86 protein-coding genes and 2 pseudogenes are annotated in these 91,706 nt (G+C 50.7%); 58 read left to right on the top strand and 30 right to left on the bottom strand.

The window, feature by feature from the left end; translation table 11 throughout:
* Positions 1-224 precede the first annotated feature (224 nt).
* The 3 genes from ACHHZ6_RS19545 (at position 225) to ACHHZ6_RS19535 (ending at position 2,094) form a co-directional block, all read left to right on the top strand.
* Entirely contained in the window at positions 225-707 is a 483-nt protein-coding gene (locus ACHHZ6_RS19545) for a glutathione peroxidase (protein ID WP_395122939.1), read from the top strand.
* Positions 708-836: 129 nt separating this feature from the next.
* Entirely contained in the window at positions 837-1,655 is an 819-nt protein-coding gene (locus ACHHZ6_RS19540; protein WP_395122938.1) for an AraC family transcriptional regulator, read from the top strand.
* 76 nt (positions 1,656-1,731) lie between these two features.
* Positions 1,732-2,094, top strand: a complete 363-nt coding sequence (locus tag ACHHZ6_RS19535) for a cupin domain-containing protein (protein ID WP_182271276.1) — start codon at positions 1,732-1,734, stop codon at positions 2,092-2,094.
* 127 nt (positions 2,095-2,221) lie between these two features.
* Here the strand turns inward: ACHHZ6_RS19535 and ACHHZ6_RS19530 are convergent, their stop codons facing one another.
* Positions 2,222-3,145 carry a LysR family transcriptional regulator gene (locus tag ACHHZ6_RS19530; RefSeq protein ID WP_182271277.1) on the bottom strand — a complete coding sequence of 308 codons (924 nt, stop codon included), beginning with the start codon at positions 3,143-3,145 and terminating at the stop codon, positions 2,222-2,224.
* A gap of 161 nt (positions 3,146-3,306) precedes the next feature.
* Here ACHHZ6_RS19530 and ACHHZ6_RS19525 point away from each other — a divergent pair, with 161 nt between their 5' ends.
* The 8 genes from ACHHZ6_RS19525 (at position 3,307) to catA (ending at position 11,592) form a co-directional block, all read left to right on the top strand.
* Positions 3,307-4,227 (top strand): alpha/beta hydrolase, encoded by a 921-nt coding sequence (locus tag ACHHZ6_RS19525; RefSeq protein WP_182271278.1) that lies wholly within the window; start codon positions 3,307-3,309, stop codon positions 4,225-4,227.
* A gap of 66 nt (positions 4,228-4,293) precedes the next feature.
* Positions 4,294-4,929 carry an SDR family oxidoreductase gene (locus tag ACHHZ6_RS19520; RefSeq protein WP_196391233.1) on the top strand — a complete coding sequence of 212 codons (636 nt, stop codon included), beginning with the start codon at positions 4,294-4,296 and terminating at the stop codon, positions 4,927-4,929.
* A gap of 79 nt (positions 4,930-5,008) precedes the next feature.
* On the top strand, positions 5,009-6,163 hold the full coding sequence (locus ACHHZ6_RS19515; protein ID WP_196391234.1) for an NADH-dependent flavin oxidoreductase: 1,155 nt from the start codon (positions 5,009-5,011) through the stop codon (positions 6,161-6,163).
* Positions 6,164-6,421: 258 nt separating this feature from the next.
* A complete protein-coding gene (locus ACHHZ6_RS19510; protein ID WP_395122937.1) occupies positions 6,422-7,807 on the top strand; it encodes an FAD-binding oxidoreductase in 1,386 nt (461 codons plus the stop codon).
* Between the two features lie 91 nt (positions 7,808-7,898).
* Positions 7,899-8,021 (top strand): hypothetical protein, encoded by a 123-nt coding sequence (locus tag ACHHZ6_RS19505; protein ID WP_269062564.1) that lies wholly within the window; start codon positions 7,899-7,901, stop codon positions 8,019-8,021.
* A gap of 267 nt (positions 8,022-8,288) precedes the next feature.
* Complete coding sequence (locus ACHHZ6_RS19500) at positions 8,289-8,783, top strand: molybdopterin-dependent oxidoreductase (protein WP_182271281.1); 495 nt, start codon at positions 8,289-8,291, stop codon at positions 8,781-8,783.
* A gap of 17 nt (positions 8,784-8,800) precedes the next feature.
* Positions 8,801-10,732, top strand: coding sequence for a bifunctional diguanylate cyclase/phosphodiesterase (locus ACHHZ6_RS19495; RefSeq protein ID WP_182271282.1), 1,932 nt, complete (start codon positions 8,801-8,803; stop codon positions 10,730-10,732).
* 182 nt (positions 10,733-10,914) lie between these two features.
* Positions 10,915-11,592 (top strand): type A chloramphenicol O-acetyltransferase, encoded by a 678-nt coding sequence (gene catA / locus ACHHZ6_RS19490; RefSeq protein WP_182271283.1) that lies wholly within the window; start codon positions 10,915-10,917, stop codon positions 11,590-11,592.
* A gap of 116 nt (positions 11,593-11,708) precedes the next feature.
* Here the strand turns inward: catA and yajD are convergent, their stop codons facing one another.
* Positions 11,709-12,056: an HNH nuclease YajD gene (yajD, locus tag ACHHZ6_RS19485; RefSeq protein ID WP_182271284.1), complete on the bottom strand. Its 348-nt coding sequence runs from the start codon at positions 12,054-12,056 to the stop codon at positions 11,709-11,711.
* Between the two features lie 171 nt (positions 12,057-12,227).
* On the opposite strand from yajD, the gene ACHHZ6_RS19480 reads away from it, so the two are divergent.
* The 4 genes from ACHHZ6_RS19480 to ACHHZ6_RS19465 all read left to right on the top strand — a co-directional run bounded on the left by ACHHZ6_RS19480 (position 12,228) and on the right by ACHHZ6_RS19465 (position 16,541).
* Positions 12,228-13,175, top strand: coding sequence for a zinc-dependent alcohol dehydrogenase family protein (locus ACHHZ6_RS19480; protein WP_395122936.1), 948 nt, complete (start codon positions 12,228-12,230; stop codon positions 13,173-13,175).
* 440 nt (positions 13,176-13,615) lie between these two features.
* Positions 13,616-13,978, top strand: coding sequence for a multidrug/spermidine efflux SMR transporter subunit MdtJ (mdtJ, locus tag ACHHZ6_RS19475; protein WP_182271286.1), 363 nt, complete (start codon positions 13,616-13,618; stop codon positions 13,976-13,978).
* Positions 13,965-14,294 carry a multidrug/spermidine efflux SMR transporter subunit MdtI gene (gene mdtI, locus ACHHZ6_RS19470; protein ID WP_395122935.1) on the top strand — a complete coding sequence of 110 codons (330 nt, stop codon included), beginning with the start codon at positions 13,965-13,967 and terminating at the stop codon, positions 14,292-14,294. Before mdtJ ends, mdtI begins: the two co-directional genes overlap by 14 nt.
* Positions 14,295-14,378: 84 nt before the next feature.
* Entirely contained in the window at positions 14,379-16,541 is a 2,163-nt protein-coding gene (locus ACHHZ6_RS19465; protein ID WP_395122934.1) for an EAL domain-containing protein, read from the top strand.
* Position 16,542: 1 nt separating this feature from the next.
* Here the strand turns inward: ACHHZ6_RS19465 and ACHHZ6_RS19460 are convergent, their stop codons facing one another.
* The 5 genes from ACHHZ6_RS19460 to ACHHZ6_RS19440 form a co-directional block, all read right to left on the bottom strand.
* Entirely contained in the window at positions 16,543-17,364 is an 822-nt protein-coding gene (locus ACHHZ6_RS19460) for a serine protease (protein WP_182271289.1), read from the bottom strand.
* Between the two features lie 277 nt (positions 17,365-17,641).
* Positions 17,642-18,127 carry an acid resistance repetitive basic protein Asr gene (asr, locus tag ACHHZ6_RS19455; RefSeq protein ID WP_395122933.1) on the bottom strand — a complete coding sequence of 162 codons (486 nt, stop codon included), beginning with the start codon at positions 18,125-18,127 and terminating at the stop codon, positions 17,642-17,644.
* 178 nt (positions 18,128-18,305) lie between these two features.
* Complete coding sequence (locus ACHHZ6_RS19450; RefSeq protein WP_395122932.1) at positions 18,306-18,848, bottom strand: thioredoxin fold domain-containing protein; 543 nt, start codon at positions 18,846-18,848, stop codon at positions 18,306-18,308.
* Positions 18,849-19,009: 161 nt separating this feature from the next.
* Positions 19,010-20,494 (bottom strand): carboxypeptidase M32, encoded by a 1,485-nt coding sequence (locus ACHHZ6_RS19445; protein WP_182271292.1) that lies wholly within the window; start codon positions 20,492-20,494, stop codon positions 19,010-19,012.
* A gap of 74 nt (positions 20,495-20,568) precedes the next feature.
* Positions 20,569-21,822, bottom strand: coding sequence for an MFS transporter (locus tag ACHHZ6_RS19440; protein ID WP_182271293.1), 1,254 nt, complete (start codon positions 21,820-21,822; stop codon positions 20,569-20,571).
* Between the two features lie 121 nt (positions 21,823-21,943).
* On the opposite strand from ACHHZ6_RS19440, the gene ACHHZ6_RS19435 reads away from it, so the two are divergent.
* The 3 genes from ACHHZ6_RS19435 (at position 21,944) to bioD (ending at position 25,017) form a co-directional block, all read left to right on the top strand.
* Positions 21,944-22,849 carry a LysR family transcriptional regulator gene (locus ACHHZ6_RS19435; protein WP_182918497.1) on the top strand — a complete coding sequence of 302 codons (906 nt, stop codon included), beginning with the start codon at positions 21,944-21,946 and terminating at the stop codon, positions 22,847-22,849.
* Positions 22,850-22,970: 121 nt separating this feature from the next.
* The gene (gene mlc / locus ACHHZ6_RS19430) at positions 22,971-24,191 is read left to right on the top strand and encodes a sugar metabolism global transcriptional regulator Mlc (RefSeq protein ID WP_182918496.1); all 1,221 of its coding nucleotides are present in this window, start codon (positions 22,971-22,973) and stop codon (positions 24,189-24,191) included.
* A gap of 130 nt (positions 24,192-24,321) precedes the next feature.
* A complete protein-coding gene (bioD, locus tag ACHHZ6_RS19425) occupies positions 24,322-25,017 on the top strand; it encodes a dethiobiotin synthase (RefSeq protein ID WP_182271296.1) in 696 nt (231 codons plus the stop codon).
* On the opposite strand, the gene clcB is transcribed toward bioD, so the two are convergent.
* From clcB to ACHHZ6_RS19405, 4 genes are all read right to left on the bottom strand, one after another.
* Positions 24,952-26,262 carry a voltage-gated ClC-type chloride channel ClcB gene (gene clcB / locus ACHHZ6_RS19420; RefSeq protein ID WP_395122931.1) on the bottom strand — a complete coding sequence of 437 codons (1,311 nt, stop codon included), beginning with the start codon at positions 26,260-26,262 and terminating at the stop codon, positions 24,952-24,954. The two genes, bioD and clcB, sit on opposite strands and share 66 nt — an antisense overlap.
* Positions 26,263-26,386: 124 nt before the next feature.
* Positions 26,387-27,001 (bottom strand): Tat proofreading chaperone DmsD, encoded by a 615-nt coding sequence (dmsD, locus tag ACHHZ6_RS19415; protein ID WP_395122930.1) that lies wholly within the window; start codon positions 26,999-27,001, stop codon positions 26,387-26,389.
* Between the two features lie 101 nt (positions 27,002-27,102).
* The gene (ynfE, locus tag ACHHZ6_RS19410; RefSeq protein ID WP_395122929.1) at positions 27,103-29,544 is read right to left on the bottom strand and encodes a selenate/tellurate reductase subunit YnfE; all 2,442 of its coding nucleotides are present in this window, start codon (positions 29,542-29,544) and stop codon (positions 27,103-27,105) included.
* A 135-nt stretch (positions 29,545-29,679) separates the two neighbouring features.
* Positions 29,680-29,973: a DUF1161 domain-containing protein gene (locus tag ACHHZ6_RS19405; protein WP_395122928.1), complete on the bottom strand. Its 294-nt coding sequence runs from the start codon at positions 29,971-29,973 to the stop codon at positions 29,680-29,682.
* A gap of 69 nt (positions 29,974-30,042) precedes the next feature.
* On the opposite strand from ACHHZ6_RS19405, the gene ACHHZ6_RS19400 reads away from it, so the two are divergent.
* A complete protein-coding gene (locus ACHHZ6_RS19400) occupies positions 30,043-30,789 on the top strand; it encodes a YnfC family lipoprotein (RefSeq protein WP_395122927.1) in 747 nt (248 codons plus the stop codon).
* Between the two features lie 16 nt (positions 30,790-30,805).
* Here the strand turns inward: ACHHZ6_RS19400 and speG are convergent, their stop codons facing one another.
* Both speG and ACHHZ6_RS19390 read right to left on the bottom strand, forming a co-directional pair.
* The gene (speG, locus tag ACHHZ6_RS19395) at positions 30,806-31,366 is read right to left on the bottom strand and encodes a spermidine N1-acetyltransferase (RefSeq protein WP_182271302.1); all 561 of its coding nucleotides are present in this window, start codon (positions 31,364-31,366) and stop codon (positions 30,806-30,808) included.
* Positions 31,366-31,704 carry a DUF1283 family protein gene (locus ACHHZ6_RS19390; protein WP_182271303.1) on the bottom strand — a complete coding sequence of 113 codons (339 nt, stop codon included), beginning with the start codon at positions 31,702-31,704 and terminating at the stop codon, positions 31,366-31,368. Before ACHHZ6_RS19390 ends, speG begins: the two co-directional genes overlap by 1 nt.
* Before the next feature lie 153 nt (positions 31,705-31,857).
* Here ACHHZ6_RS19390 and ACHHZ6_RS19385 point away from each other — a divergent pair, with 153 nt between their 5' ends.
* The 5 genes from ACHHZ6_RS19385 to ACHHZ6_RS19365 all read left to right on the top strand — a co-directional run bounded on the left by ACHHZ6_RS19385 (position 31,858) and on the right by ACHHZ6_RS19365 (position 37,673).
* Positions 31,858-32,184 carry a YnfA family protein gene (locus ACHHZ6_RS19385; RefSeq protein ID WP_182271304.1) on the top strand — a complete coding sequence of 109 codons (327 nt, stop codon included), beginning with the start codon at positions 31,858-31,860 and terminating at the stop codon, positions 32,182-32,184.
* A 111-nt stretch (positions 32,185-32,295) separates the two neighbouring features.
* Complete coding sequence (rspA, locus tag ACHHZ6_RS19380; RefSeq protein WP_182271305.1) at positions 32,296-33,510, top strand: starvation-sensing protein RspA; 1,215 nt, start codon at positions 32,296-32,298, stop codon at positions 33,508-33,510.
* A gap of 14 nt (positions 33,511-33,524) precedes the next feature.
* The gene (locus ACHHZ6_RS19375) at positions 33,525-34,544 is read left to right on the top strand and encodes a Zn-dependent oxidoreductase (RefSeq protein ID WP_395122926.1); all 1,020 of its coding nucleotides are present in this window, start codon (positions 33,525-33,527) and stop codon (positions 34,542-34,544) included.
* Between the two features lie 73 nt (positions 34,545-34,617).
* On the top strand, positions 34,618-35,985 hold the full coding sequence (locus ACHHZ6_RS19370) for an MFS transporter (RefSeq protein WP_182271307.1): 1,368 nt from the start codon (positions 34,618-34,620) through the stop codon (positions 35,983-35,985).
* A gap of 224 nt (positions 35,986-36,209) precedes the next feature.
* The gene (locus tag ACHHZ6_RS19365) at positions 36,210-37,673 is read left to right on the top strand and encodes a mannitol dehydrogenase family protein (RefSeq protein WP_182271308.1); all 1,464 of its coding nucleotides are present in this window, start codon (positions 36,210-36,212) and stop codon (positions 37,671-37,673) included.
* A gap of 41 nt (positions 37,674-37,714) precedes the next feature.
* Here ACHHZ6_RS19365 and ACHHZ6_RS19360 read toward each other — a convergent pair whose 3' ends face one another.
* Both ACHHZ6_RS19360 and ydfG read right to left on the bottom strand, forming a co-directional pair.
* Positions 37,715-38,401, bottom strand: a complete 687-nt coding sequence (locus ACHHZ6_RS19360) for a GntR family transcriptional regulator (protein WP_182271309.1) — start codon at positions 38,399-38,401, stop codon at positions 37,715-37,717.
* Between the two features lie 91 nt (positions 38,402-38,492).
* Positions 38,493-39,239 (bottom strand): bifunctional NADP-dependent 3-hydroxy acid dehydrogenase/3-hydroxypropionate dehydrogenase YdfG, encoded by a 747-nt coding sequence (gene ydfG, locus ACHHZ6_RS19355; RefSeq protein ID WP_182271310.1) that lies wholly within the window; start codon positions 39,237-39,239, stop codon positions 38,493-38,495.
* A 143-nt stretch (positions 39,240-39,382) separates the two neighbouring features.
* Here ydfG and dcp point away from each other — a divergent pair, with 143 nt between their 5' ends.
* Positions 39,383-41,413: a peptidyl-dipeptidase Dcp gene (dcp, locus tag ACHHZ6_RS19350; protein ID WP_395122925.1), complete on the top strand. Its 2,031-nt coding sequence runs from the start codon at positions 39,383-39,385 to the stop codon at positions 41,411-41,413.
* Positions 41,414-41,453: 40 nt separating this feature from the next.
* On the opposite strand, the gene ACHHZ6_RS19345 is transcribed toward dcp, so the two are convergent.
* Positions 41,454-42,443, bottom strand: coding sequence for a 2-hydroxyacid dehydrogenase (locus tag ACHHZ6_RS19345; protein WP_182271312.1), 990 nt, complete (start codon positions 42,441-42,443; stop codon positions 41,454-41,456).
* Between the two features lie 447 nt (positions 42,444-42,890).
* On the opposite strand from ACHHZ6_RS19345, the gene ACHHZ6_RS19340 reads away from it, so the two are divergent.
* Both ACHHZ6_RS19340 and ACHHZ6_RS19335 read left to right on the top strand, forming a co-directional pair.
* Entirely contained in the window at positions 42,891-43,310 is a 420-nt protein-coding gene (locus ACHHZ6_RS19340; RefSeq protein ID WP_182274505.1) for a translesion error-prone DNA polymerase V autoproteolytic subunit, read from the top strand.
* Between the two features lie 2 nt (positions 43,311-43,312).
* Entirely contained in the window at positions 43,313-44,578 is a 1,266-nt protein-coding gene (locus ACHHZ6_RS19335; RefSeq protein ID WP_395122924.1) for a Y-family DNA polymerase, read from the top strand.
* A gap of 16 nt (positions 44,579-44,594) precedes the next feature.
* Here the strand turns inward: ACHHZ6_RS19335 and ACHHZ6_RS19330 are convergent, their stop codons facing one another.
* The 7 genes from ACHHZ6_RS19330 to ACHHZ6_RS19300 all read right to left on the bottom strand — a co-directional run bounded on the left by ACHHZ6_RS19330 (position 44,595) and on the right by ACHHZ6_RS19300 (position 50,491).
* Entirely contained in the window at positions 44,595-44,834 is a 240-nt protein-coding gene (locus tag ACHHZ6_RS19330) for a helix-turn-helix domain-containing protein (RefSeq protein ID WP_395122923.1), read from the bottom strand.
* A 2-nt stretch (positions 44,835-44,836) separates the two neighbouring features.
* Positions 44,837-45,370: a DUF2975 domain-containing protein gene (locus ACHHZ6_RS19325; RefSeq protein WP_395122922.1), complete on the bottom strand. Its 534-nt coding sequence runs from the start codon at positions 45,368-45,370 to the stop codon at positions 44,837-44,839.
* A gap of 25 nt (positions 45,371-45,395) precedes the next feature.
* Positions 45,396-45,746: a hypothetical protein gene (locus ACHHZ6_RS19320; protein WP_395122921.1), complete on the bottom strand. Its 351-nt coding sequence runs from the start codon at positions 45,744-45,746 to the stop codon at positions 45,396-45,398.
* On the bottom strand, positions 45,733-46,848 hold the full coding sequence (locus tag ACHHZ6_RS19315) for a serine hydrolase domain-containing protein (RefSeq protein WP_395122920.1): 1,116 nt from the start codon (positions 46,846-46,848) through the stop codon (positions 45,733-45,735). Before ACHHZ6_RS19315 ends, ACHHZ6_RS19320 begins: the two co-directional genes overlap by 14 nt.
* An 11-nt stretch (positions 46,849-46,859) precedes the next feature.
* The gene (locus tag ACHHZ6_RS19310; protein ID WP_395122919.1) at positions 46,860-47,666 is read right to left on the bottom strand and encodes a MipA/OmpV family protein; all 807 of its coding nucleotides are present in this window, start codon (positions 47,664-47,666) and stop codon (positions 46,860-46,862) included.
* A 343-nt stretch (positions 47,667-48,009) separates the two neighbouring features.
* A complete protein-coding gene (locus ACHHZ6_RS19305; RefSeq protein ID WP_395122918.1) occupies positions 48,010-48,816 on the bottom strand; it encodes an EAL domain-containing protein in 807 nt (268 codons plus the stop codon).
* Positions 48,817-49,687: 871 nt separating this feature from the next.
* The gene (locus ACHHZ6_RS19300) at positions 49,688-50,491 is read right to left on the bottom strand and encodes an IclR family transcriptional regulator C-terminal domain-containing protein (RefSeq protein WP_395122917.1); all 804 of its coding nucleotides are present in this window, start codon (positions 50,489-50,491) and stop codon (positions 49,688-49,690) included.
* Positions 50,492-50,978: 487 nt separating this feature from the next.
* Here ACHHZ6_RS19300 and hisD point away from each other — a divergent pair, with 487 nt between their 5' ends.
* From hisD to iolG, 13 genes are all read left to right on the top strand, one after another.
* Positions 50,979-52,307 (top strand): histidinol dehydrogenase, encoded by a 1,329-nt coding sequence (gene hisD / locus ACHHZ6_RS19295; RefSeq protein WP_395122916.1) that lies wholly within the window; start codon positions 50,979-50,981, stop codon positions 52,305-52,307.
* A 10-nt stretch (positions 52,308-52,317) separates the two neighbouring features.
* Positions 52,318-53,085 carry an SDR family NAD(P)-dependent oxidoreductase gene (locus ACHHZ6_RS19290; protein WP_395122915.1) on the top strand — a complete coding sequence of 256 codons (768 nt, stop codon included), beginning with the start codon at positions 52,318-52,320 and terminating at the stop codon, positions 53,083-53,085.
* A 29-nt stretch (positions 53,086-53,114) separates the two neighbouring features.
* Complete coding sequence (iolD, locus tag ACHHZ6_RS19285) at positions 53,115-54,962, top strand: 3D-(3,5/4)-trihydroxycyclohexane-1,2-dione acylhydrolase (decyclizing) (protein ID WP_395122914.1); 1,848 nt, start codon at positions 53,115-53,117, stop codon at positions 54,960-54,962.
* An 8-nt stretch (positions 54,963-54,970) separates the two neighbouring features.
* On the top strand, positions 54,971-55,798 hold the full coding sequence (locus ACHHZ6_RS19280; protein ID WP_395122913.1) for an NAD-dependent epimerase/dehydratase family protein: 828 nt from the start codon (positions 54,971-54,973) through the stop codon (positions 55,796-55,798).
* A gap of 14 nt (positions 55,799-55,812) precedes the next feature.
* Positions 55,813-56,793 (top strand): hydroxyacid dehydrogenase, encoded by a 981-nt coding sequence (locus ACHHZ6_RS19275; RefSeq protein WP_395122912.1) that lies wholly within the window; start codon positions 55,813-55,815, stop codon positions 56,791-56,793.
* Entirely contained in the window at positions 56,780-57,580 is an 801-nt protein-coding gene (locus ACHHZ6_RS19270) for an HpcH/HpaI aldolase/citrate lyase family protein (RefSeq protein WP_395122911.1), read from the top strand. Before ACHHZ6_RS19275 ends, ACHHZ6_RS19270 begins: the two co-directional genes overlap by 14 nt.
* Positions 57,581-57,742: 162 nt before the next feature.
* Positions 57,743-58,690: a substrate-binding domain-containing protein gene (locus ACHHZ6_RS19265; RefSeq protein ID WP_395122910.1), complete on the top strand. Its 948-nt coding sequence runs from the start codon at positions 57,743-57,745 to the stop codon at positions 58,688-58,690.
* Positions 58,691-58,702: 12 nt separating this feature from the next.
* On the top strand, positions 58,703-59,821 hold the full coding sequence (locus tag ACHHZ6_RS19260; protein WP_395122909.1) for an ABC transporter permease: 1,119 nt from the start codon (positions 58,703-58,705) through the stop codon (positions 59,819-59,821).
* 2 nt (positions 59,822-59,823) lie between these two features.
* A complete protein-coding gene (locus ACHHZ6_RS19255; protein WP_395122908.1) occupies positions 59,824-60,636 on the top strand; it encodes an ATP-binding cassette domain-containing protein in 813 nt (270 codons plus the stop codon).
* A 25-nt stretch (positions 60,637-60,661) separates the two neighbouring features.
* Positions 60,662-61,795 (top strand): Gfo/Idh/MocA family protein, encoded by a 1,134-nt coding sequence (locus tag ACHHZ6_RS19250; protein WP_395122907.1) that lies wholly within the window; start codon positions 60,662-60,664, stop codon positions 61,793-61,795.
* On the top strand, positions 61,795-62,715 hold the full coding sequence (locus ACHHZ6_RS19245) for a TIM barrel protein (RefSeq protein WP_395122906.1): 921 nt from the start codon (positions 61,795-61,797) through the stop codon (positions 62,713-62,715). Before ACHHZ6_RS19250 ends, ACHHZ6_RS19245 begins: the two co-directional genes overlap by 1 nt.
* On the top strand, positions 62,712-63,578 hold the full coding sequence (locus tag ACHHZ6_RS19240; protein WP_395122905.1) for an SMP-30/gluconolactonase/LRE family protein: 867 nt from the start codon (positions 62,712-62,714) through the stop codon (positions 63,576-63,578). Before ACHHZ6_RS19245 ends, ACHHZ6_RS19240 begins: the two co-directional genes overlap by 4 nt.
* Positions 63,579-63,591: 13 nt before the next feature.
* Positions 63,592-64,608, top strand: a complete 1,017-nt coding sequence (gene iolG, locus ACHHZ6_RS19235) for an inositol 2-dehydrogenase (protein ID WP_395122904.1) — start codon at positions 63,592-63,594, stop codon at positions 64,606-64,608.
* On the opposite strand, the gene ACHHZ6_RS19230 is transcribed toward iolG, so the two are convergent.
* On the bottom strand, positions 64,564-65,568 hold the full coding sequence (locus ACHHZ6_RS19230; RefSeq protein WP_395122903.1) for a LysR substrate-binding domain-containing protein: 1,005 nt from the start codon (positions 65,566-65,568) through the stop codon (positions 64,564-64,566). The genes iolG and ACHHZ6_RS19230 overlap by 45 nt on opposite strands.
* A gap of 124 nt (positions 65,569-65,692) precedes the next feature.
* Here ACHHZ6_RS19230 and ACHHZ6_RS19225 point away from each other — a divergent pair, with 124 nt between their 5' ends.
* From ACHHZ6_RS19225 to ACHHZ6_RS19180, 10 genes are all read left to right on the top strand, one after another.
* The gene (locus tag ACHHZ6_RS19225) at positions 65,693-66,466 is read left to right on the top strand and encodes an SDR family oxidoreductase (RefSeq protein ID WP_395122902.1); all 774 of its coding nucleotides are present in this window, start codon (positions 65,693-65,695) and stop codon (positions 66,464-66,466) included.
* Between the two features lie 254 nt (positions 66,467-66,720).
* The gene (locus ACHHZ6_RS19220) at positions 66,721-67,698 is read left to right on the top strand and encodes a LacI family DNA-binding transcriptional regulator (protein ID WP_395122901.1); all 978 of its coding nucleotides are present in this window, start codon (positions 66,721-66,723) and stop codon (positions 67,696-67,698) included.
* A gap of 163 nt (positions 67,699-67,861) precedes the next feature.
* Positions 67,862-69,100 (top strand): hypothetical protein, encoded by a 1,239-nt coding sequence (locus tag ACHHZ6_RS19215; protein WP_395122900.1) that lies wholly within the window; start codon positions 67,862-67,864, stop codon positions 69,098-69,100.
* 12 nt (positions 69,101-69,112) lie between these two features.
* Entirely contained in the window at positions 69,113-70,207 is a 1,095-nt protein-coding gene (locus ACHHZ6_RS19210; RefSeq protein ID WP_395122899.1) for a carbohydrate ABC transporter permease, read from the top strand.
* Positions 70,200-71,606, top strand: a complete 1,407-nt coding sequence (locus ACHHZ6_RS19205) for a carbohydrate ABC transporter permease (protein ID WP_395122898.1) — start codon at positions 70,200-70,202, stop codon at positions 71,604-71,606. Before ACHHZ6_RS19210 ends, ACHHZ6_RS19205 begins: the two co-directional genes overlap by 8 nt.
* 19 nt (positions 71,607-71,625) lie before the next feature.
* A complete protein-coding gene (locus tag ACHHZ6_RS19200) occupies positions 71,626-73,968 on the top strand; it encodes a glycoside hydrolase family 65 protein (RefSeq protein WP_395122897.1) in 2,343 nt (780 codons plus the stop codon).
* Entirely contained in the window at positions 73,961-74,596 is a 636-nt protein-coding gene (gene pgmB / locus ACHHZ6_RS19195; RefSeq protein ID WP_395122896.1) for a beta-phosphoglucomutase, read from the top strand. Before ACHHZ6_RS19200 ends, pgmB begins: the two co-directional genes overlap by 8 nt.
* An 83-nt stretch (positions 74,597-74,679) precedes the next feature.
* On the top strand, positions 74,680-75,825 hold the full coding sequence (locus tag ACHHZ6_RS19190) for an ABC transporter ATP-binding protein (RefSeq protein WP_395122895.1): 1,146 nt from the start codon (positions 74,680-74,682) through the stop codon (positions 75,823-75,825).
* Between the two features lie 120 nt (positions 75,826-75,945).
* Positions 75,946-76,950 carry an OmpG porin family protein gene (locus tag ACHHZ6_RS19185; RefSeq protein WP_395122894.1) on the top strand — a complete coding sequence of 335 codons (1,005 nt, stop codon included), beginning with the start codon at positions 75,946-75,948 and terminating at the stop codon, positions 76,948-76,950.
* 79 nt (positions 76,951-77,029) lie between these two features.
* A complete protein-coding gene (locus ACHHZ6_RS19180; protein WP_395122893.1) occupies positions 77,030-79,150 on the top strand; it encodes a glycoside hydrolase family 65 protein in 2,121 nt (706 codons plus the stop codon).
* Between the two features lie 313 nt (positions 79,151-79,463).
* On the opposite strand, the pseudogene ACHHZ6_RS19175 reads toward ACHHZ6_RS19180, so the two are convergent.
* Positions 79,464-79,803, bottom strand: a pseudogene (locus ACHHZ6_RS19175) (IS3 family transposase); the annotation flags it as partial.
* 230 nt (positions 79,804-80,033) lie between these two features.
* Between ACHHZ6_RS19175 and ACHHZ6_RS19170 the strand changes: the two are divergent.
* The 3 genes from ACHHZ6_RS19170 to ACHHZ6_RS19160 all read left to right on the top strand — a co-directional run bounded on the left by ACHHZ6_RS19170 (position 80,034) and on the right by ACHHZ6_RS19160 (position 82,554).
* Positions 80,034-80,477: a hypothetical protein gene (locus ACHHZ6_RS19170; protein ID WP_395122892.1), complete on the top strand. Its 444-nt coding sequence runs from the start codon at positions 80,034-80,036 to the stop codon at positions 80,475-80,477.
* A gap of 132 nt (positions 80,478-80,609) precedes the next feature.
* Positions 80,610-81,509 (top strand): DMT family transporter, encoded by a 900-nt coding sequence (locus tag ACHHZ6_RS19165; protein WP_395122891.1) that lies wholly within the window; start codon positions 80,610-80,612, stop codon positions 81,507-81,509.
* Position 81,510: 1 nt separating this feature from the next.
* Positions 81,511-82,554, top strand: a complete 1,044-nt coding sequence (locus tag ACHHZ6_RS19160; RefSeq protein WP_395122890.1) for a GlxA family transcriptional regulator — start codon at positions 81,511-81,513, stop codon at positions 82,552-82,554.
* 45 nt (positions 82,555-82,599) lie between these two features.
* On the opposite strand, the gene ACHHZ6_RS19155 is transcribed toward ACHHZ6_RS19160, so the two are convergent.
* Positions 82,600-83,103 (bottom strand): PACE efflux transporter, encoded by a 504-nt coding sequence (locus tag ACHHZ6_RS19155; RefSeq protein ID WP_395122889.1) that lies wholly within the window; start codon positions 83,101-83,103, stop codon positions 82,600-82,602.
* 374 nt (positions 83,104-83,477) lie between these two features.
* Between ACHHZ6_RS19155 and ACHHZ6_RS19150 the strand changes: the two genes are divergently transcribed.
* The gene (locus ACHHZ6_RS19150; protein ID WP_395122888.1) at positions 83,478-83,696 is read left to right on the top strand and encodes a YgdI/YgdR family lipoprotein; all 219 of its coding nucleotides are present in this window, start codon (positions 83,478-83,480) and stop codon (positions 83,694-83,696) included.
* 101 nt (positions 83,697-83,797) lie between these two features.
* Here ACHHZ6_RS19150 and ACHHZ6_RS19145 read toward each other — a convergent pair.
* Positions 83,798-83,958, bottom strand: a pseudogene (locus ACHHZ6_RS19145) (IS3 family transposase); the annotation flags it as partial.
* A 300-nt stretch (positions 83,959-84,258) separates the two neighbouring features.
* On the opposite strand from ACHHZ6_RS19145, the gene ACHHZ6_RS19140 reads away from it, so the two are divergent.
* From ACHHZ6_RS19140 to ACHHZ6_RS19130, 3 genes are read left to right on the top strand one after another with little or no spacing between them, the layout of a single operon-like run.
* Positions 84,259-86,898, top strand: coding sequence for a YdbH family protein (locus ACHHZ6_RS19140; protein ID WP_395122887.1), 2,640 nt, complete (start codon positions 84,259-84,261; stop codon positions 86,896-86,898).
* Positions 86,895-87,086 carry a YnbE family lipoprotein gene (locus ACHHZ6_RS19135; RefSeq protein ID WP_182271324.1) on the top strand — a complete coding sequence of 64 codons (192 nt, stop codon included), beginning with the start codon at positions 86,895-86,897 and terminating at the stop codon, positions 87,084-87,086. The genes ACHHZ6_RS19140 and ACHHZ6_RS19135 overlap by 4 nt, the downstream gene beginning before the upstream one ends.
* A gap of 7 nt (positions 87,087-87,093) precedes the next feature.
* Entirely contained in the window at positions 87,094-87,414 is a 321-nt protein-coding gene (locus ACHHZ6_RS19130) for a YdbL family protein (RefSeq protein ID WP_395122886.1), read from the top strand.
* On the opposite strand, the gene feaR is transcribed toward ACHHZ6_RS19130, so the two are convergent.
* Positions 87,415-88,323 carry a transcriptional regulator FeaR gene (feaR, locus tag ACHHZ6_RS19125; RefSeq protein ID WP_182918479.1) on the bottom strand — a complete coding sequence of 303 codons (909 nt, stop codon included), beginning with the start codon at positions 88,321-88,323 and terminating at the stop codon, positions 87,415-87,417.
* 241 nt (positions 88,324-88,564) lie between these two features.
* Between feaR and ACHHZ6_RS19120 the strand changes: the two genes are divergently transcribed.
* Entirely contained in the window at positions 88,565-90,064 is a 1,500-nt protein-coding gene (locus ACHHZ6_RS19120; protein WP_182918478.1) for an aldehyde dehydrogenase family protein, read from the top strand.
* A 39-nt stretch (positions 90,065-90,103) separates the two neighbouring features.
* On the opposite strand, the gene ACHHZ6_RS19115 is transcribed toward ACHHZ6_RS19120, so the two are convergent.
* Together ACHHZ6_RS19115 and ACHHZ6_RS19110 are read right to left on the bottom strand one after the other, a co-directional pair.
* Positions 90,104-91,210: a GGDEF domain-containing protein gene (locus ACHHZ6_RS19115; protein ID WP_182271328.1), complete on the bottom strand. Its 1,107-nt coding sequence runs from the start codon at positions 91,208-91,210 to the stop codon at positions 90,104-90,106.
* A 305-nt stretch (positions 91,211-91,515) separates the two neighbouring features.
* The coding region (locus ACHHZ6_RS19110; RefSeq protein WP_395122885.1) for a hypothetical protein at positions 91,516-91,706 on the bottom strand (191 nt) is incomplete at its 5' end.

The raw sequence follows: 91,706 nt of genomic DNA, 5'->3' as shown, positions 1-91,706 counted from the left end.
TGGAAAAAATAGCCTAAATAGGCTGATTCGATGTGTTTGCGGGAAAAAAATCGGCCCAGATCCGCGAAATTTTAATCAGCGAGTCAGCTTGGGAAGAAATGACCTGCTTATTCGCACCTTCCCTAATGAAAAAGCCATTTGGCAATACTATCATTAGAGTATCCACTCATCGAACTTAGCAGAACAGGTGCTACGTCGGACAGATTTTACGTGAGGGCACCAGTATGACTCGCTTTTACCAACTGACTGCCACCAGCCTGGATGGGCAGCTTATCTCTATGGTCGACTACGCTGGTAAGGTGGTTTTGGTCGTTAATACTGCCAGCCAATGTGGCTTCACACCACAATACGGTGGCCTTGAAGCGCTTTACAAGAAATATGCCGCTCGGGGATTCGTGGTGCTTGGCTTCCCCTGTAACCAGTTTGGTAAACAGGAACCCGGCGGAGCCGACGAAATTTCCAGAACCTGTTACATTAACTACGGTGTAAGTTTCCCGATGTTCGAGAAAGTAGAGGTAAATGGAGCCGCAGCGCACCCGGTATTCCGTTATCTGAAAAAAGAATTGCCCGGCGTGCTGGGGGGGCGGATTAAGTGGAACTTTACTAAGTTCCTGATCGGACGCAACGGTAAACCACTTAAGCGTTTTGCACCGATGACCACCCCCGAGAAAATAGAAGCAGCAATTCTTGCTGCACTGGAAATCTAAGTGTTTCGGTAGTTGGAACTATTCACTTTAGAGCGCTTACGAAAAATTCATCTCCGGGAGATGATAACCACCCATTCTGTGCTCCAGGCAGAGTGAGGATCCTCCTACAACGGGAAACAGGTGTTACACATGTCGAGTGCTCAAGAGAACAAAGACTGGGTCAAACTTGCACACACGCCGGGGAAAATAGAACGCCTGGAGGCGTATTTCAGCGGGCATGGTTATGAACCTCATCGTCATGATACTTATGCGATCGGCAGGACATTATCAGGTGTGCAATCTTTTCGTTATCGTGACAGTAAACAACACAGCTTACCCGGTGGGACGATGGTCTTACACCTGGATGAAATTCATGATGGAGAGGCGGGAACGACTGAGGGATTTCAGTATCGAATGGTCTATATCGAACCTGCGTTAATCCAGAAAATATTGGGCGGAAAGCCGTTGCCATTTATTCCTGGCGGGATCTCATCTGATCCCCGACTTTTTGCCGCCGCCGGGTCGTTGTTGAAAGCGCCAGAAGATGCTATCGATATGCTGGAAGAGGAGGATGCGATCTACGATCTGGCCTGGACTCTGGCCGTCGTCGGCGGGCAACGTTTTCGCCGATGCCTGGTGGATTATCAGTCTGCAGAGAGAGCGCGGGAATATATACAAACAGAATTCAGCCAGAATATTACGCTGGATACGTTATCCGCCGTAAGTGGTAAAGATCGCTGGAGCCTGAGCCGGGATTTTCGTGCACTTTACGGAACGAGTCCTTATCGCTATGTAACGATGCGTCGTCTCGCCTACTGTCGCCATCTGATTCAGACGGGCCTGTCACTTGCAGAGTCTGCTGTAGAGGCGGGGTTTTCAGATCAGAGTCATATGGCGCGCCAGTTTATAAAAACATTCGGCATTTCACCGGGCCGTTGGCAAAAATTTATTCAACGTCACCGTGCCTGAGTTGCACGATCGTTCAAGACTGATGTAGCGACATTATTTATCCTCGACGTTTCTTAGCCATTAAAGGAATGTCACCATGTATTTCCCTGTAAATCTGGAACAAAAATTCTCTCTCTTCGACGCTCACTGGCAGCCCAAAGTCATCGCGCAGATGAACGACTACCAGTTTAAAATCGTGAAAATAGCGGGTGATTTTATCTGGCACTCTCATCCTGAAACCGACGAAGCCTTTATCGTGGTCGAGGGCGTATTACGTGTTGATTTTCGCGACGGGCATGTCCTCGTCAATCCGGGGGAAATGTATGTTGTACCAAAAGGCATTGAGCATAAAACGTCCGCTGAGACGGTGGTAAAAATGATGATGATAGAACCCTGTGGTGTCCTGAACACTGGTCATGAAGGTGGGGAACGCACCGCAGAAAACGATATCTGGATCTAACCTGGGGTAATTTCAAGCCAGTCGGCCGGACTGGTTTGAAATAGCGCCGGCATTACTCCTCGATCGCAGCAGACCCGTTGAACTCACAGCCAGTAGAGGACAATAAATATTCAGTTTGTTGTCCCGGTTATCCCGTCGTGTTCAGGCGCTTCTCTACCATAAAGTCTATGAAAGCACGAACTTTAGATGGCATTCTTACTCTTGATGATACATAGAGATAAAACCCGGGAAATGAAATACTCCAGTCCTGGAGAATGGGTTGTAAAAGCCCTTTATTGATGAAATCGGATATCGCAAAGTCCAGGTGCTGAATGATCCCTGTACCATTAACTGCCACACGAATCATGCTCTCATCATCATTTGTAATATACCCACCCGAGACTTCAAGTTCGAACTCTTCATTCTTACTCCCGACACGATAAAACTCCCACGGCGGGAGAGCACCGCTACTTCTGTGTCGCAGCCGCACACAATTATGATTGCGTAATTCCTCAGGTGACTCCGGAATTCCGTGCCTGCTTAAATAGTCTGGTGAGGCAACGGTAATCAGTTTGATACGGGGTGAGACAGGAACAGCCGTCATATGCTCTGCCAGGCTCTGTCCAAGGCGAATACCTGCATCGCAACCTTCGGCAATGATGTTAGACAAACCATCATCCATAATGAGCTCTATCTGAATTTTTGGATACCGGTTCAGGAATTCACTGATGACAGGTTCAATGAGCATTCTGGCTGCCACCCGCGATGAATTTATCCTCAGTAATCCGGTGGGTTCAAGCTGGGTATCACCCACATCTTTTAGCGCATCATCTATCTGACCTAAAGCCACCTCCAGAACCTCATACAGGCGCAAACCCTCCTCGGTTAAGGACATATTACGTGTGGTTCGATAGATAAGCTTCGTATTCAAACGCTCTTCAAGTGTCTTCAGGTTTTGGGAGAGTGCCGCACGTGTGATCCCCATTTCAGAAGCGGCTTTGGCAAAGCTGCCGGAGCGTGCAATCAACGCAAACCAGGCAAGCGAAGGCAGAACAGAAGGTTCTAGTTTCATTTATTGTAAACTCATGATTAACACTGTGATAGATATTAGGTTATTGATGATAACCAATGCAAGTTCTACTATTAACGCAATCCGCAGTGCAGCCACGAGTGAAGCGCGGAAAAACGGCATAAACTTTTTACTGACCAGGGTTACATTCCCCGGAGGCCCATATGAAGACTGTTGCGATAAAACATACCTACTGGAACATAGCTGCTGACCTGTATTTCCCGGACGATTTTGATGAGACTAAAAAATATCCGGCAATTATCAGTGCCCATCCGATTGGAAGCTGTAAAGAGCAAACCTCCGGGAGTGTTTATGGTGCCGCACTGGCAAAAGCGGGTTTCGTCGTGATCGCTTTTGACGCGAGTTTTCAGGGGGCGAGTGGTGGAGAGCCTCGCTACCTGGAGGATCCAACCATGCGCGTTAAAGACTTCAGTGTGGTCGTGGATTACCTTGTAACCCTGCCATATGTCGATGAAGCGCGCATTGGTGTGCTGGGTATTTGTGGCGGTGGTGGCTACTCAATTAATGCGGCAATGACAGAGCGTCGAATTAAAGCGATTGGCACAATCACTGGTGCAAACTATGGTCGCCTGATGCGTGAAGGATTTACAGCTTTCGATCCTGTTGGCGCACTTGAAGCAATGGCACAACAGAGAACGGCTGAAGCCCGCGGTACCGGGCTTCGTGTTGATGATTTATTGCCACCGTCTCCAGAAGCGGCTATCGCGGCAGGGCTGACGGAAACCGACCTGTTTGGGGCGACGGAATATTATCGTTCACCACGCGGATATGCTCCAAATGGGGTTAACCGGGCACTGTTTTCTCACCAGAGTGTTGCCGTGGGTTGGGATGCATTTCATCTTGCAGAGGTGCTCTTAACACAGCCGTTAATGGTCGTGGTGGGTGATAAAGTCGGGGCATTTGGTGCATACCGCGATGGATGTGAAATTATTGGCCGGGCGGCGTCCAAAGACAAAGAACTGGTCGTCGTTGAAGGCTGGTCACATTACGATCTATACGATAAGCCCGAGCCTGTAAAACAAGCTCTTGATAAACTTATCCCTTTCTACAAAACGCATCTGTAATTAAATTACCGTGGGGAGAACAAAAGGTTTCCCCACTGTCCTTTTCTTAATTTCTCGGGAAAAAAAGTGAAAAATGTACTGATATTAGGTGCCAGTGGGCAAATTGCTTCCTGGGCTATACATATGCTTGCCTGTCAGACTGATGTAAAAATGACGCTTCTGGTTCGTAACCCCAGTAAACTTAATGGTGAAGAGCCCGTAAATTCAGAGATTGTTATTGGTGATGCATCGGATCAGGCATTCATGGATCAACTTATGGCAGGAAAAGATATTGTTTATGCAAATCTTGCCGGAGAGGTTGATGAGCAGATGAAAGTCATCATTTCGGCAATGAAAAAGAATAACGTTCAACGAATTGTCAGTATTAATACCCTGGGTATATACAATGAAGTACCGGGTGAATTCGGCGAGTGGAATAACCAAACCATTGGTGAGTATTTCCCACCTTACAGAAAATGTGCAGATATCCTTGAATGTTCTGGGCTTGATTACACTATCATCAGAGCAGCCTGGTTGACGGATTATGATGAAGTGGATTATGAAGTCACTCAAAAGGATGAACCATTTAAAGGCACTGAAGTTTCAAGAAAAAGTGTAGCGGCACAGGTAGTCAAAATCATAAATAATCCATCAGAGATGGTTAATAAAAATATTGGTTTAAATAAACCAGACACCGACGGTCCTAAACCTGCCTTTATGTGATGTTTTTTTGAAATGACGATGACATTAATTCGCTGAAGTCGTAAATACATTGCGTTATAAAACTTGCCGGAACCATATTATGCAAAATAAATTTTCTTCACTCTTTTCACCCTATATGCTTACCAGAGATATAGCGTTACGTAATCGTATTGTCATGGCTCCAATGACGACCTGGTCAGCTAACCCGGATGGCACTATATCAGATCAAGAACTGGCATTTTATCAACGCCGGGCTCGGGATGTCGGTCTGGTAATTACGGGCTGCACCTTCGTAACGCCTGAAGGCATTGGATTCACAGATGAGTTCGCTGCTTATGACGATCGCTTTATAAACAGTCTTGAAAAACTGGCATCTGCGGCAAAGAGTGGCGGTGCTACCGCCATACTTCAGATTTTCCATGCGGGTAATAAGGCCCTTCCTGAGCTTATACCCAATGGTGATGTCGTCAGCGCCAGTATGTCATATGCTAAGGCCGGTGATATTAATAGTGAAGCGATACAAAGCAGGGCAATGACTGAGAGCGAAATACAGACAACAATTCGGGCATTTGGTGCTGTCACAAGAAGAGCAATTAAAGCGGGTTTTGATGGTGTGGAACTTCATGGTGCGCATGGTTTCCTGCTACAGAATTTCTTTTCTCCGCTGTTTAATAAACGTGTTGATCGGTGGGGTGGGGATCTCGAAAACCGTATGCGTTTTCCCCTCGCCGTATTGCAGGAAGTTAAAAATGCAGTGTATGAATGTGCAACGAAACCCTTTGTTATCGGCTACAGGATCTCGCCAGAAGAGTCTGCAGAAGGGGGGTTGAGGATTGAGGATACCTATAAGCTGTTGGACCGACTGATATCATCGGGTATTTCGTATATACATACTTCTCTGGTAAGTGTTAACAACAGCTACCCTGTAGAGTCCCCAAATGGGCCAGAAACTATTGATTTAATTTTAAATCATATTGCTGAAAGAATACCGGTGATTGCTGCGGGAAAACTACGCACACCTGAACAGGCACAGGAAGCACTTTCACGTGGACTTCCACTTGTAGCAATAGGTAAAGGGCTGGTCATTAACCCTGAATGGGTTGCTTTAGCGAAAGCTGGTCGTATAAATGAAATCCAGACATCGCTTAATCCCAGAGCCGTGAAAGAACTGACCATACCCGACAAACTCTGGAATGTTATTCTGGCATCTAAAGGAACAGGGTGGTTTCCTTTAAGCGATGAAAAAGAAATTTAAGAACCCGGGGATTGTGACCTTCTCATCATTCCCCCACGCTACAGTGCCAGCGCTACTCCTCGCCCTAAACAGACATCGTTAATCTCAAGATTAACGATGAGTTCGGATCATCAGCCACTGTAATACCATTGATATTACTGAACCGTTGAACCTGCTTGTGGCCACAGCCAACAAACTTTCCATTAAATACCCTTCAAACCATCAAAATTTGTGAAATCCATCATAATTAATAGGGGTATTCAATGGTAGGGGATAATCATGAAGGAGTTACTCAAGGTACATATCGACGAGTTCAAAACGCACTTCCTGGGGGAAGTGATTCTTCCAGACGAGGCAGGCTACGACGAGGTACGCCAGATCTGGAACGCAATGATCGACCGCAAGCCCGCGCTGATCGCCCGCTGCACGTCACCTGATGATGTCGTTCAGGCCATCGAATTCGGGCGAACGCAAAATCTCCTCATTTCGATCCGCGGGGGTGGACACAATATCGCGGGCAATGCCGTGTGCGACGGCGGTTTGATGATCGACCTCTCACTGATGAAGAGAGTGGTAGTGGACCTGGCAACCGGTAGGGCCAGCGTTGAACCTGGCTGCACCCTTGGCGATTTTGATGAAGTGGTACAGGCATACGGTCTTGCCACGCCCTTGGGCATCAACTCGACCACCGGTGTGGCCGGTCTGACACTCGGTGGCGGGTTCGGCTGGCTGAGTCGCAAGTACGGTATGACGATAGATAACCTGCTCTCCGCGGAGGTCGTCACGGCAGATGGCAGGCAGCTGCACGCCAGCGAATCAGAAAATTCGGATCTGTTTTGGGGGCTGCGGGGAGGGGGTGGCAACTTCGGTGTTGTTACTCGTTTCGAATTCCAACTCCATCCCGTCGGGCCGAACGTACTGAGTGGGCTCATTGTTTTTCCGTTTGATCAGGCAAAGCTCGTGATCACGCAGTTTGCCCGATTTACCGAGACGATGCCGGAAGAGCTGAATGTCTGGATGGTCACGCGCAAAGCACCTCCGCTACCTTTCCTGCCAGAGGATGCTCACGGGAAAGAGATGGTCGCGCTCGCTTTGTGTTATGTGGGCGACCCTAAAGAGGGCGAGAAGCTTATCGAGCCACTGCGTGGGTTTGGCACGGTGCTCGGCGAGCATATCGGCGTTCAGCCCTACACCGCCTGGCAGCAGGCATTCGATCCCCTGTTGTCAAAAGGGGCACGTAACTACTGGAAGTCGCACAACTTCTCGCAACTCAGTGACGGCGTTATCGATACCATCATTGAGTACGCCGCCAGATTGCCGTCACCTCAGTGTGAGATATTCATCGGGACAATTGGAGGCCAGACGGCCAGGGTCGCGCCTGAGGCAATGGCCTACTCAAGCCGGGATGCTAATTACGTGATGAATGTGCATGGTCGCTGGGAGTCGGCCGCCGAGGATGAACACTGTATTGCCTGGGCGCGTGAATTCTTCGCTAAATCACAACCATTTGCCAGCAGCGGTGCATACATCAACTTCCTCACTCAGGAGGAGGCTGATCGTATTGCCTTCGCTTACGGTGCGACCTACCATCGACTCGTGGAGCTCAAGACTCAGTACGACCCAACGAACCTCTTCCGGATGAATCAGAACATCAAACCGGTATAAGGCCAGGTATTGCGCCTGACAACAGTATGTAGCCGACACGCTACGCATACTGCGGTTGTTAAACGTTAGGCGCAGTAACAAGGCATCTTTATTGACCATGTCGTTGCCAGACGGCACCCATTTTGAGGTTGTGATGGATATCAGCTTCATCCTCATCTGGAGTAGTAATGTTATCGACAATGCCCCGGAAATCTCAAAAGGTGCGTGGAACTAAAACGGGTATGCCTACATGAGGCAATATCAATCAAGGCGATCATTTTTTAAACGTAACAGAGATTATTCAGGCAACTTTAGCTTGTCTCAAAAAATGAAGCATCATTCGACTATCAAACACCCTATCATCACTAACACCTAATTGCTTGATTATACTATTATTTAATGAAAAGAAAGCTATAAAACTCATACTATCCAACAAAATACATAAACTAGTGTGATATCTAAATTATAATTCTTATACTTCTGGTAAAAAGTGGAGGCTAAAATGAGATTAACCCTAATGCTGTTATGCTGTCTGGTACAGAGTTTAGCCTGGGCTGGCGAACTGCCGAAACCCGTCGGTAAACCCATTTTAACGATTTACGGTAATATACAAAACACGAATGAAGATGGAAAAGCAGTGTTTGATCTCGCCAGCCTTGAAAAACTAGGCCTGGTGAGTTTCCAGACGACGTCCCCCTGGTATAATGGACTTACTAAGTTTGAGGGTGTTCCAATGAGCAAACTCATGGATTATGTTGGTGCAAAGGGTTCTGTCGTTAATGTTATTGCGCTCAATGATTACTCTACCGTCATACCTTTCAGTGATTTCAGAAAATACAACGCCATACTTGCCTTAAAGATCAATGGCGAATATATGAGCATCCGCGATAAAGGTCCATCATTCATTGTATACCCCTATGACAGTCTTCCTGAGTTGAATAATCAGATTTATTACTCGCGTTCAGCATGGCAGGTTAGCAAAATGAAAATTGAATAGCAGTTCAGGAGAACATAATGAACAGGATACTGGTTGGTATCATTTTTTCTCTTTTTCTCACGACAGGATATATTGCATTTCTTGTTTATGCTCAACAGCAAGAGTTGCAAAAACTGACTCACTACACTGAGTCCTGGTCCGTGGCTCAACTGGTATCAGAGTATTACCGATTTGAATCATGGCTTGGTCTATACGCAACCGATACCGATAACGTTACGATAGACCAGGCCCGCATGCGTCTCGACATTATGCTAAGCCAGAGCGATTTAATGAAGGGGGGAGATTTAGGTCGCTATATTGAAAACGATAAAATGCATCAAGTGCTCGCTGCACGTCTGGAGAAAATGCTTGCTTATCTGGATGGTAATCTTGAAAAAATGAGCCATTCAGAGCTACAAGCATACCTTAAAAGTATGCATATGCTCGATGCGCCGCTAAGTCAACTTTCTGCAAATGCGTTAATGAAAAACATTAACACGATTAATGAAGCCAACAATAAAACACAAATTCTTTATTATATTTATTCTGCACTTTCGTTACTCCTGGTGATATTAAGCTTCATTCTGGGCTTTTTAATGATTTATCAGAACAAAAATATTCTCAAAGCACATCTGCAGGTTAAAAGCCTTGCTGACGAACTTCAGTTATCAAAAGAAACACTGCAGATTCAGAATTCGAAGCTGGAATATGATGTTTATCATGATTCCCTCACTGGCATGAAAAACCGCCTTTACTTCTGGGATGACCTCAATGAAATTATTCTTCAGGCAGATAAAAACCACATTCCTGTCACCGTGATGTTATTTGATTTAGACCGGTTCAAAGAGGTTAACGACACCTATGGCCATGATACCGGAGATTTACTGTTGAATCAGGTATCCAGGCGACTCACCTCAATGAGCAGCGTTTCAGATACATTTTACCGCTTGGGCGGCGACGAGTTTGCACTTCTGTCCAGTGGCTTGACCGAAAATGCGGCTGTTTCACACGCCAAAGAAATCAGTAACTATATCAGTCAACCCTATACGATTAATAACCAACTGATAAAAATTGCCACCTGTGTGGGTATTGTTTTATCCGATAATGAACGACGTTCTGATTATCTTTATAAATTTGCCGATCTGGCCCTCTACGAAGCCAAAAAAGAAGGTTCGCAACAGATAAAAGTCTTCCGTCAGTGGATGCTGCAAAGGTTGCAGGAAAGCAGAACCCTTGAACATGATATGGCACTGGCGATCGATAACAATGAATTCGTTGTTTATTACCAGCCTATTGTCGATTCATTCAGCAATGAAGTTTACGGCTACGAAGCGCTTATCCGCTGGGTACACCCTGTGAAGGGGATATTGTCCCCGGATTACTTTATTTCTGTTGCTGAAAAAACAGGGATGATCAATGGGATTGGCAAAACAGTGCTTGAACTTGCCTGCAGGGAAGCGGTTTCCTGGGCGGTTCCGGCAAGGATCTCTGTGAATGTCTCACCTGTTCAGCTGGGCACTAAATCGTTTACTACGATGGTGCAGTCCATCCTGAAAGAGACAGGACTACCGGCTAGCCGTCTTGAGTTAGAGGTTACAGAGTCTTCGCTCTTCAGTGATAGCAACATACCGATCAATATTCTCAAAAAGCTAAGATCGCTGGGTGTAAAAATTTCCATTGATGATTTCGGAACGGGGTATTCGTCGCTCTCAAGGCTGAGTGAACTTAATTTTGATAAAATTAAAATAGACAAATCCTTTGTGAATCCTATATCCACGAAAGATGATGCACTTAATATCGTTAAATTGATTACCGGCATGGCAAAGAGCCTCAATATGAGGGTTATTGCAGAAGGTGTTGAAACCCAGGAACAGCTTGAACGTCTTCAGGCGCTTGGCTGCGATCTCGTACAGGGATACCTGTTCGGAAAACCACAGTCTGAGATTGACAGAAAGATTCGAGGCGGTTGAAATGGTGTCTGGCCCAAAACCATTTTTTGAGCAACGTGTGGCTGGCTGCAAGGTGTTTATACTGGAGATGTGATGGTTAAGCTGTTGATCACCGGAAGTATTAAGAAAGACGGTAGCCTGAGCGTCGAAGACTCTTCAATTTTCTATTATCAAATATATGTTTGCTAAGCAAAGGTTAACAAATGAAAAAAACAACCCCAGAATATACACCTGTTGACTTATCTCGTTGGGCACGGAAGGAGCATTTCGAAGTGTTTCAGTCATTTGCTCAATGTACAATTAACCAGACTGTCCTGGTAGATATTACCGCGCTGCTAAAACATATAAAAGAGGTTGGCTGGAAGTTTTACCCGACTATTATTTTCCTCCTTTCTAAAATCGTAAACAGGCATTCGGAGTTCCGCATGAATATGAAGGACAATGAGCTTGTTATATGGAAGGATATTCATCCAAGCTATACAATTTTCCATAATGAAACGGAGACTTTTTCGTCATTATGGAGTCACTACGATGGCAATATCCATCACTTCCAGAACGTTTATTCAGAAGACGTTGCACGCTATGGAAATAACCTTTCTTATTGGCCTAAGGAAGAGTCTCGGGAGAATGTGTTTTTCGTATCGGCTATTCCCTGGGTAAGTTTTACCAGTTTTAATATGAACATTGCTAACATGCAGAACTTTTTTTCCCCCATGTTCACTCTCGGAAAATACTACGAACAGGATGGAAAAATATTGTTGCCTCTCGCCGTTCAGGTACATCATTCCGTGTGCGATGGTTTCCATGTGGCAAGATTGTTCAATGAGTTACAAGAGATGTGTGATGCCTTACCGCATCAGTCAGAGGAATTTAATGCCTGATGCGCCAGAAGTGTCAGTATCCCGGCAAAATTGGCCATTGAATTGTAGAACGCCCATCGCATCACTGCCCATGTAACCGACGCGGGCAGTTATGCCATGAGCAGGAGCCTTTAACGTTATTTTTTCTTATTCAGCATCGATTTCAAATCAGCAAATGGATTATACGTTGCTGTACCCACATCTTTCTGCGCGTCCTCTCCGGCCACAACGGTAGTGCCGTACTGATCCGCCTCTGTGTATTTTGAGTGCTCGTGGTCGTGGCAATACAGGCACAACAACTCCCAGTTGCTGCCATCTTCCGGGTTGTTGGTATGATCGTGATCGATATGGTGAACCGTGAGTTCACGGAGATTGGAATACACAAATTCCCGCGAGCAGCGCCCACATACCCAGGGGTAAATTTTTAGTGCTTTTTCCCGGTATCCGCTTTCCAGTCGGGCGTAGTTTTTGGGGATCAGTGCCATGCTGAGTTACCTGTTGTGAAAAGAGAAAATTTTACCATATCTCCCCTGATGGAACAGAGGGAGAACTAATTTTGATATTCAGGGAGCAATACGATCTTCGTTCATTACGCCGTGACCTGTCAGCGCAGAAGCGCTAAGCTTTGCCGCCTGACTCTGTACAGCGAGATCGTAATGGATAACCTGGCTCTCTGGTATCGTCGTTTTGGCGAACCGGAATCTGTTCTGCAACCTGAGGCTGGACCACCTGGCGAGCTGATTCCGGGAAATCTCCGCGTACGTATGCTGTTTTCTCCGATCAATGCATCCGATCTTATTCCCATCACCGGTGCGTACCGCCACCGGACACCGTTGCCGGCAGTGGCGGGCTACGAAGGTGTCGGTATCGTGACGCAGGCACCCGCATCGTTTGCGCATCTGTCAGGCTGCCGCGTCCTGCCGTTGCGGGGGCAGGGAACCTGGCAGCATGTTGTCGATTGTCCGGCAGAGTATGCTATCCCGGTTCCGGAACACATCGATTCGCATCTGGCCGCACGGGCGTACATCAATCCGCTGGCGGCACAGATGATGTTGACCCGCTATTCACCTCAGAATAAGCAGGTGCTGCTAACCGCTGCCGGCTCCGATTGCGCGCTTCTGCTTGGGCAGTGGGCGCTGCGGGCAGGTGCGGAGGCGGTGTACGGTATTCACCGTTCTCCCATTCATGCTGAGCGCCTTGCCGCGGCAGGCATTATCCCCCTTGTGCAACACGACACGCAGGCAGTGCGCACCGTTGCCGCGCGTGCTGACGTGGTTTACGACGCCACAGGGGGAGCGCTGGCGGAAACGATCCTGAGCGTGATGCCCGTGCAGGGGACATTTGTCTGTTATGGGCTGCTTTCCGGGCAGATATTCCGCCAGCGGCAGGCCTTACCGCGCGTGGAATGGTTTCATATTCGCAACTATCTTGATGCACTGAATGTTGAGGCGTGGCAGGACGAATTTTGTCACATCTGGCCTAAGCTGTGTGCCAGTCAGTATAGCGATGTCACAGTATACCCGCTGGCGGAGTGGAAGGCGGCACTGAACGCTTATCGGCAGGCCGGGAGGTGCAGTAAACCTGTATTATCGATGGACATCTGAAGGTGAAAAAACATCGTCAGCATAATGTTGAGTGATATTTTATTTATAATAAATGCGAAAACCATTTCAACAAACTAACCGAAATCGCACCGGATGGGTAAAGAATTGCAAAGGCTTTGAGTAAAATCCTGGCTTATGGTACAAATCAGGAGTGTTCAACTACCGAGGACAATTTTCATCCGCAAAGACGAGAAGCAACACCGCGGATAATTGTAATTTTATGGACAATGTGTTCAGGACGTATTTTTTTAAAAACACCGCTGTATTTTCCACATCTCTTTACCCTCTGTCTGGTGAGCAACACTGGCGCACCGCGCTATAGTCATACCTTCTGCCTGAGCTGACGCTATGCGTTTAGCTATCTGATTTAATTTCATATTTTTTGGGTTTGCTGCACGCAGCGAGCCTTGATGGATTATATTCTCAAGCAGGAGAAAAACATGTTTTACTGGATTTTACTAGCTCTGGCGATCATCACTGAGATTACCGGCACGCTCTCTATGAAATGGGCAAGCGTCAGTGATGGCAACACGGGTTTTATTTTAATGTTGGTGATGATCTCACTGTCCTATATTTTCCTCTCATTTGCAGTCAAGAAAATAGCGCTGGGTGTGGCTTATGCACTGTGGGAAGGCATTGGTATTTTGTTGATTACGTTGTTCAGCGTCTTGTTATTTGATGAAACGTTATCCACGATGAAAGTTGCCGGATTAACGACCCTGGTAGCAGGTATCGTGCTGATTAAATCAGGTACACGTAAACCGACAAAACAGCAGAAGGAGCAGACCCATGCCGCAGTTTGAGTGGATCCATGCGGCCTGGCTGGCGTTCGCAATCGTTCTGGAAATTGTGGCTAACGTCTTTCTTAAATTCTCAGATGGTTTTCGTGGTAAATTCTACGGCCTGATGTCGATTGCTGCCGTGCTGGGGGCGTTCAGCGCCTTGTCCCAGGCGGTAAAAGGTATCGATCTTTCGGTGGCATATGCGCTATGGGGCGGTTTTGGTATCACCGCCACGCTGGCGGCAGGTTGGGTGCTTTTTGGTCAGCGTTTAAATAACAAAGGCTGGATAGGGTTACTGCTGTTGTTGGCGGGTATGATTATGATAAAACTCGCCTGAAACCATCATCGCCATTATTTACAGGCAGCGAAATTCGCTGCCTGTATTACGCTTAGAAAAGTAAAACTTTGAAGAGGATGGCGAATGTACCGCACATTAAGCTGGCACAATATCCCCACAGCAAAAACGTTGTTTATCATGATATTCATGGCGGGGATCGGCTTAATCATTTCCATCGTCGCACTGCTTTATCTTTCCCTGCATCTCATCAGTAGCAAAACCAATGAAATTGATGAACATCGCTCAGCACTTTCTGTGCAGGGTGCCATCGAGACGTCGGTCACTCGTGTCTCCTCCCTGGTCATTGATAATGCCGTCTGGGACGATGCGGTGCGCGAGGTTTACAGCCCCAGGCTTGATACGCAATGGCTGTACAACACCTGGGGGGCAGGTTTTAAAATCAATAATCTCTATGACGGCACGTTTGTGCTGGATGAAAAATTTAACGTGATTTGGGGCTCGTTCCAGAGCCAACCCTTTAATGAAACGAATCTCGACTTTTTCGGCAATGGCCTGAAGGCGCTGATTGACCAACACCGACGAGCCTTATCCAGCGACAAGAATATCTATGCCGGGATCACCCGAACACGAAACGGTGTTGCTTTCGTGGGGATTGGTCTGGTCCGGCCGATGATCGGAAGATTACAGGTTAACGGAGATACCCGGCGTTATCTGGTGATTACCCGCCATCTGAACGACAAGATATTATCCGATCTGGGCGAAACGTTTCAGATTGATAACCTCAACTATACCGCTGACAAAATCAATAACCTGAGTATGCCGCTGCACAGTTCGGCAGGGGAACTTCTGGGCTATCTCAACTGGCAGGCGCGCCTTCCCGGTGCTCAGGCAGCCCGTGCTGCATCATCCGATATTACGCACATTGTGGTGCTGGCGGCAGCGCTGATCCTGCTGTTTATTCTGGTAAGTAGTGTGGGTCTGTACAAACTTGCCAGGGGGGAAAGCCAGGCGCGGCTGGTGGCGAGAACGGACTGGTTAAGCCATCTGCCGAACCGCCGTGCGTTAATTGAAGCGCTGGATAAAGTGAGTTTGCGCGGTGATATTGACGTGAAAAGCGTCGTGTTTATCGATCTTGACGGCTTTAAGGATGTGAATGATGTGTATGGCCATAGCGTTGGCGATGATCTCATCATTGAGATAGCAAAAGAGCTGAATGCGCGGATCCCGTCTGGTGGGATGCTGGCGCGAATGGGGGGCGATGAGTTCGCCATGACCATTGGCGGCGACCGCGCAGAAGCGCTGGCGGCCGCATTTGCCGGGTCAGTGCTTGATTTCCTCAATACACCGATTCGCCTGGGTGAGCGTACTATCCATATTGGTGCCAGCATCGGCATTGCCAGCGGAACGCTGATTGAATGCACCACTTCCGAGCTGTTCCGCCGTGCCGATATCGCTATGTATCACTCCAAAATTACCGGAAAAGGGCGTGTCACGCACTACGATGCGGAATTAAACAGCGTTCGGGAACGCCAGCTGGCGATTGAAAATCAGATCCGTAATGGACTGGAGCGCGATGAGTTTGAGGTCTGGTATCAGCCGATTATTGATGCGCGCAGCCAGAAAATGAGCAGTGTGGAAGCACTGGTGCGCTGGCCGCGTCGCCCGGGTGGGGAGCTTGGCCCGGATACGTTTATTACCATTGCAGAGACCAGCGGTCTGATTTACAAACTGGGGCAGTTTGTTTTGCATCGGGCCTGTCAGGATCTGGAGCCTTTCGGTGAATTAAAACTGTCAGTTAACATCTCTCCGGCACAATTTCGCGATCCCGAATTTGAAGACAAAGTGGCAGACGTGTTGAAGGTCACCCGGTTCCCGGCGACCAGACTTCAGCTTGAGGTAACGGAAACCTATGTTCTGGAAAATCCGGAGCGTGCCCGCACGGCGATAACCAACCTGAGAGCGCTGGGAACGGCGGTGGCGCTGGATGATTTTGGTACGGGCTATTCGAGCATTGGCTACCTGCGGCGTTTTAATTTTGACACCATCAAGATAGATAAATCGCTGGCCGGGCTGGTGGATAACGACGAGCAGGCGGCGGCTCTGGTGAGTGGAACGGTACGGATCGCCAATGCCCTGGGGATGGCGGTGGTCGCCGAAGGGGTGGAAAACGAGAAACAGATGAAACTGCTGCGGCTGGCTGGTTGCGATCAGTTGCAGGGGTTCTGGTTCAGCCAGCCGATGCCAATTGAGGCGATTATGGCATTACACCAGGTAAGACAGTGCTAACCTATTGTTGTGCCAGTGCATCCAGCTTGTCGCGAAAACCGGTCACCGACAAGGCCCGGTTATCGGCCCGATATCTGTCTTTGGCGGCCGGGGCGGAGCTTTGCACCCCAATCAGCTGCCAGCCATTCTCCGTTTTTAACATCAACGGTGAGCCGCTATCACCCGGTAACGTATCGCACTGATGCGAGAGCACGCTATTTTGCGCCCAGCCCGTCACGATACAGTCCGTGTGGGTGTAAAGCGCATCCAGATGATCGACAGGGTAGCCTGACTGCGTCACCTTACGGTCGGCGGCTTTCAGCGCGGCAGTCAGCGCAGCTTTATCCCCGTCGAATAACGGTAGCGGCGTAATGCCAGACGGCGGATAGCGCAAGACGACCAGGCCAAAATCCCAGGAGGCTGCAGCGGGGGGCACTATCCAGCCATCACCATCAGGTTTCAGGCGTTTGCCGAGGGAAGGATCAACCCGGCCTTCAATACCGTGGATTTCATAGCGCCAGGTGCCTTTTTGCGACACAAAACGCAAGGCAACGGCTTTATCCGGCTTACCGTTCGGCGGTGTCAACAGGCAGTGGCCCGCCGTCAGTGCAAGTTGAGGGGTAATCAGGGTCGCGGTACATAAGTTACCGCTGGCGGTTTCCAGTTGCCCGATGGCATCCCAGGGAGCCTGGGCAGGATTAGCGACACGCGTGCGGTCATCATGACCAAAAAACAGCGTCTTTAGTTCTTTGGCGCTAATGGTGTCATCACCGCCATCATCCGCATGCAAGAGCCCAGAAAAAAGACCAAACGTTCCCAGTAACAACACAACAGATTTACGCATATCACACTCTGGTGGGGGTAATTATGATTATTAAAAGTGAACCCTATGAAAATACTATAGACGGGACAGCGTTAAAGTGGGAGTAAAATCAGCGTGCTACAATCAGGAAAGATAAAAATGGCTTGCGATGAGCGCGCATAAAATAAGCAGAATAAGAATGAGCTCAAACCGATAGCGCCGCAGCATACGCCCTCCGGATAAAAAAACGGCGCTGTACCTTTCCGGTTCAGCGCCGGTTTACCAACGTGCCCCGAAGGGCACGGTTAAGCTTGTACTCTTACGCAGCTGGCTGTGCAGCTGGTTTAGCAGTTTCGTGTTTTACTGCTTTTTTGTGATGCTTTTTAGCAGCCTGAGCTTTCTGTTCTACAGCAGGTTTTGCCGCTTTTTTGTGGTGCTTTTTAGCAGCCTGAGCTTTCTGTTCTACAGCAGGTTTTGCTGCTTTTTTGTGGTGCTTTTTAGCAGCCTGAGCTTTTTGCTCTACAGCGGGTTTTGCTGCTTTTTTGTGGTGCTTTTTAGCAGCCTGAGCTTTTTGCTCGGTTGGTGCTGCGGCTGCTGGAGCTGCTGCTTCTTTTGTTGCAGTTGCTTTGTGTTTTGTAGCGGTTTTGTGGTGTTTCTTATGGTGAACTGTTTTCGCTGGAGCAGCGGTGGTTGCAGTTGCAGCAGGCGCTGCAGCAGGTGTTGCGGTTGCAGTAGTTTCAGCAGCAAACGCAGCAGAAGACAGACCCATAGCAGCGGCAACAACCAGAGCTAATACTTTGTTCATTCTCATACCCTCGAATTTGTTTTTTCATTTAACCCCACTGCGGGGCCGTTGAAAGAACTATATCCCTGTAAAACCGAGGTTTCCGTGAGTGATTGGTATCGGCGTGTAACGTAATGTACAACGGGCAGGAACGGTATGTACGAACGAGGCTACACCAGCCTGTTCGTACACGTCAGGGCTATTTCTTCAGTGTGGCCAGGATAGCTGCCGGCGGCTGACTGCCGACAATCGAACGCGGCTCGGGCTCGATCACCACCATGAATGGTGTGACGCGGATGCCCATCCTTTCTGCCAGCGCGGACTGGCGCGTAACCAGGTCAGAACAGGCTGGGGTCGTGTCGTTATCCGGTAAAAAACCCGCCATCGCTTTTTGCAGGCTTTTCACCTTATCGGTGGAACACCAGACGCGTCCCATATCTTCAATCACGGAATCGCGAATGGAATCGGGCGCAACGGTCAGAAATGACATCATCAAACCGGCGTCCGTATACTGCTTAACGTTTTTCACCACATTACTGCAGTAGATGCACTGGTTATCAATAAACACCAGCAGTTTGTACTTTTCCGTGGGAGCCTGAAACGTGATGGGCTGGAGGTCGGCCAGAGAGTGGGTAATGTCGTCGTATGCTTCTTTTGGTGTGTTATCCGTGGCGGCTAAGGTACTCACACTCGCCGTACACAGCATGGCTAACGCTATCGTTTTGATTATGCCTTTCATCATTCATCCCTTTATTTATTTTTTAACCCTGGCCTGATAACAGTTTTATTGTGTGACCAGGAAAAGAGTTAATACATCAGGCGAGAGTGTAATGATATGCACAAAATCATATTCTTATTGCGTAGCGGGAGAAGACGCTGCCGGAGCATGCTCCGGCAGGTGAATTACAGATAGCGCGAGGTCAGGTGTTCACGGAAATAACGAATGTTCAGATCTTCACCTGTCGCCAGGGTAATCAGCTGTGAGGTGGTAAAGCGGCTGCCGTGCTGCCAGATGTTCTGGCGCAGCCAGTCGAACAGGGCCGAAAAATCGCCATCAGCAATGGATGCCTGCAGATCCGGCAGCGCCGTTTTCGCGGCATGGAACAACTGGGCGGCGTACATGGCACCCAGGGTATACGACGGGAAGTAACCAAAACCACCGTCAGTCCAGTGGATATCCTGCATACAACCGTTGCGGTAGTTGTCTTTGGTGGATAACCCGAGCCAGGCCTGCATTTTTTCATCCCACAGCGCCGGGATATCGTCGACCTCGATGTCACCGTTAATCAGCGCCCGTTCAATCTCGTAGCGCAGCACCACATGCGCCGGATAGCTCACTTCGTCTGCATCGACGCGAATATAACCCGGCTTTACCCGCTGGTTCCATGCGATAAAGTTTTCTTCGCTGAATGCGGCCTGGCTGCCAAAGCGGGCCTGGACGGCAGGGAGCAGATGTTTCAGGAAGGCATTGCTGCGCCCGAGCTGCATCTCAAAGAACAGGCTCTGGGATTCGTGGATTGCCGTTGAGCGTGCCAGCGCAACAGGTTGGCCAGCCCATGCACGCGGCAGGTTTTGTTCATAACGGGCGTGTCCGGTTTCGTGAACCACGCCAAAGAGGGCGCTAAGCAGCTCCTCCTCGTCATAGCGTGTGGTAATTCGCACATCTTCCGGTACGCCGCCGCAGAACGGATGCGCGCTGACGTCCAGGCGACCGCCGTTAAAATCGAAACCGAGCATTTTCATCGCTTCCAGCCCCAGTTCACGCTGCGTGGCGGTCGGGAAGGGGCCTTGTGGCGGAACGAACGATTGCTGAGACTGTTTTTCCACCGCGTTAGCCAGCAGATCCGGCAGCCAGGATTTCATGTCGCCAAACAGTACGTCCAGGCGAGCGCTGGTCATGTCCGGTTCAAAAATATCCAGCAGCGCGTCGTAAGGTGAACAGCTTTTGGCCTCAGCACGCAGGCGAGCCTCTTCGCGGCTGAGTTTGACCACCTCTTTCAGGTTTGCGGAAAACCCGTGCCAGTCATTCGCCGGGCGCTGGGTACGCCAGGCGTGTTCACACTTGCTGCCCGCCAGTGATTTGGCTTCCACCAGTGATTCAGGCAGCAGCGTGGCTTGCTGATAATGGCGCGTCATTTCGCGCAGATTGGCCTGCTCAATGTCATTCAGATCTTCGCTCGCGGCAGCAGCCAGCCATTCGCCCATTTTTTTGTCGGTCAGGATTTGATGTTGCAATACGCTCATTTCGGCCAGCGCTTCGCTACGCGCGGCACTGCCGCCTGGCGGCATCATGGTGAACATATCCCAGCTGGCGATGGAGGAGAGGTGCGAGAAGCGAGAGAGACGCTGGAAGGTGCGGGTGAGTTGTTGGTAGTTGTTGTTTTTCATGAAGTCCTCGTGTCTGAATCAGCCGATGACAAAAAATAGCATCGGCTCGATTTAAACACGAAGACGGTTGAATGTTAATGCAGACGTTTATGCAGACTGGCACCTACCAGCAACGCCGCACACAGCATCAGCGCAATAAACCCGCCCACGCCGTTCCAGCCGTAGTTATGCCAGAACACGCCGCCAAGCGTCCCGGCGATACTGGAGCCGAGATAGTAGCTAAAAAGATACAGGGACGACGCCTGACCTTTGGCGCGCCGCGCACGTGGGCCTATCCAGCTGCTTGCCACGGAGTGAGAGGCGAAAAAACCGGCGGAGAAGAGCAGCATCCCGGCAAAAATCAGCCACAGGGATGAGAAGAGCGTCATCAGCAGGCCGAGCAGCATCACCGCCGTTGACACCAGCATCACCGGGCCGCGGCCAAAACGTGCGGTCATCGCACCCGCTTTCGGTGAACTCCAGGTTCCCGTGAGATAAGCGACGGAGAGCAGACCCACGACTGCCTGGCTCAGGTGCCAGGGAGAGAGCATCAGGCGGTAACCAATGTAGTTAAACAGCGTGACGAATGACCCCATCAGCAGGAAACCGGTCAGGAACAACCGTGGCAACCCTTTATCACGCCAGTGCAGGCGGAAGTTGATAAACAGCGTTTTTGGGCGCAGGGACGTCGGGCGGAAGTGGCGTGACTCGGGTAGAATTTTCCAGAACATCAGTGCAGATGCGAGGGCAAAACAGCCGATCACGGCCAGCGCAATGCGCCAGCTAAATAAATCCGTAAACACCCCGCTCAGCAGGCGGCCACTCATCCCACCGATAGAGTTTCCGCTGATATACAATCCCATTGAGAATGCGACAAAGCTGGGGTGGATCTCCTCGCTGAGATACGTCATCCCGACCGCCGCCACACCGCTCAGCGATAACCCAATCAGCGCGCGCATCATCAGAATACCGTGCCAGCTGGTCATCATGGTGGAAAGCAGGGTACAGACGGACGCCAGCATCAACGCGGTGACCATCACCGGTTTGCGGCCAATGGCGTCGGAAAGTGGTCCGGTAAAAAGCAGGCCAATAGCCAACATCCCGGTTGAGATCGACAGCGAGACACTGCTGCTGGCAGGTGACACGCCAAACTCATGAGACAAAACGGGAAGGATGGGCTGAACGCAATAAAGCAGGGCGAAGGTTGCCAGTCCTGCAGAGAAAAGCGCCAGCGTGACGCGCATAAATTGGGGAGTACCACGTTTGATGAACTGCACCGGCTGTGATGCTGCGGGTAAATCATCAACATCGCTTGCCGGAGCGATATCAATGGTAGTTGTACGACTCACACATGTTCCTTGCTTAAACATCCCCGTGATTTCTGGTGACGGGTATGACCACATGATCAGAGTAGGAAATTGTAAATATTCTGTCTAATATATTAATAATCTCAAATGATACTTTAAAGATATGAATATTGAACTGCGTCATCTGCGCTATTTTGTCGCTGTAGCGGAAGAGCTGCATTTTGGCCGTGCTGCCGCGCGGTTGAACATCTCTCAGCCACCGCTGAGCCAGCAAATTCAGATCCTGGAGCAGCAGGTGGGGGCTCGTCTGCTTGCGCGTACTAACCGCAGCGTGAGCCTGACGGCGGCAGGAAAGCAGTTTCTGGCCGACAGCAGACAAATTCTGAGCATGGTTGATGACGCAGCCGCCCGGGCCGAACGGCTCTATCTGGGGGAAGCCGGTGAACTGCGCATCGGTTTTACCTCATCCGCTCCGTTTATCAGCGCCGTTTCGGAAACGCTCTCGTCGTTTCGTCGTCACTTCCCGGATGTACATATTCAGACGCGCGAAATTAACACCCGCGAACAGATTGCCCCGCTTAATGAAGGTTCGCTCGACCTGGGGTTGATGCGTAATACCCAGTTGCCTGACACGCTGGAGTGGCAGGTGATTTTGCGCGAACCGCTGATGGCGATGATCCCGCATGACCATCCGCTAGCCTCGTGCCCCGCCGTCACGCTGTCAGAGCTGGCAAAAGAGCCGTTTGTCTTTTTTGACCCTCAGGTAGGCACGGGTCTGTATGACGATATTCTCGGCCTGATGCGGCGCTACGATCTTGCCCCGGTGATTACCCAGGAAGTGGGAGAGGCAATGACCATTATTGGGCTGGTCGCGGCAGGGCTGGGTGTTTCTATTCTCCCGGCCTCCTTTAAACGGGTACAATTGCGTGAAATGCGCTGGGTTCCCATTGCCGAATCTGATGCGGTTTCAGAGATGTGGCTGGTCTGGTCAAAACACCATGAACAGAGCCATGCGGCACAGCGTTTCAAAAAGCAGCTTATCGCCGCCTCTGCAGGACGATATTTATAGCGAAATGGGGATAAAAATGTGCAGTAAATCACATGGCTAAGTAAATATTTGACGACGGCCATTGAAGTGCTTCACCATAGCCCACAGTTTATTTCGAAGCTCGAAAATAAGGGAGTACGAGGTGGTTGCTGATAGTCAGCCAGGGCACATTGATCAGATTAAGCAGACCAACGCTGGCGCGGTTTATCGCCTGATTGATCAGCTTGGTCCGGTTTCGCGTATCGATCTTTCGCGCCTGGCACAACTGGCACCTGCCAGTATCACCAAGATTGTCCGCGAAATGCTGGAAGCCCACCTGGTTCAGGAGACAGAAATTCAGGAGCCGGGCAGCCGCGGCCGTCCGGCAGTCGGGCTGGTGGTGGAAACGGAAGCGTGGCACTACCTGTCGCTGCGTATCAGTCGCGGCGAAATTTTCCTTGCGCTGCGCGATCTGAGCAGCAAGCTGGTGGTGGAAGATCGGCTGGAGTTGCCGCTCGACACGGAACAATCGCTCCTCGATGCGATCATCACGCATATCGATCAGTTCTTTATCCGTCACCAGCAGCGGCTTGAGCGTTTAACGGCGATCGCCATCACCATGCCGGGGATTATTGATACCGAAAATGGCATTGTGCACCGCATGCCGTTTTACGACGATGTTAAAGAGATGCCGCTGGGTGAAGCACTGAAAAGTCATACGGGTGTGCCGGTCTATATTCAGCATGATATCAGTGCCTGGACGATGGCCGAGGCACTATTTGGTGCGTCACGCGGTGCACGGGATGTTATTCAGGTGGTGATTGATCACAACGTAGGGGCGGGTGTCATCACCGACGGACGCCTTCTGCACGCCGGGAGCAGTAGCCTGGTGGAAATTGGTCACACCCAGGTCGATCCCTACGGGAAACGGTGTTACTGCGGAAACCACGGCTGTCTGGAAACCATTGCCAGCGTGGAAAGCGTGCTGGAGCTGGCGCAGGTGAGGCTAAGTCAGTCAATGAGTTCGACACTCCACGGGCAACCGTTAACCGTCGACTCGCTCTGCGCCGCGGCGCGTCAGGGCGATCTGCTGGCGAAGGACATCATTACCGGTGTGGGGAATAACGTCGGTCGCATTCTGGCCATCATGGTGAATCTCTTCAACCCACAAAAAATTCTGATTGGCTCACCGCTTAGCCAGGCGGCAGAGATCCTTTTCCCGACCATTTCGGCCTGTATTCATCAGCAGTCGCTCCCGGCGTACAGCAAGAATATTGTGGTCGAAAGTACGCAATTCTCGAACCAGGGCACGATGGCCGGTGCTGCGCTGGTGAAAGATGCGATGTACAACGGCTCGTTACTTATTCGCTTACTGCAGGGTTAACTCTTTTCCACAGATGCAAGAAAGATTGCGCTATCTCAAGCCGGGTAGCGCATGCATCCCGTAGACTTCCCCCACTGAATTATTTACCTGGTTTATATTTCCGAAGCATACCCAAGAGGTGGAGTGAGTCATGCTTAAGCGTTTCTTTGTTACTGGTACTGATACCTCTGTCGGGAAGACGGTGGTGTCTCGCGCGTTGCTGCAAGCCCTGGCGGCACGCGGTGAGCGCGTCGCAGGGTACAAACCGGTCGCAAAAAGCAGTAAAGAGACGCCAGAAGGACTGCGTAATAAAGACGCACTGGTTTTGCAAAGCGTTTCATCCCTGGAATTGCCTTATCATGCGGTCAACCCTATTGCGTTGAGCGAAGATGAGAGCAGCGTGGCACACAGCGGTCCGATCAACTACACCCTGTTGTCTGACGGCCTGGCAAACCTGAGTGAGAAGGTTGACCATGTGGTCGTTGAAGGCACGGGCGGGTGGCGCAGCCTGATGAACGATTTGCGCCCGTTGTCCGAGTGGGTAGTACAAGAGCAACTGCCGGTGGTGATGGTGGTTGGGATCCAGGAAGGGTGCATCAACCATGCGCTTCTGACGGCGCAGGCCATTGCCAACGACGGCCTGCCGTTGATTGGCTGGGTGGCAAACCGTATCAACCCGGGTCTGGCGCACTATGCAGAAATCATCGAGGTGCTGAGCAAAAAACTGCCAGGTCCACTGGTGGGGGAACTGCCTTATCTGCCTCGCGCCGAGCAGCGCGAGTTAGCGCAGTACATCGATCTCTCTGCCTTCGGCAGCGTGTTGACCATAAATAGAGTCGTGGCGTAACGTTCGCGACAGCACAGACGCCACCACGCAGGCTACCAGCAAACCGGGCAGCAAAAAATACTGCCCGGTCATTTCACAGACCATCAGCGCCGACATAATTGGCGCGTGTGTCGTCGCGGCGAGCAACGTTGCCATCCCCGCCAGCCCCAGCAAAATTGCCATCTCTGATCCCGGAAACCACAGCGCGGAGATCTGCGCAAACAGCATCCCTGTTGCCATACCGACAAACAGCGTCGGGGTGAAGACCCCACCCGGAGCGCCCGAGCCGCTACTCGCCAGTACCGCCAGTAATTTGCACAGAAACACACCAGCAATCACCGACAGTAATGGTGGGGAAAGAAGAAACGCCTGCACCACACTGTAGCCATTGCCCCATACTTTTGGCGTCATCAGTGACAACAGTCCGACGATCAGCCCGCCAAGCGCCAGTTGCCAGGGCGGTGAGAGTTTGAGACGCAGAAACAGAGAGTGGCTGAACGTCATCAACCACATCAGCAGTGGGCCGCAGATACCTGCCAGCAAGCCTATTCCGACGATCAGCGAATAATCCGTCGCCGTGAGCATTTCGCTAAGATGGACTTCGTAGAGTGTGCTGGCTCCGGGGCTTAACAGACGCGTGGTGAGCAGCGCCACCACGGCGGCAATCACAACCGGGCCGAGCGAGGCCAGCATCAGAGTGCCAAACAGAATTTCAGCAATAAAAAGGCTACCGGCCAATGGTGCGTGATAGGCGCTGGCCATCCCGGCGGCGGCTCCGCAGGCGATCCACAATTTCCATTCGGATTTCGGCGTAAAGCGTTGGGCGAAACAGGAGGCCGCCAGTGCTGCAAGCAGGATCATGGCACCCTCACGACCAATAGCGCTTCCGCTGGCGACGACCAGCAACGACGCAAGGGATTTGACCAGGCTGGCTCCGTAATCAAACTGTCCGTCTCCGGTTTCCAGCGCTTCCATATAATCCGTTGGGGCATGGGGACGCTGCGCCGTCAAACGTTGCCATCCCCACAACAACAGCCCGGCAGCCAGCCCGCCAAGCGCCGGTGTCAGTACACGACGCCAGGGCGATAATGCCGCGGCAGCATCCACCAGACTGCCGCTTTCGTTGCTGAGGAATACCCACTCCAGCAAATACATGGCGTGGCGGAATACAGCAACGGCCAGCGCGGCCAGCACGCCAGTGATGGTGGCAATCAGGAGTCTGCGAAACATCGCTCGGATGTCAGGGTAAGTGTGAAGACGTTGCATGGGCCGCAATTGAACAGGGCAGATACCGTATTGTGAAGTGAAATCGCGGTGTTAGCAAAAGGTATACGTGCGGAAAAGTGGAGAACCCGGCTTGCCCGGTATCGGTGAGCAAGCCAGAACCTCGTTAACGATAAAGCGGTTTTTCAGTGACCGGAATAATTAATGTGGATTGCCAGTCCGCGAGCGTCAACTGAGCAAGTTTACCGAGTGCGGTGTAGAACGGGTGTCCGGCATTTTCGACAAATACAGAAAGAAAACGGGTGCTCCACGGCAAAAGGTGCCAGGCCAGAAGCTGGTCGCGCTCCGTATCGCGACCGTTTTCGGTCAGCCACCCGGCCAGCAGCAGCAACGCACCAAACTGATCTTCCGGTTCATTCTGCTGCATTTCAAAGACGATGTTGTTCTCACGCATCCACTGGCGCAGCGCGAGGGTTGAGTCACCAAACAGCACGGATTCGCGATCCAGCCACACGGAACCCCACGGCGGTGCGGGAAGCGCATACGGGCCAATAAACAGACGTTGCCAGGCGTCTGTTAGCGGCTCATCGGCGGGCATTTTGATCGTTCCTTCTATGTGCTGCAAAACATCCTGCGTCAGAGGCCAGTCCTGCGTCCAGCCGCCAGCGGTGAGTGCATTGACCAGAGGTGAGGCTTGCTCGCTGTCCGGAGCAAAATAGAACAGTGCGCCTAATACTCTGGCACTAAACGAGAACGATTCGCGGTGTGATACGTTATTCATGACTATATTCCTTACTCGCGCGGGTTGCCCCGCACGTTTATGTTAACCCGCAATTGCCATACCGACGGTCATATGCAGACCATAGAATAGCTCACGGTTAATCAGCTCACCTTTTCAACCTGCACCAGATTGGTGTGCTGCGGGTTACCTTTTGCCAGCGGTGACGGACGGTGCGTGGTCAATGTGTTGATGCACGAGCCGTGGTCGATGCGATCGCCGTTCATGTTGGCATCATGCCAGGCACCCTGGCCCATTGCGCTCACGCCAGGCATGATGCGTGGTGTCACTTTCGCCGGAATACGCAACTCACCGCGATCGTTAAAGACGCGCACCATGTCGCCGTTCTTAATGCCACGTTTGTCGGCATCGACAGGGTTGAGCCAGATCTCCTGGCGGCAGGCCGCTTGCAGAACATCAATGTTGCCGTAGCTGGAGTGGGTGCGGGCTTTAAAGTGGAAGCCGAACAGCTGAAGCGGGAAGGTGCTGCGCTCAGGGGCATCCCAGCCGTCAAACGTAGAGGCATAGACCGGCAGCGGGCTGATGGTTTCATCTTTTTCCAGCGCCCAGGTGCTGGCGATCCTGGCCAGTGCGCTGGAGTAGATTTCAATCTTGCCCGATGGGGTTTTGAGTGGGTTTGCCTCGGGGTTGTCGCGGAATTTTTTGTAGGCCACAAAATGCCCAGCCGGATCTTTACGCTTATATATACCCATTTGTTTCAGCGCGTCATAGGACGGCAACTGTGGATCTTTTGCGAGCATTTTGGCATACAGGAACTGTAACCACTGCGCCTGGGTGCGGCCTTCGGTAAACTGCTGATGGATATCCGGCCCGAGACGTTTCGCCACTTCACTCATGATCCAGTAGATAGGCTTGCGCTCAAACTTCGGTGCGGTAACGGGCTGCAGGAAAATCAGATAGCCCATGTTGCCCGCGTAATCGTTAGGAATAATGTCTTCCTGTTCCACGGTCATTAAATCCGGCAGCAGAATATCGGCATACTTCGCTGACGAGGTCATAAAGTTGTCGATCACCACGATGGTTTCGCACTTGCTTTCATCCTGCAAAATATCGTGGGTTTTATTGATATCGGAGTGCTGGTTAATGATGGTGTTACCGGCATAGTTCCAGATAAATTTGATCGGCACATCGAGCTTATCTTTACCGCGTACACCGTCGCGCAGGGCGGTCATTTCCGGGCCACGGACGATGGCATCCGTCCAGCTAAAGCAGGATATCTGCGTTTTCACCGGGTTGTCCGGCAGCGGCATACGCTCAATCGTGATGGTGTAGGTGGATTCACGTGCGCCGCTGTTACCGCCGTTGATCCCCACATTGCCCGTCAGGATCGGCAGCATGGCGATAGCGCGGGATGTCAGTTCGCCGTTGGCCTGACGCTGTGGGCCCCAGCCCTGACAGATATACGCCGGTTTCGCTGAGCCAATCTCACGTGCAAGCTTAATGATGCGATCGGCTGGGATCCCGGTGATACGTGAGGCCCACTCCGGCGTTTTGGCCGTGCCATCGTCACCCTGACCGAGAATATAGGCTTTGTAATGACCGTTTGCAGGCGCGCCTTCCGGCAGCGTTTTCTCATCGTATCCCACGCAATATTTGTCGAGGAACGGCTGGTCTACCAGGTTTTCATCAATTAACACCCAGGCGATACCGGCCACCAGCGCGGCGTCAGTGCCTGGACGAATCGGGATCCATTCATCTTCACGCCCTGCGGCGGTGTCGGTATAGCGAGGATCGATAACGATCATCCGCGCGTGAGAACGTTCGCGTGCCTGTTCGAGGTAATACGTGATCCCGCCGCCGCTCATGCGCGTTTCCGCCGGGTTATTACCGAACATCACCACCAGTCTGGTGTTTTCAATATCAGAGGTGCTGTTGCCATCGTTGCTGCCATAGGTGTAGGGCATTGCACAGGCAATTTGTGCCGTACTGTAGGTACCGTAGTGGCTTAAGAATCCGCCGTAGCAGTTCATCAGGCGAGCCACCAGCGAGGCGTAGGGGGAGGAGCGGGTGATATTACCGCCCACAATCCCGGAAGAGTAATTAATGTAAACCGCTTCGTTACCGTATTTTTCCACCACACCTTTCAGGCTGGTGGCAAGGGTGTCCAGTGCTTCGTCCCAACTGATACGTTCAAACTTGCCTTCGCCACGCTTACCGACGCGTTTCATCGGGTAATTCAGGCGGTCGGGATGGTTTATTCGACGGCGAATAGATCGACCGCGCAGGCACGCACGCACCTGATGATTGCCATAAACATCATCGCCGGTATTATCCGTTTCGACCCAGTACACTTCATCATCACGGACGTGCAGGCGCAGCGCACAGCGACTACCGCAGTTTACCGAACAGGCTCCCCATACCACTTTATCTTCCGCGGGTTGCATGGCGTTTTGTACCGCCGCAGCGGCGCTTTTCATGCCAAAAGGCAAAGAAAGCCCGCCAGCAGCAAGCGCCAGAGAACCTATCGCCGTGGATTTAACCAGCATTCGGCGGCTGATCCCGCCGTGACGTTCAATATCGGACATGACTCACCCCATCATTGCTGTTACGTATTATTTTCTCCCGTTATTAAAACCGGGCTAATGATGGGGTGAGTGTTACTTATTTGACGGTATTAAATATTAATCCTCATCAATTCAAGGGGTACTGGTGCCTAAAAATCACTGAGGTTCACCTTGCGTATTGTCCTGAGTGCCTGAAGCTGCGCTGTTCCCTGTGCGGGTGTACAAGATTTTAAAAGTATCACTGGCACAATGACCAACCACCTGTGCATCCGGTTGGTCGGCCTGATCGTTTGGCACGATGCTCAGCGTAAAGCCGGACTCTGGTACACCGTTGTTGATGATTTTCTGCTGAATGTCGCTCTTCACGCGCTCGCAGGAATCCGGGGCGGCCAGAGTGGCCGTTGAAACACTCATTAACAGCAGGGCGGTAATCCAGGGTAACCGTTTCATCTGTCGCTCCTTTTCTCTGTGTGTAGATTAATTTTAGCAGGGATCGTGTAAACATCTGTATTTGCTAATATGATTGGGAATAATCTCCCTGTATCGGTAAATGATGTGAAGAAATACGCAGTGATAACGTTACTGGCAACGGCACTGGTGGGGTGTGATAACAACTCTGCGCCGCTGTCGTTTACGCCTGAGATGGCGAGCTTCTCGAACGAATTTGATTTTGACCCACTGCGCGGGCCGGTTAAAGACTTTTCCCAGACGCTGTTCAACGACAAAGGTGAGGTATCCAAACAGGTGACTGGCACGATGTCATCGGAAGGGTGCTTCGATACGCTGGAGCTGCACGACCTGGAAAATAATACGGGCGTCGCGCTGGTACTGGATGCCAACTACTACCTTGATGCTGAAACACAGCAGCGTAAAGTGAAGCTACAGGGGAAATGTCAGCTGGCTGAATTACCGTCGGCGGGCGTGACGTGGGACACTGACGACAACGGCTTTGTGGTGGCAGCACACGGAAAAGAGATGGAAGTGAAGTACCGCTACGATGCCGACGGTTACCCGCTGGGTAAAACGACGGTTTCCGGCGAACAGCACTTGTCCGTGCAGTCGACACCGTCAAAGGATTTGCGCAAGCGAATGGATTATACAGCGGTGAGCACACTAAACGATAAGCCGCTGGGAAATGTGAAGCAGAGCTGCGATTACGACCGTCACAATAACCCGGTGAGTTGCGATCTGATGATCATCGACGACAGCGTCAAACCCGCCGTTGAGCACAAATACACCATAAAAAACAGTATTGATTACTATTAAGAAAAAACCGCGCAGTTTACTGCGCGGTCGCTTTCAGTTGAGTCGTGCCGGATGCTTTGTGCCCGGCCAGATGCTGGTGCTGGAAGATACACATACGGATGGTGTTGCGGTATTCACCATTGATAAAGAACTCATGGATCAGTTCACCCTCCACCATAAAGCCGAGCTTGCGGTAGATATGGATCGCTTTTTCATTCTCTTTATCAACAATAAGATAGAGCTTATACAGGTTTAATACGTTGAACCCGTAATCCATCGCCAGCTTTGCTGCCCGCGAGGCGAGACCTTTCCCCTGATGCTCCGGCGAAATGATTATCTGGAATTCCGCCCGACGGTGGACGTGGTTGATCTCAACCAGCTCGACCAGACCGGCTTTTTCACCTTTGCACTCCACCACAAAACGGCGTTCGCTCTGATCGTGGATGTGCTTGTCATAAAGATCCGACAACTCCACAAACGCCTCGTATGGCTCTTCGAACCAGTAACGCATCACGCTGGCGTTGTTGTCGAGCTGGTGAACAAAGCGCAGGTCTTCACGCTCCAGCGGACGCAATTTAATGTCACTTATGCCCGACATTAAGGTGCAACCGTGCGGCCAGTACGGCGATCCAGGCAGCGCAGTGTGTTTGGCTCCCAGTAGGCATTGACGTTTGCACTTTGCTGACACTTGTCACGTGCATCAAAAGCAACATCTTCTTTATCCCACTCTTTTTCAGCACGTTTGTTGACCTTCTGACGAAGGTTACGGGTGTCATTCCATTGTTCTTTGTCCATCGCAGCGTTCTGACGGCTCTGCGCGCTATCACCAGACTCAATAATGAGTTTGCTGGTTTCGGCTGTAGCCGTTGCGGCAAAGGCGAACGATGACAGCGCCAGCAGGGCTGTCAGACAAAGGCGTTTGCTTAATGTAGTCATAGCGTTTCCTTTTTTAATGGGCGCAGAAAATTAAGTTACCCAGTCCCGATTCTACATCAAACCGAAATGGCGTCATACCCACGCCGCAGGTATTGAAAAGTAAAGGGCATTATCAGGTATGATAGTTAAATCAATCCTCACGTAATGTCCAAAATGATTAAGACGACGCTGCTTTTTTTTGCCACCGCACTGTGTGAAATTCTCGGATGCTTCCTGCCCTGGCTGTGGCTGAAGAAGGGGGCATCGGTGATGTTACTGGTGCCTGCGGGTATTGCGCTGGCGTTGTTTGTCTGGCTATTAACGCTGCATCCGGCAGCCAGTGGACGCGTCTATGCGGCGTACGGTGGTGTCTACGTCTGTACCGCACTGCTGTGGCTGCGCGTTGTTGATGGTGTCAGACTCAGCCTGTATGACTGGGCCGGCGCGCTGGTTGCACTGTGCGGTATGCTGATTATTGTCGCGGGCTGGGGGCGGGCGTAAGCCCCCATAATTTGTGATCTCTCGCTGATTTTTTGATCGCAATACTTGTATGGTAGTAGTGCAGTTGGATAAATTTCCTGCATCACAACGAGCGATGTAAGGAACTGGATCATGAAGATTGTCGGGGCTGAAGTTTTTGTTACCTGCCCGGGGCGTAACTTTGTCACCCTTAAGATCACCACCGATGAGGGCATTGTCGGTCTTGGCGATGCCACACTGAACGGACGTGAACTCTCCGTTGCCTCTTACCTGAAAGATCACCTGTGTCCGCAGCTGATTGGCCGCGATGCGCACCGCATAGAAGATATCTGGCAGTTCTTCTATAAAGGCGCTTACTGGCGTCGTGGGCCGGTCACCATGTCGGCGATTTCGGCCGTCGACATGGCGCTCTGGGACATCAAAGCCAAAGCGGCCAATATGCCACTCTACCAGCTGTTGGGGGGCGCATCCCGCGAAGGGGTGATGGTTTATTGTCACACCACCGGGCACACCATCGACGACGTACTGGAAGATTACGCCCGTCACAAAGAGATGGGCTTTAAGGCGATCCGCGTCCAGTGCGGTGTACCGGGTATGAAAACCACCTACGGTATGTCTAAAGGAAAAGGGCTGGCCTACGAGCCAGCGACCAAAGGCGACTGGCCGGAAGAGCAGCTGTGGTCCACCGAAAAATACCTCGATTTCACGCCGAAGCTGTTTGATGCGGTGCGAAGTCAATTTGGTTTTAATGAACACCTGCTGCACGACATGCACCACCGTCTGACGCCAATCGAAGCGGCGCGTTTCGGTAAGAGCATCGAAGACTTCCGTATGTTCTGGATGGAAGACCCAACACCTGCGGAAAACCAGGCGTGTTTCCGTCTGATCCGCCAGCACACCGTCACGCCTATTGCCGTGGGGGAGGTGTTCAACAGTATCTGGGACTGCAAACAGCTGATTGAAGAACAGCTTATCGACTATATCCGTACCACCATTACTCACGCAGGGGGGATCACCGGGATGCGCCGCATTGCGGACTTCGCGTCACTCTACCAGGTGCGTACCGGCTCGCACGGTCCGTCGGATTTATCACCAGTTTGTCACGCTGCCGCACTGCATTTTGACCTGTGGGTACCGAACTTTGGCGTACAGGAATATATGGGTTATTCGGAGCAGATGCTGGAGGTCTTCCCGCACAGCTGGCGCTTCGATAACGGTTATATGCACCCAGGTGATAAACCCGGGCTGGGCATTGAGTTTGACGAAAAACGGGCGGCGAAATACCCGTATGATCCCGCCTACCTGCCGGTGGCTCGTCTTGAAGATGGCACGCTGTGGAACTGGTAAACGAGGAACGAACGATGAAAAGCGTAGTGATCCAACAACCGAACGCACTGGTGATTGAAGAGCGTCCACTCCCGACGCCTGGTGCAGATGACGTGCGCGTCAAAATCAGGCTCGCCGGGATCTGCGGTTCAGACAGCCATATCTACCGTGGTCATAACCCGTTCGCCAGATATCCACGCGTAATCGGTCATGAATTTTTTGGCGTCATTGATGCTGTGGGCGAGGGCGTTGAGCACGCCCGTCTGGGTCAACGCGTTTCGGTTGACCCGGTGATCAGCTGTGGTCACTGTTACCCATGTTCCGTCGGCAAACCCAACGTCTGTACTTCGCTCGTGGTGCTGGGCGTCCACCGTGACGGTGGGTTCAGCGAATACGCGGTTGTGCCCGCTAAAAACGCCTGGCCAATCCCGGACGCGATCCCGGACAAACATGCCGTGATGGTTGAGCCATTCACCATTGCTGCCAACGTAACGGGCCAGGCGAAACCCAGCGAACAGGATGTTGCGCTGATCTACGGCGCAGGCCCAATGGGGCTGGTTACCGTGCAGGCGCTGAAGGGGGTCTACAAGGTGAAGCAGGTTATCGTCGTTGACCGCATTGACGAACGCCTGGCGATGGCTCAGCGCAGCGGCGCGGACTGGGTGTTGAATAACGGCGAACAGTCATTACAGGCAGCCCTGGAGGAGAAAGGGATCAAACCGACGTTAATCATTGATGCCGCCTGTCATCCGTCTATTTTGCAGGAAGCCATTACCCTGGCCTCCCCGGCAGCCCGCATTGTGCTGATGGGCTTTTCCAGTGAACCGAGCCAGATTGTTCAGCAGGGGATCACCGGCAAAGAACTGGCGATATTCTCCTCGCGCCTGAATGCTAACAAATTCCCGGTCGTTATCGGCTGGCTGGAAAAGGGGCTGATCGACCCTGAAAAACTGATTACCCATACTTTTGACTATCACCACGTAACAGACGCCCTCGAACTGTTTGAGAAAGACCAGCGGCAGTGCTGCAAAGTCTTGCTCACGTTCGGCCAATAATAATTCACGCGGTTAAGAGCCTGCACAGACAGGCTCTGAGTGGTACGCATCTTACCTTTCAGAGATAGCCATTATGACGCAAGTACAACCTCAAAGAACAACCTCCGATCTGGTGAAAGCCGCCGTTTCAGGCTGGCTGGGTACCGCGCTGGAGTTCATGGATTTTCAGCTTTACTCACTGGGTGCCGCGCTGGTATTCCACGAAATCTTCTTCCCGGAACAGTCTGCGGCAATGGCGCTGATTTTGGCGATGGGCACCTACGGCGCAGGCTATATTGCCCGCATCGTCGGCGCGTTTATCTTCGGCAGGATGGGCGACAGCATCGGGCGTAAGAAGGTGCTGTTTATCACCATTACCATGATGGGGATCTGTACGACCCTGATTGGTGTATTGCCAACCTATGCGCAGATAGGGATTTTTGCACCTGTTCTGTTAGTTACGCTGCGTATTATTCAGGGGCTGGGGGCCGGGGCGGAAATCTCCGGGGCAGGAACCATGCTGGCAGAGTACGCACCAAAAGGAAAACGCGGCATCATCTCCTCGCTGGTGGCGATGGGCACCAACTGCGGAACGCTGAGTGCAACGGCCATCTGGGCGGTGATGTTCTTTGCCCTTGACCGCGAAGAGTTGCTCGCCTGGGGCTGGCGCGTGCCGTTCCTCGCCAGTGTGGTGGTGATGATCTTTGCCATCTGGCTGCGAATGAACCTTAAAGAAAGCCCGGTATTTGAGAAAGTGAACGACGCTGAAACTGCTGCCCAGGATACGTCGCTGGGGGCGATGTTTAAGAGCAAATCGTTCTGGCTGGCGACCGGCCTGCGCTTTGGCCAGGCGGGGAACTCCGGCCTGATCCAGACGTTCCTCGCTGGTTATCTGGTACAGACGCTCTTGTTCGATAAAGCGATCCCAACTGATGCGCTGATGATCAGCTCCATCCTGGGCTTCCTCTCCATCCCGCTGCTGGGCTGGCTGTCCGATAAAGTCGGGCGTCGTTTACCGTACATTATTCTGAATATCTCGGCCATTATCCTGGCGTACCCAATGCTGTCGGTAATCGTCGATACAAGCTATGCACCAGGCGTCATTATGCTCTCCATGATTGTGATTCATAACGTGGCGGTACTGGGGCTGTTCGCGCTGGAAAACATCACGATGGCGGAAATGTTCGGTTCGCGTAATCGCTTTACCCGGATGGCTATCTCAAAAGAGGCGGGTGGTCTGGTGGCGGTTGGTTTCGGCCCGGTACTGGCGGGGATCTTCTGCAATATGACCGGCTCCTGGTGGCCGATTGTCGCAATGCTGGTAGCGTACTCCGTGATTGGGCTGGTGTCCGCCATCCTGATGCCAGAAGTGCGTGACCGGGATTTGAGTTTGGCGGAAGACGCGGCTGAAGCCCCGCGTCACGGATCTGTCGGGTACGGGGCGCTCTCTTCACGCCGCTGATGGTTTATATCTTGAGGTACTTGTCACACAACTTTTTGCTCGTGTCACACCACATGGACAAAAGTTAATATAAATCAATATATGAATCTGAAGTATCCGTATGGTTGATGGCAGATATTTTTTTACGACATCTACCATTCTAGTTGGTGTAGTCAACAGGCGCTGCCGCTCCGGTAAGAGGGCGGCAGTGGATCACAGCTTTCTTTACTTAACGAGTCTCAATCATGGAAAACCGGTTATTACAGGCGAAAGCGACCCTTCCTCAGTACGATCGCGATAGCCTCAGGGCACGCATTGTTCATTTAGGGTTTGGTGCATTTCACCGTGCGCACCAGGCGGTGTATACCGACATTCTCGCCGCTGAACACGGCAGCGACTGGGGTTACTGCGAAGTTAACCTGATTGGTGGCGAACAGCAAATTGCCGATCTGAAGGCACAGGATAACCTTTACACCGTGGCGGAGATGTCCGCCGATGCATGGACATCTCGTGTGGTTGGCGTTGTCAAAAAAGCGCTGCATGCGCAGGTTGACGGGCTGGAAGCCGTGCTGGCGGCGATGTGCGAACCGCAGGTGGCCATTGTTTCACTGACCATCACCGAAAAAGGATACTGCCACTCACCGGCGACCGGGAAACTGATGCTCGATCACCCGTTAATTGCTGCCGACCTGCAAAATGTTCACCAGCCAAAATCTGCTCCGGGCGTTGTGGTTGAAGCGCTGGCGCGTCGTAAAGCGGCGGGCCTGCCTGCTTTTAGCGTGATGTCCTGCGACAATATGCCAGAGAATGGCCACGTGATGCGCAATGTGACCTGCGCCTATGCCCGTGCTGTTGACGGTGAACTGGCAGACTGGATTGAAGCCAACGCGACCTTCCCGTCAACGATGGTGGATCGCATCGTGCCAGCGGTAACGGCGGAAACGCTGGATAAAATCGAGCAGCTGACGGGTGTACGCGATCCGGCGGGGGTTGCCTGTGAACCGTTCCGTCAGTGGGTGGTTGAAGACAATTTTGTTGCCGGGCGTCCGCAGTGGGAAAAAGCCGGCGCGGAGCTGGTGGCAGACGTTATTCCGTTTGAAGAGATGAAACTGCGTATGCTTAACGGCAGCCACTCCTTCCTGGCATACCTCGGCTACCTGGCGGGATACCAGCACATCAACGACTGCATGGCCGATGAGCACTACCGCGCCGCCGCACACGCGTTAATGCTAAAAGAACAGGCCCCAACGCTGAAAGTGAAAGGGGTTGATTTAGGCCGCTACGCTGATCTGCTGATTGCACGTTACAGCAACCCGGCTCTGCGTCACCGCACCTGGCAAATCGCGATGGACGGCAGCCAGAAGCTTCCACAGCGTATGCTGGATTCTGTCCACTGGCATCTGGTGCATCAGAAACCGTTCCCGTTGCTGGCGCTGGGCGTGGCGGGCTGGATGCGCTATGTCGGCGGCGTGGATGAGCAGGGTAACGCCATTGAGGTGGTCGACCCGCAACTGGCGGTCATTCAGGCTGCGGTAAACGGTAGCCCAGAGGGCGAAAATCGCGTGAAAGCGCTGCTGGGCATTGAGACTATCTTTGGCAAAGAGTTACCGCAGGAAGCCGTTTTTGTGGATGCGGTGATGAAGGCTTATCAGACATTACTGCAAAAAGGAGCGAAAGCTACGGTGGCGCAGTACGCGGCACAGCGGTAACACCACTGCCGCATCCCGCACGCGGTGGGATGCGGCAAGCATTATTCTTCGCTAAACCAGTCGCTGTTTTCCTGACGAATCAACAAGACCGACTCGCTAATTTCCTGCAGATGCAGCGTCATCGCTTTTTCCACGCCATCAGGATCGCGTTTTTCCAGCGCATTGAAAATATCGTGGTGCTGTCGGAGCAACATTTCCGGCGGCGAGACATGATCAAGACTCATATAGCGCACGCGGTCAATGGTGGCTTTGATGTTTTCGATGGTGTCCCACGCCAGCTGACAATCCGCAATTTGCGCCAGCTTCTGGTGAAACTCGTCATCGAGCTGGAAAAAGTCATTCAGCTGTTTACGGTCAATTGCAATGCGCTGCTGATGCAGGTTTTGCTCCAGTTGATAACACTGGTTGTCATTAATAAGCGATGCGGCGCGGCGCGCGACGGCACATTCAATGGCCTGACGGACAAAACAGCCATTACGTACCTGAGAAAGTGAAATCTTATTCACATAACTGCCGCGCTGGGGGCGGATCTGGATCAGGCCGTTTTCAGCCAGCTTAATAAATGCCTCTCGCACCGGCTGACGGGAAACGTCAAAACGTACCGAGACCTCTTTTTCAGAGAGTGGTGTTCCCGGCGGGATCAGGCAGTGCACAATATCACGTCGCAAAATGCGATAGATTTGCTGATTAACAGGCTGGGTAGGATTAAGTTGTGATTCAGCGGCCATGAGTTGTCATTTCTCAGAGAGTTAGCCTGAACATACTACCATTCTTTTGGGATCTGCGACAAACCCGGCCCGCAGGCCGGGAAGGGCAAAATTAGCCGCGATGGATGCTAAGTCCGGCAAAACTCTGGCTGACTGGCATCATTTCAACGGTATTAATGTTGACGTGTTTTGGCAGCGTCGATACCCACCAGACCGCTTCGGTAATATCTTCCGGTGTCAGTGCATTGGCGTTTTCATAGGTTTTATCCGCTTTTGCGTCATCGCCTTTGAAACGCACGTTAGAGAACTCGGTACCGCCAACCAGACCTGGCTCGATATCGGTGACGCGAATGGCTGTGCCGTGCAGGTCGGTGCGCAGGTTAAGGCTGAACTGGCGTACGAAGGCTTTGGTCGCGCCGTAGACGTTACCGCCTGCGTAAGGCCAGCTACCGGCGGTAGAGCCGATGTTGATCACGTGGCCGCGATTGCGCTCAACCATGCCCGGCAGTACGGCGCGGGTCATGTACACCAGCCCTTTATTGTTGGTGTCGATCATGTTTTCCCAGTCTTCCACGCTGGCTTTGTGGGCAGGCTCCAGACCCAGCGCCAGACCCGCATTATTGACCAGCACGTCGATGGCATGCCATTCGGCAGGCAGGTTCGCCATCATCTCTTCAATGGCGGCACGGTTGCGGACGTCCAGCTGCGCGGTCAGGATACTGTCACCTAACTCATCTTTCAGCTCCTTCAGGCGCTCCTGACGACGACCCGTTGCAATCACCTTATGCCCGTTGGCAACGAAGCGGCGCGTGATGCTTTCACCAAAACCCGACGTCGCCCCGGTAACTAAAATAATCATCTCACTGTTCCTCAACGCTTTTTGTGTTGAACTACCATAGCACGCGCGCGGGCGCGGCGTTAAGGCAACTTTTGTATGACAGCATTGCAGGTGAGGGCGGCCTGGCCTACTCTGGGGAGATACACCGTTCTCAGGAGTGAAAGATGTCGGTCAGCAATCCTTTTTTTGAAATCAGCCTGTTGCCTTATCAGGCTCCGCATTTTGACGAAATCAACGATAGCCATTATCGCCCTGCATTCGATGAAGCCATACGACAGAAGCGTGCAGATATTGCTGCCATCGTGGCACAGACCGCCGCGCCTGACTTCAACAACACGGTGCTGGCGCTGGAAAAAAGCGGTGCCATGCTGTCGCGCGTGAGCAACGTTTTCTTCGCCATGACCTCTGCACACACCAATGATGATTTACAGGTGCTGGACGAACAGTTTTCGACAGAGCTGGCGGGGCTGGCGAACGATATCTGGCTCAACGAAACGCTCTTCACCCGCGTGGAGAGCGTCTGGCAGGATCGCGCGGCGCTGGATGCCGAATCCCGTCGTCTGGTGGAAGAGACGTATCAGCACTTCATTCTGGCGGGCGCACGCCTGAACGATGCCGGGAAAACGGAACTGAAAGCGCTGAATACCGAGTCGGCGTTACTGACCAGTCAGTTTAATCAGCGCCTGCTGGCGGCGGATAAAACGGGTGGTCTGGTGGTGGATTATGCGCACCAGCTTGAGGGGTTGAGCGCAGACGAGATGGCGACCGCCGCGCAGGCTGCCGCAGAGAAAGGGTTGAACGATCGCTGGCTGATACCGCTGCTCAATACCACGCAGCAGCCTGCGCTTGCTGCGCTGACCGATCGGCAAACGCGTGAAAACCTGTTTAACGCGGGATGGGTGCGCACCCAGAAAGGGGATGAAAATGACACCCGCGAGCTGATCCTCCGCCTCGTCGCGCTGCGCGCGCGTCAGGCACACCTGCTGGGTTTTGACGATTACGCCAGCTGGAGTATTGCCGATCAGATGGCGAAAACCCCTGCAGCAGCGCTGGCATTTATGCGCGGTATCGTGCCGGCGGCGCGCACCCGGGCAGAGCGTGAGCAGGCGGATATCCAGAAAGTGATTGATGACGAGCAGGGCGGTTTCACGGTGCAGGCCTGGGACTGGTCTTTTTACGCCGAGCGCGTGCGCCTGGGGAAATATGCGCTGGATGAATCGCAGATCAAGCCGTACTTTGCCCTCAATACCGTGTTGCATGACGGCGTATTCTGGGCGGCCAGCCAGCTGTTTGGCATCCGTTTTGTCGAGCGTTTTGATATTCCGGTCTATCACCCGGACGTGCGCGTATGGGAAATCTTTGACCACACCGGTGAAGGCATGGCGCTGTTTTACGGTGATTTCTTCGCCCGGGATTCCAAAGGCGGTGGCGCGTGGATGGGGAATTTTGTCGAGCAATCGTATGAGCGTGCTGCGCGTCCGGTTATCTACAACGTCTGTAACTATCAAAAACCGGCTAACGGACAGGCGGCGCTGATCTCCTGGGATGATGTGGTCACGCTATTCCATGAGTTTGGTCATACGCTGCACGGCCTGTTTGCCAGTCAGCGTTACGCCACGCTCTCTGGCACCAATACGCCACGTGATTTCGTCGAATTCCCGTCGCAAATCAACGAACACTGGGCCAGCCATCCGCAGGTGTTTGCGCATTATGCCCGTCATTACGAAACCGGAGAACCGATGCCGGAAGCGCTGCGGGACAACATGCTCAAGGCGACCCAGTTCAACAAAGGCTATGACATGACGGAACTGCTGAGCGCAGCGCTGCTGGATATGAACTGGCACGGCGTCCGTGATGCGGTGGATGATGTTGAGGCTTTTGAAGCCGCAGCGCTGAAAAAAGAGGGGCTGGATCTGCCCGCCGTACCGCCACGCTATCGCAGCAGCTACTTCGCTCATATTTTCGGAGGCGGGTATGCGGCAGGTTATTACGCGTATCTCTGGACGCAGATGCTGGCCGACGATGGCTATCAGTGGTTTGTCGAGCAGGGCGGGTTAACGCGTGAGAACGGGCAGGCATTCCGTGAGGCGATTTTGTCGCGCGGGAACAGCAGTGACCTGGAAGCGTTGTACCGCGACTGGCGCGGACACGATCCTGAGATCGAACCGATGCTGAAAAATCGTGGGTTGAGTTAAGAAAAACACCCGGTGGCGCAACGTCACCGGGTGATAACGCTTATACCAGCGCGTTAGGGCATGCTTCGCCTTTCGCCAGCTGCTGCAAATTCCCCAGCGTCGTTTCCGAAATGCTGATCAGCGCCTCGGCCGTCAGGAACGCCTGGTGGCCGGTGAACAGGACGTTATGGCAGGCAGACAGGCGACGGAACACATCGTCCTGGATCACGTCGTTAGACTTATCCTCAAAGAACAGATCGCGTTCGTTTTCATACACGTCCATACCCAGCGCGCCTATCTTCTGAGTTTTCAGCGCTTCAATTGCGGCCTGAGAGTCAATCAACCCGCCACGGCTGGTGTTGATGATCATCACGCCGTCTTTCATCTGGTCAAACGCCGCCTGGTTAAGCAGGTGATAGTTTTCCGGCGTCAGCGGACAGTGCAGGGAGATAACGTCTGACTGGGATAACAGCGTCGTCAGGTCGACATACTCCACGCCCAGCTCCAGCGCGGCAGCGCTTGGGTACGGATCAAACGCCAGCAGGCGCATACCAAAACCTTTCAGAATGCGAAGTGTCGCGACGCCAATTTTACCAGTACCAATTACACCGGCGGTTTTGCCGTACATGGTGAAACCGGTCAATCCTTCCAGAGAGAAGTTGGCATCACGCGTGCGTTGATAAGCGCGGTGAATACGACGGTTCAGCGACATCATCATCCCGATGGCGTGCTCGGCGACCGCTTCCGGCGAATAAGCCGGTACGCGCACCACCTTCAGACCCAGTTCTTTCGCCGCATCAAGATCCACGTTGTTGAAGCCAGCGCAGCGCAGGGCGATATACTTCACCCCATGCTTTTTCAACTCTTCCAGCACCGGGCGGCTGCCGTCGTCGTTTACAAAGATGCAAACACCATCACAACCGTGCGCCGTTTTGGCTGTTTTTTCAGTCAGCAGAAAGTCGAAAAATTCAAGTTCGAATCCGTAAGCCTCGTTAACATGTTGCAGATACTTTTTGTCGTACTGCTTTGTGCTGTATATCGCGAGTTTCATAAGACTTTCTCCATTAATTTTGCATCCACGTTAGCATGATTAAAATATTCTTACAATTTATAAAATATTATTGAATTCAATAGGTTCTATGAATTATTTTAGAACATCTATACCCATTAACTCTATGATATTCAAACTACACAACTTTCTTCAGCATGAATTTATCCTGGGGGCGTCCTGGAGACATTGTCGTTGGCATTCTGGTGTGTAGCATGTCCACCTGATCCTGTTCATATCACCGATCCACGTCGAGCAAACATCAAATGCTGGCTGAATGATGAGCATAAGAAGCCATCGCCGGAAAATTTACAAAGACTACAATTCGAAGCGAGATAGAAACTTAGAAGCGAAGCGGTGAGGCTTTACACAGACATAGCGTATCCAGTGTCTTGCACGTATTCTCAAATGAAACTACTGTATATAAAAACAGTTATTGAGATGTGCATTATGGAATTCTACAGACCAGCAGATTTACGGGAAATTATTGCTATCCCGCTTTTCAGTGATTTAGTGCAGTGTGGATCCCCCAGTCCGGCTGCCGACTACGTTGAGCAGCGCATTGATCTCAATAAGTTGCTTGTTTCTCATCCCAGCTCGACCTACTTCGTCAAAGCCGCAGGCGATTCAATGATTGAGGCCGGGATCAGTGCTGGTGATCTACTGGTTGTTGATAGCTCCCGTACTGCTGAGCACGGGGATATCGTCATTGCTGCTGTCGACGGTGAATTCACGGTTAAGCGTCTTCAGCTGCATCCTGTTGTCATGCTCAAACCTGAAAATTCCGCATACAGGCCATTTATTATAGGTAGTGAAGATAATCTGGAAATTTTTGGTGTAGTGACGTACATCGTGAAATCTGCTGTCTGATCATGTTTGCACTGTGTGATGTGAACTCTTTCTACGCCTCATGTGAAACTGTTTTTCGCCCGGATCTGAAGGGACGTCCAGTCGTCGTTTTGTCAAACAACGATGGTTGCGTCATCTCCCGCTCAGCTGAAGCAAAACCTTTTGTGAAAATGGGTGAACCGTTCTTTAAACAGAAAGATCTCTTCAGGCAGCATGGGGTGGTGTGCTTCAGTAGCAACTATGAACTCTACGCGGATATGTCCAACCGGGTGATGACGACGCTTGAGGAAATGAGCCCGCAGGTGGAAATCTACAGCATTGATGAGGCCTTCAGTGACCTGACCGGAGTGCGCAATTGCCGGGATCTGACGGAGTTTGGCAAAGAGATCCGCGCGACGGTTTTGAAGCGTACGCATCTTACTGTCGGTGTCGGGATAGCACAGACAAAGACGCTGGCTAAACTGGCCAACCAGGCAGCAAAGAAGTGGCAGCGACAGACTGGTGGAGTCGTGGACCTTTCGAACATCGACCGTCAGCGTCGACTACTGGCTTTAATCCCGGTAGAAGATGTTTGGGGCGTCGGGAGGCGTATCAGCAAGAAGCTCAACGCGATGGGTATTAAAACCGCTCTCGATCTCTCAGAACAGAGTACGTGGATTATCCGGAAACACTTCAATGTGGTGCTTGAGCGTACCGTACGGGAACTGCGAGGCGAACCATGTCTCAATCTGGAAGAGTTTGCACCTGCGAAGCAGGAGATAGTCTGTTCACGTTCTTTCGGTAGCCGTATCACCGACTATGAAGAAATGCGGCAGGCCATCTGCAGCTACGCTGCGCGGGCGGCATGGAAACTGCGTGGTGAGCATCAATATTGCCGTTTCATCTCGGCGTTTGTTAAAACGTCGCCGTTTGCATTGAATGAACCGTACTATGGCAACAGTTCATCGGTAAAATTACTCACCCCAACGCAAGATAGTCGCGACATCATCAATGCAGCCACAAAATGCCTGGACGCTATCTGGAAGGAGGGTCACCGGTACCAGAAAGCCGGTGTCATGCTGGGTGACTTCTTCAGCCAGGGTGTGGCTCAGCTTAACCTCTTCGATGAGAATGCCCCGCGCGCGGGAAGTGACAAATTAATGGAGGTACTGGATCATCTTAATTCTAAGGATGGGCGAAGTATCCTGTACTTTGCCGGGCAGGGCATACAGCAACAATGGCAGATGAAGCGTGAAATGCTCTCACCGCGTTACACCACAAGATACTCTGATCTTCTTAGTGTGCGATGAGTGTTATAGGGGGCTGCTAATCTACGGGGCGCTGGCCAACGTCTGGGGGGCTGTCCGGTACCCAGGATATAATATCACCAGGCTGACACTGCAGCGCCTCGCAAATTTTCGCCAGTGTATCAAAACGAATACCTTTAACCTTCCCGGACTTAAGCAGCGACAGGTTCTGCTCGGTGATCCCCACAAAGGATGCCAGAGCCCTGGACGTCATTTTCTTCTCTACCAATAATTTGTCCAGATGAACCTCGACAGCCATAATCAAATAAACTCCCTATTTTCTTCTTCCGCTCTGAGCCCCTCCAGGAGGGAGTGAAACGTCACCAGCAGCAAGCCACCCACCAGGAGCAGAACAATATCCCCAATCAATAGGGTGATATGGTAGTAATGTTCTGGCCACCAGACCACCAGAGGGATCAAAAAGCGACACACCGGCAGCACGATCCCAAGGATTAGCATTACCGTCGCAATTTTGCGGACATTCTGCGCAAGTGCCTGGGTGAGGATCTGTTTTTGGCGTACCAGTCGCGTGACTTTCATCCCTTCCCGGATAGCAAAAGCGAACAACCCAGCCGGGAAATAGAGGATCACCAGCAATAGTATATGGCGAATCGGCGAAACAGTCGTGATTGGCAGATTATCGCTCTGAACCTCGGCGAACTTAAGCATACTGGAAATAAAAAACGACTCACCAGTGAAATATATCCACAGCGGTGTAATTAACATCAGAATGAAAAACAGCGGTAGCATCCCTGCGATGAGCGTCAGACTGAGTTTATTTCGTACACTTTTCACGTTGAACCTTCCTGAATGCCAGGCATTATTTTAAGATCAGCATGCACAAGCATGACATAAGCATCAGAGCGATGGCAATGCTGCCCCCGCCGTTCAGACGGTCAGAACCGTTTTTCAGCCAGGGTTTTTGCCATACGCGGTGAACGCTAAAAGCGATATATGACGCCTGAATCACCCAGGTCAACATTCTGAATACGTAACCCGGTTTGCTCAGGTGGGTTATTGTCTGCATCATCTCTACTGCGTAAATAGTAATACTGACGAGCAGGATATAGTTCACTAACCGAAGTTTGTGATGTGAAGCCCACGTCCCGCAAATAAACAATATGCCTGAGACAATGGTGAGTATCGCCCAGAGGATGTCAATCCAGTTCATGATGTGCCTCTGGTTCAGAAGAGGGCTGGGCTAGCAACAACCGTACCGCCGGGCCAATTACCGGCCATGCAGTGTCGGAGAGGATCACCACGGCGCTTTTTCGCTGCGGATCAAAGGCGATTGCGCTAGCGAAACCCGAGGATTCACCGTCATGCCAGGTGATATCGCGACCTTCTATACGGGTCGTAAACCAGGCATAGCCAACACGTGAATCGGGATTGTCGGTGGTAAATTGCGGCGACATTGCTTCGCTGCCTGCGAGTTTTCCTGCCAGTAGTGCCTGGGCATATTTGGCCATATCGACAATGGTCGAGCGCACGCCTGCGGCAGGGGTAAATGCGTGTGATACCCACGGGGTCTCACTGAAACCTGAAACTGACCAACCGTGGCTGAATGTGGGTGTGTCGGGTATCGAATCACCGACGACGACAGAGTCTGTCATGTGTGCCTGCGCAAAAACTCGTGTTTGTAGCAAAGCGGCAAAAGGTTGATGGGATGCGCGTGCAAGCGCCAGACCCAGTAACGCATAACCGGTATTGGAGTAAACAAAACCGGCAGGTGTTTTGAGGCTGGCATTATTCACCATGCCTATTAATGCCTTTTCATCGTAATTCCAGAAATTGTCACGCAGGATGATTGCTTTGATTACCTGGATTTTCTGGTGTAATGACATCGCCAGTGGTGGCAGGCCGGAGTGATGTGACGCCAGTTGTGCAAGTGTAATGTCACCCACCAGGCCAGCGATCTCCGGGACGAGCTCGCCTACACGGGCGTGCGAGGTCGTTTCGCCACGCCTCTGCGCTTCAATCAGCAGGCTGCTGGTCATGGTTTTGGTCAGACTGGCGATTTCATACTGTTTAGCATAATCACTGTTCCAAAGGGCGTACTGCACGCCTCCCGGAGTGATAAATGCGGCAGCAACGCTACCCCGTGCCCCCCTCAGTAATGGCGTTAAAAACGATACTATCGTTGCATCTCCAGCTCTGTTCAGCGAAGGCGTACTAAAACCAGGTTGCAGGCAGATACCAGTGGCAATCAGCGATATAAAAACAGCACCTGCGGCTAACAATCGTGAACGACTGCATAAATATTGTTTGTTCATTGTTGTTTGCCTCAGAATGTATATTGAATCAGCGATGACAGTGAGTACTGTATTCTGCTTTTTACCAGCGGACTCCTGCCTGCCTCATCAAGCAGGTAGGCCGTGCGACCGGTCACACCTGCCGCCAGGTTTTCGTTAATGTGCCAGATCAGTTCGGTATAAAATCCACCTTGCTGAAAACCCGATGAGGGGGAATAGGTTGTAAAATCAGTTTGTTGTGCCTGCTCTGGCGTTACCCCGTAATGGCGTTGCTGATAACCGCTGTTTGCCCAGGTGATATCTCCTGCGACCGATAACTCGGCGTCCCTCCAGTGCCAAAGTGTTGTCTTTACACCGCTGTTCAGGGTCATCGGCAGGGCTTGCGTTTCGCCTCCGTACTGGTGTTTTTGCGTTGCGCTTAGTGCGCGCAGCCATAACATCCAGTCTTCATTTTGATAGCGTAATTCCGCACCCGCCATAAGCATGTCGGGAAGGTCACCCATCCCTTGCAATTCTCTGTTTTTACTGCTCGACAATGGGGAGCTGAATACCTCTTTTCGTCCCTCATCAGGTGTTAACACCAAACTAACGTTAAACGGGGAAGTGGGTGACAGCGTCCACACCAGTCCCTCCATTGACAGGCCCCAAAGGCCCCATTCTTCACTCCGAAGACTTGCGCCAGCTTTGAGCAACGGCCCGGGCGCAGAGTGCTGTGATCCTGAGTAGACAGGGGTGACTGCGACTCCCAGACCAGCGTACCCGGACAGTTCCGCGCAGTGTAAGGAAGTGCAAAACACGACTCCCGCAAACGAAACGCCATATTGCAGATTTCTTTTCATTCGATATCTCTTCCGGCAAAGGGGGGGTGAAGTGTGTGCAGACTAGCCTGGTGTTTGCTGTAAAACAATAAGTATTTATTGTTTTACGTTAATTAAATGATGAGAAAAATGACTTAAGGAAGATGGATAGACACGGTTCTCAGATAAGAAATTCGTGATTACAGGTGTGAGTAGCGGGGGGTTCTCTGGGGGTAGGACAACGCATTAGTGAAGAAGGAGGGCGAGGTCAGTTGGCTTAGCGATGTCCACGCAACCAGAACTGACCCCATAACGGCCTGGAACCAATAAAATCTGAATAACTCATGCGGCCCAGCAGACATCGACCAGACAGGAATGCATCATATCATTCGGGTTCGTCCGGAATTGTCCTGGCAGGTACAACCCCGTTTTTGACGACAGAGCACAGATCATCCCAACTGAGTGGTGGAGAGAGATAAAACCCTTGCATATAGATAATACCAATCGAAAGTAGGTAATCAACCTCACTTTTTTTCTCTACACCCTCAGCAATGACTGTTATTCCGAGTCCTTTTGCATAGAGTGCAATAGACTGAACCAGATATTTCTTTTTCGTTATACAGTGAATATCTGAAATTAAACCACGATCCAGCTTTATAATATCAAAATATCCCATATTTAAGGTTTCAAAAAATGCAAACCCAGCACCAAAATCATCCAGGCTGATTTTAAATCCATAGTTTTTCAGCTGAGTTAGAGAGCGTTTGAATTGCTCCATATCAGTAATGGCAACCGTTTCGGTGACCTCCAGACTGACCTGAAAAGATAAATTGACAGGCTTCACTACCGGAGAAAGATACTTTATAAGCTTTTCGGTAGAGAGTAATTGAGTTGGCGAGATATTCAGGGATGCTGGCAGGGCTAACTCCCTGATAACTGGAAGCGTCAGCATTAACATACGCTCAAACATCTGATCAAGTCTTCCACTTTGTTCAGCCCAGGTTACAAGTTCATTTGTACTGATCTGTGGGTGTCGTATTAACGCTTCGACAGAGTGGAGCTGTTCTTCCTGTACATCATAAATAGGTTGAAAAACCGCGTAGCATTCGGGTATTACACTTGCTGGAACATAAGGGAAAAATACGGCATCAGAAACTTCTTTTACATCAATACTCATTGATGGCTCATACATTATACTTTCCTGAAGTCTCTGGCGTTTCGCTCTGTACATAGCCATATCTGCATAATGAAGTAAATGCTCTGGTAGTCTGCCATCACGGGGCGAACGGCTAAACCCCAGAGAAACGCCAATATAAAGCAGTTGCCCTGAAATAAAGATTGGACGCTCATTAAGAAGGGAGAAGAAGAGTTGGCACTTTTGTCGGGTTAAAAGACCTTCCCCAAAACAAAAATAGCAGTGAATTTTTAGACATAACAATCATCCTTGTTGAGTATAGTCTTACTCTTGCCTTACAAGGTTTAGACGAAACCAGGTAACTGTCAAATTTTTATTGTGAATTGAAACGAATGGTTCTATGTTGCAACCAGGGGGGTATATTAGTCGATGATATAATGTTTATTATAAGAAAAACAGGGGGTTGTAACTATGGATTTACAATGCCTATTTGTATCACATCATTTTGACGTCATAGCATTCAGTTTGGCGTTATCAGTGTTTGATGGAAAAGAATCTGATATAGATAATGTTACTACGTAAATGAGTGATGAAAATCAGTATCGGTATAATTCCCCCGGGCGTCCAGAAATTTTATGGTGGCCACAATGGCGACACCTTTGTATTGGGGACATAACTCTGTGAGTTCGACAGCGGTTTATATGAAGGTGTTTGAGCTTGATGTTGCTGCGGTTCCAGATGCCCAGGACTGAAGCCGCGACCATGATTAAAGGTAGCATTTAGGGAATAACGCTAAAGGTTACCACTTAAAAATGGTCACTGTCCTCTTACAGAACGCCACCATCGGACAGTGTAAAAGGCTGTATTCAGATAGACCTTAATATGGCAGTCTGTCGCACCCGATGGGTTTGCCCAACCTCTCGCTCACTCAAATAATCACCCATCCACGATCCTGGAAATCACGAATGGTGGCTTCAATACGTAATGCAACCTCCTGTAAATGAGGAAGGACGTTCGCCGACAAGTCTTCCGGGGTTCGTCTCGAACGATGGGAAGCAAAGCTCATCGCCGCGACGACTTTTCCGCCTCTTTCGTGTAACGGAACGGCGAGGGAGAGCGTACCTGCTTCCATTTCATCGATGGCGAGAGCGTATCCAACGGTTCTTATCTGTTTCAGCGCGATCATCAGCCTTGTACTGTCGATAATTGCGGAGGGACCTTGTGCTTTCAAACTTACGCCTTCCAGACGCTGTGCCAGAACCTCTTCCGGCAGGTTAGCGAGCAGGACTTTTCCGCTTGCCGAACAATGAGCCGGCAAGCGATCGCCTACACCTAATCTGGAGGTAAAGATACGACGTGTGGCGTCACGGCAGACGAAAAGGATATCCAGCCCTTCCAGCACGGAAATTGAACAGGCATCGTCAAACTGATTGGCTAACTGAAGTACTTCTGGTGCGACTGTGCTCCAGAGGCTGTTTTTGGCCAACATACCCCGTCCCAGAGAGAGCACCCTCGGCGTTGGGCTATATACTCCACGCTGTTCTGCGACGTAGCCTAAATGTACAAGCGTGAGCAGGATCCGGCGCGCTGCCGCACGGCTCACGCCCATGGCTGCGGCGACTTCGCTACAGCCCATTGGCATCGTTGCATCTGCAAGCACTTCCATGCATGCCAGACCTCTGGCCAGAGTCTGGGCAAAGTCCTTTTTCTGCAATTCTTTAGTTGAGTCCATAAGCATCACTGTCATGTTTTTTTCGATTCTCCCAGACGTGCGATATGTGCGCAAGTGATCAAACTAATAATCCAGATAGGGCGATAAATCGTTTTTTCAGAAAATTATTATAGTGCGAATATCGCACAAAGGTGCGATTTATGTCTTATTATCACTTTTTTGAGTGTTTGATGCATCGCTTCTTATGGATCTTTTCACCTCTTTAATACTGATAAATACAATAGCATTCCCTCACCATGAGCGCGAAATGAATCTGTCTTTAACGAAAAAATCCTTTCCTTACAGAGGGAAATAGTGAATCTGCATCACACTTTTTATTGTTTTTAACATTTCTGTCATCTGACCAGTACAAATAAAACACAAAAAAGAGATAACTGGATCACGTAAACTATACGCACACTTGTGCGATATGTTGACGTCGGTGAGTGCCATTCCTACACTCGGATCATCAACTCAATGTGTTCGATGTTTTCCGGGAGGAAAAGAAATGGCTCGTTGGTTAAAGCAGGGTATTAATGAAGAAGTGCGTCGTAAGCTAAACAGCGACGTAAGACAAACGGTTGAAGATGCAATACGGGATGTGGAGCTGCGAGGCGACCAGGCTTTGCGTGAAATGTCGATTAAGTTTGACGGTCTGGATCGTGAAAGTTACCGACTGACAGAAGAAGAAATTCAGGCGTGTGTGAACGCGCTGTCTGAAGGTGAACTCGCAGACATCAAATTTGCGCAGCAGCAGGTGCGCAATTTTGCCAAAATCCAGCGAGCCTCAATGCTGGATGTCGAACAAGAGACTCTGCCAGGCGTCTTTCTTGGTCATAAAAACATTCCGATGAACTCCGTGGGGTGCTACGTGCCAGGTGGCAAATATCCACTGTTGGCTTCTGCCCACATGTCGGTGGTGACGGCCAAAGTCGCGGGTGTGAAACGTATTGTGACCTGCGCACCGCCATTTCATGGTAAGCCAGCACCAGCCATCGTTGCAGCACAGCATTTAGCGGGTGCTGATGAAATTTATGTGCTCGGTGGTATTCAGGCGATCGCCGCAATGGCGATAGGCACCCAGACCATTAAACCCGTCGATATGCTGGTTGGCCCGGGCAATGCCTTTGTGGCAGAAGCCAAGCGCCAACTGTTTGGCCGGGTAGGTATCGACCTGTTCGCAGGGCCGACCGAAACGTTAGTGATAGCGGACGACACTGTTGATGGCGAGATTTGCGCGGTAGATCTGCTGGGGCAGGCCGAGCATGGCCCTAACTCTCCGGCGATCCTGCTCACGGTATCAGAGAAACTGGCACGCGATACCGAGCGGGAGATCGAACGACTGCTCAACGTGATGCCGACTGGCGATATTGCACGCGCGGCGTGGCGGGACTACGGACAGATTATCGTCGCCGATGACTATGACGATGCCCTGCGTGTTGCTGATGACATTGCCTCTGAGCATGTACAGGTGATGACTAACCGGGATGACTGGTTCCTGGAGAACATGACCAACTACGGCGCACTGTTTCTTGGCCCACGTACCAATGTTGCCTACGGCGATAAGGTCATCGGGACAAACCACACCCTGCCGACGATGAAAGCAGCGCGCTACACTGGCGGACTTTGGGTGGGGAAATTCATCAAAACATGTACATATCAATATGTTAAAACCGATGAGGCCACCACCCTTATAGGTGAATATTGTTCGCGTCTTTGTGCACTGGAAGGATTTTCAGGGCACGGCGAGCAGGCCAATATTCGCTTGCGTCGTTATGGCGGTCTTGATGTGGCTCCTTACAGTGCTGCGGCCCGCAAAAACGTGAAAACGAACTGAGGACGTGGCTATGCAGATCCCGAACCAACCCTCTATGCGTCTCGATGGTCGGCGCGCACTGGTCACTGGCGCAGGCCGTGGGCTTGGTTTTGCCGCTGCGGCAGCGCTGGCAGCAGCAGGAGCAGAGGTGGTTTTGCTTGCCCGTTCACCTGAGGAGGTTGACGCGGCGGCACAAGCGCTTTGTCAGGCCGGAGGGCGGGCTAGCGGGGTCGCGCTGGACGTGGTTGATGTCGATACCACGGCAGCCTGGCTGGAACAGACGCCAGCATTCGATATCCTGGTTAACAACGCCGGAACCAACAGACCCGATGCATTTCTGGATACCCGCGCCGCTGACTATGACGCTGTCTTTAATATTAATGTGCGTGCCGCCTACTTCGTCGCTCAGGGGGTTGCCCGGAGGCTGGTCAGCGAACAGCGCGGAGGTTCTATCATTAATATGTCTTCTCAGATGGGGCATGTTGGGGCGTCGAAAAGGACGGTTTACTGCGCGACCAAACACGCTGTTGAAGGGATGACCAAAGCCATGGCTGCTGAGCTTGGCGCTTATGGGATCCGCGTGAACACACTTTGCCCGACCTTTATTGAAACTACGATGACGAAACCTTTTTTTGCCGACGAGACATTTCTGTCGAACGTGATGGGCAAGCTGAAGATGGGACGTCTTGGCGTTCCTGAGGACATTATGGGGGCCATTGTATTTTTAGCGTCTGACGCATCGGCTCTGATGACCGGGTCTGCCCTGATGCTTGATAGCGGCTGGACCACCACGAGTTGATGATTAATTAAAAAGTACTGGAGAGTGAGATGGAAACGATACGCCTTACCCTTGCCCAGGCCATTGTTAAATTCCTGATGGCGCAAAAGATCGACACAGAGGGTGACGTGTTGCCGCTTTTTACTGGGGTACACGCAATTTTTGGCCATGGCAACGTAACGTGTCTGGGGTCGGCACTGGAAGAAGTTCAGGCAACGTTGCCGACTTATCGCGGTCAGAACGAACAATCGATGGCGCTCACGGCAGTAGCATATGCCCGCGCCAGACGCCGCAAACAGATTCATGTTTGCTCAGCTTCTGTAGGACCGGGGTCATCAAATATGGTGACAGCAGCAGCGGTCGCCATGTCCGATCGCCTTCCGGTATTGCTGCTATGCGGAGACAACTTTGCTTCGCGACTGCCCGATCCGGTACTACAGCAGGTAGAACATTTTCGCGATTTGTCGGTGACCTCCAACGATGCCTTCAAAGCGGTTTCAGCTTTCTTTGATCGTATTACCCGACCTGAGCAGATCCTTAGCTCTCTGCCGCAGGCAGTTTCGTTACTTCTCGATGCTGCGGATTGCGGGCCAGCCACGATCTCGCTGGCTCAGGACGTACAGGGCGAGGCATATGACTATCCGGTCGAATTCTTCAAAGAGCGCGTACACCGTATTGAACGCTATCAGGCTCCCGATATTCAGCTGGATGAAGCTGCCGACATTATCCGGTCTGCCAGACAACCGCTGATTGTCGCCGGTGGCGGGGTGCATTATTCCGAAGCCTGCGAAGCTCTGGCGGTCTTCTCTGAACGGTTTGGTATCCCGGTGGTAGAGACCGTGATGGGGCGTTCAGCACTGCTCCACGAACACCGTCTGAACCTGGCCTCTGTCGGGGTAATGGGAGGGCATGCCGGTAACAGAATTGCAGAGCAGGCTGACGTTGTTATCAATATCGGGACTCGTCTGGCGGATATGACGACAGGCTCATGGAGCGTGTTCCGTAATAAAAATGTGCGTTTTGTCTCTCTTAACACCAATCGTTCAGATGCGAATAAACATATGGCGCAGCCCGTGGTCGGGGATGCAAAACTGTCGCTCAGGGCGTTAACGAAACGGCTCGAAGGGTGGTCTGCCCCCGCTGAATGGGGTGCGCGCGCCGTTGAGGAAAAAGCCGCCTGGGATGCCATTATCGAACGTGATACTGCATTTAAACCTCAGGCGATCCCCAACTACGCTCAGGTTATCGGCGCGGTTCAGCGCAACGCTAAACCGACCGATGTGCTGGTCTCTGCTGCGGGTGGACTTCCCGGCGAGTTGTATTGCACCTGGAAAACCGTCGGCGTTGGCTCTTTTGAGTCCGAATACGGTTTTTCGTGTATGGGATATGAAATCGCCGGTGCCTATGGGCAAAAAATTGCCAACCCTGACCGCGAGATCTTTGCCTTCGTTGGCGATGGTTCGTACATGCTTATGAATTCAGATATCTATTCATCGGTACTGACCGGCAACAAATTCATCTGCATTGTCTGCGATAACGGTGGTTTTGCCGTCATTAACCGTCTGCAGGTCGCTAAAGGTGGTGCTGAATTTAACAACCTATTTTCCTCGTCTAAGCATGCAGGGGAAGTTCCGCGCATTGATTTTGCCATGCATGCCCGTTCGATGGGGGCGCTTTCCGAAAACGTCGTCACGATTGACCAGTTTGAAGCGGCACTTGAACGTGCCCGTATGGCGGATCGGACGTATGTCATTGCCATTCGCACCCACCCCTATGAATGGGCGGAAGGTGGCTCCTGGTGGGATGTGGGTATGCCGGAAGTGACAAACCGCACGTCTATCGCGGATGCGCGTACTGCGCAGGAGTCTCAGCGTTCACATCAGCGCAAGGGCATATAGGAGGCGCTATGAATGCCATGACACGCGTTCTGGTAACCGGCTCAACCGGTAATCTGGGTGCCAAAGCGGTAGCGGCGTTAAACGCGCTGGGTAACATTGAAGTGAAAGGTATTGGGCGCAACTCAACGAATGACCCGCAGGTGATTACCGCCGACCTCGAGCGTTATGACACCGCGTGGGCGAAGCACTTTGAAGGCGTTGACGCCGTGCTTCATTTGGCGGCAGACCCGAAGCCGGTTGGTTCGTGGGAGTCGATAACACGCCTCAATATTGAGCTGGCGCTAAACGTCTTCCGGGCAGCAGAAGAGGCAAGGGTAAGACGGTTTGTCTTCGCAAGTTCCAACTGGGTACTGGGAGGATACCGTTTCAGAAACGAATTACTGACCAGCCAGTTAAGCCCACGACCGGTTAACCCTTATGGCGCATCCAAACTGTTTGTTGAGCGCTATGGGCAGGTTTCCGGGATCCGTACGGGAATGTCGGTCATTTCGCTCAGAATTGGCTACTGCCAGCCGGGTGAGAATCAACCTGGGCCACATATGGCGTTTGGCCGCTGGGGGCAGGAGATGTGGCTGGGTAATGAAGATTGGGCACAGGCGGTGGTTCAGTCGATAACCAGTCCGTTTCAGGGATCTGCAGTACTCAATATTGTGTCGCGAAATGAGGGCAGTCGTTGGGATTTAACGGAGGCGAAAAAGACGATCGGGTACGACCCTACGCAGTCTCATCGCCCGGTGATCACTCCGCTGAATCTGTTTAAAGACAGGGCCGCGGCGTTACGAGAACGATTCTTTGCGACTGGAGCGCCAGTACCGCTCTATGGCACCCGCTGGTGAGGCATAAGATGAAAATGAAAAAAATTCTTTGTATCCAACCGCTTCATCCCGCTGCGTTACGCGTTCTGGATGAACGAACGGACGTGACTTATGAGATTGTGACCGACTTTTCCACCGATAATCTGTTAAGACACGTTCGGGATGCCGATGCGATCACAGTCAGGGATGCGCCACTGCCGGTGGAGGTACTGCAGGCTGCACCTAACCTGCAGGTCATCTCCCGACACGGCGTTGGCTATGACAATATTCCGGTTGAATACTGCACCGTGCGCGGTATTCCTGTGACTATCGTCGGCAACGTGAATTCAAATTCTGTCGCGGAGCATACCCTTTATTTAATGCTGGCGGTTGCGCGTTCAGGTATTCGCCAGGATGCGACGGTACGCACAGGCAAATTTACAGAACGTTCGGTAATCCCGTGCTTTGAGCTGCGTGGTCGTAAGTTGCTGGTGATTGGCTATGGACGTATCGGGCAGGAGGTCGCCCTGCGTGCAGCCTCTTTTGGGATGGAAATTGTGGTTTACGATCCTTTTGCCCGGCAGGAGCACTTCCCCGGCGTGGTGTTCGTAAGCTCGCTGGACGATGCGCTGGTGCAGGCTGACATCACCACGTTGCATGTGCCGCTGATGCCTGAAACCCGCAATCTTATCGGGGCACGTGAACTGGCGCTAATGCCTGCCGGGGCCGTTGTCATTAACAGCTCACGCGGTGGGATCGTCGACGAAGATGCCCTGGCTGAATCCATTAAAAGTGGGCATTTACGCGGTGCCGGGCTTGATACCTTCGCCATAGAACCTCTTCCCACTCATTCACCACTGCTCAGTGAGCAGAATATTGTACTCAGTCCCCATTCGGCGGCACTCAGTACTGAAGCGCTGATCGGGATGGGCGTCATGACGGTGAACAATGCGTTGGCGGGACTGGATGGCACACTCAATCCAGAGCTGGTGGTTAATCGTTCGGTACTTAAAGAGGTGTCATATGCGTCCAAATAAGGTACGAGAACGCTGGGAAAAAGGTGAGGTAGCGGTATCCGCCTGGCTTTCCATCGGCAACAGCTATAGCGCGGAGATGATTGGCTGGAGTGGAGCAGATTGCGTCACGGTCGATCTCCAGCATGGTATGACCGATGTCCAGACCATGATTAGCATGTTGCAGGCGATTTCAGCCACCCCGGCGACACCGTTTGTGCGAGTGCCAGACGGCAACCCTGCGCTGTTGATGAAGGCGCTGGATGCGGGGGCCTATGGTGTCATCTGCCCGATGATCGACAATGCCGGGCAGGCCCACGACTTTGTCGAGGCGACACGCTATCCACCCAATGGCAGCCGCAGCTTCGGCCCTTCGAGAGGATTGCTTTACGGAGGGAGCGACTATTTTGAACATGCTGACCAGACAGTGGTTCGTCTTGGCATGATTGAAACGATATCGGGTCTTGAGGCTGTGGATGAGATTGTTGCTGTGGAAGGGCTAGACGGTATTTTCATTGGCCCTAACGATCTGGGGCTGAGTATGAATAAAGGCACGTCTGCGGATCCAACCGATGCCAGCGTGCTGGCAGCGATTGAACGTTGTCGTCAGGCTGCCCGAAAGCACAACAAACATATCGGTATTTTCTGCCCTTCTGGAACGGTTGCGGCCCGCTGGGCGGCACAAGGGTTCAACTTTGTCGTCCCTAATAGTGATGCTAATCATCTGAAGGCGACGATAGCAGCAGAAGTTCGGGCGGCGCGGGAAGCCCCCCATCCCGAGTCACGCCCCGAACCCATTGCGGGACGGTAGGTTATGACAACTCTTTAATTCCCGATAGTCCTGCCTGGGACGTCGTTAATGTTGGCTCGATGTAAAGGGTTTTACGGTTTCCGTAATTAACCCGGAAGCCCTGCACGTTAAAGACCTGCAAGGCTACATCGGACGGAATGAAATAATCTCTGGAGATTGATCATGTTGAACGCAAGTCAAAAGCTCAAAACCCTTCTTTTTTCAGTCATTCTGGCAGCAACTACCCTGCACGCAAACGCAGCTGCGCCGGAAAAAATTATTTTAATTACACACGGCTTATCCAGCGATCCGTACTGGAACATTGTTAAGCATGGTGCCACCGATGCAGCGAAACAGATGGGGGTGACAGTCGAGTATCGTTCTCCGCCATCATTTGACATGGTTCAGATGTCGAACCTGATTAATGCGGCAGTGAATCAACGCCCGGCGGGCATTATCGTCAGTATTCCTGATGCTAATGCGCTGAGCAGCGCCATTAAGAATGCCACTGCGTCCGGCATCCCGGTTATCTCTATCGACTCCGGCGCGGATGTAGCCTCCGGTATGGGGACGCTCCTGCATATTGGTCAAGCAGACTATCCCGCAGGGAAAGCGGTGGGTGAACGGCTCAAGGCAGAGGGGCAGAAAAACGTCATTTGTATTAACCATGAAGTGGGGAATACCGCGCTCGATGATCGTTGTCGCGGCGTTAAGGATGGCTTCGGCGGTAAGGTGAAAGTATTACCGACAACAGCCGATTTCCAGCAGGTCAAATCTACAGTTACCGCCGCGATTGCGCAGGATCCGTCCATTGATACGGTGGTTGCACTTAGCGCCGGACAGTCCGGCGAGCCAGCGGTTGCCGCCGCTCAGGAGGCACAGCGTAAAGACCTGAAAGTCGTCTCCTTCGACCTTTCTCCTGGTTTTCTGAAAGACATTGAGTTAGGGAAAGCGGAGTTCGCAGTTGAGCACCAGCCTTATCTCTTTGGTTACCTGGGGACTGTTCTGCTGGTGAACGACATTCGTTATGGGTTACTGCCTGGAAATAAACTTATCGAAACCGGGCCAAAATTCGTAACAAAGAAAGAGGCTAAGCAAGTGATGGCGCTGTCTGAACAGGCTATTCGCTAACAGGAGGAATTTATGCAACACATTCGTACTTCCAAAGCACCGGTTCTGCCAGATGAGAGACTGAAGAGCGTTTCGCCTCTGCGCCGGTTAATGCGACGCCCTGAACTCGGTGCTATGGCAGGGCTGATTCTGGTGGGGGTGTTCTTCCTGATGACAGCAAGCAGCTCCATGTTTTCTGTCGCGGGCATCGTGAACTTCATGACACCCGCATCACAGCTGGGAATCCTGGCTATCGGCGCTGCACTGTTGATGATTGGCGGAGAGTTTGACCTCTCCATCGGTTCAATGATCGCCTTCGCCGGGCTGACGCTGGGAACCTGTCTGGTGGTTTTCCATCTACCGCTCAGCCTGTCTATCGTGATCGCCTTTCTGGTCGCGATGCTGTTTGGTGCCATTAACGCGCAGTTGGTTTTGCTCACGGGTTTACCGTCGTTCATCGTCACGCTCTCTTTTCTCTTTATCCTGCGTGGGCTGACGCTGGTGGGACTGAAATGGGCTACAGGGGGGTTGACTCAGTTGCGCAATGTGACTGAGGCGGCAGGTTCATCCTGGCTATTGGGGCTGTTTTCCGGCAATGCCTTTACAGGTCTGTTTAGCTGGCTGGCGCAACACGACATTATCGCGACATTTCCGAATGGCGATCCGAGCGTAAAAGGCATTCCTGTCTCTGTTCTCTGGTTTATTGGCTTAACGCTCGTCGCAACCGTGGTATTAGTCCGGACAACGTTTGGTAACTGGATCTTCGCCGTTGGCGGTGATGCCGCGGCAGCGCGTAATTCCGGTGTGCCAGTGGCTCGAGTGAAACTCATTTTGTTCATGACTACCGCATGTTGCGCCACGCTTGTTGCGGTGTTAACGGTGCTTGATGCGGGGTCGACAGATGCCACCCGTGGATTCCAGAAGGAATTTGAAGCAATTATTGCTGCGGTTATCGGTGGGTGTCTGTTAACCGGGGGGTATGGCTCCGTAGCAGGTGCTTTCTTCGGTTCCATTATTTTTGGCATGGTTGTCATTGGGTTGAGTTACACCGGTATCGATCAGGACTGGTACCAGGTTTTCCTTGGCGGAATGCTGTTGGTCGCCGTGTTGTTCAATAACGTCGTGCGTAAGCGCGCTACTGGGGAGCGCTAAAAATGGCTACTACTGCATTAATTGAAGCTCGCGATCTGGTTAAACACTTTGGTTCGGTCATTTCGCTGAATGGTGTTTCACTCTCAGTCCATCCGGGGGAGGTGTTGTGCCTGCTGGGCGACAACGGTGCCGGTAAATCTACGCTGATTAAAACCTTATCGGGGGTACATAAGCCGACATCGGGGGAACTGCTGGTTGAAGGGCAACCCGTCACGCTTGAAAGCCCCCGCGATGCGCTCGATCAGGGCATCGCCACGGTGTATCAGGATTTGGCGATGATCCCCCTGATGTCCATTGCCCGTAACTTCTTCATGGGGCGTGAGCCTAAGAAGCGTTTTGGCCCCTTCAGGTATTTCGATACCGCGCATGCGCTGAAAGTCACCCGGGAGGAGATGCTGAAAATTGGTATCGATGTTCGTGACCCGGAGCAAGCCGTGGGTACGCTGTCGGGGGGAGAGCGGCAATGCGTTGCTATTGCCCGCGCGGTTTATTTCGGCGCGAAAGTACTGATACTCGATGAACCGACATCGGCGCTGGGCGTCCGGCAAACTGCGATGGTTCTGCGCTACATCAATCAGGTTCGTGAGAAAGGGTTGGGCGTCATTTTTATTACCCACAACGTTCGACATGCGCATGCCGTCGGCGACCGGTTCGTCGTCCTCAAACGCGGGACGACTCTCGACACCCTCAATCGTGACGAGGTGAGCCTTGAGGAACTCTACACCCTGATGGGCGGTGGGGATGAGTTGGATGATATTGCGAATGAGATGAATCAAACAAACCCTGGGCGCAGTCGTGAACCCGCGCCACTGTAAATCTAACAAACAAGGAGCATATGAAATGTCAGTGATTCGAGTCGGTATTATTGGTGCGGGTTGGATGGGACGCGCACATGCGGCGGCATTTGAGAGCGCAATACGGATTTTCGGTACAGAGCCTGCGGTGCTCAAGATTGTGGCCGTCGCCGATGTTAATGAAGACATTGTCCGCGATTTTGCTGAGCGCTTCGATGTTGAGCACTACACCACGGACTGGCGTAGCATCGTCAACGATCCCAATATCGATGTCATCGATATCACCACGCCAAATGACAAACACCCTGATATCGCCCTGGCGGCGATTGCGGCGGGCAAGCATGTTTACTGCGAAAAGCCGATGGCGAATACCGCTAGCGAAGCCCGGCAGATGCGAGAGGCCGCAGAAGCCGCTGGCGTTGTGACGATGGTGGGCTTCAACTATCTTTGCAGCCCCATTCAGGCTTATGCGCGTCAGCTTATACAGTCTGGAGCGCTGGGTGATATTTTTCACTTTCGCGGCATGTTCGATAATGACTATATGCTGGGGGCCGATTTTCCCTTCACGTGGCGTTCAGATGCGGCGGTTGCAGGCCGGGGCGGCGCGCTGGCGGATATGGCCAGCCACGTGTTGAGCCTGGCACATTATCTGGTCGGAGACGTAACCGACGTGTGCGGCACCAGTCAGATCTTGCATCAAAAGCGCAAGACGGTATCGGGGGCAACGCGCACGGTTGAAAACGACGATCTGGCTCAGTTTGTCTGCCGGTTCGAAAATGGTGCATCGGGTTATGTTGAAGCCAGCCGTATTGGCACTGGCCGAAAACTCTATCTTGCATATGAAATTCAGGGCACGAAAGGCTCGCTGTTATTCGACCAGGAACGAATGAACGAACTGTACTTTTACAACGCCTCTGACGATCCCGCTGAACGTGGTTATAAGCGGATTTTATCTGCACCGGAGCACCCTGATTATGCTGCATTCTATGGGCTGCAGGGTAATCCACTGGGTTACAACGATCTCAAGATTATCGAAGCGCGCCGTCTTATCGAATCCGTTGCGCTCGGTAAACGCTGGGTCACTGATTTTAACTTTGGGTATCGTGTCGACAGGGTGATTGACGCGGTTCTGATGTCCATTGATGAAAACCGCTGGGTCAATACTGGGGAGATAGAATAATGTCACAACGTTATCGTTTAGCTAATGCGCCGTGTTCCTGGGGTGTTGATTTTGCCGATCGTCCGGAAAACCCTGCCTGGCAGCGGGTTCTTGACGATGTTTCTCGCGCCGGTTTTTTAGCGTTCGATCTTGGACCGGTAGGCTATCTGCCGGACAACCCGTCGGTGCTCGGGCAGGCGCTCTCGGCCCGTAATTTGCAACTTTCTGCCGGTGGGCTGTTTGATCCGCTTACCGACGCCGCAGCGTTACCTCAGGTGCTTGATAAAACACGCAGAACCTGTGAAATCCTCAAAGCACTCGACGCACCGCGTCTGGTGATCATTGACTGCGTCTCTGCCGAGCGTGGCAGAACGGCGGGGCAATCCGCTGTGGCACCGCGCCTGTCCCACGATGAATGGGGAAAAATGATGCAGCGCATCATACAGATAGCCACGCTTGCCAGGGATGAGTATGGCGTGAAGTCATACCTGCATCCGCATGCGGGGTGTTATATCGAATTTGAAGATGAAGTCGACCGTGCGATGGCCGATCTTCCTGACGATCTGGTCGGTCTGTGCGTCGATACCGGGCATTCGGCCTATGCCGGAATTGACCCTGTCAAACTGATAGAACGATACCATTCACGTATTGGTCATATGCATTTTAAGGACATTGATCGCGATGTTCACGCCCGCTGTGTCGCCGAAAGCGTCGATTTCTTTAGCGCGATTGCGCGCGGCGTATTTTGTCCTCTTGGCAATGGTGTCGTTGATTTTGTCGCTGTGAACGACGCGTTGCAGCGCATGAATTATCAGGGGCTGGCCGTAGTGGAGCAGGATGTGGACCCTACCGGCGCGGCGTCACCATTCGATAATGCCTGTGCAAGCTACGATTATCTGCAGTCAGTGGGGATCGCGCCAGCACGCAAGGTGACGGTATGAACGCGACCTGTCTGATCGATGCGCAAAACACGCTGGGAGAAGGCTGTGTATGGGACCCGCGTGACGGGAGCCTTTACTGGACAGACATTGAAGAGAGCCGGATTTACCGGCTGGATAGCCACCAGCAGCTTTCAACGTTTTCGCTGCCGGAGCGTGCCGGGTTTATCCTGCCGCGAAAAGAGGACGGATTTATTGTCGGGCTGGCAAGTCGCATCGTTCGCACCGACGGTGGCTTTACCCACTTTGAGACGATTGTCGAGATTGAACCGACGCTCGCGCAAACACGCGTCAATGATGCTGCGGCTGATCCATTCGGCGGTATCGTATTCGGTACCTTTGATGAACGTGACCGGCAGCCTGTGGCAAGCCTGTACCGACTCTCTCCTGAAGGAAAACTGCACCGGCTTCTTGGCGACATTACCATCAGCAATGGCATAGCCTTTTCGCCGGACGGAGAAACAATGTACGTTACCGATACACCCGTTGGCACGATCCGTCGTTTCAACATTGGTGCGGACTTTTCCCGTTTTGACGAACTGATGCCGCTTGCAGAGGCCAGCATTGCGCCTGGTTTGCCTGACGGTGCCATCGTCGATAGTGAGGGCGGTTACTGGAGTGCGCGGGTATGGGGGGGATGCGTGGTGCGTATATCCCCATCAGGCGAAGTAACCGATCGAATCACTCTGCCTGTGAAGGGGCCGACCTGCGTGGCGCTGGGCGGCCAGCAAGGGAAGCAGTTGTTTATCACGACGCTTCGCGTTCGTCATACTGCCCAGGAGCTTGATGAGGTTCCCAGTGCGGGGGGACTTTTTGTGAGTGATGTTGTTGTTCCTGCTCAGGCAGCCAGACTTGTTACCCTTTAACAGGATTTTTGCTATGCCAGAAAAAATAAAGATTTGCGTGTTCGGCGCAGGACGAATGGGTGAGCGTCATATCGCCAATGTTGCGGCGAACAACCGTGCGGAACTGGCCTGGATTGTCGACCCGGATTTCGCCAGGGCGAGCAAGCTGACGGAGAAATATGGCGGGCGGGTGGCGGATACCCCGGAACACGCGTTATCCGATCCCAACCTTGATGCGGTAATTATTGCCTCTGCAACCCATACCCATGTGGACCTGATAATCGCGGCAGCAAAAGCGGGAAAAGCGATTCTTTGCGAAAAACCCATCGATCTGGATATGTCCAGAGTTGAACTGTGCGCAAAAGAGATTGAAGGGTGCAAAGTGCCGATTATGATCGGTTTCCAGCGTCGGTTTGATGCCACACTGCGCGCGGTGAGCGAGGCCGTAGCGCGCGGCGAGGTGGGCAATGTAGAGGTGATCACCATTATCAGCCGCGACCCCAGCCCGCCACCTGCTGAGTATATTGCCGTTTCCGGTGGACAATTCCACGATCAGATGATTCATGATTTTGATCTGGCGCTGTGGTTTTCGGGAGCCAAAGGGCGTATCGAGGTTTTTGCGATGGGCAGTAATTTGGTTGATCCGGCGATTGGCGCGCTGGGTGATTCCGATACCGCGCAAGTTACGCTACGTTTTTCCAACGGTGCATTCTGCCGTATTGATTGCAGCCGGCGCGCAGTCTACGGCTACGACCAGCGTGTGGAGGTTTTTGGTTCGCAGGGCATGGTCTGTTCCGCAAATCAACGTCGGACAGCGCTCGAACGTTATTCAGCGCACACCACGGCAGCGGGCGATGTGCTCAATCCTGGCTTTATGGAGCGCTACTGGCCAACATACGCCGTAGAACTTGAGGCTTTTCTTGATGCTATTGCGAGTGGCCAATCTTCTGCACCTGATTTCAAGGCGGGCAAGCGGGCGTTGATGCTGGCCGATGCTGCCCGCGAATCAGCCAGAAGTGGGCAAGTCGTCGTTATCGATATTGATAAATAAGTTTTTCCGGCTGTCCAGTTGCCGATCCCGCTGGACAGCGCGGCGTTCTGCTGTGGTGTTAAGTCCCATTTTTTCCTGTAAAAGAGGTGTCAGCCACTCGGTAAAGATCCGCAGAGGGCGGGAAAGATGACGTCGATGTGGAAACAGAATAGTGACCGGTAGAGGAGGGGGGCGGAAATCGGCCATAATTTCCTGCAATACACCTGAGGACTGAAGCGCTTTTACATCATAGGCTGGTATCTGGATGAGACCCATCCCGGCAACACATGCGGCAATGCATGCTTCGGCGCTGTTAACCACAAGCCAGCTATTAACATCGGTATTGACGCTCTCTTCGCCTTGTGTCCACTCCCATCGCTCTTTCTTACCTGACGTAGGGGAGGCATATCCTACTGCAATATGTTCAGGCAAATCGTCAGGTGATTCAGGTTTCCCATAAGTGGAAATATATCCAGCGGACGCTACGTTAATAATAGCGAGGTACCCTATACATTTGGCGACCAGGCCAGAATCATTCAGCACGCCGACTCGTACTGCACAATCAATACCTTCTTCAGCAAGATTAACGCTTCTGTCAGTCACCCCGAGTTCAATCTGGATGGCGGGGTAGCGTTTAAAAAAATCCGGTAACGCCGGAATAATTATCTGGCTGCCCACGCGTCCGGGTACATCGATCCTTATTTTCCCGCTCACATCATCGCTGGTCTGCCTGAAGAGATTTTCTGCCTCGTCAACATCCTGCACAACTTTCTGACAGTGTGCGTAAAAAGCATTGCCATCGAGCGTCAGGGAGACACTTCTCGTGGTTCTGTGAAAGAGACGAGCGCTCAGACGATCCTCCAGTTCACGTATGGCCGCAGAGACGGTGGAGGCGGGGCGGTTCAGCGTTTCAGCAGCCCGAACAAAACTGCCGTTTTCGGCGACCCTAAGAAAAATTCTGAACAGGTCAACGGTATCCATATGCCCTCATTATTCGATAATTCTGGATAGTGTATGCAGATTATCAGTATTTATGTTTTATTTTTACACATTAAGCTCTTTTTACGGGGTTGTCCCGGAGGACTAAAGCTACAGGAGCTTATTCATGACCAATCATTCACTCAGAGGGAAAACCGTTCTTATTGCTGGCGGTGCCAAAAATCTTGGTGGGCTGATAGCGCGCGACTTTGCTTTGCAAGGTGCCCGGGCGATTGCTATTCACTACAATAGCGCCTCAACACAGAAAGACGCAGAAGCCACAGTAGCCGCAATAAAAGCCGCAGGGGCAAATGGCATCGCGTTTCAGGCAGATCTGACTTCTGCGGCCGCTATGGAAAAACTGTTTACTGATGTGGTTGCTGCCATAGGTAAACCAGACATTGCTATCAATACTGTGGGGAAAGTGCTGAAAAAGCCGATGGCCGAAATTTCTGAGGCAGAATTCGATGAAATGAGCGCCGTAAATGCCAAAACGGCCTTCTTCTTTCTGAAAGAAGCAGGTAAACAGGTCAACGATAACGGCAAAATTTGTACACTGGTGACCTCTCTTCTTGGCGCGTATACCCCGTTTTACGCTGCCTACGCGGGTATGAAAGCACCGGTTGAACATTTCACGCGAGCAGCATCAAAAGAGCTGGGTGAACGCGGTATTTCGGTGACTGCTATCGGCCCTGGTCCGATGGACACGCCTTTCTTCTATCCGGCTGAGGGCGCTGATGCAGTGGCTTACCATAAAACGGCTGCGGCCTTGTCGCCGTTCAGTAAAACTGGTCTGACGGACATAGGGGACATTGTGCCGTGGGTTCGTTTCCTCGTCAGTGATGGATGGTGGATGACCGGTCAAACTATTCTGGTCAACGGCGGTTACACAACGAAGTAAAATTCCCCCCAGGCCCCGTATCGAAGGGGCCTGATTACGGTAACGGGATAAAAGGGGTCTTGTTACTGGTGCTCAGTCATTCTGCTGTCGTGAAAAAATGAACGTAAACGAGATGTAGTGGCGTATAACATAACAGTAAAAATAAAAATAAATTCTTTTAATAAATAACTGTTTACTCATTTTTTCTTTTTGAGAGACGTAAATTGTACTATAACATGAGAGTAAATTTACGACAGCGACCGCGGGAGGGAGGGGTGTCAACGCCTAAAAATGACTCTGAGTTTAAAAAATCGACCATCCATGAAGCTGCAAAAATTGCTGGTGTTTCAATCGCTTCGGTAAGTCGAGCTTTAAATAATAAAGCGGGAATAAGTGAAGAAACCCGACAAAAGATCCTGAATGTCTGTAAGGAACTGGGCTATGTTCCCAGCAGCTCTGCCAGAGAGTTGACGGGAAGTCACAAAAATACGATTGCCATTTCCGTTGGCGCACATGAATTTCTTCCCTCCCGTTACCTTGGCATGCTTTGGCCATCTGTCTCCGCATCAATCAGAAAATCGGGGCGTAATCTTCTCCCTGTCACCTTTGGAGACATAGATCTGACGGATGTGGGCGGCGTTCTTCTGCTGGGTATCGTCAAGGACGATTCCCGTATCGAAGCCTGCAAACGCGCGGCGCTGCCTTACGTTTGTATCGGCATGCATGATGGTTCGTTTTGGGTAGCTCCTGATGATTTTAACGGAGGAAGGCTTGCGACTCAGCATCTTGTCGACAAAGGGTTACGCAACATCTGTTTCGTGACACCAACGACATATGGAGACGGTTATCAGTTTCGTTATCAAGGCTATATGTCTGTAATGGCAGCTAATGCGATACCTATCAAGGAGATTCGAACGGGCAGCGAACCATTGGGGGAAATTGCTGCGTATAGACATTTTATTCATCTTGATAAAAAACAATTAGAGTGTTATCAGGGGTTTGTGTGCGAGTGCGATGAAACGGCAGCGGGTGTCATCGCTGCGTTACGCGATCGCGGTTACACGCTTCCTGAACATTTCTCTGTGGTTGGCTATGATGGTCTGCCCGGCGTTTCTGAAGGTATGACAACTATTGTTCAGGACACAAATGCCATTGCGGAACGCGTCGCTAGTTTACTGGATGATGCACAGGCTGGAGCTGAACCTGTAGGAACGGTTGTCCCTGTTACGCTGCGGGTAGGGAAAACAACGTAAAAAGCCGTAAGTCCAGTACAGTAAAATAAAAAAAAAGCGTGACAAAAGTCACGCTTTTTTGCTTTTGAAGTGGTAAACGGAATCGAATGTGATCAAATTAACGTAAGCGCTTACGTTAATGCTGCATAATTCATTCACTTTAGGCAAACGGACTGTGATTACTATGAGAAAAACAATTCTGGCTTTGACGCTGTTCTCGTTAAGTGGTTATGTGTTGTCTGCGAATAAGACGGAAATCGTCATCGCAGGGTGGGGTGGTAATGATGTCGTTGTACTTAATAAGCTGATAAAAGAAGTCCTTGCGGAAGATTTTGATAAAGCCAATCTGAACGTCAAATACCAGGCTGTCGAAGGCGATTTTTCTCAGTTTATAATCAATGCGATTTCTGCTGGAACGGCACCCGATATTTTTTATATTGATGCGCTTTACGCCAGTGTGCTGATTAACTCAGGCAAAATTGCGGCAAATGACAAGAAGCTTAATCAGACTGCACAGGATATTATCCCTGGGCTCAATAAAGCATTTGAAGCCAAAGGCACTCAGTACGGTATTCCTAAAGATTTTAACACCATTGCGCTTCAGTTTAATAAAGACATTTTTGATGATGCGGGCGAGTCCTATCCTGATAATAATGATTCATGGGATGATCTTCGCGACAAACTGCTGGCCATTAAAAAATCTCTTGGGAATGAAGTCGCAGGCATATGTATCATGCCGGATTACGCTCGTTTTGCGCCATTTGCACTGGCAACAGGATGGAGGCCCTTTGATGAAAAAGGCAAAACAATTCTTGATGAGAGGTTTGCTCGAGCCTTTAACTTTTATACGGATCTGGTCATAAAAGATAAAACCGGCATCCTGGCGTCTGATCTCGGTCAGAACTGGGGCGGCGGTTGTTTTGGCACCGAAAAAACGGCAGTGGCGTTCGAAGGTAACTGGATTGGCGGATATTTGCGCGACAAAGCGCCAAATCTGGCTTATGGCTCATCTTTATTGCCTAAAGATCCTGTCAGCGGGGAGAGAGGAAATCTTCTGTTCACCGTAGCATGGGGGCGGAATGCTGACAGTCGTAACGCAGAAGCTGCCCAGCGAGCAGTCGAAATTCTGACCAGTAAAAAATCACAGGAGTGGGTTTTGGCATCGGGTTTAGCTTTACCAAGCCGCGAAGCATTAGGACATTCTGAATATTTCACACATAAGAATGCAGAAAGCGAGCTGGCAAAAAATATCTTTGAAGGTGCAATATCAGGGCATGTCGAGTCTTACTCATTTCGTCAGTATGGTGCGGCATGGGCAACACCGATTAATGAAGCATTAACCGCCGTACTATTGGGACAAATGTCGCAAGAGAAGGCAATCAAAATGGCACAGGATAAATATACGGTGTTGGAAAATAAATAATTGGGCATTTCCATGAATTCATTACACATGCGCAACCAAATATATGGATGGTTGCTGGTAGGTCCTTTTGTTATGACTCTGGGTGTATTTTTTATATATGCCTTTATACGAACGATAATTTTTAGCTTCACCCAGTATGATCTCTTTAATGATGCCATATGGACAGGTTTTAACAATTACGTTTCCTTATTTCATGATGATCTTTTTTTGCTGGCCCTGAGTAATACAATCTGGTTTTCACTGGTTGTGACATTTATACAAACCATACTGGCACTGGCATTGTCGATATTGGTTAACTCCAAAGTACGGGGGCAGAGTTTTTTCAGAACAGCTTTTTATGTTCCAGGAATTCTATCCAGTGCATCGATAACCTTAATATTTATTTGGCTTTATCAGAAAAATGGTTATTTGAATAGTTTCGTCACTAGTATTGTTAATCATTACCCACAACTAAGCTGTTTTGCGGTTGTTTCAGCAGGCTGTCAGTTGCTTTTGGTGATTAACGACAAACGCCGGGGGCTGCCGACAGGATGGTGTGATCCGGCGTGGGGGATCGTCTCGCTTATTGTGGCTGGTATGGCGACAGTGGCATTAAGTGCGACGGGCTGGCTTGTGGTGGGTGAAGAGATTATCCAGCTAAATTGGTTAAGTACACGCGATAGTGCTGGACCACTACCGGTCACACTGTGGGCCATTGTGATTCAAAACATTTATACCACGGTGCCCACGTTTATGTTGCTTTTCCTGGCCGGCTTACAGGGGATCCCTGGAGAGTTGTATGAGGCAGCGCGTATTGATGGTGCCAATAAATGGCAGCAGCATTGGCATATTACGATCCCCCAGTTGGCTCCTGTCACTTTTGTTGTTGTGACGTTTAGCATCATAGGCACGTTGCAAATGTTTGACCAGGTTGCCCTGTTGGGCGCAGCGGCCCCGCTGGAGTCGAGAATTACGCTCGCCTATTACGTTTACCACAATGCCTTCCCACCAGGTGGCACACCGCAGGTCGGAATGGCAAGCGCAGCGGCGCTAATACTGGCGATGATTACGTTGATGATTGTTTATTTGCAGAAATTTATTGGCGTTAAGGAGAAAATGCATGGCTGAGTCATTGATCTCCGAGAGAGAAACACAAATTTCTCCACAACACCTCAGTCGGTATTACGCGATTCGCCGCTGGTCGATTGCTGCCTGGGTATATGGTGGGTTGCTGTTCGTTTCTACCCTTATGTTGGGTACCTTTGCGGTTGCCTTTATGGCAAGCCTGAAAGATGACCCTCTGGAACAGCCATTCAGGTTTAGTTTTGCGCAGGTCCAGCCCGGCAACTGGGGGGCTGCCTGGCAACTGGGGAAAGCGGGTAATCATGCACCTTTCTTTGGCGGCTTTGCCCCAGGCGCGAACGTACAGTTCAGGGTGACATATGCTGCACCGGCGGATAAAGACATCCAGGCACCAGACATTGATATTCCACGCCGTCGGCCAGGTACTGGCATGGCAGCCGCGGTTATGACTGATTTCGCCGCGGACTATGCCACTGTTAGCCCGCCCCAGCTTGTTGAACAACGAAATGACGTAACCTTTACGGATAAAGACGGCACGATGGTGGTAACGAAAAAAGGGCACAGTAAGACGTGGGAGTTTACGGTGAAATATGACCGTGATGGTCCCTTGCTGGCCACGCTTCCACTGACGTTGACCGTTCCACGCGGACAAGTATTAACAGACAGTACGCTGGACCCAACGAAAATTGAACGCAGAGGGCGAATTGCAACCTGGGATAATGTCGTGCCGGGGGTTATCGGTTATATCTTTAAATCCTATGTGCGTGTGTATACCGAATCGGTCAGCCTGGATACCGGTAAAAGTTTATTCATGAGCTGGACGATTAACTCTTTTGTTATTGCTATAGGGAAAGTCATCCTGACGCTTTTATTGGCCTGTACGGCAGGTTATGCACTGGCAAGGTTAAAATTTACAGGCGCACGTGCAATATTCGTCTTTATGCTATTTAGCATGATGATACCAGCTCAGGTGACGTTTATATCGAACTACCTGGTGTTCCGGGAACTGGGGATGTTGAATACACCCTGGGCGGTAATCACCTCAGTTATAGCTTCAGGGCAGGTGCTGATCATGAAACAGTTTTTTGAGAACATCCCGAAAGAACTGGAAGAAGCTGCGCTGGTGGACGGTGCAAGCCCGGCAAGGATTTTATGGGAAATATTTATACCGTTGGCCAAACCGGCAATTTTGTCGGTCACAATTTTGGGTTTTCAGGGGGCGTGGAATGATTTTTTCTGGCCACTCATCGTTATTAACAGCCCTGCCGATGCTTTTACATTACCGGTTGGGTTATTGAGCCTGCGTAATGCGTATGGAGTTGCAGGTGACTGGAATTTAATACTGGCAGGGGCTTTTTTATCGACTGTCCCGGTATTAATCATCTTCATTGTGTTTCAACGTTATTTTGTGAGTAACGATATTTCTTCCGCCGTTAAAGGTTAATTTAAAAGGGGTTTCCTCAATGCATATGAATTATAATGCAGGGCATGGTGCGTTTAAAAATTGGGTTGTTGAAGAAACAACGTTCGATCCCGCTTTCCAGGGAAAATGCGAAGTTGTCATGAGTCAGGGCAACGGATATATGGGGACGCGTAGCGCGACGGAAGAAAAGTATGTCGGACAGGTCAGAAATTTCTTTGTTGCTGGCACCTTTAATAAATTCGATGAGTATGAGGTCACTGAACTGCCGAATGCGGCAGATTTCAGTGCTATTGAAATTTATGTTGACGGTCACCGTTTTCATCTTGATACCGGAACGGTGAAGAATTATTCCCGTCGACTGAATGTTAAAAATGGAGAATTAACGCGACAAATCACCTGGGTTTCGCCGGAAGGTAAAGAACTTGAACTGACATTCCGCCGTTTTATCTCTCAGGCGAATCTTCATTTACTGGCTTTTGATATTCAAATCAAGGCCGTGAATTGCGATGCGCATATCGACATTCGCACAGGTATTGACGCTCAGCAATCCAATTCAGGGGCGCAGCATTTCCATGAGGGCGAAAAGCGCATTTATGACAAGCGTTACATTGAACTTCTTCAGCAGACCACGGAGAGCAAAGTTGATTTCGTCCTGATGACGGCACATCGTACTTTCGTGAATGATGTTGAGCGAACGCTCGAACCAAAAATGGAGATCGACCGCCGCAAAGTCTTTGTTGCCTATGGTTATGACTGCAAAGCGGGTGAAACGCTACGTCTTGAGAAAGTTGCAGTCGTGCATACTTCACGGGATAAATTGTTCGACGTGAAGAATTATGACAGAGCGGAACTGCGTAGCTATGCCCTTGCCGATGTGCAAAAAAATGCAGATCGCCGGTTTGACGATCTGCTGCAGGAAAGTGCGTTGGTATGGTATTCCCGCTGGGAGAAGATGGATATCGCCATCGAAGGGGCGGACTTTGACCAGCTTGCTATCCGTTTTGCGCTCTATCAGCTGAACATTTTTACGCCTATGCACGATTCACGCTTTGGTATCGGTGCGAAAGGTCTCTCCGGAGAAGGGTATAAAGGACATTCCTTCTGGGACACAGAAGTGTTCATGTTGCCATTCTTTATTTATACCATGCCAGATGTGGCACGAAATTTACTCGAATACCGTTACAAAACCCTGGGCGGTGCGCGTAAAAAAGCACGTGATAATGGATATCAAGGGGCGCAATTCCCATGGGAGTCGGCGCTTACTGGTGAAGAGGTTACGCCAGTATGGGGTGCGGTAGACATTATCACCGGCAAAGCAACCAAAATATGGTCTGGGTTCATCGAACAACATATTACCTGTGATATTACCTATGCCCTGTGGCAATACTATCAGGTCACTGGTGACCAGCAGTTCATGGATGATATGGGCTATGAAATTATGTTCGATACGGCGACATTCTGGTCGAGTCGCCTCGAATGGCTGGCGGATCGCAATATGTGGGGGATCTGTAACGTTATTGGCCCTGATGAATATAAAGAACATGTCGATAATAATGCCTTCACCAATTACATGGTCGTTGAAAATATTCGTCTGGCTATTCGTTATTACGATGACCTGGCAACCTCTAACCCTGCGCTGTTGGCGGCATTGACGGAAAAACTCTCTCTGGGTGAAGCACATGCACTTTGGCTTGAGCGAGTCGATAATATTTATCTGCCACAACCGCGAAAAGAAGACAATATTATTCCTCAGGATGATACGTATCTGAGTAAAAAATTAATCGATCTGAGTAAATACAAACAGCAGGGCTTTGTCGGGGGGCTGTTCCATGATTATAACCTGGAGCAGGTTAACCAGATGCAAGTTTCAAAACAGGCCGACATCATGGTGCTGTTCTTGCAGCTTGAGAATAAATTCAGTCTCGAAACGAAACTGGCAAACTGGAATTATTACGAACCTAAAACCCTGCATGACTCTTCGTTGAGTCTGTCAACCCACTCTGTTCTGGCTTCTGACGTTGGTAACCCTGAACTGGCCTATGATCTCTTCAGTCGCGCGGCCACAATCGATATTGGGCAACAGATGAAAAGCAGTGACCACGGTATTCATGCTGCCTCCATCGGTGGTATGTGGCAATGTGTCGTCTATGGTTTCGGTGGTTTGCGCATGCTGGGCGGGGAATTACGCCTCAATCCAAATTTGCCGGAACGATGGAACAGCCTTCATTTCCCGATTTACTGGCAGGGTGAGCGTTTAGAAATTGAAGTCAGTCATGGACATGTCCGAATTGAACGTCCTGAGTTTAACGGTACTGAACTCAATATTAATATCGCGGGTACCAAATATGCGGTTAATGTTTCAGAGGTGACCCTGAATGTGTAAGGCGTTTATTTTCGATCTTGACGGTGTCATTACCGATACGGCAGAACTGCATTATCAGGCGTGGCAACGCATGGCAAATGAAGAGGGCTACTTCTTTAATCGTGACACTAATGAAAAATTACGTGGCGTATCGCGACGGGCATCGCTGGAGATTATTCTGGCAGGGCAACAGGTTAGCGAAGCGAAAATGCTGGAATTAATGGAACGTAAAAATAATTATTACGTTGCATTACTGGATACCCTCACGCCAGCAGATGTTCTGCCGGGTATGGAGTCGCTACTGCTGGAGTTAAATGCCAGGAATATTAAGGTTGCGCTCGCATCTGCCAGCAAAAATGCCAGACCGATTATTCATCGGCTTGGATTAACCTCGTTGTTTGATGCTATTGGTGATGGATGGTCCGTGATGCGTTCTAAGCCCGCACCTGACGTGTTTTTACATGCGGCGGGTCAGGTTGGGGTAAATGCAAACGACTGTATCGTTGTTGAAGATGCTGAGGCCGGGGTGGAAGCGGCAACGCTTGCCGGTATGCGGGTGATAGGTATTGGCCCCGATGAGCGTGTCGGACACGCGACCTGGCGTTTTGAGGATACAACGAAGATTAAACTGGGCAATATTCTTGCTTAAGTCTTTTCGATAATGGTGCCGGGATAGGTGCTTAATTAACAGGCAGGATGCCATCCTGCCTGTTTCAAATGACAGGTTAAAGTATGGCAAGACTGGAACTCAGGGGAATCAACAAGATCTACCCTAATGGTGAACATATTATCAAGGATGTTAATTTAACGCTTAACGATGGAGAATTTACCGTATTTGTTGGCCCTTCAGGATGCGGGAAGTCAACCATGCTACGCATGATTGCCGGTCTTGAAGAGATTACATCAGGTGAAATGCTACTTGATGGTGAGGTTGTCAATGACATATCCCCTAAAGAGCGCGGTATTGGCATGGTTTTCCAGTCTTACGCCCTTTACCCACATATGAGCGTTTATGACAATATTGCGTTTGGCTTAAAGTTTTCCACTCTTTCAAAACAGGAGATAACCAGGGCTATCCATAACGTGGCTGAAATGCTTGAACTGACTGCGTTATTAAAACAGAAGCCGGGCCAGTTATCGGGAGGTCAGCGACAGCGCGTTGCCATTGGTCGGGCGATAGTACGCAACCCCAGCCTTTTTTTACTGGATGAACCATTATCTAATCTGGATGCTTCGCTCAGAGTGAGAATGCGGCTGCAGCTGGCCGAGTATCATAAAAAACTCAAATCGACTGTTATTTATGTCACGCATGATCAAATTGAGGCGATGACGTTGGCGGACAACATTGTTGTGCTGCGTAACGGGAAAATTGAACAAACTGGTTCGCCGTTGGAACTCTATTATTTCCCCGCTACGCTATTTGTCGCAGGGTTTATTGGCTCCCCAAAAATGAACTTGCTCCCGGCAACGCTTATTTCTGCCACAGAACAGCAGGCCTGTGTTGAAGTAGGTGATTACACCTTTAAGGCTGATGTTAACGCCATCGGGGCCGCCGCAGGAGCGCTTATGACAATCGGCATTCGCCCGGAAGACATTCATCTGGCAGAGCAGGGTGTGGGCGTTATCGTTGAAGGTCTCGAAAGATTAGGTACCGAGTCGTTGCTCTATACCACACTTGTACGTGGAGGGCAGGAAGTTCTGGTTCGGGTTCCGGGAACTGTGCATGTTGAGGTTGGGCAACGCTTAAATATAAGAATACCGGCAGAGAAATGTCATTTATTTGATCGGACAGGTAAAGCCTATATTCGCGGAACCACTTTGTCACAACTAATTACTTTGCCACCAGAGGCTGCGAAATTCAAAGTATCCATTAACTAATAGTTAATTTAAAAACGATGGGGTTGACGAGTCTATCCCATCGTTTGGTTATTTTTCTGTACCTTACCTCTCCAGTTTTTGAGGGAGCTATAACAACCGTGCGATAATAAGGTTAATATTATGAATAAAACGGTGTTAGCAACATCTACTGCACTCATTTTTTTATTTTCAGGTGCCACGATGGCGGATGAAAAAAGGAAAGATGATAAAAATGAAAAGCTGGCAACAAAAATACAAGAGCTTAGATCTCAGTATTCAACTGCTGAGTTGCTTTCTGCACTGGATATGCCTGAACAAGATGCTGGCGTATTTCATGGTATGTTGGGGACAGGTGTTGAATTTGAGCAAACGAAACGTGGTGATGGTGTTAATGAAGGTAAGATTAAGTACACGCTCATCCAGGGTAATTTCCGACATGATACTTTGCCAGGATGGGATTTTGGATTTTACTCTGGAAGGGAAGAGCTTTACAACGGCGAATTAACACATGCTACCTATGACCGGGGTGTGAATGCGATCCAGGAAATTTATGTCAACCGCAGTTATGGACTGTCAAGGGGAAGTCTCGGTTGGGGGGTAAAACTCGCCAGTGAAAGTATTGATGAGCGAACAACGCCTGAGGCCAAATTATTTGGAACGTATCAAATCTCCCCTGACGTTGAGTTTCATGGTTATGGTCTGTATCACGTTGAGTATAAAAGAGGAACTGGGGAGTTTCCATACTGGGAAATTGAACCGGGTTTTGGCTTTAAATTCACAGATACCTCAGGTGCATGGTTAAATTTCCGTTATCAGGTTGGTCAATGGAGACCGAAAAGCGGTGATGGTGAAATCGAAAAGGAATGGATAATTAAACCGGGAATTTGGTTCAATAGTGGCAAGTTATCCTATTCCTTTTGGGGAGAGTTTGGTTCGTTTGTTAAGACGCGAGATTCAAATTCGGCGCATTTATGGACCGAGGATTACGCCAAGCTTGGTGTTTCTGGTAATTATGAAATTTCCAAAAGTTGGCGATTATTTAGCGAGGCAAGTTATAAGAAATTAAAATATCAGAGTGGTGAAAATAGAGAACGCTTCAATGGCTATATTCCTCTTTTCATTATTGGGGTGAATTATACTTTCTAAGTACACTGTGTAAACTATACCAACAAGACGCATATTTTTTGCATGCGTCGTTTTTCTTTATTTCCTCTAAAGGGTTTGTATGCGTATTTATATTAACGAACTCGATGCGTCCAGCCTCGAGAAAGCTGAAAGTATTTTTTTTAACGGAAACGGATTTATTGGCGTGCGGGGCGGGTTAGAAGAAAACCACTACACAAGTTATCGTGCAAATAAGCAGACCTACATTAATGGATTCTACGAGACGAAGAATATTCATTATCCTGAGCGCTGCTATGGCTTCCCGGAGACGGGAGAAACGATGATTGGGGTAGTGGATGGACAAATGGCGGTCATTGAAATTGGTGGTGAGAGATTCACCATTTTTGAAGGTAATCTCGAAGAGCACACCCGATATCTTGATATGTCTGCAGGCTCAACGGTACGGGAGCTGATATGGTGTTCGCCAAAAGGACGCCGTACACGTATTACTATAACGCGACTTGCATCCCTGGTAAAAAAAGATCTATTTGCTATTCACTACCGGTTTAACCGATTAAATCATGATGAAGAAATTGTGCTATCCCATGAGTTTCGTTTCACTAATAACGCGACTATAGATCTGAACGATCCTCGTGTTAGCCATGATGTCCAGAACGTGATGATTGATAATATCGATTTTGCTCAACAGCATATCGCCTTTTCGACCTGTAAATCAGGTTTGTCAGCAATGCTGCGCTGGCATTTAAGTCTTCCGGCAAACCGGGTGCAGCAGTATGAAGACCGGTTTGTTATCACAACGCCAGTCACTGGCGATGTTTTTACAAAGATTTTAAGTTATGAATATCATCAGGTTAAATTCTCCGGTTTCGATATCACATTTGATGAACTGGCTGCATTGCAACAGGCATGGCTTACAGAGTACTGGGAAAATGCCAAAATTACCGTTAAGTCTGAGCTTCGAATAGAGGAGAGTGTCAATTTTGGTTTATGGTCGTTGCTTTGCTCTCTGGGCACAGACGGTAATACCAGCATTTCAGCTAAAGGACTCAGTGGTAATGGATACGAGGGGCATTACTTTTGGGATGCTGAGATGTATATATTCCCGGCTTTTTTGCATACATCACCATCACTGGCAAAACAGATGCTTCAGTTCAGAATCAATACGCTGGAGGCTGCACGGGAGATCAGAAAGAGCCTTGGGTATAAGCGGGGTGCATCTTATCCCTGGAGAACTATTTCTGGGATCGAATCATCTTCCTTTTTTGAAGCAGGCACGGCTCAGTTACACATCAGTACAGATATTGCCTATGCCTTTATTCGTTATTTTCAGTTTACAGGTGATATAGAGTTTTTTTTCAACGGCGGTTATGAGGTTTTACTTGAAACTGCTCGATTTTTCTGCGATGTCGGGTATGAACGAGATGGGGCTTTTCATATTGATAAAGTTACCGGGCCGGATGAATATTCCGTTCTGGTAAATGATAATTACTATACAAACAGCATGGTGCAGTTCCATTTCAAATGGGTTGTTCAACTTTCTGAAATTCTCGCTGCCAGCGATCATGGACGTTGGAATAATATCCAGGAACGACTGGGTCTAATCGATGAAGAGCTAGGGCAATTACAGTACTATTCGTCCATAATGTGTCTATTAACGGACAGCCATAAAAATATCGTTATGCAGGATCGTGATTTTATAAATAAAGACCGCTGGCCATTTTATGATGAAAACAAATATCCCTTGTTGCTACATTATCATCCGCTGACTATTTATCGATATCAGATATCCAAGCAGGCTGATGCAGTGTTGGCTCTGATGCTTTTCCCTGGGGTGACAACAACTGAATGTCGAATGAATAGTGTTAATTATTATGACGAAGTTACCACGCATGACTCCTCTCTCTCGTATTCTATTTTTTCCATCGTATATAGCCAATTAGGTATGCAGGAAAAAGCAATGGATTATTTTCTGAAAAATGTACGGTGTGATTTAGATAATTTACATGGCAACACTCAGGATGGGTTACATACGGCAGCGATGGGTGGAACCTATATGAACATTCTGTATGGATTCTGTGGGCTGAGTATTGATGAAACGTTGTCTCTTAATCCTAAACTGCCTGATCAAATTGATGAGATAAGTTTTAAAATTTACTTTAAAGGAGATTGGTACGCTATAAATGTTAACCATCACGGATTTAAGTTGAAGCTTGTAGATTAATCTAGCATCCCATAAACACACTTTTTGCGTGATTATGGGTGTTTTTTTATTATGTGGATTTCATTGGTCCATGTAATAACCATGTGAAGACATATGGTTGTGGAAGATCTCTAACGATGGTTTTTTCATTTTAACGGGATCCCTACAAGACGATGTCAAAATTATTTTAATCTTGGTTTTTTGCGTGTAAAACATCTTGCGGATGATACCGATTATCAACCTGATGCAGCAAGGTGTGTCCTGGCCGATGAGGTATTGGTGAATATCGAGTTAGCTGTATTTCCGTTACCAGGCGTTTATCCGGAGCACCAGGCTTGAATTGTCGCAGGAGTCTGTTCACTCCGCACTGCCGCCCACTATTTCGCAGATCCAAATGGATCCTGCGATAACCATAAATGCATCCCGATTCCAGACTGCACTGTTTGATCTGTTTTGTCAGTTTCAGAACTGCCTGATGTCGTGGTGAATGCGGCTGCTGAAGCCGAGCGTAAACCCACTCGGATGAACGTCCAGAACCCGACAAAGCAGACGAACAGGCCAACTGTGGGCGGTGATACTTAGATATGTTGCAATGCTGGAAACTGATGACCACGATCAACAACTTGTTTGACTGCTTCAACTTTAAATTCTTCGGGATAACGTTTACCGCTCATGGGCTCCACTTTTTAAGCCATTTTAAATGACTCTGAGGTACCTGTTAAACACGTGGTGATTCATAAGACTGAATTTTGGACACACCACATTGCGGCTAAGCGGTTGTCGTGGTCGGGAATGAGTCAAAATAATTCAACACGTTGTCCGTGTCGTTCAATCACACCTGCCAGTAGATGGTAAAATTACATATGTCATTTAATCTGGTAATGAAATTCCTCACGGAGAAAACATGAAGTTATACTCGAAAGTCTTAGTGGTAACACTTTGTCTGATAAGTACAATTGCGCACGCTGCTAAAAAAGATGATGATTACAAAAAAAATTATGATGATTTTTATGTCGGTGCTGTCAGAACTGAATCAGGTGTAATGTGGTATCATGATAAGTCGTATTATTATGATGAATTTAAACTGAATATTTCCAACACTGGCAGTAGCAGTGGTTTTCTTCCTCACAAAACATGCTTTGTACTTTTTGATGGTAACAGCGATCGTAAGGTTATCGCAAATGGTGCCGATGGCAACCTGTTTAAAAAATATCAACCATATGAAACAAAGACTGGCGCTGTCATATTCAGAAACGAACACAAAGAAACTCTTTCCGGATTAAGTCTTATTAAGCTGTCTCAAACTGAGTGTGATTCAATCAGTTCTAATTTTATCAGGCAACCCTGACTCCTTTTTGCCATCAGCCGCTACTGTTCCCGGTTGAGGGGGGCATCAGGCGGCGTGGTTGATTAATCTGACCCTATGTCTTTCCTATCATAGGGGAGGATATTTTTACATTACGTCATAGTTAAATTTAAAATGCGAAAAAAAATAGATCTGAAGGTATTCTTTACCATGATACTAATTTGTAGTATCTGGGGAGGGCAGCAAGTGGCCATAAAATTACTTGAATCAAATATAACTGCATCTATGCAGATCGGATTAAGATCTGGTGTGGCCGCATTAATGGTCTTTCTTCTTCTCAATAAGAAGGACTGCATACTTCGCAGACTTGCTGATCCCAGGTTGCTGCCCGCAGCCATGATGACCGGGGGACTTTTCGCACTTGAGTTTTTTATGGTTACCGCAGCAATAACCAGGACACAGACTTCGCATATTTCGCTTTTTTTATATACCGCACCAGTCATCACAGCAGTCGGACTTCACTTCCTTATTCCGGAAGAGAAATTAAACAAATATCAGTGGGCTGGAGTTTCATGCTCAGTAGCAGGCACTGCTCTTGCTTTAGGGATAGGCTCTTCGAATCTGGACTGGTCTCTCTCAGGCGATCTTTTTGCTATAATTGCAGGCCTGGGATGGGGGGTTAGCACAATAATTATACGGTGTACCATGTTATCAACCATACCGGCCTCCTGCACACTTTTCTACCAGTTAGCTATTGCATCGATAGCGCTTTGTACCTATGCCCTGATTTGCGAGCCGTTTAATATTGTACTGGACACCACAGCTGTGCTTAACTTGTCTTGTCAGACGATTGTCGTTTCGTTTATTAGTTATCTGGTATGGTTTAGTCTGTTAAGACAGTATCAGGCAGCATCGTTAAGTTCGTTAATCCTGATGACACCAGTATTAGGGATATTTGCCGGTAATCTTATTTTAGGGGAAGTGATGACATCTCGTTTCATTACAGGTGCATCGTTACTTTTGCTGGGGTTATTATTCACTGTGCTATGTGGAAAGTTACAGGTGAAAGCTTGAAATGAAAAATTCATCTTCTGCGGTACCCTATGATTTTATTAATGATATAGATCAGCTGCATACGGCTTTATCATCAGGTGTACCCGAACTGCGGGTTGGTATATTGCTTTGGCCTGAATTTCCCTTGATGGCTCTGGCAGGTCTGGTTGACGCCTTGCGACATGCGGCTGACAATGGTGACGACAGTTATAAGAAACGCTGCTCCTGGCATATTATGGGCGATTGTGGCACGGATGTGATTGTTTCAAGTTCAGGTGTATCCGTAAATACAGACGTATGCTATCTGGATCCCGAACAATTTGATTATATAGTGGTTATTGGCGGGTTGCTCAGAAGTCTGCATAAAGGCTCCAGCCAGGCCAGGCGGTATATTAATACAGCCTGGCACGCTGGCAAAAAACTCGTGGGGATATGCACCGGCAGTTTTGTGCTTGCCGAAGAAGGTTTGTTGGCCGGGCAGCAGGCTGCTGTGCATCCCTATCATCTGGAAGATTTTTGCAGGCGTTTCCCTGATGTCAGGGCAGTTACCGGATGCAACTATGTTGACAGTAAAAGCATAATGACCTGTCCAGGGGGAATATCAACAATATCTGCTGCGGTTGAACTTATCAGAAGACACTGTGGTCCAGACAGGGCGACAAAAGCTATTCATCAGATGGCCGTACCCAACAGACTGGAACAAAATACCGTCAGCATTTCACAGGCCCTTGGGTTCACCCGCGTATCAGATCCTCGTTTGCGTAAAGCTGTATTTCTGGTTGAGGAATACCTGGTTAAATCAATTAGTACTGAATGGTTATCAGAGCAGGTGAACCTGAGTTCAAGACAGCTGTGCCGATTGTTCAAATCAGAATTTAACCAGACACCTACTGAATTTATCAGGCACTGCCGTCTGAAATACGGTAAATGGCTTTTACGTAACTCGGGTGAAAGTATTACAGAAATCGCTTTACGTACTGGCTTTAGTGACTGCGCGCATTTCAGCAGAACGTTCCATAACGAATATGGATACACTCCGGGGCAATGTCGACTCGGCACATCATAATGTGAATTGCTATATTCATATTGTATTAATAGTAATATGGGTATGTCACATTTTCTTTTTTATTGGATTTTGGAGCGGTAAATCCCCCGCTTTTTTTTGTCCATAAAATATCCAGCGAAGCTGGTCATAACTCCAGTTATAGAGCAAGGTATAGGGCAGGAAAAACAGTACCAGGCCAATCTCAACAAAAAAGGCATCGAGTAATGGCAAGCCTAACAGCAGCATTGCCACCGGTGTTAGTGTGACTATCAGCCCCATCTCAAACGTCACAGCATGTAGCGTCCGTATCATAAAACTACGCTCAAATGTGTAGTGTTTCTGCAACTCGTCGAACATTTTGTTAAAGATGTAGTTCCAGACCATGGCAGTTAGCGCGGATACCAGTGACAGCAGGCCAGACTGCATCAGCGAAACCTTAAGCACCCAGAAGAGAAAAAACGCAATTATGACATTGGCAAGCAGTTCGAAAAGTATTGCATGAAAGATACGCTCGCGGACGCTCTTATTGAGTTCAACTTTCATCCGCATCAGATCAGCATCTTTTGGCATTTCGTCATTATCTCCAAATAAAGTGGGTATATTGTCAATTAAGTTAAATTATAAAGTTTAAATGGATATTAAATGGTTGCTCATAAAGCTGAGGTGCTTGAAAGGTTTGTTATTAAACTAAAGCTGTTTGTTGGCAAAGTGTAATGATGTTGAAATCAACAATGGGATCATTTTCAGCTTTATAGCTAATAGTGTCGATTCATGATTCTACACCTGTCGGGTAAAATGAATTTTTAAATGAAACGACAACAAAATAACTTTAAGGAAAGTTTTTATGCTGGTTTTGTTGACGTGAATTGACGTTGTTTATAATATTTCATATGTTTTTCGAAGAATGCTTTTATAAAAATGATACTTCCAGTTTCGAGGTTAAAATGAAACATTACAAAATTTCACTGGTTTCTTTAGCAATGGTTTTTATGGCGGTTGGATGTTCAAGTGATTATGTCATATCAAGCAATGACGGTCATATGATATCGACACATGGTAAACCGAAAATAGATAAAGATACTGGCTTGATCTCTTATAATGATGCAGATGGCGGTGTTCATCAAATTCATCAATCCGACGTAAAAGAAATTGTTGAGAAGTAGTTTCTTTAGAGATTGAATTATTATTCAGATCAGATTTCTTTATCGACGTTAGCTCCCCGCCTGATTGAACGGCTCCCCGAAAGTTGGACTGCGATTTGCCAGGCGGCTAACTGAATCTGAGCCCGGTATTCTACCGGGCTCAGGCCTTTTAATCCTGAACGGATTCGCTCGTGGTTGTGGTAATCCCTTTGCGTGACATGCTTTGAACGACCCCGTTTGACGGCAAAACATTCTGATAATGTTTCATCTGGTACGGCAGCCCTGACATGAATGCAAAGACGATACGCAAAAAAGCGCATTTTGGGGCGATAACCAGGAATCCTGGTGTATAAATTGGGGCTGATAATTTGCTACTATTCTGCGCGATTAGCCACTCGCGATGATTTTCAACGCATTGAATAATAAATAAATTATTGAGATAGCTAAAAATAAAAAATTCACCGCATAGTGTGAGAGCATCTATCCTTAAAACGGTCACTCACTTCAACTGAATGACTAAACATGCGACAATGATCGGCACTGTCGGCTTAATTATTTCGCTAAATCAGGATATTAACTGCCCATGAAGGGTAAATATAAAGCCGCAATCGCGCTTTTACTGCTGTTGATTTTGTTGCCGCTGACGCTGCTGATGACGCTCGCGCAGTGGGTACCGACGCTAGCCGGGATCTGGCTGCCTGTCGGGACACGTATCGCTTTTGAAAAAAGCCCCAGACTGACGCGTCACGCCATTACGATCCCCGATCTTCGCTATCTGGTTGAGGATTGCGAAATGGCTCGCGTAGAAAACGCGACGCTGTCACATCCCAGCCGCTGGAACATTGATATTGGTGCGCTTGAGCTTAATTCGGCGTGTCTCAGCAAGCTGCCTGCCACTGCGCCATCCACGGTGGCACCCAAAACGCTGGCGCAGTGGCAGGCTGTATTGCCGAATACCTGGCTCACCATTCACCGCCTGACGCTTTCCCCCTGGCAACAGTGGCAGGGAGAACTCCACGCATCGCTGACTCCCGCTATTCAGGAGCTCACCTATAAAGGTGAGCAGGTGAGCATCAAGGGAAAACTGCGTGGCCAGACGCTGACCATCAGCCAACTGGACGCTCTGTTGCCGGATTACCCGCAGCCTGTGAAACTGGTGGGTGAGTTTACGTTACCACTGGTTCCGGACGGCGTGCCGGTGAAAGGCCATGCGCTCGCCACCTTTAGCGTGCCACAGTTAACGTCTCTGGTTGATGCCGATCTGAACTGGGAAGAAAACCAGGGGCAACTGGTGGTCATGGCGCGTGATAACCCCGATCCGCTGCTCGACCTGCCGTGGCAAATTACGGCGGAACAGCTGAATATCAGTGACGGGCGCTGGAACTGGAACCTGTCAGGCATGCCGATGAGTGGGCGAATGGGTATGCGGATCGACAACTGGCAACAAGGGCTGGAGAAAGCCACAATTGCCGGACGCCTGAACGTGCTCACCCACGGCGATGCAGGGAAAGGGAACGCGGTACTGAATATTGGGCCGGGCAAGCTCAGTATGGAAAACAGTGACATGCCGCTCCATCTGAGCGGTGAAGCCAAACAAAACGATTTTGTCCTCTATGCCAAGCTCCCGGCAAAACTGACCGGAAGCCTGAACGATCCGCAGCTCACTTTTGAACCCGGCGCACTGCTGCGTTCGCGTGGCCGCGTCATTAACTCCCTCAATATTGATGAAATCCGCTGGCCGCTGGCGGGCGTGAAGCTGGCGCAGAAAGGCGTGGATGGTCGCCTGCAGGCCATTTTGCGGGCGCATGAAAATGAAATGGGTGATTTTGAGCTGCATCTGGACGGCCAGGCCAACGATTTTTTACCGGACAGCGGTCTGTGGCAGTGGCGCTACTGGGGCAAAGGGAACTTCACGCCGATGAACGCGCGCTGGGATGTGGCTGGTAAAGGGGAATGGCGCGATACAGCGATCTCGCTGACGGATCTGTCGACGGGGTTCGACAAACTTCAGTATGAAACAATGCTGGTCAGCAAACCGCGTCTGGTGCTGGATAAACCGATCCGCTGGCTACGCGATCCCGCGAAACCGGCATTCAGTGGCGCACTGTCGTTAAATGCCGGGCAAACCACGTTCTCAGGGGGGAGTGTGTTGCCAGCGTCGGTGCTGACCTTCAGCGTTGACGGTTCCGACCCGACGCTGTTCCAGTTCAAAGGCGACCTCCATGCCGATAAAATCGGCCCGGTTCAGATGAATGGTCGCTGGGATGGTGAACGTCTTCGCGGGCAAGCGTGGTGGCCGAAGCAGTCTCTCACCGTTTTCCAGTCGTTGATCCCACCGGACTGGAAAATGACGCTGCGTGAAGGTGAACTCTATGCGCAGGTCGCGTTTTCTGCGGCTGCCGATCAAGGTTTTGAGGCGGGCGGGCACGGGGTACTGAAATCCGGTAGCGCCTGGATGCCTGATAACCAAATCAACGGCGTCGACTTCGTTCTGCCGTTCCGGTTTAGCAAGGGCACCTGGTCGCTGGGAACGCGTGGCCCGGTTACGTTGCGCATTGGCGAAGTGGAAAACCTGGTGACCGCGCGGAATATCACGGCGGATCTCCAGGGGAACTATCCCTGGAGTGAGGAAAACCCGCTGTTGCTCACCAACGTGAAGGTTGAAGCGCTCGGCGGGAAAATCACCATGCAACAACTGAGAATGCCGCAGCACGATCCCGCACTTCTACGTGTTGACAATATCTCCTCCAGCGAACTGATTAGCGCCGTCAATCCGAAGCAGTTTGCCGTGTCAGGTCCGGTGAGCGGTGCGCTACCGTTCTGGCTGGAGAATGAAAAATGGATCATCAAAGATGGCTGGTTGACCAACCCGGGGCCAATGACGCTGCGTATTGATAAAGATACGGCTGATGCGATTGTGAACGATAATATGGTAGCGGGCGCGGCAATCAACTGGCTCCGCTATATGGAAATCTCACGTTCGTGGACGAGAATCAATTTAGATAATCTGGGCGAATTAACCATGCAGGCCACCATCAAGGGGACGAGCCGGGTAGAGGGTAAAAGCAGCTCCGTGAACCTGAACTACACCCATGACGAGAATGTCTTTACCCTCTGGCGCAGCTTGCGTTTTGGGGACAACCTGCAAACCTGGTTTGAGCAACACGCGGCAATACCCAGTACCCGCAGTTCGACTGGCAAGGAAAGTGAGGAACAACAATGAAAAAGATGGCTGGTGTGCTCACCGTTGCTGTGGTCGCGATGCTGACGGGCTGTACGCCGCGCATTGAAGTCGCAGCACCGAAGGAGCCGATTACCATCAACATGAACGTGAAAATCGAACATGAGATCCATATTAAGGTCGATAAAGACGTTGAAACCCTGTTGAAATCACGCAGCGATCTGTTCTGAGGACGCCATGAAACGCACACTAGCTCTCATTTTACTGGCACTGGGGATGAACGTGCAGGCCACCACGCTGACGCTGAACGACGCGCGTGCGCAGGGGCGCGTTGGGGAGACGCTGAGCGGTTATATTGCCCCGATCGCGAAAGATGCAGAAACCCTGGCGCTGGTTAACCGCATCAACGCCGCGCGCACGGAAAACTATCAAAAGTTGGCCGACAGCAACAATTTACCGGTTGATGAAGTGGCAAAAATGGCAGGGCAAAAACTGGTGGAGCGCGCACAGCCGGGCGAATACGTGAAGGGTATTAACGGTAAGTGGCTGAAGAAGTAGTTAGCGGCAACGCTTACGGTACTCGCCGGGCGACACGCCAAAGCGCTGCTTAAACGCCGTTGAGAAATGGCTATGGTCGGCAAACCCCCAGCTGTAGCCAATTCCCGCCAGCTTCTCATCATCGCTGGCGGAGCGCAGCACCTGCGCGCAGAGGTCGAGACGGCGGTTTTTAATATACTGGGCGACCACCAGCCCCTTATCGGCAAACATACGGTACAGGCTGCGCACCGACATTCCGCTCTCTGTGGCAATCCATTCCGGGCGCAGGGCTTCAGACTGAATATGGTCGTCAATCAGTGACAGAACATTCTGGAACTGGCGCTCTTTACGTGGCTGCGTAGACTCACGCTGCTGAAAGGCCGGGCGTAACAGACACACCATCGCTTCCAGCGCCGCTTCACTTTCTATATCGCTCAGGTCGGCATTTCCCATACTCTCCTGCAACAAACGATGGCTTAGCTGTACGGTCGGCAGACTGCGCGACAGCGTGAGTGCGCAGCTGACTTCCTGAAAACGGCACTGTTGCTCAATAATCTGACGAGGAACAAGCAGCGAAATCTGGCGGGATTTTTCCTGCCAGTAGATGGAGCAGGGGCGCGAGGCGTCGAGGAGGGTAATGTCGCCAGTGTTGAGAATGGCACGGCGGTCGTCCTGTTCAATCTCTGCGCTACCGTCGAGCTGAAACACCGTATAGAACCAGGCATCGTTGCCGTTTTTTATCTCCTGACGGGTACGAAACAGGTTTACGCTACCTGCGGTCACGGTGCTTAGCTTCAGGCTGCGGGCATAGCTGGTTTCCAGTTCACCAATGAATTGTCCCTCTAAAGGACGCGCGTCGAAATGCCCGCAAACCTGGTTAATTTGCGCCAGCCACTGCTGATACTTTTCCTGTTCGCTTGCACCCGCCATCGTTTATCTCGCCGCACCGTCAATGTGTTCGTATTGTTGCATTTGTGTTGCATTTTGTCAGAGCTATGAGGCTGACTATAGGAAAGAACACTCACCGGGAACAGCGTTATAAGCCGGAATTATCCCGAATTGCGGAGCCTGTCACAGGTGGCAAAGCGAATGTCACAGAGATAAAAGCAGGAATGCGAAAGCCCTCTTAGACTGCAGTAACACCCTGCGAATAATAACGAAGGAGTACCTTATGTCTGAATCACTGGTAGCCGTACTGCCTGGCGTGCAGCAGTTTCTGGACCGACATCATGGCCTGTGGATTGAAGGCCGTCAGACTGCATCCGACAGCGAAAAACGGTTGAACGTGTTCAACCCGGCCACGGGAGAGGTGATTGCGTCAACCGCAGATGCCAGCGTAGATGATGTTGACCGTGCCGTGATGTCCGGCTGGCGCGCGTTTGTTGGTCGTCGCTGGGCGGGGAAACTCCCGGCAGAACGCGAACGTATCTTGCTGCATTTTGCTGACCTGGTGGAGCAGCACAGCGAAGAGCTGGCGCAGCTGGAAACGCTGGAGCAGGGGAAATCGATTAACATTTCCCGAGCCTTTGAAGTGGGCTGCACCCTGAACTGGATGCGCTATACCGCCGGGCTGACCACCAAAATTGCCGGGAAGACTCTCGATCTCTCTATCCCGTTGCCGCAGGGGGCTCGTTACCAGGCGTGGACGCGCAAAGAGCCGGTGGGTGTCGTCGCCGGGATTGTGCCGTGGAACTTCCCGCTGATGATCGGCATGTGGAAAGTGATGCCTGCGCTGGCCGCTGGCTGTTCCATCGTGATCAAACCTTCGGAGACCACGCCGCTGACCATGCTACGCGTGGCGGAACTGGCAAGCGAAGCGGGCATTCCTGACGGCGTGTTTAACGTGGTGACGGGGAGCGGTGCAGTGTGTGGTGCTGCGCTGACGTCGCATCCGCATATTGCGAAAGTGAGTTTTACCGGTTCAACGGCGACCGGTAAACAGATTGCGCGCACGGCGGCGGATACGCTGACGGGCGTTACCCTGGAGCTGGGCGGTAAAAACCCGGCCATTGTGCTCAAAGATGCCGACCCTGCGTGGGTAATTGAAGGGTTGATGACCGGCAGCTTCCTTAACCAGGGGCAGGTTTGTGCGGCCAGCTCCCGTATTTACATTGAAGCACCGCTGTTTGACACGCTGGTCGGCGGCTTTGAACAGGCGGTGAAATCCCTGAGCGTTGGCCCGGGTATGTCACCCCAGGCGTTTATTAATCCGCTGGTGTCGCGTGCGCACTGCGATAAAGTACAGACCTTCCTTGATGAAGCGAAGTCGCACAACGCGGAGCTTATCAGCGGCAACCGAGGCCCGGATGGCAAGGGGTATTACGTCTCCCCGACGCTGGTGGTAAACCCGGATGCTGCACTGAGGCTGACCCGTGAAGAAGTCTTTGGTCCGGTGGTGAACCTGGTGCGCGTGGCCGATGGTGAAGAAGCACTGGCGCTGGCAAATGACACTGAATACGGGCTGACGGCCAGCGTCTGGACGCAGAATATCAGCAAGGCGCTGGAATATACCGACAGGCTACAGGCGGGTACCGTGTGGGTGAACAGCCATACGCTGATCGACGCCAACCTGCCGTTTGGCGGCATGAAGCAGTCCGGCACCGGGCGCGACTTCGGCCCGGACTGGCTGGATGGATGGTGTGAAACCAAATCGGTTTGTGTGCGCTACTAAAAGCAAAGCCGGGTAAGACGTAGCCGTCACCCGGCATTTTTACAAAGACCAGCGATCCCGCCCGGCATTTTTAGCCTGATAAAGTGCAACATCGGCGCGGGCGATGATCTCGTGGGCGGTAAGTCCCGCCGTCATTCCCGTAATCCCCATGCTGGCGGTAACGTGGTCGCTGACCGTTGAGGCAACGTGTGGAATAGCCGCCATGCGCAGCCCCTCCTGAATACGTGCGGCAACCTGTTCCGCCATGCTCTCCTTGCAGTTGAAGAGGATCACCACAAACTCCTCACCGCCGTAGCGCGATACCACATCATTCGGTGTGCGCACCGTTTGCTTCAGCACGTCCGCAACACGCGCCAGGCATTCGTCTCCTGCCTGGTGGCCGTAAGTGTCGTTGTAGCGTTTGAAATCATCAATATCCAGCATAATCAATGAGAAGGGTTTACCCTGGTCAACCGCATTGTTCAGCACGTTTTCCATTGCCCGGCGGTTGGCGGTTTTGGTCAGCGGATCCTGGTGCGCCAGCGCATCCAGCCGAGAGATCAACAGCTGGTTCTGCTGATTACGCCGCCAGGCTTCATCAAACCAGCTCAGCAGGATAAAACGGCCACAGATGAGGATCAGGGTGAAGACTATCCAGATGGTGGCAAAGCGAATGTTGACCCCGTCATTTAGCATCCAACTGGCAACGGGTAGGGTGAGCCAGAGCGGTAACATGAAGGACAATAATCCTTCCGGGTAGAAATACAGCGCCGTCAGGCCTGCCAGTAGCAGGATGGCACACAGCGGCCAGACGTGGGGAAGTTGCCAGTCGGTGATAAACCAGTAACAGGTTATCGACCAGATTGCACTACAGACGAACAGAACAACGCTGATACCGGCAATGCGCTGCCAGGCCATGATGATTAAGGCGGCTGACAGCATAATGATGCCGAACATTGATGCATCGACAATTCGCGTCAGGTGGAGCGGGATCGGGTAAAGCGTATCGCTGTCCTGAAACAGGACGTTGCGTAGCAGGATCATGAGCGCAAAGCTCACGTTGACAAACGCCAGCCACGGCAGGTTCATTGCCAGTCCGTGAAGTACCATTGCCTGACGCGTCGGCCATGTTGCACGTTCGGGTGGCGAATTTTTTCGTTTTTCCATTGGCGTTGTTTTCCCGTCCAGGGGAGAGATGGGGTAAGCGATGTATCAGTAACTATAATCAGGCTCGATGATTCCTCAAATTTACGGGGAAAAAAACGGGCATCGCGCCTAATGCTTGTCAGTTAAGCATGGTGGATAATTCCGTTCACCTTAATATCCGCAGAAAATAATACGCTCACAACCTGTGAACGGGATAAGGGGGCCACCGCGGCCCCCTTATCAATCCCCGCGGCCCCGCGGAGAAATCGGTGCTTCGCACTGCGCTCACCTCCCGACCGGCTGCCTGCGGTCGGCTCGACTCAAGATTACTCGTCCCATCCCTGGGACTCGCCCCTTCGGGGCCAACGCAAGCGTTGTTCAAAATTGCTTCCGGCAATTTTGTCCTGTCTCGTTTCGCCTCTGGCCGCCATCCCTGGCGTCCAGCCCTTGTCATCCGGTCTCCGGTTCGCCGATTTCAGCGGGGACTCAACACCCGTGCCACATTCAGGCGATGAAG

The sequence above is a fragment of the Enterobacter cloacae complex sp. 2024EL-00214 genome (genome assembly GCF_043945575.1).
Classification (GTDB): domain Bacteria; phylum Pseudomonadota; class Gammaproteobacteria; order Enterobacterales; family Enterobacteriaceae; genus Enterobacter; species Enterobacter cloacae_P.
The sequence above is the reverse complement of the archived record's forward strand: the minus strand, read 5'-3'. Positions and strand labels throughout refer to the sequence as shown.

Coding starts and splice junctions, on each gene's coding strand:
- ACHHZ6_RS19545 (WP_395122939.1), top strand. CDS start 225: ATGACTCGCTTTTACCAACTGACTGCCACCAGCCTGGATGGGCAGCTT.
- ACHHZ6_RS19540 (WP_395122938.1), top strand. CDS start 837: ATGTCGAGTGCTCAAGAGAACAAAGACTGGGTCAAACTTGCACACACG.
- ACHHZ6_RS19535 (WP_182271276.1), top strand. CDS start 1,732: ATGTATTTCCCTGTAAATCTGGAACAAAAATTCTCTCTCTTCGACGCT.
- ACHHZ6_RS19530 (WP_182271277.1), bottom strand. CDS start 3,145: ATGAAACTAGAACCTTCTGTTCTGCCTTCGCTTGCCTGGTTTGCGTTG.
- ACHHZ6_RS19525 (WP_182271278.1), top strand. CDS start 3,307: ATGAAGACTGTTGCGATAAAACATACCTACTGGAACATAGCTGCTGAC.
- ACHHZ6_RS19515 (WP_196391234.1), top strand. CDS start 5,009: ATGCAAAATAAATTTTCTTCACTCTTTTCACCCTATATGCTTACCAGA.
- ACHHZ6_RS19510 (WP_395122937.1), top strand. CDS start 6,422: ATGAAGGAGTTACTCAAGGTACATATCGACGAGTTCAAAACGCACTTC.
- ACHHZ6_RS19500 (WP_182271281.1), top strand. CDS start 8,289: ATGAGATTAACCCTAATGCTGTTATGCTGTCTGGTACAGAGTTTAGCC.
- ACHHZ6_RS19495 (WP_182271282.1), top strand. CDS start 8,801: ATGAACAGGATACTGGTTGGTATCATTTTTTCTCTTTTTCTCACGACA.
- catA (WP_182271283.1), top strand. CDS start 10,915: ATGAAAAAAACAACCCCAGAATATACACCTGTTGACTTATCTCGTTGG.
- yajD (WP_182271284.1), bottom strand. CDS start 12,056: ATGGCACTGATCCCCAAAAACTACGCCCGACTGGAAAGCGGATACCGG.
- ACHHZ6_RS19480 (WP_395122936.1), top strand. CDS start 12,228: ATGGATAACCTGGCTCTCTGGTATCGTCGTTTTGGCGAACCGGAATCT.
- mdtJ (WP_182271286.1), top strand. CDS start 13,616: ATGTTTTACTGGATTTTACTAGCTCTGGCGATCATCACTGAGATTACC.
- mdtI (WP_395122935.1), top strand. CDS start 13,965: ATGCCGCAGTTTGAGTGGATCCATGCGGCCTGGCTGGCGTTCGCAATC.
- ACHHZ6_RS19465 (WP_395122934.1), top strand. CDS start 14,379: ATGTACCGCACATTAAGCTGGCACAATATCCCCACAGCAAAAACGTTG.
- ACHHZ6_RS19460 (WP_182271289.1), bottom strand. CDS start 17,364: ATGCGTAAATCTGTTGTGTTGTTACTGGGAACGTTTGGTCTTTTTTCT.
- asr (WP_395122933.1), bottom strand. CDS start 18,127: ATGAACAAAGTATTAGCTCTGGTTGTTGCCGCTGCTATGGGTCTGTCT.
- ACHHZ6_RS19450 (WP_395122932.1), bottom strand. CDS start 18,848: ATGATGAAAGGCATAATCAAAACGATAGCGTTAGCCATGCTGTGTACG.
- ACHHZ6_RS19445 (WP_182271292.1), bottom strand. CDS start 20,494: ATGAAAAACAACAACTACCAACAACTCACCCGCACCTTCCAGCGTCTC.
- ACHHZ6_RS19435 (WP_182918497.1), top strand. CDS start 21,944: ATGAATATTGAACTGCGTCATCTGCGCTATTTTGTCGCTGTAGCGGAA.
- bioD (WP_182271296.1), top strand. CDS start 24,322: ATGCTTAAGCGTTTCTTTGTTACTGGTACTGATACCTCTGTCGGGAAG.
- clcB (WP_395122931.1), bottom strand. CDS start 26,262: ATGCAACGTCTTCACACTTACCCTGACATCCGAGCGATGTTTCGCAGA.
- dmsD (WP_395122930.1), bottom strand. CDS start 27,001: ATGAATAACGTATCACACCGCGAATCGTTCTCGTTTAGTGCCAGAGTA.
- ynfE (WP_395122929.1), bottom strand. CDS start 29,544: ATGTCCGATATTGAACGTCACGGCGGGATCAGCCGCCGAATGCTGGTT.
- ACHHZ6_RS19405 (WP_395122928.1), bottom strand. CDS start 29,973: ATGAAACGGTTACCCTGGATTACCGCCCTGCTGTTAATGAGTGTTTCA.
- ACHHZ6_RS19400 (WP_395122927.1), top strand. CDS start 30,043: ATGATTGGGAATAATCTCCCTGTATCGGTAAATGATGTGAAGAAATAC.
- speG (WP_182271302.1), bottom strand. CDS start 31,366: ATGTCGGGCATAAGTGACATTAAATTGCGTCCGCTGGAGCGTGAAGAC.
- ACHHZ6_RS19390 (WP_182271303.1), bottom strand. CDS start 31,704: ATGACTACATTAAGCAAACGCCTTTGTCTGACAGCCCTGCTGGCGCTG.
- ACHHZ6_RS19385 (WP_182271304.1), top strand. CDS start 31,858: ATGATTAAGACGACGCTGCTTTTTTTTGCCACCGCACTGTGTGAAATT.
- rspA (WP_182271305.1), top strand. CDS start 32,296: ATGAAGATTGTCGGGGCTGAAGTTTTTGTTACCTGCCCGGGGCGTAAC.
- ACHHZ6_RS19375 (WP_395122926.1), top strand. CDS start 33,525: ATGAAAAGCGTAGTGATCCAACAACCGAACGCACTGGTGATTGAAGAG.
- ACHHZ6_RS19370 (WP_182271307.1), top strand. CDS start 34,618: ATGACGCAAGTACAACCTCAAAGAACAACCTCCGATCTGGTGAAAGCC.
- ACHHZ6_RS19365 (WP_182271308.1), top strand. CDS start 36,210: ATGGAAAACCGGTTATTACAGGCGAAAGCGACCCTTCCTCAGTACGAT.
- ACHHZ6_RS19360 (WP_182271309.1), bottom strand. CDS start 38,401: ATGGCCGCTGAATCACAACTTAATCCTACCCAGCCTGTTAATCAGCAA.
- ydfG (WP_182271310.1), bottom strand. CDS start 39,239: ATGATTATTTTAGTTACCGGGGCGACGTCGGGTTTTGGTGAAAGCATC.
- dcp (WP_395122925.1), top strand. CDS start 39,383: ATGTCGGTCAGCAATCCTTTTTTTGAAATCAGCCTGTTGCCTTATCAG.
- ACHHZ6_RS19345 (WP_182271312.1), bottom strand. CDS start 42,443: ATGAAACTCGCGATATACAGCACAAAGCAGTACGACAAAAAGTATCTG.
- ACHHZ6_RS19340 (WP_182274505.1), top strand. CDS start 42,891: ATGGAATTCTACAGACCAGCAGATTTACGGGAAATTATTGCTATCCCG.
- ACHHZ6_RS19335 (WP_395122924.1), top strand. CDS start 43,313: ATGTTTGCACTGTGTGATGTGAACTCTTTCTACGCCTCATGTGAAACT.
- ACHHZ6_RS19330 (WP_395122923.1), bottom strand. CDS start 44,834: ATGGCTGTCGAGGTTCATCTGGACAAATTATTGGTAGAGAAGAAAATG.
- ACHHZ6_RS19320 (WP_395122921.1), bottom strand. CDS start 45,746: ATGAACTGGATTGACATCCTCTGGGCGATACTCACCATTGTCTCAGGC.
- ACHHZ6_RS19315 (WP_395122920.1), bottom strand. CDS start 46,848: ATGAACAAACAATATTTATGCAGTCGTTCACGATTGTTAGCCGCAGGT.
- ACHHZ6_RS19310 (WP_395122919.1), bottom strand. CDS start 47,666: ATGAAAAGAAATCTGCAATATGGCGTTTCGTTTGCGGGAGTCGTGTTT.
- ACHHZ6_RS19305 (WP_395122918.1), bottom strand. CDS start 48,816: ATGTATGAGCCATCAATGAGTATTGATGTAAAAGAAGTTTCTGATGCC.
- ACHHZ6_RS19300 (WP_395122917.1), bottom strand. CDS start 50,491: ATGGACTCAACTAAAGAATTGCAGAAAAAGGACTTTGCCCAGACTCTG.
- hisD (WP_395122916.1), top strand. CDS start 50,979: ATGGCTCGTTGGTTAAAGCAGGGTATTAATGAAGAAGTGCGTCGTAAG.
- ACHHZ6_RS19290 (WP_395122915.1), top strand. CDS start 52,318: ATGCAGATCCCGAACCAACCCTCTATGCGTCTCGATGGTCGGCGCGCA.
- iolD (WP_395122914.1), top strand. CDS start 53,115: ATGGAAACGATACGCCTTACCCTTGCCCAGGCCATTGTTAAATTCCTG.
- ACHHZ6_RS19280 (WP_395122913.1), top strand. CDS start 54,971: ATGAATGCCATGACACGCGTTCTGGTAACCGGCTCAACCGGTAATCTG.
- ACHHZ6_RS19275 (WP_395122912.1), top strand. CDS start 55,813: ATGAAAAAAATTCTTTGTATCCAACCGCTTCATCCCGCTGCGTTACGC.
- ACHHZ6_RS19270 (WP_395122911.1), top strand. CDS start 56,780: ATGCGTCCAAATAAGGTACGAGAACGCTGGGAAAAAGGTGAGGTAGCG.
- ACHHZ6_RS19265 (WP_395122910.1), top strand. CDS start 57,743: ATGTTGAACGCAAGTCAAAAGCTCAAAACCCTTCTTTTTTCAGTCATT.
- ACHHZ6_RS19260 (WP_395122909.1), top strand. CDS start 58,703: ATGCAACACATTCGTACTTCCAAAGCACCGGTTCTGCCAGATGAGAGA.
- ACHHZ6_RS19255 (WP_395122908.1), top strand. CDS start 59,824: ATGGCTACTACTGCATTAATTGAAGCTCGCGATCTGGTTAAACACTTT.
- ACHHZ6_RS19250 (WP_395122907.1), top strand. CDS start 60,662: ATGTCAGTGATTCGAGTCGGTATTATTGGTGCGGGTTGGATGGGACGC.
- ACHHZ6_RS19245 (WP_395122906.1), top strand. CDS start 61,795: ATGTCACAACGTTATCGTTTAGCTAATGCGCCGTGTTCCTGGGGTGTT.
- ACHHZ6_RS19240 (WP_395122905.1), top strand. CDS start 62,712: ATGAACGCGACCTGTCTGATCGATGCGCAAAACACGCTGGGAGAAGGC.
- iolG (WP_395122904.1), top strand. CDS start 63,592: ATGCCAGAAAAAATAAAGATTTGCGTGTTCGGCGCAGGACGAATGGGT.
- ACHHZ6_RS19230 (WP_395122903.1), bottom strand. CDS start 65,568: ATGGATACCGTTGACCTGTTCAGAATTTTTCTTAGGGTCGCCGAAAAC.
- ACHHZ6_RS19225 (WP_395122902.1), top strand. CDS start 65,693: ATGACCAATCATTCACTCAGAGGGAAAACCGTTCTTATTGCTGGCGGT.
- ACHHZ6_RS19215 (WP_395122900.1), top strand. CDS start 67,862: ATGAGAAAAACAATTCTGGCTTTGACGCTGTTCTCGTTAAGTGGTTAT.
- ACHHZ6_RS19210 (WP_395122899.1), top strand. CDS start 69,113: ATGAATTCATTACACATGCGCAACCAAATATATGGATGGTTGCTGGTA.
- ACHHZ6_RS19205 (WP_395122898.1), top strand. CDS start 70,200: ATGGCTGAGTCATTGATCTCCGAGAGAGAAACACAAATTTCTCCACAA.
- ACHHZ6_RS19200 (WP_395122897.1), top strand. CDS start 71,626: ATGCATATGAATTATAATGCAGGGCATGGTGCGTTTAAAAATTGGGTT.
- pgmB (WP_395122896.1), top strand. CDS start 73,961: ATGTGTAAGGCGTTTATTTTCGATCTTGACGGTGTCATTACCGATACG.
- ACHHZ6_RS19190 (WP_395122895.1), top strand. CDS start 74,680: ATGGCAAGACTGGAACTCAGGGGAATCAACAAGATCTACCCTAATGGT.
- ACHHZ6_RS19185 (WP_395122894.1), top strand. CDS start 75,946: ATGAATAAAACGGTGTTAGCAACATCTACTGCACTCATTTTTTTATTT.
- ACHHZ6_RS19180 (WP_395122893.1), top strand. CDS start 77,030: ATGCGTATTTATATTAACGAACTCGATGCGTCCAGCCTCGAGAAAGCT.
- ACHHZ6_RS19170 (WP_395122892.1), top strand. CDS start 80,034: ATGAAGTTATACTCGAAAGTCTTAGTGGTAACACTTTGTCTGATAAGT.
- ACHHZ6_RS19165 (WP_395122891.1), top strand. CDS start 80,610: ATGCGAAAAAAAATAGATCTGAAGGTATTCTTTACCATGATACTAATT.
- ACHHZ6_RS19160 (WP_395122890.1), top strand. CDS start 81,511: ATGAAAAATTCATCTTCTGCGGTACCCTATGATTTTATTAATGATATA.
- ACHHZ6_RS19155 (WP_395122889.1), bottom strand. CDS start 83,103: ATGCCAAAAGATGCTGATCTGATGCGGATGAAAGTTGAACTCAATAAG.
- ACHHZ6_RS19150 (WP_395122888.1), top strand. CDS start 83,478: ATGAAACATTACAAAATTTCACTGGTTTCTTTAGCAATGGTTTTTATG.
- ACHHZ6_RS19140 (WP_395122887.1), top strand. CDS start 84,259: ATGAAGGGTAAATATAAAGCCGCAATCGCGCTTTTACTGCTGTTGATT.
- ACHHZ6_RS19135 (WP_182271324.1), top strand. CDS start 86,895: ATGAAAAAGATGGCTGGTGTGCTCACCGTTGCTGTGGTCGCGATGCTG.
- ACHHZ6_RS19130 (WP_395122886.1), top strand. CDS start 87,094: ATGAAACGCACACTAGCTCTCATTTTACTGGCACTGGGGATGAACGTG.
- feaR (WP_182918479.1), bottom strand. CDS start 88,323: ATGGCGGGTGCAAGCGAACAGGAAAAGTATCAGCAGTGGCTGGCGCAA.
- ACHHZ6_RS19120 (WP_182918478.1), top strand. CDS start 88,565: ATGTCTGAATCACTGGTAGCCGTACTGCCTGGCGTGCAGCAGTTTCTG.
- ACHHZ6_RS19115 (WP_182271328.1), bottom strand. CDS start 91,210: ATGGAAAAACGAAAAAATTCGCCACCCGAACGTGCAACATGGCCGACG.